Raw genomic sequence first — 85,514 nt, forward strand, 5'->3', positions numbered from 1 at the left:
GGTCCCCTTCATCTCCAGGGCGATACCGCCGATCTCTCCCCGCATCCTCAGCAGGGGCGCGAAGTGCGTCTCGTGGTAGAGCTTGCCGCCCACGGTGAGCAGGTCGGTGAACCTCATCCGGCCCACCACCGCCCCGCGCTCCAGCCCGAGCCAGTCCAGGAGGGTGGCGTTGATCCGCGCGACGGTGCCGTCCAGCAGGGTCGAGAGGTATCCGCACGGCGCGTTCTCGTAGAGTTCCTCGGCGCTGTCCTCCAGCAGCGAGGCGAAGACCTCGTCCGAGGTCTCTTCGCCGTTCGGGTCGGGTTGCTGCCCGGTGCGGCACATCACCGCAGCCCTGCCAGGAAGCCGGTGATCGCTTCGATGGTGGCCTCGGGCGCGGACAGCTGGGGGCAGTGTCCGGTGGCGTCGAGGGTGACCAGCGTCGAGCCGGGGATCGCCCGGTGGACGAAGGCGCCGACCTCCCGGGGGGCGATGACGTCTTCGGTGCATTCCAGGATCAGTGTGGGCACCGTCACCTTCTTGAGATCCTCCCGTGAGTCCGAGAGGAACGTGGTCCGGGCGAAGACGCGCGCCATGTCCGGATCCGTGGCGCAGAAGCTGCCCGTCAGCTCCTCGCCGAGTTCGGGCCGCTCGGGATTGCCCATGATGACGGGGGCCATCGCCGACGACCAGCCGAGGTAGTTCGACTCCAGCGACGCGAGCAGTTCGTCGATGTCCTCGTGGCTGAACCCGCCCCGGTATCCCTCGTCGTCGATGTAGCGCGGAGAGGGCGCGACCATCACCAGGGCGCCGATGCGCTCCGGCGCCGCGTCCGCCGCGAGCACACCGGTCATCGCGCTGACCGAGTGGCCCACGAACACCGCGTCCCGCAGGTCGAGCGCCTCACACACCTCGACCACGTCCTGGGCGTAGCCCTCCAGGGAGGCGTAGCGGCTCTCCGAGAACGCGGACGGGTCCGAACGTCCCGAACCCACGTAGTCGAACAGGACGAGCCGGTGATCCCGCGCCAGGGCGGGCACGGCCAGCCGCCACATGTTCTGGTCGCAACCGAACCCGTGAGCAAGCACCACCGCCCGGCCATGCGGGTTGCCCGTGACGGTGACGTTGTTCCTGCGTTCGATATCCATACCCTCACCCTCCCAGACGGCACCCCTTTCCCCCGCATCGTCGTGAGGCCCCCCACACCCCCACCCACGACGTCCACGAATCGCGCGGGCCACGGGGCGCCGGCCCGGCCGGGCCGGCCGAGGGTCCGGTCCGCCCTGAACGGCGCCGCCCGCCGGCGGAGGGGACGGGCACGGGGACGGGATCTCTCAGGAGCCGCAGGCGCAGCCGGCGGCCGCCTTCGCCTGCTGCGGAGTCCGCTCCCCGTCGACGGCCGCCTCCTCCGGGGTGCAGCAGGCCGTGGTGCCGCAGCAGGCGTCGGACGTGGCCCCGGCGGCCTTGGTGAGGGTGTCGGCGTCCGCCTTGACCACGTAGACCTCCCAGGGCTCCCCGCCCGGGCCGGTGACCCAGACCTTGTCCTGGAGGGCGTAGCAGCACGCGGTGTCGTTCTCCTCGAAGGTGGCCAGTCCGGCGTCCTTGAGGCGCGTGGTGGCCGCGGTGACCTGGTCGGTGCTCCCGACCTCCACGCCCAGGTGGTCGAGCCGGGTGTCCTCGCCGGGCTCGCCCTGGATGAGGACGAGCTTGAGCGGCGGCTCGGCCACGGCGAAGTTGGCGTACCCGGGACGACGCTTCGCGGGCTCGACGCCGAAGAGCTTCGCGTAGAACGCGACGGATCCTTCGAGGTCGGCGACGCGGAGAGCGAGCTGGACACGGGACATGGCGGTCTCCCTGATCTGCACGTCCGGCGCTGTTTCGACATCTGTCGATACAGCCTGTCGGGGTCGACGTTGCCACCGGATTAGATGCCTGTCAACATAGACGCATGTCGAAATCAGAGGTGACGGTGATCGGGCAGGACGATCAGGTGGCGTGCTGCTCGCCCATGGTCCGCGAGCCGCTGGGCGAGGCGGCAGCCGCCGACCTGGCCAGGATGTTCAAGGCCCTCTCGGACCCGGTCCGGCTGCGGCTGCTCTCGCTGATCGCCTCGCACGAGGGCGGCGAGGCCTGCGTGTGCGACCTCACCGGCCCGTTCGACGTGTCCCAGCCGACGATCTCCCACCACCTGAAGGTGCTGAGGGAAGCGGGCCTGGTGGACTCCGAACGGCGCGGCACCTGGGTCTACTACTGGGTGCTGCCCGCGGCCCTCGCCCGGCTCTCCTCCCTCCTCCAGGCGCCGGCCGGGGCCCTGCCGGCCGGAGCGCCCGGAGCGGCCGGATGAGGCCCTCTCTTCGTCGTCGCGCGCTGGCCGAGCTGATCGGCACCGCGGCCCTCGTCACGATCGTGGTCGGCTCCGGCATCCAGGCCACCGAGCTGACCCACGACGTGGCCCTCCAGCTGCTCGCCGACTCCCTCGCCACGGTCTTCGGCCTCGGTGTGCTCATCGCACTCCTCGGCCCGGTCTCCGGGGCACACTTCAATCCGGCCGTGACCCTGGCCGTGTGGTGGACCGGACGCCGTGCCGGGGACGGCCCGGCGCCGCGCGCGGTGGCGGCCTATGTGTCCGCGCAGATCGTCGGGGGCATCGGCGGCGCGGTGCTGGCGAACGCGATGTTCGCGGAACCGCTCGTCCGGCTCTCCACTCACGAGCGATCCGCCGGTCACCTGTGGCTGGGCGAGATCGTCGCCACCGCCGGCCTGGTGCTCCTGGTCCTGGGGCTGGGCCGGACGGCCCGGCAGCGGCTCGGCCCCGTCCTCGTGGCGTCCTACATCGGCGCGGCCTACTGGTTCACCTCGTCCACCAGCTTCGCCAACCCGGCCGTCACCGTCGCGCGGGCCTTCTCGGACACCTTCGCGGGCATCGCCCCGGGCTCGGTGCCGCCCTTCGTCGCCGCACAGCTCGTCGGCGCAGGCGTGGGCCTCGCCCTGGCGGTCGCCCTCTTCGGCCGCTCCGCGCCCGCAGCCGTACCCGCACCGTCCGGCGAGCCCGGACTCGCCTCCGCCCGTCGCTGAACCACCCCGACCCAGGAAGTCCGCCCCATGACCACTCCCCGGATCCCGTCCGTGCTGTTCGTCTGCGTCCACAACGCGGGCCGGTCCCAGATGGCCGCCGCCTTCCTCGCCCACCTCGGCGGCGACCGGGTCGAGGTCCGGTCTGCCGGTTCCGCCCCCGCGGACACGGTGAACCCGGCCGTCGTCGCGGCCATGGCGGAGGTCGGCATCGACATCGCCGCCGAGAAGCCGAAGGTGCTCACCACCGCGGCCGTGCAGACGTCCGACGTGGTCGTCACCATGGGCTGCGGCGACGCGTGCCCGTACTTCCCCGGCAAGCGCTACCTCGACTGGAAGCTGGCCGACCCCGCGGGCCGGGGCGTGGCCGCCGTACGCCCGATCCGCGACGCCATCGAGCAGCGCATCCGCGGCCTGCTGGGCGAGCTCGGCATCGAGCCGCGCGGTTGAGGGCGGCCGGACACGGCGGGGAGCGCCTTCGCTAGGTCAGGATGTCCGCCACGAACCCGAGGGCCTGCATGACCCGGTACTTCACCCGGTGCCAGGGACTGCAGAATCGTTTCGGTGCCCACCAGCGGCGTTGTTCCAGCAACCGCTTGCACCACGTGCACGGCAGCGGCTCGACCTCGATCTCGATGACCCCCATGCCGCGACCCTAACGGCCGCCCCGGAAAGACCTCCAGGCGGCCGCCGGGAACGGGGTGGGACGGAGCGTCCGGTCACGGGCCGGTCGCCGGGCCCGGTGTGCTGTCGTCCGCCGCGGGCTCCGTGCGTGTGCCGTCGCTCCGGTCGCCCGGGTGGCGCACGGCGCACAGGAAGCCCAGGCCGAGGGCGATGGCCATGCCGTAGAACACCCACTGGTTGGCCTGGGCGAAGTCCATCTGGATGGAGGACATCGCGTCCCGCGTCGCCTCCGCCGCGGGGCTCGTCCCGGTCGGGGGGCGGGAGTCACCGTGCCCGGACACGGACTCGGCGATGTTCCGGGCGACCTGCTCCGCGACCCCGGAGGAGAAGCCGCGCGCCTCCAGGGTGCCCACCACGTTGTCGGTCATGACCCGGGTGAGGATGGTGCCGAAGACGGCCATGCCCACGCTCGCCGCGTAGTTGCGCACCGTCTGGGTGACGCCGGTGACCTCTCCGTACGACGGGCCGATGGCGCGGTTCACGGCGTCCGTCGAGGCGGGGGCGAGGATGAAGCCGATGCCCGCCCCGGCGAGGGCCGCGTAGGGCCACTGGTCGTGCATGGACAGGGTGGTCAGCTTGTTCGCCCACAGGGCGAAGCCCACGGCGCCGACGATCGTGCCGGTCTTCAACGCGGGGCGGGCGCCCCGCTTGTCGAGGATCCGGCCGCCCCACTGGGAGGCGAGGGCGAAGCCCGCGAAGAAGTAGAGGAGGAACAGCGCCGCCTGGTTGGGCGAGGCGCTGAGGGACACCTGGGCGTAGACGGAGGAGAAGAAGAACACCGGGACGAAGGCGAGCATCGCGAAGAACAGCACGGCCACGTCCACGGTGAACGCCCGGTCCTCGAACACCCGCAGGTCGACGAGTGGGTGGCGGACGCCCCGCTCGTAGCGGACGAACACGTAGAGCACCGCCAGTCCGCCCACGACGCAGAGCCACGTCGCCCAGCTGTCCCAACCCCAGGCCCACGCCTGCTGGAACCCGAGGACGCTCAGCCCCATGCCGGCGGCGATGAGGACGGCTCCGGGCACGTCCAGCGAACCGGTGCGCGGCCGGTCCGCGATGTGTGCCAGGGCCGTCAGGACCAGGGCGACGACCGCGACCGGCACGTTGACCCAGAACACGGCGCGCCAGGTCCAGGAAGCGGTGAGCCAGCCGCCGAGCAGCGGCCCGACGGCGGTGAGGGCCCCGGAGAGCCCGAAGAACAGGGCCAGGGCGCGGCCCCGTCGTTCGACCGGGAACACGGCCACCACCACGGCCAGAGCGGCGGGGAAGAGCAGGGCCGCACCGAGGCCCTGGACGGCCCGGAAGGCGATGAGCCAGGCCTGCGCGTAGTCCCCCTCGGGGACGCAGCCGCACATCACCGACGCGACGACGAACACCAGGGTGCCGACCACGACGATCCGCCGGGGCCCGTACAGGTCCGCCAGCCGCCCGCCGAGCGCGAAGAAGGCCGCCAGGGCCAGCAGGTAGGCGTTGACGACCCATTGCATGCCGGAGCTCGACAGCCCCAGCTCGCGGACGATGTCCGGCGCGGCGATCGAGACGATCGTCTGGTCGATGAAGGTCATCGCCACGGCGAACATCATGGCCGCGAGGGCCACGGTCTGATTCGGCGTCCGTTCCGACGCCTGCCCCCTGGCCCGGGTCCCCGGACCGGATGCCGGTTGGTTGCTCACCCGCCCAGTGTGATCGTGAGGGGGCGGTTCCGCATCAGCGGTGACCCGGGCCGGGGCGCCTACCCCCCGGATCGCGTCCGTCCGGGTGAGGGCGACCCCGGCGACCCGGCCGCCGCCCCCGGGTAGGGTTCGCGGCTGGATGGCCGGATGAGGCCGGCCCGTTCGTTTCAGGGGGACTGCCATGGGGGGCAAGGGACGGTCGCATCTCGTCGCGACCGGGGACGACCACAAGGTCACACCGGCGGAGCTGTTCTTCGACCTGGTCTTCGTCTACGCGATCACGCAGGTGACGGCGCTGATGGCGGCCGACCCGTCGCCGCTGCGGCTGGTCGGGGCGATGGCGGTGCTCGCGCTGATGTGGTGGTGCTGGTGCGCCTTCTCGTGGCTGGGCAACGTCGTACGGGCCGACTCGGTCGCCCTGTTCGGCGTGCTCGTCACGGTGATGGCCGTGGTGTTCGTGGTGTCGCTGGCGGTGCCGGAGGTCCTGGCCGACGCGCCGGGCGGGCTGCCCGCTCCCCTGCTGTTCGTGCTCAGTTACGGCGTGGTGCGGGTGCTGCACCTGACCTCGTACCGCCTGGCCAGCCCCGGCGACACGGTGCTGCACCGCGTCCTGCTGCGGACGGCGCTGCTTTCGGTGCTGCCGCCGTTCGTGCTGCTGCTGGTGGGCTGCGCGTACGACGGGAGGGTCCGGCTGCTGTTTTGGCTGGGCGCGGTGGCCGTGGACTACGGCGCGATCTTCGTGACCGGCGCCTCGGGCTGGCGGGTCAACGCGCCCGGCCACTTCTCCGAACGATACGGACTGATCGTCATCATCGCGCTCGGCGAGTCCATCGTGGCCATGGGCGTGGGCATGGAGGGCCTCCCGCTGACCGTCGCCGTGATCGGGGCGTGCGGTGCGGGCCTGCTGCTGGCGGCCGGGCTGTGGGCGCTGTACTTCCGCCGCTTCGGTGCCCGCGTCGAGCACCGGCTCGCCGGGCTGGAGGGCGACGAGCGGACCCGCTTCGCCCGGGACGCGTACACGTTTCTGCACCTGCCGCTGGTGGCGGGCGTGGTGCTGTGCGCGCTCGGCATGAAGAAGGTCCTCACACAGGTCGCGGACACCGGTCACCACGGACTGGCCGAGCCGCTGCACGGCACCGTGGCCTGGTCGTTGACCGGCGGGGTCGGCGTCTTCCTGCTGGGCTCGGCGGCGATCGTGCTGCGCGCCGGCGGACCGCGCCCGGCCGCCCTGCTCGTGGGCGGCGTGTGCTGCCTGTTCGCCGGCCCGCTGGTCGCCCACGTCCCGGCGCTGCTCGCGCTGACCGTGCTCGCGGTCGGGGTGGTGGTCCTGGTCCTGGCGCAGGGCCGTCCGGCCGCCGTGGCGCCCGCCGCCGCAGGGAACGTGCCGCACGCGGTGTGACGTTCCCCCGGCGGCGGGGCCGGTGGCACGGGCCCGGACCACGGCACGGGGACGGGCCTGGCCGGGCCGCGGCTCGGGGACGGGCCTGCGCCCGGGCCGTGGCGCGGGGACGGGCCTGCGCCCGGGCCGCGGCACGGGGACGGGCCTGCGCCCGTGCCGTGGCGCGGGGACGGGCCTGCGCCCGGGCCGCGGCTCGGGGACGGGCCTGCGCCCGTGCCGTGGCGCGGGGACGGACTCGGCCGGGCGGGCCGTTACGGGATCGGGGCGGGCCGGAGCGGGACGGTACGGGATCGGGCCGGGGCCCGGGCCCGCACCGGTGCGCGGGAGTCCCGGCGGTCAGTCCGCCCGGCGCTCCGGCTCGGCGGACCGCTCCGGCGCGGTGCGGACGGCGGACGGTTCCGGGTCGCGTTCCCGCTCGGCGCGTCCTTCGGTGGCGCGCTCGCGGGCGGCCTCGGCGCGCAACAGGGCGTGGAGGACGGCGTAGGGGTCGACGGGCATGGCGGAGCTCCTTGCGACGGGGGTGAGGGGTGCGGGAGAGGCCTTGCCTCTCAGCACCGCATCACCGCCGACCGGGGAGCGTCGCCCGGCGCGGGCGGTACGGGGTCGGGGCCGGGGTCGCCGGCGGGCTCCGCGCGGCGCGCGGGACGCGGCGGCGCGGGACGCCGTACCCCGCGGACGGGGGCGGTCGCCTCGCTCTCTGCGGCGTCGTGGCTCTCCGCGCCGGGATCGGCTGCGGCGGAGGCGGGTCGCGGCTCGGTCTCGGCGCCCGGCGTACCCGCACCGGCGCCCGCGCCGAGCAGCGCGGCGAGCACGAGCAGCACCGCGAGCGCGAACCGGGCGAGGGGCCTCATGGAGATCCGTACTGCCCCGTGGGGAAGCCGGTAGGCCGCCCGGCCGGCGGATTCCGCCCGGGCGGCCTACGCCTGGGGAGCACTTTTCACCGCACCGGGTGTCCCGGCGTCGGCGGCCCTCCCGGTGTCAGGCGGCGCGCCCCTTGCGGGCCGCCATCAACGCGTAGACGAGGACGCCGACGAAGAGGAACAGCACGCCCTGGTAGACGGCGGCGTAGCCGGATCCGGCGACCAGCCAGAGCGAGAAGCCGAAGGCGGCGAGGGCGAGGAGGCCGTCGCGGACGAGGCGGGCCCGCGAGACCTTGTCGCGCTGCCCGGAGAGCAGGAAGAAGATCTGGGCGGCCGTGGAGAGCAGGTACGGCACGGTGGCGGTGAACGTGGTGACGAGGACCAGCGTCTCGAAGACGCCCTGGGCGCCGGCGGTGTAGTTGTAGACCGTCAGGAGCGAGGCGAGCACGACGGTGACGACGACGCCGGCCGTGGGGACGCCGCGCCGCTTGACGGTGAAGACCTGCGGGAAGAGGCCGTCGCGGGCGGCGGCGTAAGGGGCCTGGGCGCTCAGCAGGGTCCAGCCGTTGAGCGCGCCGAGGATGCTGACCATGGCCATGCAGGCGACGGCCACGCCGCCCCAGGTGCCGCCGAACATGATGTCCGTGGCGTCGGAGAACGGGGCCGTGGAGGTCACGAGCCGCTCGTGGGCGACGGTGCCGAAGACGGACAGGGTGCCGAGCAGGTAGAGCGCCGCGGCGCCCAGGGTGCCGAGGACGGTGGCGCGGCCGACGTTGCGGCGCGGGTCGCGGACCTCCCCGGCGCTGACGGCGGCGGACTCGACGCCGAGATAGCTGAAGAGCAGGATCGCCGCGGACGCCGAGACCGCGCCGAGCGGGCTGCCGCCGCTCGCCTGGAACGGGCCCAGGTTGGCGCTGTCGAAGAAGAAGAACCCGCCGACGGCGACCAGGAGCAGCGGGACGAACTTGAGCACGGTCGCGACGACCTGGACCGCGCCGACGTAGCGGGTGCCGGCCAGGTTGGCGAGACCGGGCAGCCACTGGAAGGCCAGGGCGGCGGCGATGGTGGCGGGCGTGGACTCGTGGACGGGGACGACGACGTCGAGATAGCCCACGGCGGCGACGGCGAGGGCCGCGTTGGAGACCCAGGCCGTGATCCAGTACGACCAGGCGGCCAGGAAGCCGGCGAAGTCGCCGAAGGCGGCGCGGGCGTAGACGTAGGGGCCGCCCGTCTGCGGCAGGCGGTGGGCGAGCCGGCCGAAGACGAGGGCCAGGGCGATCGCGCCGAGGGTGAGCACGCCGAAGGCGACCAGGCTGATGGTGCCGAAGGGGGCGACGGAGGCGGGGAGGAGGAAGATGCCGCCGCCGATGATGTTGCCCATGACGAGGGCGGTGGCGACCGGCAGTCCGAACCTCCGGGCATGCCTGCTGGGCTGCGGGTCCGGCGCCGCGTTCGGCACGGGGGCGGCGGCCGGTGCGGGGGCGGCGGCCGGGGATCCGGGGGCCGGGGATCCGGAGGTGGGGGGTGCAGGCGTGCGGGGGGCGGGGGTGGCCGTGCTCATGGGGGGTGGTGCGCCTCTCGTCGAACAAACGCCCCCATGGTCCAGAAGCTGAGACGACGCTCCAAATCACCCGTTTTTGTCCGGCACCGCCGGCCCGTCGACCGGAAGAATCGCTTCCGCATCGCCCTTCGGCGGAGAAATCTCCAGCGGCACCTGCGGCCCCTGGCTCTCCCGCAGCCAGCCGCGCAGCACCCCGTGCACCTGCTCGGCGCCCACCAGGTCCGCGGGCGGGGCGGCGAACTCGCGGGGCCGGAGCAGGAAGGGGCGTCCCTGCTCGCCGCCCAGGCCGCCGTGCGAGCCGATCTGCTCCTCGAAGGCGTGGACCGTGCCGGCCACCGGGTCGTACATCGAGTTGACCATGATGTCGGCGACGTGCGGGAAGCCGTCGGTGCGCCGCACGGCCGCGGCCGCGCCCGGGCCGAAGACGGCGAGCGGCCCGTCGTCGTCGAGTTCGGCGACCGGCACCTCGACCCCGTCGCGGGCGAGCACGACCGAGCCGTGCTCCTCGCTCGCGACGAGCAGGAAACCGATGCCCGGATGCTGCGCCAGGGTGCGCAGCAGTGCGGGATGAAGCCGGTCGATCTCCTCACGCGTCATCCGGTGCGGCACCCCGGGAAAGGAGACGAGCCCGAGGTTCCCGGACGCGAGCACCACCGGCTCGGGCGCCCGGGCCGCCGCGACCGCCGCCGCCTCCGCGGCCTCCTCCTCCGGCGGGTCGAAGGGACGGTGCAGCGCACTGCGCAGCGCGTCGCGGGCGGCGTCCCTGGCCTCCGAACCGCCCCCGGACTCCGTCCGCGGGTGCCCCCAGCGAGTCCGGCGCACCCGGCGCGACACCGGCAGTCCGCAGCCGACCCGCACCAGGTCGCGCAGCGTCAGCCCGTAGGCGGACTCGAAGGTCTCCCCCGGGCTCTGCCCGTGGTCGGAGAGGAGCACGATCCGGTACGGGCGGGGCGCGTGCTCGGCGACCTCGGCGATCAGGGCGATCGCCCGGTCGAGCCGCGCCAGGACCTGGTCGGTGTCGGGGCCCTGCGGCCCCGAGTGGTGCGCGACCTCGTCGTACGCGACCAGGTCGGCGTAGACGGCGGTCCGGCCGGCCAGCATGTCGCCCATCACGGCCGCGACCACCACGTCCCGCTCGACGACCGTGGCGAAGGCCCGCACGAAGGGGTAGAGACCGCCGCGGGACACCCTCGGGGAGACGCGGCGCCACCGGGCCCGGGTCGACTGAAAGAGCTCGCGGAAGGCCTCGGCGACGAAGGAGCCGGCCGTGCGGACGGCGTTGGCGGGATCGGAGAAGTACGCGAAGTAGCCGGCGCGCGAGCGGTTGCGGCGGCCGCGGCGGGCGGCCGTCGACAGGACGAGCGCGATCTGGTCGGCGCCGCCGCTGAACAGGTTGCCCCGCGAGGCCCCGTCGAGGGTGAGGAGCCCTCCGTCGCCGGTGCGTTCGACGGCGCGGCGCTGGAGTTCGACGGCGCTCGCGGGCCGGTTGGACACCATGAGCCGGCCGGTGTCCTTCTCGTACCAGCGGAAGGCGGGCACGTCCTCGTTCGAACCGTGCAGGATGCCGAGCTGGCTGGCACCCGTCTGGCTGGACCAGTCGGTGCGCCACGGAACGAGCGTGTGGCTGCTCGCGAGCCAGCCGGCCACGGTGGGCATCAGGCCGTCGGCGACGGCGTCGCGCAGCACGCGGTGGCCGACGCCGTCGAGCTGGAGGAAGACGGTGCCGGGGACGGGTTCGGCGCCGCCCTCGCGAGCGATCCGCGGGCGCTTGCGGTCGGTGAGCCGGTAGAGGCGGCGCCGGTAGGCGTCGTCGTCGCGGACGGCGAGCGCGGTGGACGTGGCCGAGGCGACGGCGGACATCACGGCGGCGACCACGACGGCGGTCTCGGGCGCGGCGGCGCCCCGGCCGTCGGGGATCAGCCAGAGCGCGACGAGCAGCAGCGAGCCGTTGAGTACGAACACCAACAGGCCGAGCACGAGCGCCGGCACGAGCAGCAGGGCGCGCACGATCAGCGGCCAGACCAGCGCCCCGAGCAGGCCGAAGGCGCCCGCGCACCAGGCCGCGGTGAGCGCGGTCCTGGTGATGCTGTCGCCGTCGGGGGACTGGAGCTGGAAGTCGGGGAGGAGTGCGGCCAGGACGAGCAGGGTGAGCGTGGAGACCACCCACACCGTGACGACCCGGAACAGCGCCCGCCCCGCGTTCCGCCAGCGTCCGGGGGCCCGCCCTCGCCGTTCACCCACGCCTGGTTCACCTTTCACCTGTTTCCTGCCTCAAGCGTGGCACAACGGCGGCGGGTCGGGGTGGGCGGGCGGGGCGGGACCTGACCGGACGGGAGGGGCGAGGGTGTGCGGGGGCGGGGGCCCGGAGCCGAGACCCACCGAGCGGGCCGAACCGCAGCGCGCCCAGGTAGGGCGCGCGTCGAGCCGGAGGGGCGCGTCGCGCCCCTGGGGCGCATGGGGTGGAGCGCCGGGCCGGTGGGGCGCGTCAGGCCGGTGGGGCGGGCGGGCCGGTGGGGCGCGTCACGTCCCGCGGGCTTCAGGAGCCGTCGTACCCGGCGGTGGGCATGGACAGCCGGCGGTGCACCCCGGCCTTCATCGGCGCGTCGTACGCGGGTTCGTCGAGACCGGCGGTCTCGAGCCGCACGCCGCGCCGCTCGCACTCGGCCAGGAACTCCGGCACGTCCGTCAACGCGCGGGCGAGAACACGCTCGTTCGGGGCGACGAAGAGGTCCACGGCACCCTCCTCGACGTCCGCCCAGAGCGCCTGGTGGTCGGGCCGCATGCCGTAGCAGAGCAGTTGCCTCGTCACCACGTAACCCTTGTCCCGGGCCCAGCGGACGCACATGGCGTACTGGCTGCGGGTGTCGACCAGAAACGGGTCGTCGTCGAGCTCTTCGAGCGGGGTGAGGCTGGCGATCGCCGCCACCCGAACGTCGTCCATGGACCGACCCTACTGTGTCGCGGGACAGCAGCCGCCCCCTTCCGTGCACCGAGGGCGGGTGGTGCGTGGAAGACCGGCCACATCGTCGGCTGCGGACATTTACCCTCGTTACGGAAGGGTCGTGGGTTCGGCTACGGGAAAGGGTGGCGTGGCGGTGGAGGTCACCTGGTGGGGTCATGCCACGTGCACGGTCGAGGACTCCGGGGTCCGTTTCCTGACCGACCCGCTCTTCGCGCGCAGACTGGCGCATCTGCGCCGCCGTCGCGGCGCGCTGCCGCCGCCCGAGGCGGCGCGGGCCGAGGCGGTGCTCGTCTCGCACCTGCACGCCGACCACCTCCACCTCCCCTCGCTGGCGAGGCTGGCCCCGGGCACCCGCGTGATCGTGCCGAGCGGCGCGCCCCGGGCCGTACCGGCGCTGCGCCGACTCGACGCCGACGGGCTGCGGCTCACGGAGCTCGGACCGGGCGACGAGGTGTCCGTCGAGGGCGTGACGGTACGGGCCGTGCCGGCGCTGCACGACGGGCGACGGCTCCCGCTCGGCCCGCACCGCTCCCCCGCGCTGGGCTACGTGGTGGAGGGCGAGGCCCGCACCTACTTCGCCGGTGACACCGGCCTGTTCGACGAGATGGCGGAGGCGGTCGGCCCGGTGGACGTCGCGCTGTTGCCGGTCGGCGGCTGGGGCCCGTACCTCGGCCACGGGCATCTGGACGCGGGCCGCGCCGCCCAGGCACTGGCCGCGCTGTCCCCCGCGGCCGCGGTCCCCGTGCACTACGGCACGTACTGGCCGATCGGCCTGGACGCGATCCGTCCGCACGAATTCCACGCCCCGGGAACCGAGTTCGTGCGCCACGCGGCCCGCCTGGCCCCGAAGGTGTCGGTGCACCTGCTGGGCCACGGCGAGCGGGTCCGCCCGGAGGTCGCGCGGTGAACCGGGCCGAGGGGCGGCCGGGGGCGAGGCCGGACACGGGTGCGGAGACGGGCACCGGCGCCGACGGGGATCCGGCCACCGGCACGGGTACGGGAACGGGAGCAGGGACACGGGCGAGAACGGGATCGGCGGGGGCCGCGCAGTGATCGAACGACTCGTGGCGGCGGTGCGGGAGTTGCCGCCGGAGTCGACGCAGCAGGCCGTCGGCTATCCGTCCCTCTTCCTGCTGGTCGCGCTCGGCGCGCTGGTGCCGGTGGTGCCGACGGGAGCGATCGTGAGCTCGGCCGCGGTGGTGGCGTTCCACCATTCCGCCCCGCTCGCGCTGCTCTTCGTCTTCCTGACGGCGTCGACGGCGGCGTTCCTGGGCGACCTGGCCCTGTACTGGCTCGGGCAGCGGGGCGTCAGGTCCCGCAACGGTTCGCGCTGGCTCGCGGCCCTGCGCGGCCGGGCCACCCCGGAGCGGCTGGCGCAGGCGCAGGAGCGCCTGGACACCCACCAGGTGTCGGTGCTGGTGCTGTCCCGGCTGGTGCCCGCGGGCCGTATCCCGGTGATGCTGGCCTGCCTGCTGTCCGGCATGCCGCTGCGGCGCTTCGCGCGGGGCGATCTGCCGGCGTGCCTGGCCTGGGCGGCGACGTACCAGCTCATCGGCATCCTCGGCGGTTCGCTGTTCCCCGAGCCCTGGCAGGGGGTGGTGGCCGCGGTGGGCCTCACGGTCCTGATCAGCGCGGCCCCGGCCCTCTGGCGCCGCCTGCGCGGCACCGGCCACGCGCCCTCGTAGGACAGCCGCCCGGCCCGCCGGGCCACGGGCGATCAGCCGGGCCACCGGGGCTCGGGCAATCAGCCGGACCGCCGGGCCACAGGCAATCAGTCCAGCCGCCGGGCCACAGGTCCCGGGCCTCGGGCCCCGGTGCGTGGTCAGCCCGGTGCGCGGTCAGGCCGGTCCGCGGCCCACGCGTGACGCGGGCAGCCCGGACCCCCTCCGCGGGCCGCCCTAGGCTGTTTCGTTTGGATCTTGCGGGGCTTGTCATACTTCCCGAGTGGAGATGCAAGCCGAGGAGGCAGCGCGGCAGTGGCTGGCTGATCAGGGCGTCAGCCAGGTGTGCGACGGATGGGTGAGCGACGAGAAGCCAGACGCGTTGCTCACCGCCAACCAGGTAGCGCACTCTTGGGCCGGTGATGTGTTTGCCGAAGACCTGGACGCGGCCGACCAGCTGCGGCTGGCTTTCGGGCTGCTGGACCTCCTCGACGAGTACTGGGTCACGTGCGAGATCCGGTTCGCGAACGAGGATGAGGAAGGTCCCCTGCCGACCGACGTGTTGTGGGACGGCTACCGTCAGCGGCTGGAGGCGGACCGGGACGTCGAGGCCGTCACCTACTCGCTGTGGGTGGACTGGTTCGAGGACCACACCACGTCCGCGACGGCCTTCGCCGAGACCCTCGGCAATGACATCGACCGCGTGGTCGCCGAGGCATCGGAAGCCCCGCTCCGCCGAGCCCGCCGGGTCCTGGAGTGCTCGGGCCCGGTGCGCTGGACGGTGAAGGAACCGACATACCGCACCGCCATGCGGCTGCCCGCCCTGCACACGGCCGTTTTCCGCGGCCTCCTGGCAAGCTTCCACGACGTCTACGGCGATCTGGAACCGGCTGCCGCACTGGACCTGCTCGACCTGCTGGACCTCCCCGCGGACACCCGGCACCTTGCCGAACTGCACCACGTACTCGCCGCGGGGCACAAAAACCACTACCGCAGTCCCGGCGCCTGGGACGATGCGCTTCGCTCCGGCCCCTGACTCTATGGCCTGGCGGACCAAAGATCTTGGTCAGCCCGCCGCCGGATCTGCCGATGGCGTGGTCCGCAGGTTCGCCGGTCGGAACCCCTTTTTGCGGGCTCCGGCCGCGTGCTGGTGGGCACGCACGACGGTCGAGTCGACCGAGACGACCCAGTTGAGTTCCTTCTCAGCGTCGGCCTGCGCGATGAGCGCGGTGAACACCCGCTCCCAGGTGCCGTCGACGGCCCACATCCGCAACCGGTTGTAGACGCCTCGCCAGTTTCCGTACTTCTCGGGAAGGTGGACCCACTGCGATCCGGTCTGAAACTTCCAGGCGATCGCATCGATCACCTCACGGTGATCCCGCCACCGGCCACCCCGTCGCGGCGTCCGATCCGGGAGCAACGGCTCGATCCGCGCCCACTGCGCGTCAGTCAACGGCACGACCAGACCAACGAGTCGACGACCGGGATGAAACGGCCGTACCACCTCGTCTCATACGAGCTACTGCCCTGTCGCCCCGGGCCGGTAGTTCGGGTTTGCCTGGTAGCCGCCCGAGAGCCGGCCGCGAGCGTCTACCTGCCAAGCCGCGATGATGGCCTCAGGGGGCACAGCCCCGTTCGGATCATCGACCATGTTCCCGTCGATCTCGTATACCCAGCCCCCCGGGTTTGCCTTGGCCTCGGCAACCAGCTCGGGCGGAGGCATCCGCTGCCCACTGCGCTTCCTTCGGAAGATTCCCATGTCTCACGCCTCCCCAGTCCTGAGGGGCGATGTTACGCAGCTCTGGATGATCCGAAAGAAGTGCCCTAGTCGCGGACCTCCGCCACGGCCTCCCGGACGTCGGGGTGCGGGTCGGGGGCGAGTGCGTCGAGGAGGTCGGCGACGCCCGGGGTGGTCCAACGCCCCACCGCCCAGACCAGGTTCTCCCGTACGCGGGGGTCGGGGTGGGCGGCGAGCGGAGCGAGGCGGTCGATCGGGCCCCGGCGGCGCATGCCGAACCAGTGGAGCGCCTCGGACAGCACCTCCGGGTCGCCGGGGTCGCCCGCCGCGGCGATCCTGGCGAGCAGCACGGCGACGGGCGGCGGCGGGCCGTCGAGCGGATGCGCCAGCCGTTCGCGCAGACGCCGTCCGCCGTACTCGCCGCGCACCCGGCACCCGAAGCAGGTGCAGGGCCGCACGCCGTGCGCGTCGGGTCGGTACCTCCAGCCGACCATCTGTGGCGCGGTCCGGATCCGGTGCACCTCACGCGGGCGGATCGCCCGGGGCACGAACACCTCCCAGCCGCGCGGGTCGTCGAGCGCCGCGACACGCCGCACGGCCTCGGCCGCGGACACGGTCGCCTGCGCCTCCCGGGCCCGGTCCCCGTAGTGCCCGACCATCACCCGCTGCTCGTCGTCGAGCCGCACATGGACGGCCACGAGGCCGCCGCGGCTGCCGAAGCGGGCGAGTTCGCGCAGCCATTGGTGGGTGAGCGTGTACGACGGCAGCACCGGGAAGCAGTACACCCCGCGCACACCGCCCTGGCCACGGGCGTCGGCCCGGACGCCGGACCGCCGGATCCGCTGAGCGTTCGCCGCGGATGTCAGGTGCACGAAGATCGCCATGTCCGCATGCTAGGCGGGGCCGCACGCCGCGCCCGCGGGCCGGGCGGGCGCGACGGGGAGCGGGCGGCCGCGGCGGGGAACTCTCATGCGGCCCGGCACAGGTCCCGCACCTCGGGACGGGGACGAAAGCCCGCCGCACGGTACGCGGCGACGGCGGCGACGAAGGAACTCGGCGTGCAGACGAGCGCGCTCGACGAACCGAGCTCCCGGAGTGCGGCCGCAGCGGCGACGCAGATCGCCGTGCCGTGGCCACGACGGCGATGGTCCCGGTGCACCCCCATCGGTTCGAGCAGTCCGGGCCTGCCCGGGCCGGCCGACCACACGATCACGGAGGCCACCGCGCCGCCCCGGGCGTCGTACGCGAGCAGGCACCGGGCGTCGGCGAACGGCGAGCCGGCCGCCATCGCGTGCCATCCCTCGTCGGTGAAGCGTGATCCGTCGAACGCCGACCGGTGGACGGTGGCGAAGGCACGGGCCTGCCCCGGCCCGACGACCTCGATCCGCAGACCGGGGTCCCGCACCGCCTCGGTGAGGTCGCGACGCAGCGGCGTCCACGGCTCGTCGGCGTCCCAGCCCTCCGCGGCCAGCAGGTCCTGCACGAGCGCACCCGCGGGCGCCTCGATGTTCGCCCTTCCCGCGGGCAGTACGCCCCGTGCCGGGTCGGTCACGTCGGCGACCAACTGCCGTGCCAGCCGGTCGTCCTGACGGGCGTCCGGCGCGATCGTCAGCCGTAGCAGCCCGGGGCCGTCGAGCAGCCCCACGGCGAGCACCCGCCCGTCCCGGCTCCACGTCCGGACGGCCGCGGCCGTCGCCCCCGCGCCGAAGCGCCAGTACCAGCCCAGGTCCCCCGGATGCAGCTGCATCGGCGTCCCCTCGCGCTGCCACTCCCGCAGCACACCCACCACGTCACGCAGCTCGTCCGCCGCCGGCTCCCGCAGCACTGTCGTCATGCCCCGATCACACACCACGGGGTCCCCGGCCCGCACCCGGGTTTCGGGCGGGGAGCCGCCGGCCGACGGGCGGCCGACCGCTCCCGCGTCCCGACCGGCTCGGCCGGGCCCTGGGCTCAGGGCGCCACTTCCGGGGGCGGCCTACGCGCCGAGGACGCGGGACGCGCCCACCGCCAGGTCCCAGAGGTTCTCGCGGGGCAGACCGGCCTCGTCCCATGCGGTGAGGACGCGGCTGAGGGGTTCGAGGACGGGCTCGGAGGAGAGGACGAAGGTGGCCCAGTGCATGGGGGCCATGCGGCGGGCGCCGAGGTCCTGGAAGGCGCGGACGGCCTCCTCGGGGTCGGTGTGGACGTCCCGGAGCCACCAGCGCGGGTCGTAGGCGCCGATCGGCAGCAGGGCGAGGTCGATGGCGGGATGGCGGCGGCCGATCTCGGTGAACCAGTGTCCGTAGCCGGTGTCGCCGGCGAAGTAGATCCGCCGTCCGGTGCGGTCGGTGAGGACCCAGCCGCCCCAGAGGGAGCGGCAGGTGTCGAGCAGGGTCCGCTTCGACCAGTGATGCGCGGGTACGAAGTCGAAGCGGACGCCGCCGAGTTCGGCCGCCTCCCACCAGTCGAGCTCGGTGACGTGGCTGAACCGGCGGCGGGTGAACCAGCGGCCGAGTCCGGCCGGGACGAACACCGGGGTGCGGCGCGGGAGCCGCTTGAGGGTGGGGGCGTCGAGGTGGTCGAAGTGGTTGTGACTGATGACGACCGCGTCGACCGGGGGCAGGTCCTCCCAGCGGACGCCGACGGGGGTGAGCCGGGCCGGGGTGCCGAAGATGCGGCGGGACCAGACGGGGTCGGTGAGGACGGTGAGCCCGCCGACCCGCAGCACCCAGCTGGCGTGTCCGGCCCAGGTGACGGCGACGGTGTCGGGTCCGGCCTCGGGCAGCGGCCCGGGCGCGAACGGCAGCTGCGGGATGTCACGCAGTCCCTCGGGCCCGGGGCGGACCGCGCCCTCCCGGGCCAGCCGGGCCATGGCCCGGACACCGGGCAGCGGGGCGGTGAGCCGGTCGGCGAAGCTGCGCGGCCAGTCGTGGCGCAGCCGGCCGAGGGGCTGGAGCGCGGGCGCGGGCCGCGGGGCGTGGGGGGTGCGTGCGGAGTCCGGGGTCCGGGGTGGCCGGGCCGTCTGTTCCGTCATCTCTGCGGCCTCCGTCTGTTCCGTCAACCGTTGTCGGGGATTCGCCGGTCCGTCGTCGTCGCGGGCATCGCCGACTGCCCGTCCCGGTCGTCCAGTTCTTCGAGTGCGGTTCCGAAGGCACTCAACGCGGCGGCCACGTGCGGCAATTCCTCAGGTCCCGGGGAGGCGAGGGATTCCGACCTTTCCTCCTCGGTCCCTCCCAGGAACGCCGCGGTGTCGAACCGCACGCGCAGCGCGCCGAGTTCGTCGCCGAAGCGGTGACCGCCGGGCACCGGGGTGCCGAGCCGTTCGGTGAGGTGGTTCTCCAGTTCGAGGGAGTCGGTGACGCCACGGAGCGCGAGCCCGGTGCGCAGCGGGCCGAGGTCGGCGTACACGTGCCGTCCGGCCTGCGGCGGCCGGGCGAGGCCGCCGGCCGCGAGCACGGCGTGGTGGACGGCCGCGGCCACCCTGCCGTGCACGTGGGCGGTGAGCCGGGCCCGTACGGTGACGTCCTCGGGCTCGTCGAGTGCGTGGGCGGCGGCCGGGGCGAACGGTCCGGGGACGAGCGCCCCGAGTGCCGTGAGGATGTCGAGCGTGCGGGCCCGCCGGTCGCCGTAGCCGTCGGCGCTCGCGGCCGTCGCGGGCGGGAAGCGGGCGACGGCCAGCGGCCAGGCGGCGGGGACGAGGGCGCCGGCCAGGTCGGTGAGGACCGTGACGTCGTCGGGGCACATCTCGGCGGGGCTGAGCAGCACGGTCTCGTGCGGCCGGTGCAGGGTGTCGCGCCAGGTCTCGTCGCTGATGATGTGCAGCCCCTCGGCGACGGCCGCCTCGCAGGCCTCGCGGACGAGCTCGGGCGGGGCGACGGTGGCGGTGGGGTCGTCGGCGACGGAGATCAGCAGGAGTCGGGGGTCGCCGCCCTCGGCGCGGATCCGGCGGACGGTCTCCAGGAGCGCGTACGGGTCGGGAACGCCGCCGCACTCGGCGGGCGTGGGCACGTGGTAGGCGGGACGGCCGAGGAGCCGGGCCTGCGGGGTCCACCAGGCGGGGCACGGACGGGGCAGCAGAAGATCGCCGCCGTGGGCGGCGATCAGGGCGAGCAGCAGGGGCGGGGCGCCGGGAGCGGCGACGACGTCCTCGGCGTGCGTGCGCAGTCCGCGCCGCCACCAGTATCCGGCGGCTGCCTCGCGCAGTACCGGCCCGCCGCCGGGGGGTTCGGGGGCCGTACGGCCGGCCGCGGCGGCGAGGAGCGCGGCGAGGCCGGGCAGCACGGGGAGTCCGGGCTCCGGCGCGGGCGGTCCGTAGCGCACCGGTCCGCGGCCTTCCGGGGCTGTCCGCCGCACGTCGCGCTGCATGTCCCGATCCTCCCGAAACCTCCTGCGCCGGCGTACCTGCCTGGCCGGCCCGACGGGGCGGCGCAGGCGGAGCATGCCCCGAGACCCTTCAGAGCCCTTTATACGGACTTTCGGGCGGTTTCGCCGCTCGTGGCGAGGTCGCGGCGCTGCCCGTGGCCGTTCACGGCCGTGCGCGGGAGGTGGCGGTGGGGGGCGGTCGCGTCGGGTGCGCTGGAGGCGGCGCGGAGGCGGTGGTGGAGGCGGTCGCGCCGGGTGAGGTGAAGGCGGTCGCGCCGGGTGATGTGGGGGCGGTGGTGCTGGGGGCGGGCGAGGGGGCGGGGCCGGGCCGGCCCGGGGGCGGTCGGTCCGGGACGAGGGCCGCTCCGAACCTAGGGGCGGATCCGGGCGAGGGGGCGGATCCGGGGCGAGGGGCGGATCCGGGCGAGGGGCCGGGAGACTGTACGGATGAGCACCTACGAGCCGAACCGCGTCTCCGCCGCCCCCCTCAGGGGCGCCCGACTGGACCTGGAGCCGCTGCGGCTCGATCACGCGGCCGAGATGGCCGGGGCCCTCGCCGATCCCGCCCTCCACTCCTTCATCGGCGGCGCCCCGCTCCCGGAGCCGGAGCTCAGGTCCCGCTACGAGCGCCTCCTCGCGGGCGCGCCCGATCCCTCGACGACGTCGTGGTGCAACTGGGTGCTCCGGCTGCGGGAATCCGGCGCGGCGGTCGGCACCGTGCAGGCCACGGTGATGCCGGACCGTGCCGAGATCGCCTGGGTGGTCGGCACACCGTGGCAGGGCCACGGCCTGGCCCGCGAGGCGGCGGCGGTCCTGGCCGCCTGGCTCCGGGAGCGCGGTGCACCCCTGCTCCTGGCGCACGTGCACCCGGAGCACCACGCCTCGGCGGCGGTGGCCGCGGCGGCGGGCCTGGCACCGACGGAGGAGTTCGAGGACGGGGAGCGACGCTGGGAGTGGCGCGCGGAGAAGCCGGTGAGGGCGGTCCCGCGAGGCTCGCGCGGGTGACGCGCGCCGGCACCGGAGCGGCGGCTTCGCGGGGGAACGCCGTCCGCTCTCCTTCGGCGGCACGCCCGATACGGCGTGGCCCCGGCGGCCGGACGCGGCCCAGAATGCCCCCCATGCCGCTTCGCAGAGCGCTCCCTGCCGACGCCGCCGCCCTCGCGGCCGTTCACGTCCGTTCCTGGCAGGCGGCGTACCGGGGTCTCGTCCCCGACACCTGTCTGGACGGCCTCGACGTCGCCGAGCGCGCCCGGGTGTGGCGCGAACGCCTGACGGCGCCCGGCGCTCCCGTCGTGACGGTCGTCGAGGACGAGGCCGGGGCGGTGACGGCGTTCTCCAGCTTCCGGGCCTGGCCGGCGGACGACGAGCCGGCCGGGGGCGCGGGAGAGGCGGAGGGCGAGGGGGAAGGCGGCCACCTCGTCGCTTCGGTCACGGCGGAGCTCTCCACGCTGTACGCCGTCCCCGAGGCGTGGGGTCGAGGGGTGGGGCGGGCGCTGCTGGCGGCGACCGTCGACGCGATGCGCGAGGCGGGCTTCCGGGAGGCCGGGCTGTGGGTGTTCGAGGAGAACGCGCGGGCCCGCGCGTTCTACGAGCGGGCCGGCTGGCATCCGGACGGTGCCACCGCCACGGACGACACGGGCGGCCGACTCCTCACCGAACTCCGTTACAGAGTCTCTCTGTTCGCAGAATCATCGCCCACATCCTGAGACGGGAGTCTCATATTTCGAGTGCCCGGCGTACGGTGACCACACCCACCCAGACCAAGGGAGACCGGTCATGTCGCATGCCGAAAGCGCCGTCTACACCCACGGGCACCACGAGTCGGTCCTGCGGTCGCACTCGTGGCGCACGGTGGAGAACTCCGCCGCCTATCTGATCCCCGCACTGCAGGCGGGACTCGACGTGCTGGACGTGGGCTGCGGACCGGGCACGATCACGGCCGACCTGGCGGCGCGGGTCGCCCCCGGTCGGGTGACGGCGGTGGACGCGGCCGAGGACGTGCTGGTGAAGGCCCGGGCGGTGGCCGCCGAACGAGGCCTGGACAACGTGGAGTTCAGCGTCTCCGACGTCCACGCCCTGGACTTCCCCGACAACTCCTTCGACATCGTGCACGCCCACCAGGTGCTCCAGCACGTCGGAGACCCGGTGCGGGCACTGCGCGAGATGCGGCGGGTGTGCCGGCCGGGCGGCGTGGTCGCGGCGCGTGACAGCGACTACGGCGCGTTCACGTGGTTCCCGGCCCACCCCGGTCTGGACCGCTGGCAGGACCTGTACCGGCGGGTGGCCCGCTCCAACGGCGGCGAACCGGACGCGGGCCGCCGCCTGCTGTCCTGGGCGCACGAGGCGGGCTTCACCGACGTCACCGCCTCGGCCGGCGCGTGGTGCTTCGCCGGACCGGACCAGCGGGCCTGGTGGAGCGGCCTGTGGGCCGACCGTACGACCGACTCGGACTACGCCCGCGTGGCCGTGGACGGCGGCCACACGACGCGCGAGGAGCTGACCGGGATCGCCGAGGCATGGCGCGCCTGGGGCGAGGCGCCGGACGCGTGGTTCATGGTCCCCCACGGCGAGATCCTGTGCCGGGCCTGAGGTGGGACCCGCGGCCGGTGCCTCGCGTGGGAGGCGTCGGGCGCACCCGTCGCCCGCGCCTCGCCCAGGGGGCGAGAGGCGGGACCCGTAGCCCCGGCCTCGCCCGGGACGTGGGGGGGCGGGGGCCGAGATGGGGCCGGGGCGGCGGACCGCTGCTCCCGGCCGCCGGTCAGCTCGGGCGCATCCTGAAGTCGTAGGCGTCCGGCAGGGGTTCGTCCGTGATGCGGGACCAGAGTTCGCCCAGCTCCTCCGCACCCTCTCGCAGGTCCGCGACCTCGAAGCCCGCGTCGAAGACGGCGCGGGCCTCGCCCTTCCGCCCCTCCGCGAGCAGCAGCCGCGCCTCCAGATACCGGAAGGCCCCACGGGCCCGCACGTCCTCGGGCAGCCGGGACAGCACGGCGCGCGCCTCCCCGGCGCGCCCCGTCTCCAGGAGCACGGACACCGTCTCGCGCCCGAGAGCGGCGGTGACCACCGGGTCGCCGCCGTACTGCTCGTCGAAGGCCTCCGCGTACCGCTCGGCCGCGCGTTGCGGATGGCCGCACTCCCGGTCGGCGACGGCGAGGCAGTAGAGCAGGGGCCACCGGGCCGCCGCGTTCTTCAGGCCGCGCTCCCAACTGCGCACCGCCTGGGCCAGATCGCCCGCGGCCCACTGGGCGACGCCCAGGTGGTACTCGGTGACCGCATCCGCCGGCGCGGTCTCCAGCATGTCCCGCCACGCGTCGGAGACGAGCGTCGCCCCCGGCCGGGCGAGAGCGGGGTTCTTCGCGACGGCCTCCCTGCCCCCGCCCCCACGCTCGGCCGCGTCCGCGTCCGCGTCGGGAAGTGCTCCCGTGCGCAGGAGGGCCAGCCAGGGGCGCTGCTCCTCTCCGAGCAGCTCCCCGGAGAAGGGCGTGCCGGGCAACTCATAGCCCCCGCGCAGCACTTCGAGGGCTCCCCAGCCGGATCCCGTGGCGAGCGACGGTCCCGGTTCGGCGTCGGCGGCGACGGTCCGCCACTGCTCGTAGGCGGCGTCGACCTCGGCTCGGGGCAGCACCGCCTCCAGGGCGTCCTCGACGCTCGCCCGGGCGACCGCCCAGTCCGGGCCGTGCGCCGCGGCCGGGTCGGCGGTCAGCGGGCCGTACACCTCGAGCCAGGAGACCTCCTCCCCCGCTTCCAGGGGCGGATGCTCCAGCTGCGTGCGGGCGAGTCCGGCCTGGATCTCCGCGTAGCCGGGGGTGCCGGGCTCGGTGAGCCACTCCTGCCAGCGCCGGCCGCCGCGACCGGTGCCCCACACGAACAGCTTCCGGCCGAGCAGCCCGTCCGTGGAGGTCTGCACGAGGCCGTCGCCGTGCTCGTCGAGGGCGGCGATCCACCGCCGCCGTCCCTCCGGCAGGGCGTAGAAGTAGTCGGCGGCGTGGGTGCTCCGCAGCGGGTACGTGCGGTCGGTGCCGTCCGCACCGCACGGCACGGAGACGCGGCGCAGGGCGTGTTCGTACCCGAAGTGCCAGGCCTCGTCCGCGGGCGCGAGGACGCGCCGGTCCTCGGGCACGGCGGTGTTGGACCACCAGTAGCAGGGCACGGCGCGCTCGTGCGGGTTGCGGATGCGGATGCCGACGCGGAGGTGCTCGGCGCCGTCCGGGAGCCACAGGTCGACCTGGAACGGCAGGTCGCGAAGCCGCTCCCACTCCCACAGGCGCAGCATCCGGCCTCCGTCGGGCGCGCGGACGACCGCCGCGTGCAGGGGGGCGCAGGAGAGCGTGGTGTGGCCGCGGGCGCCGATGTTCCACTCGATGCCGCCGGAGAACCAGGCGCCGTTGAGGGCGAAGGCGGCGGGCTGCAGCACCGGGTTGCGATAGAGGAGTTCGCGGCCGGTCGGCTTGTGCAGGAGGGAGTGGACGCGCCCGCCGAGCCCGGGGAGGACCGTCACGCGCAGCAGCTCGTTCTCGATCTCGATCGTGTCGAGGGTGGTGGGGACACGCTCGCGCCCGTAGCCGTCGCGGACCGGGGCGGGCAGCAGTGTGCGCAGCGGTGCGCGGCCGAGCTGCCGGGCCATGTCGCGCGGGATCCGGTCGCGGTCGCGCTCGTCGACCATGGGGGTGGTCTGGCTCGTGGGGAGCGCGGGGCTGATGGAGACCGTGGGGGCTCCGCTCGCGGCGCCGGTCGCGCCGCCGGCGAGCAGACGCAGGGCGGGCAGGGGGTTGTCCGGGCCCAACTGCGCCGCGGGCAGGGTGAGTACGGCACGTCGTACGGTCGTCATGTCGACCATGGAACACGGCGGGACCACCGCTGGCCAGGGGCTGGACGACGGCCCCCGGGAGGCTTGACCCAGAAATTCCGTTGCGGTGTGAAGCGGCCGCCCTAGGGTGGATCCGTTACGGATGTACGGTGCGGAGAGGCGCGGGAATGAGTGAGCAGCACACCTATAGGGTGATCGTCCGGGGGACGTTCGACGGCCTGTCGGAGGAGAGCCGGACCCGGCTGCTCGCCGAGGCCGACGAACACGGGCTCTCGGCCATGCAGTTCACGGAGGAGGGCTCCCTCGCCTACGACCGGAACCTGAAGCACTTCTCGTACCGCCTGGTCGTCGTCTCCGACGCGGCGGACGGCGAGGAGATGGCGGGCGCGATCGCGGAGGACCGGGTGGAGCGGGCCCTGAAGGAGCTGGGGTACGGCTTCGCGGGCCTGAAGTCCACGGTCACGGACATGGACACGATGAAGATCAACTACAAGCGCTGACCTGGCGGGCGACGCTTCGGGCGCCCGGGCCGGGGCGCGCCCCGCGGCCGATTCGCGCCACGGCCCTACGCGACCGTCCCGCTGCCGGGCCCGGGTCCGGGTCCGGGTCCGGCCTCGCGCCCCGTCCCGGGCCCGGGTCCGGGTCCGGCCTCGCGCCCCGTCCCGGGCCCAGCCCGGTGGCTTGTCCTGGGCCTGGTCTCGTACCCCGTCCCGGGCCCGGCCCCGGGCCTGGTCTCGTGCCCGGGGCCGGGCCCGTCGGCGGTGATCGCCCAGCGCTCGTGGTCCCGCCAGGCGCCGTCGATGAACAGCATCGCGGGCGAGAAGCCCTCCAACCGGAAACCGGCGCGGCGGACCAGGGCGCGGGAGGCCGCGTTGCCCGGCTGGATGTTCGCTTCCAGCCGGTGCAGGCCGAGGGGCCCGAGGGCGTACGCCAGAACGAGGCCGAGACCCTCGGAGAGCAGTCCGCGTCCGGCGGCGTGCGCGAAGGCGCCATAGCCCAGGGCGCCGGAGAGGAAGGCGCCGCGGACGATGTTGTTGATGTTGACGAAACCGGCGATCCGCCCGTCCGCCCGCTCGCAGACGAGGAATCCGGTCCGCGTCGGTTCCGCGATCAGCAGCCGCGCGTAGGCCTCGTACGCGTCCGCCGTCTGCGGGGGAAACAACCACGGCGCGTGCAGCTCGCGGCTCTCGCGGGCGCGGGCGGTGAACTCCTCCGCGTCGTCGAGCGAGTACGGCCGCAGGCCGACGCGGGGCCCGACACAGAGATACGCCCCGGGATCATCACTCATTCGCCCAGGTTAACGACCCGTCGACCGCCGCCCGCCCCGACGCGACACGCCCCCGGCTCAGCCCGGCACCCACCCGACCCGCCGCCCCACCTCCGCGCCGGGGCCCGGCCTCTCGCCCGGCGCGCGTGCAGTCCCCTCCCGGCCCGTGCCCCTCCACCCGCCGCCCCCTTCCGCGCGAGGCGGCCGCAGTAGGGTCGGTCAGCGAAGTGGATCCCTCCTGACGGCGATCCTGGTGAGGTGCGAGGGGACGGGGCGGGCCGGCGATGGGGCAAGAGCAGAGGGCGTGGTACGGCGTCAGGTCCTTCTACCGCTGGCTGACCTGGGAGAACCGCCCTTACGAGGAACGCGTCGTGCTGTTCCGGGCACGGTCCCTCGACGAAGCCCTCGAACTGGCGGAGCGGGAGTCGGCCGAGTACGCGCGGGAAGGCGGCTTCGACGTCCTCGACATGCTGCAGGCGTACCGGATCTCCGACGGCGACGGGGAGGAGGTGGGCGCGGGCACCGAGGTCTTCTCGCTGCTCCATGCGCTCGACCTTCCGGCGAACGGGTTTCTCGACCGCTACGACGCCGGACCGACGCACACCCAGACCACCGAGTGAGCCGCACGCGGCGCTCGCCCGCCTTCGTCCGTGTCCCGTCTCGCCGGGTCGGGGGCGTACGGGACACCGCCGAGGCAGCCGGCGCAGTGTCGCACCGGGTCTGGGAGGGGTGGGCGTACAGGGGCCGCAGGGGGCGGCGGTCGGCGCGGTGACGTGGCCGGGCGGCTGCGGGCGCGGTGCGGTGCCGGGGCGACGGCGGACCGATGCCGACCGTGTCAGCGGCGGGCCGCCGTCACCCGGGCCGGACACGCCTCGCCCTTCTTCGCGACCCCCACGACCACCCACCCGTGAGCTCCCCGCGCCGCCCCCGGCGCGGGGTGCTGGGTGCAGACGCGCCAGTTCGGGGGCCACAGGACCCGCCGGTCGCCGCCGCCGACGTCGTGGACGTCGAGCCGGGTCCTCGGGTCGAGCGAGGTGAAGACCCGCCACAGGCCCTTGCCGAGGAGATCCGGCATGGTCTGCGCGCCGCCCTCCTCCCCCGCCCCGGCCACCGGTTCCGCCGAGCTGACCGCCACCGCCGCGAGCGCGAGGGCGACGCCCGCGCCGAGCACGGTCGCGCGCTTCACCGGGTCCTCCGGTGCGCCGCGTAGAAGCCGCAGACCGCGCCGAGCAGCGTGGTCGCGAGCAGCGCGAGGTGGAGCGGCATCGAGACCTCGGGGACCAGCAGCCTGATCCGTACCTCTCGGGTGTTCTCGAAGACGAAGACCGGCGTCAGAACGGCGACCGCAGCCATCGCGACCCGGCCAGGGGTGAAGACTCCGCCCGCCCGGGCCTCGCCCGTGGTCGCGCCCGATGCCTCCCTAGGACTCATGGTCCGGCCCTCTCCTCCGTCGTCCGATACCCCAGGATGGGCCGATTCCGGCAACTCGGCGGCGGTGGAAGCGGCCGTACGAGTGACTTGTCAGACAGGAAGGGACGACTACGGTAGCTACGGTAGAGGTGAGCAGGGGCGATGCAGGCGCGAGCACGAGCACGAGGAGGATCCGTGGCAGCCGGCGGACAGCAGCGGCGACCCGTCGTCGCGCTCTACGAACGGATCGCGGACGCCGTCCACGACGGCACCTACCCGCCGGGATCCACGCTCCCCTCCGAACCGAAGCTCGCGGGCGAGCTCGGCGTGAGCCGGCCGGCCCTGCGCGAGGCGCTGCTGCTGCTCCAGGAGGACGGGCTCCTCACGGTGCGACGGGGGGTGGGCCGTACCGTCAACGCCCATCCGCCGAGGCGCGGCTTCGAACACGTCCAGGCCCTGGAGGAACTGCTCGGGGCGGGCGCGCCGTTGCGGGTGAGGGGCCTGCTCCGCTCCGTGGAGGAGCCCACCGACTTCACCACCCAGCATCTCCTGGCCCCGGCCGGTGCCGAACTCCGTTTCTGGGAGTCCGTGCTGGCCGGAGAGGCCGGGCCGGCGGCGCTCAGCCATGAGTGGGCGGCCGCCGACGGCGTGCTGCACGAGGCGCATCCGGCGTTCGCCGAAGCGCTCAGAGCGACCGTGGCGCCGGAACGCACGTCGATGCTCGCGGTCCTCGCCGGCGCCTCACGCGGCGTGCCCCTGGCCGCGCACAGCGCGGTCACCGCCACCCTGCTCGGCCGCCGCCGGGGCGAGCAGCTGGGCCGGTCCGCGGACACGCCCGCGGTCCTGGTCACCCAGGTCGTGCGGGTGGACGGCACCCCGGTCCTGGCGGCCAAGCACATGCTCCCGACCGGCGCCCCGGCCCTCCCGGTGCTCCAGTCGAACTGACCGCGCCGCGCACACCGGCACGCCCCCGGGGCGGGCGGACAGCGAGCCGGGCGACCGCACCGCCGGGGCCGCCCGGCCTCCCCCACGCCCTCCCCACGCACTCCCCGCGCACGAGCGCCCCGCCCCGCCCTCCGTGCCCCTGGCCCTCCCTGTCGCCACCGTCACACCACCGTCACACCACCGCCCTCCCCACGTGGCGTACACTTCCCGGCCATGCACTTGTCTGACAACCCTGCCGCCGCCCCTGCCCCCGCCTCCTCCACCACCGTCGCCGACTGGATCCGGCGGGCCCCCAAGGCCGTCCTGCACGACCACCTCGACGGTGGACTGCGGCCCGCCACGATCGTCGAGCTGGCGCGCGCCTGCGGGTACACCGGGCTTCCCACCGAGGACCCGGCGGAGCTGGCGGTCTGGTTCCGGGACGCCGCCGACTCCGGTTCGCTGGAGCGGTACCTGGAGACGTTCGCCCACACCTGCGCGGTGATGCAGACCCGCGAGGCCCTGGAGCGGATCGCGGCCGAGTGCGCCGAGGACCTGGCCGCCGACGGTGTCGTCTACGCCGAGGTCCGTTACGCCCCCGAGCAGCACCTCGAGGGCGGGCTCACCCTCGACGAGGTCGTCGAAGCCGTGAACAGCGGCTTCCGAGAGGGTGAGCGCCGGACCGGCGGGCGGATCACCGTCCGCGCCCTCCTCACCGGCATGCGGCACACCGACCGCTCTCTGGAGATCGCGCAGCTCACGGTCGCCCACCGGGACAACGGCGTGGCGGGCTTCGACATCGCCGGCGGCGAGATCGGCAACCCGCCGGCCCGGCACCTGCCGGCCTTCCAGCACCTCAAGCGGGAGAACTGCCACTTCACGATCCACGCCGGCGAGGCCGTCGGCGCCGAGTCCATCCACGAGGCCGTCCAGGTGTGCGGCAGCGAACGGATCGGTCATGGCGTGCGGATCGTCGACGACATCGCCGAGGACGGCACGCTGGGCCGCCTGGCCTCGTACGTCCGCGACAACCGCATCGCCCTGGAGGTCTGCCCGACCTCCAACCTCCAGACGGGCGCGGCCAAGGACTACGCCTCGCACCCGATCGACGAGCTGCGCCGCCTCGGCTTCCGGATCACGCTCAACACGGACAACCGGCTGGTCTCCGGCACCACCATGAGCGAGGAGTTCCAGCACATGGCGGACGCGTTCGGCTACGGTCCCGAGGTCTTCGAGGAGTTCACCGTCGCCGCCGTCGAGGCCGCCTTCCTCCCGCTTCCGGAGCGTCGCCGCCTCGTCGACGAACTGATCCGCCCGGGCTACGCGGCCCTCACCGCCCGGTAGCCCCTCCCGGACCGGGGCTCAGGCCGGGACCCGTACGCGGACATCTCCCGCCACGCCCTGGTCGCCCCCGGGCCGACCGCCCGGCACCGGCACCACCCCCGTCGCGGCACCACGCCTCGTCGCGGCACCGCCGGAACCACCCGGCACCGGGGACGCGTCCGGTGTGCGGAGAGACCACCGGGAGGACGGCGCGGGGTGCGCCGACGAGGTCGTCGGGCGGGCTCAGGCCAGGGCCGGTACGTCCAGCGTGAGCGTGGCCGACTCGGTGTCCAGGACGGCCGGCAGGCCCAGGGGAATCGTCGGTGCGCTCTCGTGGTGGCCGAAGCCCAGCTGCTCCAGGACCGGTACGCCCAGGGGGCCGAGGCGGTCGAGCAGCACGGCGCGCACGTCCTCGTACGGGCCGCACTCCTCCCAGGAGCCGAGGCCGATGCCGGCGACGCCGTCCAGCCATCCGGAGCGCAGGAGCTGGGTCAGCATGCGGTCGAGGCGGTACGGCTCCTCTCCCGTGTCCTCCAGGAGGAGCAGGCCGCCGCGGGCCGAGCGGCGGGCGTGCGGGGTGCCGAGATCGGCGGCGAGGAGGGCGAGGCAGCCGCCGAGGGTGACACCGCGGGCACGGCCCGGGACCAGGGCGCGGGCGCTCTCCAGGCCCAGGGTGCGCACCGACTCGGGGGCGAAGAGGGTGGCGCGCAGGGACTCCTGGGTGCGGGTGTCCTTGAGGAAGGCCGCGGCGGCGACCATCGGGCCGTGCAGGGTGGCCAGGCCGACCCGGCGGGCGAAGGCCTCGTGGAGGGCGGTGACGTCGCTGTAGCCGACGAACACCTTGGGGCCTGCGGCCCGTATCGCCGTCCAGTCGACGAGGTCCACCATCCGCTGGGCGCCGTAGCCGCCGCGGGCGCACACGACGGCGGAGACGGACGGGTCGCACCAGGCCTCGGTGAGGTCGCGGGCGCGGTCGGCGTCGCTGCCGGCGAGGTGGCCGAGGGTGGGATGGGTGTCGAGGACGTGGGGGGCGACGACGGGGTCGAGGTCCCAGCCGCGCAGGATGTCGAGGCCTGCCCGGAGGCGGTCCTCCGGGACGGGACCGCTGGGGGCGACGACGGCCACGCGGGCGCCGGGGCTCAGCCGGCGGGGTCGGAGCAGCTCCGGGGTCATGTCCTCAGCTCCAGCCGGGGGATGTCGGACCGTTCGATGCCGAAGGTCTGGGCGTACAGGGAGAGTTCGGCCTCCAGGCAGCGGACCGTCGTGTCGGCCCTGCGGAAGCCGTGTGCCTCGCCCTCGAAGGCGAGGTAGGCATGGGGCACGCCCTGGCCGGCCATCCGGGCGAGGAAGCGCTCGGCCTGGGCGGGCGGGCAGATGACGTCGTCGAGGCCCTGCAGCAGGACGAAGGGGGCGGTGATCCGGTCGACGTGTTCCAGCGGGGAGCGGTCCCGGTAGCGGGCGGGGACCTCGTCGAGGGGACCGATGAGCGACTGCGGGTACTCCGACTCGAAGTCGTGGGTCTCGCCGTCGGCCCAGGCGGCCGGATCGAGGATGGGGTAGACGATCGTGCCGCAGGCGTAGACGTCGCTGTGGACGAGTGAGGCGGCGGCGGTCCAGCCGCCGGCGCTGCCGCCGCGGATGGCGAGGCGGGCGGGGTCGGCCGTGCCCTCGTCGGCGAGTGCACGGGCGACGGCGGCGCAGTCCTCGACGTCGACCACGCCCCACTGCTCGCGCAGCCGCTCGCGGTACTCCCGCCCGTAGCCGGTGGAGCCGCCGTAGTTGACCTCGGCGACGCCGATGCCGCGGGAGGTGAAGTAGGCGATCTCCAGGTCGAGGACGAGCGGCGCGTGGCCGGTGGGGCCGCCGTGCGCCCAGATCACATAGGGCGGGAGGCCGTCCCCGGGTGCGGTGCGGTCCGGGTTGTGGGGCGGGTAGACGTGGGCGTGGATCTCACGGGCGTCGGGGCCGGTGAAGGTGCGGATCTGCGGTTCGGGGTAGTAGGACGGGTCCACCGGGTCCTCGTGCGGGCAGCCGACGACCCGGGCGCGCCCGGTGCGGGTGTCGACCTCCACCACCTCGTAGGCGCTGCGGGGGCCGGCGGCGACACCGACGACGCGGGGGCCGTGCACGGCCAGGGTGGCGGCCCACTCGGTCCAGGGGCCGGCGGCGTCGACCAGTTCGCCGCTTTCCGGGTCGAGTATCCCGAGGGCGGTGGCACCCTTGCCGTGCACGACGGCGACGAGTCCGCCGTCCAGCGGCTGGAACCAGCTGAGGCCGATCTTCCACAGTGCCCCGCCGAACTCCTCGGGGCGCGGACAGAGCGCGACCGGTTCGCCGTCCTCGGCGGTGCGGTAGAGGTTCCACCATCCGCTGCGGTCGCTGAGGTGGAGGAGCTGCCCGTCGTGGGTCCAGCCCACCTGGGGCACGGACTCCTCGGGTCCGCCGGCGACCGTGCGCGGCCGGTCGAGGGTGCCGTCCCCGGTGACGTCGGCGAGCAGGACCTCGGTGCCGTCCCAGGGCATGCGGGGGTGGTCCCAGGCGATCCAGGCGGCCTGCCGGCCGTCGGGCGAGAGCCGGGGCCCGGTGACGAAGCGGTGTCGCCCGTCCGTGAGTTCGCGGACGCGGGAGCGGTCCTCGGCCGCGGAGCCGTCCAGGGGGACGGCGGCGATGACGCGGCGCACGTCGGTGGGTCCGGGGCCGGTGAACTCCTCCAGGACGCACCAGACCTCGCCCTGCGCGGGACGGAGGACGGGGTCGACCCAGCGCAGTCCGCCGCCGATGCCGGAGACGGGGGTGAGGGGGCGCGGGGCCGCGCCGGCGGCCGCGTCGGGCTCGTACGCGTACAGCCGCTGGTCGGGGAGGTGGCAGAAGACGACGAGCGCCGAGCCGTCCGCGCGCACGGTGCCGGCCCACGGCTGGCCGCCGTACTCGATGACGCGGCTGCGGACGTTCCAGGGCGGTGGCAGGACCGACTCCTCGGTGCCGTCGTCACGGCGGCGCACCAGGGCTCGCCGGCCGCCCTCGGCGGGCCGCGGGGCGGTCCACCACACCTCGTCGCCGACGAACCCGACGTGGTCGGGCCGTCCGCCGTGGGCGGCGGCGAGCTCGGCGCCGATGGGTGACGGCCAGCTGCCGTAGGTGGCCGTGGGTGCCATCAGGTTCCCCCCTGTACGGGTCGTGCGGGTGTGACGTGCGGTGGTGCCGCGGGCGAGCGGCCCCGGCCGGGCCCGGCCCGCCGGGGTCGGGTCCGGTCCGCCGGGGTCGGGTCCGGTCCGCCGGGGTCGGGTCCGGTCCCGGTCCGTCCGGCGGTTCCTAGGCGGATCTCAGGTAGTGGTCGAGGACGCGGACGCCGAAGTGGAGGGCGTCGACGGGGACGCGCTCGTCGACGCCGTGGAACAGCGCTCCGTAGTCGAGCTCGGGGGGCAGTCTCAGCGGCGAGAAGCCGTAGCCGGTGATGCCGAGGCGGGAGAACTGCTTGGCGTCGGTGCCCCCGGACATGGCGAACGGGACGACGTGCCCCGCCGGGTCGAAGCGCTCGACGGCGGCGCGCAGTTTGGCGAAGGTCGGGGAGGCGACCGGTGCCTCCAGGGGCACTTCGCGGTGGTGGAACTCCCACTCCACGTCGGGGCCGGTGAGCCTGTCCATGGTCTCGGTGAACTCGTCCTCGCCACCGGGCAGCATCCGCCCGTCGACGTAGGCGACGGCGTGGCCAGGGATCACGTTGACCTTGTAACCGGCGTCCAGCATCGTCGGGTTGGCGCTGTTGCGCACGGTGGGCCGGACCAGGGCCGCGGCCGGGCCGAGCTTCTCCAGGAGACGGTCGGTGTCGAAGTCGGGGGCGTCGACGTCCGTCTCGATGCCGTACAGCGCGGCCAGTTCGGTGAGGGCGGCCCGCACGGTGGCGGTGAGCCGGACGGGCCACTCGTGGGCGCCGATCCGGGCGACGGCCGCGGCGAGGCGGGTGACGGCGTTGGCGTGGTTGACCTTGGAGCCGTGGCCGGCGGTGCCGTGGGCGGTGAGCTTGAGCCAGGCGGTGCCGCGCTCGCCCGCCGCGATCGGGTAGAGCGTCATGCCGGGGGCGGGGTGGAAGCTGAAGGCACCGGACTCGCTGATGCCCTCGGTGCAGCCCTCGAAGAGACCGGGGTGGGTGTCGGCGAGGAAGCCGGAGCCGTCCTCGGCGCTCGCCTCCTCGTCGGCGGTGTAGGCGACCACGATGTCCCGGCGCGGCCGGATGCCCTGCCGCGCCCAGGAGCGGACGACGGCGAGCACCATCGCGTCCATGTTCTTCATGTCGACGGCGCCCCGCCCCCAGACGACCCCGTCGCGGACCTCGCCCGAGAAGGGGTGCACGGTCCAGTCGGCGGCCTCGGCCGGGACGACGTCGAGGTGGCCGTGGACCAGGAGCGCGTCGGCCGTCGGGTCGGTGCCCGGGATGCGGGCGACGACATTGGTGCGCCCCGGGGTGCGTTCGAGGAGCGTGGGCTCCAGGCCCGCGCCGGCGAGCCGCTCCGCCACGTACTCGGCGGCGGGGCGCTCGCGGCAGTCGCCGCCGCCCCGGTTGGTGGTGTCGATCCTGATGAGCTCGGACGTGAAGGTGACGACCTCGTCGAGTGCCGTCGCGTCCGGGCCCTGGTCCTCCTCAGCCATACTGCTCCTCCACGGCGGCCGACACGATCGTGGTGACCGCCTTGAACGTGCGGATTCCCTCGTACATGGTCTCGCTGGTGTAGGCGACCCGGCGCTCGCCGCTCCGCTCCACGCCCGGGACCACCGTCGCGGCGCCGGTGAGGTGCTCCGCGTCGAACTCCAGCTCCACGGTGAAGGGGCCGCCTCTGACCGGCTCGTGCCGGACGGCGAGGGAGACCGCGTCCTTCGCCGCGGCGCGGATGTCGGAAGCCGTGCGGGCCGGAGTGCGGCACACCGCCGCGTACCGCGACACGTGGTCCTTGACGGCGACCTTCCGTGCCTCCGGGGCGTAGCCCAGTGCGTCCTCGCAGGCCAGGTCGTCGCCGGTGACGAGGACGACGGGGACCCCGTACTCGGCCACCACGTGCGCGTTGAGCAGGCCCTCGCCGGCGCGGACGCCGTTCAGCCAGACACCCGTGATCGAGTTGGCCAGGTAGGTGTGGGCGAGGACGCCTTCGGCGCCCGCGCCGGTGTGGTAGCCGACGAAGGCGATGCCGTCGACGTCGCCGTGCTGGACGCCCTCGACCATGGAGAGCGTCTTGTGCCGGCCGGTGATCATCTCGGCGCGTTCGTCGAGGTGCTCCAGGAGGAGATTGCGCATGCTCCAGTGCGCCTCGTTGATCAGGACCTCGTCGGCGCCGCCGTCGAAGAAGCCGAGCACCGCCGCGTTGACGTCCGAGGTGAACAGGGAACGGCAGCGCTCCCATTGCGGCGTGCCGGGCAGCACGTCGGCGGGCCAGGTCACGCCGGTCGCGCCCTCCATGTCGGCACTGATCAGGATCTTCATGCCTGGCACCGTACGCGCCCCCCGCGGGCCGGACCACCCCTGTGGAAAAGTGTCGGAGGCGTGGACCGGTGGCAGTGATTCGGGCGAACCCGTCCATCGGGTGCGTATAGGCTGACGGGCGCAGTTTTCGTCGTCCCGCGAAACTCAGGAGACCCCTCGGTGACCACCTCGCTCGCCCCGTCCGAAGCCCCTCTGCCCGTCGACACCGGCGAGTGGGTCGAGCCCGCCGCACAGGCCGTCGCCGAGGCCGTGGTCCGCGACGCCCGCGATTTCGGGGTGTACGCGCGGACCGGCGGCTGGGCGTTCGCGCTGAAGGTGGCGCGCAGCGTGCGCCCGGGCGGCCAGGCGGCCGAGGGCTCGGAGAAGGTGTCGGCGAAGGCCTTCGCGGAACTCGCCGGCTGCTCCGCCGAGCGGGTCATGCGCTACTACAAGGCGTGGGACATGGCCGCCGACGACGCCCTGGTGCCGCAGTTCGAGGCGCTGGTCCCGGGCCTGGACGTCGAGCTGCCCGAGGCCGACGTCTGGCTGTCGTACTACTCCTCCCGCAACAGCGCGACCTCGGTGCGCGGCCACGCGATCACGGCCGCGGCCGAGGCGGAGGGGATCAAGGCGACGAAGGCGCTGGAGGTGGCGGAGAACCCGACGGCGCTCCGTGCCGCGATCCTCGCCGACCCGGGCACCGCCGAGGCCGCGCGGGGTGCGCTGCTGGACCGGATGAAGGAGGACCCGGCGCTGCAGACCGAGATGGCCCGGGCCATCGCCCGCGCCGGCGACCTGAAGAAGGCGGTGGCGCAGGAGGCCAAGGCCGCGGACCGGATCGAGTACGTCCGGCAGATCGCGGAAGGCGGCCGGATCAGGACGCCGGCCGGCCAGACCGTCGCGGCCCCGGCCGAGTTGCGCGCGGAGGCCGAGCGGCACCTCACCCTGATCGACGAGCTCGACGACTCCGAGGAGGCCGGCGAGTGGGCCGGTGAGGCCTACGACACGGTGAGGTCGATGGTCGTCCAGGCCGTCGAGGCGGATCCGGCACTGCGCGTCCAGGAGCGCCGGGCGAAGTTCTACAGCAGCCTGCAGAAGGCGACGAAGGTCTTCGAGGAGCTGACCCTCGACGAGGTCCTGGAGGAGGACGTCGTCGAGGACGACATGCTGCAGCGCCTGGAGGCCCTGCAGGAGGCGATCGGCACCTGCATCAGCGCGCTGCGCAAGGCCACCGCCGCCTCCTGACACCCCCGGAGCCCCGCGGCCCGGCCGCGGGGCTCCGGGCGGCTCAGTCCTCGTGGCCGAGCTGCAGGTCGCGCTCCGTCCGGCCGCCGCCCGCGACCTGGAGGACCGTCGCCACCGGCGGGTAGCCGGCGGCGATCACCGTGTACTCGCCCGAGGACAGGTCCACGAAGCGGAACGTGCCGTCCGAACCCGTCGTCAGGGTGTCGACCACGTTCCCGGCGGCGTCGAGCAGCGTCACGCGGGCGTCCTCCACCGGCCGGCCGCCGCCCGCCCGTACCGTGCCGCGCAGCACCGCGCCGCCCGCCAGCTCGATGTCCTGGCGGGTCTCGCGGGAGGCCTGCACGCTGACCGGCAGGGCGGCCGGGCGGAACGCGGGGGCGCTCGCGGCCAGGGTGTACTCGCCGGCGACCAGCTCGCCGATCACGTAGCCGCCGTCGCGTCCGCTGCGGGTGGAGGCGACGACCTCGCCGCGTACGTCGGTGAGGGTGACCGCCGCGTCGCGTACGGGGGTGCCGTCGGCGGTGACGACGGCGCCGGCCAGCCGTCCCGCCCCGCCGAGGACGACGTCCAGCTCGACCGGGCGCTCCCCCACGGTGACGGATACGGCCTGCGGCTGGTGCCCGCCGGCAGCAGCGATGAGCACGTACGAACCGGGGCCGGGCACGCTCAGCGCGTAGCGGCCGTCGTCGCCGCTGCCGCCCCGGCCGATCTGGCGGCCCTGGACGTCGATGAGGGTGAGGGCGGCCCGGGGCACACAGCTGCCGTCGTGGTGCTGGACGGTGCCGCAGACGGGGACCCCGTCGAGCAGCGGGGCGGCGGTCCGGGTGTCGGTGGCGGCGGCCCGGGCGTGCGGGAGCGGGGTGGCGGGGGCCTCGGTGGCGGGGGTGTGAGGGGACACCAGCGGTTTCTCCTTGAGGAAGAAGGCGAGGACGAGGCCGAGCGCGAGGACCGGCACGAGGTAGAGGAAGATCCGGGGCATGGCGTCGGCGTAGGCCTCGACGAAGGCGTCGCGCAGCGCGGGCGGCAGCGCGTGGACCGCCTGCGGGGTGATCGAGTCCGCGGGCGGCAGGGCGGCGGCGCCGTCCTTGGGCAGCCGGTCGGCCAGTGCGTCGTCGAGGCGGGCGGCGAAGAGGGTGCCGAAGATCGCGGCCCCGACGCTGCCGCCGATCTGGCGGAAGTAGTTGTGGGCGCTGGTGGCGGTCCCGAGGTCGGCGGGGCGTACGGAGTTCTGGACGGCGAGCACGAGGAAGGGCATGACGAGGCCGATGCCGACGCCGAGCACGGCCTGCCAGAGGCTGTGGGTCAGCCGCGGGGTGTCGGTGTCCATGTGGGAGAGCAGCCACATGCCGAGGGTCGACACGGCGCCGCCGAGCAGCGGGAAGACCTTGTAGTGGCCGGTGCGGCTGATGAGTTGGCCGGACACGACCGAGGCCGCCACGATGCCGCCCATCAGCGGGAGCATCAGGAGGCCGGACTCGGTGGCGCTGGCGCCCTCGACCATCTGCAGGAAGGTCGGCAGATAGCTGGCGGCGCCGAAGAGGGCGATGCCGACGACCGCGCCGACGAGGCTGGTGACGGTGAAGACGGAGTCGCGGAACAGGCGCAGCGGGATGAGCGGTTCGCGGGCGAAGCGCTCGACGAGGAGGAAGAGGGCGGTGGCCGCGACGGCGCCGCAGCCGAGGCCGAGGATCGCGCGGGAGTCCCAGGCGTACGTGGTGCCGCCCCAGCTGGTGAGCAGCACCAGGCAGGTGGAGGCGGCGGCGAGCAGGAGGGCGCCGAGGACGTCGAACCGGGCCCGGGCGGTGGGCTTGGGGAGCTTCAGGACGAGCGAGACCACGAGCAGGGTGACGAGGCCGAAGGGCACGTTGAAGTAGAAGCACCAGCGCCAGGAGACGTGGTCGGTGAAGAAGCCGCCGAGCAGCGGTCCGGCGACGGAGGCGAGGCCGAAGGCGGCGCCGATGAGGCCCATGTAGCGGCCGCGTTCCCGGGAGGGGACGATGTCGGCGATGATCGCCTGGACGCCGATCATCAGTCCGCCGGCGCCGGCGCCCTGGAGGGCGCGGAAGGCGATGAGCTGGTCCATGGAACGGGACCAGCCGGCGAGGCCGGAGCCGATGACGAAGACGACGATCGCGAAGAGGAAGACGCCTTTGCGGCCGAGGAGGTCGCCGAGCTTTCCGTAGACGGGGAGGCCGATGGTGGCGGTGAGCAGGTAGGCGGTGATCGCCCAGGACATCCGGTCCAGGCCCTGGAGTTCGCCGACGATCTTCGGCAGGGCGGTGGCGACGATCATCTGCTCGAGCGCGGCGAGGAGCAGCGCGAGCATGAGTCCGCAGAAGACGAGCCGGACGCGGCGTGGGTCGAGAGCCGCTTCCGCTGCGGGCGGCGGCGCCGGAGCGGCGGGCGAGCGGCTCGCGTCGGGCCGGTCCGCCGGGCCGGCGGTGTCCTCGGTGAGGTGCGGCTCCGCGCCCTCGGCGTCCCTGGCGTCCTCGGCCAGCGTGATCGCACCCACGTGCTGCTCCCCTCGTCACGGCGTCTGCGCGCGCCATTCTTCGCATTGGGCACGAAGCGGGAGCAAGTCGGGCGGTACGGGAGGAGGGTGGGGAGGTGGAGGCGTAACGGCCCTGCGAGCGGGCGCACTTGGGGCGCTCATCAGGGGCTTTGCCGTCAAGCGCGCGACCCCCGAGTGCGCCGGGCGCTCTTGCGGGGGTCGCGGGGAAACCACTCGAATCGGTGAGTGAACCGGGCGTTACTTCCGGCTTCCGGTTTCCCGGGGCTACTTCTCGGTGCGGCCTCCCGGTCCCGCCCCGTCCTACTTCTCGACCTCGGCGGCGAGCTTGGCGAGCAGGGCGTCGTAGATGCGGCCGAGGCCCTTGGGGGCGAAGGTCTTCTCGAAGAAGCCGCCGATGCCGCCGGCGCCGTTCCAGACGGTGCTGACGAGGACCCTGGACCTGCCTTCACCGGCCGGGGTGACGGTCCAGGTGGTGACCATGGAGGAGTTGCGGTCCTTCTCCACGAGCTGCCCGTCGGTGGGCTCGGTGACGTCCAGAAGGCAGTCGCGCACGCGCTTGCTGGTGGCCTGGAGCTTCCAGTGGACGAGGGTGCCCTCGCCGTCGCCGCCCTCGCGCACCTCGTACTCGCTGAAGTGCTCGGGGAGCAGCTTCTCGCGCGTCCCGGTGTAGTCGGCGAGGGCGTCGAACACCGTCTCCGCGTCAGCGGCGATGATCCGCTCCGTCGTGGCCTCGACCTGCGCCATGGCGCTTCCTCCAGCTTGTTCTCGTGGTGCTTGCGGGGGATACGGGCCAAGCCAACCACCTGGGCGCCGGGGCCCAAAATCCGGGTTGCCGCGATCAAGGGAACGTATGTTCTAATCTGGGACCACCCCGTCCCCCGAGGAGGCGACCATGAGATGGGATCGTCTGGCCGACGGCTCCGCTGCCGCCGACAGCCCCGCCGCCCTGGCCGAAAGCGCCCTGTTCGGCGCGGACGCGGTCACCACCCGCACGTTCGACACACCCGAGTTCCGCGGCATCACCTTCCACGAGGTGCGGGCCCGCTCGATCGTCAACCGGGTGCCCGGCGCCTCCCGCATGCCGTTCGAGTGGACGGTCAACCCGTACCGCGGCTGCACCCACGCCTGCGTGTACTGCTTCGCCCGCAAGACCCACAGCTATCTGGACCTCGACACCGGGACCGGCTTCGACTCGCAGATCGTCGTCAAGGTGAACGCGCCGGAGCTGCTGCGCGGGCAGCTCGCCTCGCGGCGCTGGCAGGGCGCGCACATCGCCATGGGCACCAACGTCGACTGCTACCAGCGGGCGGAGGGCCGCTACCGGCTGATGCCGGGCATCCTGGAGGCCCTGCGGGATTACGCGAACCCCTTCTCGATCCTCACCAAGGGGACGCTGATCCTGCGCGACCTGGACCTGCTCCGGCAGGCCGCCGAGGTCACCGAGGTGGGCGTGTCCGTCTCCGTCGGCTTCACCGACACCGAGCTGTGGCGCACCGTCGAGCCCGGCACCCCCGCCCCCGAGCGTCGCCTGGACGTCGTACGGACCCTCGCCCGCCACGGCATCGGCTGCGGGGTCCTGATGGCACCCGTCGTGCCCTTCCTCGGCGACCGTCCGGAGCAGCTGCGCGACACCGTCCGCGCCGTCGCCGAGGCCGGCGCCACCTCCGTCACCCCGCTCGTCCTGCACCTGCGCCCGGGGGCGCGCGAGTGGTACTTCACCTGGCTGCGCCGCCACCACCCCGGCCTGGTCGGCCGCTACGAGCGCATGTACGCGGGCGGGGCCTACGCCCCCACCTGGTACCAGCGCCGGATCACCCGTCAGGTGCACGAGCTTGCGTCGGAGTTCGGGATCGGGCCGAACGACCGCCGGGGCCCCTCGCACCGGACCCCCCTGCCCGAGCACCACGCGCGCGTGCCGGAGGCCGAGCAGCTCACCCTGCTGTGACACCGGCCCGAGTCCCGCGCCCGGGACCTCTTTGACGGCGCGTCACCTCCGCCGATCGGGTCAACTCTGTGCCGGAACGGTCCCCACGAGCGCCGTCCGGGGCACGGACGCCGTATGAGAACACGCGCAGGAATGCTGATCGCCGCTGGGGCGCTGGCCGCCGGGACGGTCACCGTCCTGCCCGCGCCCCCGTCCGCCTCCGCGGCGAACGGGCCCGCCCCCACGCCCCGTCCCGTCGCCCCGCTCGCCTGGACCGACTGCGGCACCAAGGCGTACCCGAAGCTCCAGTGCGGCACCCTGAGGGTGCCGCTGGACCACGACGACCCGGCGGGCCGGACGATCGCCCTGGCCCTGACCCGGGTCCCGCACACGGCGAAGACCTACCAGGGCCCGCTCCTGGTGAACCCCGGCGGCCCCGGCGGCAGCGGACGCGGGATGGCCGGGTACGTGGCGGCCTCACTGCCCTCGAAGGTGGTGGCGCAGTACGACGTGATCGGTTTCGACCCGCGGGGCGTCGGCAAGAGCGAGCCCGCCCTGAACTGCCGCCCCGGCCACTTCGACCCGGTACGCCCGGACTCCGTGCCGGTCGACGCCGAGGACGAACGGGCCGGCATCGAGCGCGCGCGGGCCTTCGCCCAGGCCTGCGGCGACAAGTACGCGGACGTCCTTCCGTACATCGACACCGTCTCCACCGCCCGTGACCTGGACGCCGTCCGGACGGCGCTGGGCGCGCCGAAGCTCAGCTACCTCGGCTACTCGTACGGCACCTACCTCGGCGCGGTGTACGCGCGGCTCTTCCCCGAGCGGGTGCGGCGCATGGCGCTCGACTCCGTCGTGAACCCGCACGGCGTCTGGTACGAGGACAACATCGGGCAGGACTACGCCTTCGACGCCCGCCACAAGGACTTCACGGCGTGGGTGGCCCGGAACGACGCGACCTACCGCCTCGGCACCGACCCGGCGGCCGTGGAGGCGGCCTGGTACCGGATGCGCGAGGAGCTGCGCACCGCGCCCGCCGGCGGCAAGGTGGGCCCGGGCGAGCTGGAGGACACGTTCCTGCCGGGCGGCTACTACGACGGCTACTGGCCGCGTCTCGCGGCCGCGTTCGCCGCGTTCGCGAACGACCGGGACACGGCCCCGCTGGTGGCCGCGTACGAGGACTACGCCGCCGCGGACGCCGCGGCGGACAACGGCTACTCGGTCTACACGAGCGTCCAGTGCCGGGACGCGGCCTGGCCGCGGGACTGGAACGTCTGGCGCAGGGACAACTGGAAGGTGCACGCCAAGGCGCCGTTCTCCACCTGGAACAACGCCTGGTACAACGCGCCGTGCGCGTTCTGGCCGGTCGCCCCGGCCACCCCGCCGGACGTCGGCAACGACGAGCTGCCCCCGATGCTGATCCTGCAGGCCACCGAGGACGCCGCCACCCCGTTCGAGGGCGCGGTCACCCTGCACCGGAAGATGACCGGCTCCAGCCTGGTCGTCGAGGACGGCGGCGGCAACCACGGCGTGACGCTGGCGGGCAACGACTGCATGGACGAGCACCTCGCCGCCTACCTCTCCACCGGCACCGTGCCGCGCGGGGCGGAGGGCGCGGAGGCGGACGCGGTCTGCGAGAGGCTCCCCGAGCCGAAGCCCGCGAAGGCCGCGGCGACCCGCGGCGCGGCCCCGGGCGCCGGCGCCACCCTGCACGGGATGCTCGGCCACGTGCGCTGAGACCGCGCGGCCGCGGGAAGCGGGCGCCCTCCGGCAGGCCGGAGGGCCGCGGTGCCCCCGGCGGCCGGTCGCCGGGGGCGCCCGCACGCGGGCTCAGGAGGGGAGCCGCTCCAGCGCCTCGCGTGCCGCTCCCCCGAAGCGCGGGTGCGGCAGGGCCGCCTCCAGGACCTCGCGGGCGCCCGGGTCACCGAGCGCGCCGAGCCCTTCGACACAGGCGAGGCCGACGCGCCAGTGCGGGTCGGCGGGTGCGAGCCTGCGTCCGAGGACGGTGACGAGGGCGGGAACGCTCTCCGGGGCGCGCAGGGTGGCCAGCAGACGGACCGGCAGCAGGGCGTAGGCGACGCGGAGTTCGTTGGTGGCGAGCGCGGCGGCGGCGCGGGCGGTCCGGGGGTCGCCGAGCCGGGTGAGGGCGTGGGCGGCGGAGACGCAGCGCTCGGGGTCGCGGTGGTTGAGGAGCAGGACCAGGGCCTCGAAGGCGCGCGCGTCGCCGGCGAGGCCGAGCCGGAAGGCGGCGATCTCGCGGGCCCAGAGGGGTTGTCCGGGTGCGGTGAGCGTCCGGTGGAGTTCCTCCGCGCCGAGCGGTCCCGCGAGTTCTTCGAATGCCGCCGGCACCTCTCCGCGGTCATTCTCGATCTCTTCCCGTAAACGATCGATCATCGAGCAGAATTCGGGGTCCGCGGCGAAATTCATATTCCGCAGCCTATCCGCGACCCAGATCACATTGTTCCCAACTTCCCGGGACTGGCGCGCTCGTTACCGGGCAGTTAATCTCAGGTGAGCGGGCCACCCCCCGCACTTCCCCCGACGGCCTGGTGACGCAGCCGTCAGGGGTCCACCCCGTACCGAAGGTATGGGGAAGTTCGTTCGGTTCGGCAGTTTTCGACGTGACTCCGGGACAGGGTCCGTCGCTCTTTCACCCCTCTCTCTGGGCCACCGCGCTCTTCTTTTCGCGCACTGCCTTCAGTCGTCACTCTTCTCCCAGGAGTCCCCTGATGGACACCCCTCTCTCCACCATCGCCGTCGTCGGTCTCGGCACCATGGGCACCGGCATCGCCGACGTGCTCGTCCGGGCCGGCCGCGAGGTCATCGGCATCGACATCAGCGAGAGCGCGGCCGCTCAGGCCGTCGCCGCCCTGGAGGCCTCCACCGCCCGCGCGGTGGCCCGTGAGCGCATCACCGAGGAGGAGCGGCAGGACGTCCTCGCCCGCTTCCGCACCTACTCCGACCTGCAGGCGGCCGCCGACGCGGACCTCGTGATCGAGGTCGTGCCCGAGTCGTACGAGACCAAGCAGGAGGTCTTCCGGGCCCTGGACGGCATCGTCCGGCCCGACACCGTCCTCGCCACCGGCACCAACGCCCTGTCGGTCACCCGGCTCGCCGCCGACTCCGCCCACCCGGAGCGCGTCCTCGGCCTGCACTTCTTCACCCCGGTCCAGGCCATGAAGCTGGTCGAGGTCGTCTCCTCGGTGCTGACGGCCCCGCAGGCCGTGGACGCGGTCACCCGGCTCGCGCAGGAACTCGGCAAGGAGCCCGTCGCGGTCGGCGACCGTCCCGGTTTCGTCGCCGACGGACTGCTCTTCGGCTACCTCAACCAGGCCGCCGCCATGTACGAGGCCAAGTACGCCTCGCGCGAGGACATCGACGCCGCGATGCGGCTCGGCTGCGGCCTGCCGATGGGCCCGCTGGCGCTGCTCGACCTGATCGGCATCGACACCGCCCGCACCGTCCTCGAGGCGATGTACAGCTCGTCGCAGGACCGGCTGCACGCCCCGGCCCCGATCCTCAAGCAGCTCAGCGAGGCGGGCCTGACCGGCCGCAAGTCCGGCCGCGGCTTCTACACGTACGAGACCCCGGGCTCCGGCACGGTCGTCCGCGACGCGCTCACGCCGCTGGAGACGACCGCGGGCGGCACGGGCCGCGAGGTCCGCTCGGTCGGCGTCGCCGGCTCGGGCACCATGGCCTCCGGCATCGCCGAGGTCTTCGCCATGGCCGGCTACGAGGTCGTCCTCGCCGCCCGCTCGCAGGAGAAGGCGGACACGGCCAAGGCCCGCATCGCCAAGTCCCTCGGCCGTTCCGTGGACAAGGGCCGGATGACCGCGGAGGCCCGCGACGAGACGCTGGCCCGGATCGTCCCGGCCGGCGCGCTGGACGCCTTCGCCGAGGTCGACCTGGCGGTCGAGGCGGTCGCCGAGGACCTGGAGATCAAGCAGGACCTGTTCGCCCGCCTCGACAAGATCTGCAAGCCGGGCGCGGTGCTCGCCACCACGACCTCCTCGCTGCCCGTCGTCGCCTGCGCCAAGGCCACCTCGCGCCCGCAGGACGTCATCGGGATGCACTTCTTCAACCCGGCGCCCGCGATGAAGCTGGTGGAGATCGTCCGGACGGTCCTGACCGCCGACGACGTGCACGCGACCGTCCGCGAGGTCACGGCGAAGATCAGGAAGCACGCCGTGGACTGCGGCGACCGGGCCGGCTTCATCGTGAACGCGCTGCTCTTCCCGTACCTGAACAACGCGATCAAGATGGTCCAGGAGCACTACGCCACCCTGGACGACATCGACGCCGCGATGAAGCTGGGCGGCGGCTACCCGATGGGGCCCTTCGAGCTCCTGGACGTCGTCGGCCTGGACGTCTCGCTGGCCATCGAGAAGGTGCTGCACCGCGAGTTCCGCGACCCCGGCCTCGCCCCGGCGCCGCTGCTGGAGCACCTCGTGGCCGCGGGCTGCCTGGGCCGCAAGACGGGTCGCGGCTTCCGCGAATATGCCCGTCGCTGACGGCCACGGCGAGCCGCACGGGGGATGGGGAGGGCTGCTCCGCCCGTCGGGCACCTTCGGTGCCGGGCCGGGCTCCCCTCCCCCACCTGGGCACACTCCCGCTCCGATGCAGTACGTTCGGGACATGTCCAAGGCCGCGAAGACACCCCGTGCCACGTCCACGCCCGACGCCCCGGAGAGCGCGGCGGGGACCCGTGCCGCCGCCCAGCGGCTGAAAATGCGCCGGGAGCTGGCCACCGCCGCCATGGAGCTCTTCGCCACCAAGGGGTACGAGGCCACGACGGTCGACGAGATCGCGGCGGCGGCCGGGGTGGCGCGGCGGACGTTCTTCCGGCACTTCCGCTCCAAGGAAGAGGCCATCTTCCCCGACCACGACGACACCCTGGTGCGCGCGGAGGCGGTGCTGAACGCCGCCCCGCCGCACGAGCACCCGCTGGACACGGTGTGCCGGGGCATCAAGGAGGTCATGAAGATGTACGCGGGCTCGCCCGCGGTCTCCGTCGAGCGGTACCGGCTGACCCGCGAGGTGCCGACGCTGCGGGAGCGCGAGATCGCCTCGGTGGCCCGCTACGAGCGCCTCTTCACCCGCTATCTGCTCGGCCACTTCGACGAGCGCGACCACCACGACGGCAACGACGACCCGCTGCTGGCCGAGGTGGCCGCCTCCGCGGTCGTCACGGCCCACAACCACGTGCTGCGACGCTGGCTGCGCGCGGGCGGCCAGGGCGACGTGGAGAACCAGCTGGACCACGCCTTCGCGATCGTGCGGGAGACCTTCGGCTCGGGCATAGGTGCCAGGCCGTCGGCGCCCGGGGCGCCCGCGGCCGCCGCGGAGCCGGAGGCCTCGACCGCCGCCCCGGCCGCCGCCACCGCCTCCACGACGGGCGACGTGGTGGTCGCCGTCGCCCGGACGGACGCCCCGCTGGACGAGGTCATGCGGACGATCCAGCAGGCGCTGCAGAAGGGCTGAGAGGGCCGCGACCGGCACTCCACGACGAGGGCCGCCCCCGGAAGCCGGGGGCGGCCCTCGTCGTCGTTCCCGGGCCGGTCCTCGGCGCTCCCCGGGGGCGGTGCCGCCGCGTCGCGTCCGCGTCCCGTCCGGGTCCGTTTCCGGTCCGGTCCCGGGACGCCTCCGGCACTCCCGGGGCCCGCTCCCCGGGCTTCCCGGGGCCGTCCCTCGGCCCTCCGGGGGCGATCCCGCCGGCGTCACGCCCGGGCCGCGTCCACCGGCCCTCCCGCGGAGGTTCCCGGCGCCCCCCGGGCGGTCCCCGGCGCCCCCGAAGCCGGTGCCCGGCGTCTCCCGAGGCGGTCCCCGGCGGCTTCGAGGGCGTTTCACGGTCGCCTCCCCGGCTCCGCCGGCGTCGCATCCGCGCAGTTCAGGGGCATTTTCGATCGATCATCGCTCATCCGTGAGCAGCAGATTGCATCTGAGTGAAATTGTTGGCACGCAGTGCCTTGTCAGGTGACACGGCGTGCCATACGTTGATGTTGTCCGGGCGGCCGGCGCGCAGAGATCACCTCGTGTGCCGGCTGTCCCCACCAGCGATCCCGCGGGTGCGCCCGGACGCCTGCGTCACAGGCAACTCCTGCGCCCTACCCGGCGCCGCCACAGCACCACCCGCGCCGAACCGACGGCACACCTCCACAGCAGCAAACCGACGTAACCCTCAGTGCGTCCCCCGTGGACGCCGCACCGCCGGAGGCATCCGTGAAGGACATCCTGGACGCGATCCAGTCGCCCGACTCCACGTCGGCCGATTTCGCCAACATCAAGCTCCCCGAGTCGTACCGCGCCGTGACCGTCCACAAGGACGAGACGGAGATGTTCGCCGGGCTCGCCAGCCGCGACAAGGACCCGCGCAAGTCGCTCCACCTGGACGACGTCGCGCTCCCCGAGCTCGGCCCGGGCGAGGCCCTGGTCGCCGTCATGGCCTCCTCGGTGAACTACAACTCGGTCTGGACCTCGATCTTCGAGCCCGTGTCGACCTTCGGCTTCCTGGAGCGCTACGGCCGCCTGTCCGAGCTGAGCAAGCGCCACGACCTGCCGTACCACATCATCGGTTCCGACCTCGCGGGCGTCGTCCTGCGCACCGGTCCGGGCGTCAACTCCTGGAAGCCCGGCGACGAGGTCGTCGCGCACTGCCTGAGCGTCGAGCTGGAGTCCTCTGACGGCCACAACGACACGATGCTCGACCCCGAGCAGCGCATCTGGGGCTTCGAGACCAACTTCGGCGGCCTCGCCGAGATCGCCCTGGTCAAGTCCAACCAGCTGATGCCGAAGCCGGACCACCTGAGCTGGGAGGAGGCCGCCTCCCCCGGCCTGGTCAACTCGACCGCCTACCGCCAGCTGGTCTCCCGCAACGGCGCCGGCATGAAGCAGGGCGACAACGTCCTGATCTGGGGCGCCAGCGGCGGCCTCGGCTCCTACGCCACCCAGTTCGCGCTGGCCGGCGGTGCCAACCCGATCTGCGTCGTCTCCTCCCCCGAGAAGGCCGACATCTGCCGGTCCATGGGCGCCGACGCGGTCATCGACCGCAACGCCGAGGGCTACAAGTTCTGGAAGGACGAGAACACCCAGGACCCGCGCGAGTGGAAGCGCTTCGGCTCCAAGATCCGCGAGCTGACCGGCGGCGAGGACATCGACATCGTCTTCGAGCACCCCGGCCGTGAGACCTTCGGCGCCTCCGTGTACGTCACCCGCAAGGGCGGCACCATCACCACCTGCGCCTCGACCTCGGGCTACATGCACCAGTACGACAACCGCTACCTGTGGATGTCCCTGAAGCGCATCATCGGCTCGCACTTCGCCAACTACCGCGAGGCGTGGGAGGCCAACCGCCTGATCGCCAAGGGCAAGATCCACCCGACGCTCTCCAAGGTCTACTCCCTGGAGGAGACCGGCCAGGCCGCCTACGACGTGCACCGCAACCTGCACCAGGGCAAGGTCGGCGTCCTCGCCCTCGCCCCGGAGGAGGGCCTCGGCGTCCGCAACCCGGAGATGCGCGCCAAGCACATCGACGCCATCAACCGCTTCCGTAACATCTGACCCCGGGACCACAGATGACAGAGCGTCAGAAGGATCGGCCGTGGCTCATGCGGACGTACGCCGGTCACTCGACCGCCGAGGCGTCGAACGAGCTCTACCGGCGGAACCTCGCCAAGGGCCAGACCGGCCTCTCGGTCGCGTTCGACCTGCCCACGCAGACCGGCTACGACCCCGACCACATCCTCGCCCGCGGCGAGGTCGGCCGGGTCGGGGTCCCCGTCTCGCACCTCGGTGACATGCGGCGGCTGTTCCAGGACATCCCCCTGGAGCAGATGAACACCTCCATGACCATCAACGCCACCGCCATGTGGCTCCTGGCGCTCTACCAGGTGGTCGCCGAGGAGCAGGGCGCGGACATCACCAAGCTCCAGGGCACCACCCAGAACGACATCGTGAAGGAGTACCTGTCGCGCGGGACGCACGTCTTCCCGCCCGGCCCCTCGCTCCGCCTCACGACGGACATGATCGCGTACACGGTCAACCACATCCCGAAGTGGAACCCGATCAACATCTGCAGCTACCACCTGCAGGAGGCGGGGGCCACGCCGGTCCAGGAGATCGCGTACGCGATGTCCACCGCGATCGCGGTCCTCGACGCCGTCCGCGACTCGGGGCAGGTCCCCGAGGAGCGGTTCGGCGAGGTCGTCGCCCGGATCTCGTTCTTCGTGAACGCCGGCGTGCGCTTCGTCGAGGAGATGTGCAAGATGCGCGCCTTCGGCCGCATCTGGGACACCATCACCCGCGAGCGCTACGGCATCGAGGACGCCAAGCAGCGCCGTTTCCGGTACGGCGTGCAGGTCAACTCGCTCGGGCTGACCGAGGCCCAGCCGGAGAACAACGTCCAGCGGATCGTCCTGGAGATGCTGGCCGTCACGCTGTCGAAGGACGCCCGCGCGCGTGCCGTCCAGCTCCCGGCCTGGAACGAGGCGCTCGGCCTGCCGCGCCCGTGGGACCAGCAGTGGTCGCTGCGCATCCAGCAGGTCCTCGCGCACGAGTCGGACCTCCTCGAGTACGAGGACATCTTCGCCGGCTCGCACGTCATCGAGGCCAAGGTGGAGGCGCTGGTCGCCGAGTGCCTGGCCGAGATCGAGCGGATCCAGGAGATGGGCGGCGCCATGGCCGCCGTCGAGTCCGGCTACCTGAAGGCCCAGCTGGTCTCCTCGCACGCCGAGCGGCGCGCCCGGATCGAGTCCGGCGAGGAGAAGATCGTCGGCGTCAACATCTTCGAGACGACCGAGCCGAACCCGCTCACCGCCGACCTGGACACCGCCATCCAGACGGTCGACCCGGCCGTCGAGGCCCGGGTGGTGTCCGCCCTGAGCACCTGGCGCGAGACCCGCTACCAGCCGCCCTTCAACCACCCCCGGCCCTGCAAGGCCCTGGAGCGGCTGAAGGAGGCCGCCAAGGGCACCGGAAACCTCATGGAGGCCACCCTGGAGTGCGCCCGTGCGGGCGTCACGACCGGCGAGTGGTCCGGGGCGCTGCGCGAGGTCTTCGGCGAGTTCCGCGCCCCGACCGGCGTCTCCTCCGCCCCCGTGGCCGTCCCGGCCGAGGCGGGCTCCCCGCTCGCCGAGGTGCGCCGCAAGGTGGACCGCACGGCCCAGGACATGGGTGTCGGCAAGCTGCGCTTCCTGGTGGGCAAGCCGGGCCTCGACGGGCACTCCAACGGAGCCGAGCAGATCGCCGTACGGGCCCGCGACGCCGGCTTCGAGGTGGTCTACCAGGGCATCCGGCTGACGCCGGAGCAGATCGTGGACGCGGCCCTGGAGGAGGACGTGCACGCCGTCGGCCTGTCGATCCTCTCCGGCTCGCACGCCCAGCTCGTGCCGGACGTCCTCGACCGCCTGAAGGTGGCCGGCGCGGCCGACATCCCGGTGGTCGTCGGCGGGATCATCCCGAACGCCGACGCCGAGGAGCTCAGGGCCGCCGGCGTGGCGGCCGTCTTCACCCCGAAGGACTTCGGCATCACCGGGATCATCGGCCGTATCGTCGACGAGATCCGGAAAGCGAACAAGCTCAGCCCCCTTGAAAGTACGGAGGTCCCCGCATGACCAGCACGCCCGTGAACCGGCTGCGCCCCCGCCGCTCCTGCCTCGCGGTGCCCGGCTCCAACCCGCGCTTCCTGGAGAAGGCCCAGGGCCTGGCCGCCGACCAGGTCTTCCTGGACCTGGAGGACGCCTGCGCGCCGCTGGCCAAGCCGGAGGCCCGGCACACCATCGTGAAGTTCCTGAACGAGGGCGACTGGACCGGCAAGACCCGCGTGGTCCGCGTCAACGACTGGACGACCCACTGGACCTACCGTGACGTCGTCACCGTGGTCGAGGGCGCCGGCCAGAACCTCGACTGCATCATGCTCCCGAAGGTCCAGGACGCGCAGCAGATCGTCGCGCTCGACCTGCTGCTCACCCAGATCGAGAAGACCATGGGCTTCGAGGTCGGGAAGATCGGCATCGAGGCGCAGATCGAGAACGCCCAGGGCCTCACCAACGTCAACGCGATCGCCCAGGCCTCTCAGCGCGTGGAGACCATCATCTTCGGCCCGGCCGACTTCATGGCCTCCATCAACATGAAGTCCCTGGTCGTCGGCGAGCAGCCGCCCGGCTACCCGGCGGACGCCTACCACCACATCCTGATGAGCATCCTGATGGCCGCCCGCGCCAACAACCTCCAGGCGATCGACGGCCCCTACCTGCAGATCCGCAACCAGGAGGGCTACAAGGCCGTCGCCCGGCGCGCCGCCGCCCTCGGCTTCGACGGCAAGTGGGTGCTGCACCCGGACCAGGTCGCCGCCGCGAACGAGATCTTCTCGCCCTCGCAGGAGGACTTCGACCACGCCGAGCTCATCCTCGACGCGTACGACTACTACACCTCCGAGGCCGGCGGGAAGAAGGGCTCGGCGATGCTCGGCGACGAGATGATCGACGAGGCCTCCCGCAAGATGGCCCTGGTCATCTCCGGCAAGGGCCGTGCCGCCGGCATGCAGCGCAGCACCAAGTTCGAGATCCCGGAGGCCTGATCCCATGCAGTTCGGCCGCACCTACGAAGAGTTCGAGATCGGTGCCGTCTACAAGCACTGGCCCGGGAAGACGGTCACCGAGTACGACGACCACCTCTTCTGTCTGCTGACGATGAACCACCATCCGCTGCACATGGACGTGAATTACGCCGAGAACACGACGGACTTCAAGCGGAACGTGGTCGTCGGCAACTACATCTACTCGCTCCTGCTCGGCATGTCCGTGCCGGACGTCTCCGGCAAGGCCATCGCCAACCTGGAGATCGAGTCGCTGCGGCACGTGGCGCCGACCTTCCACGGCGACACCATCTACGGCGAGACCACCGTCCTCGACAAGACGCCGTCGAAGTCGAAGAGCGACCGCGGCATCGTCCACGTCGAGACCAAGGGCTACAAGCAGGACGGCACCCTGGTGTGCGTCTTCCGCCGCAAGGTGATGGTCCCGACCGCCGAGTACATCGAAGCGCGCGGCGGCGAGCAGCCCGGCCGCCCGGAGCTGAAGGAACAGGGGAAGTAGTCATGGCGCGACTCGCCCAGACCCACGGTCTGACCGACGTCCAGCAGGAGATCCTCGCCACGGTCCGGGACTTCGTCGACAAGGAGATCATCCCGGTCGCCACGGAGCTGGAGCACCGGGACGAGTACCCGCAGCAGATCGTGGACGGGCTCAAGGAGCTCGGCGTCTTCGGTCTGATGATCCCCGAGGAGTACGGGGGTCTGGGTGAGTCGCTGCTCACCTACGCGCTGTGCGTGGAGGAGATCGCGCGCGGCTGGATGTCGGTCTCCGGCATCATCAACACCCACTTCATCGTGGCGTACATGCTGAAGCAGCACGGCACGCAGGAGCAGAAGGACTACTTCCTTCCGCGGATGGCGGCCGGCGAGACGCGTGGCGCGTTCTCGATGTCGGAACCGGCCCTCGGCTCGGACGTGTCGGCGATCACGTCGAAGGCGGTCAAGGACGGCGACGAGTACGTCCTCAACGGCCAGAAGATGTGGCTGACGAACGGCGGCACGTCAACGCTGGTCGCGGTGCTCGTCCGAAGTGACGAAGGACACCCGGAGGGGACCGCCCCCCACAAGTCGATGACGACCTTCCTGGTCGAGAAGGAGCCCGGCTTCGGCGAGGTCCGCCCCGGCCTCACCATTCCCGGCAAGATCGACAAGATGGGTTACAAGGGGGTCGACACCACCGAACTCATCATGGACGGACTGCGCATTCCGGCCAATCGGGTCCTGGGCGGCACCACCGGCCGAGGGTTTTACCAAATGATGGACGGCGTCGAGGTCGGCCGCGTGAACGTGGCGGCCCGTGGTTGCGGCGTCGCGCAGCGTGCTTTCGAACTGGGTGTCCAGTATGCCCAGCAGCGTCACACTTTCGGAAAGCCGATCGCCCAGCACCAGGCGATTCAGTTCAAGCTGGCCGAGATGGCTACCAAGGTCGAGGCCGCTCATGCCATGATGGTGAACGCAGCACGCAAAAAGGACTCCGGGGAACGAAACGACCTCGAAGCGGGGATGGCCAAGTACCTCGCGTCCGAATACTGCAAGGAGGTCGTCGAGGATGCCTTCCGCATTCACGGTGGATACGGCTTCTCCAAGGAGTACGAGATCGAGCGCCTCTACCGCGAGGCCCCGATGCTGCTCATCGGCGAAGGTACCGCCGAGATCCAGAAAATGATCATTGGTCGTCGGTTGCTCGAGGAGTACCGGTTCCAGGGTTGATTGTCGCGTTTGGGTCGGTTCGGCCGCGAAGAAGATCACACCCTGTGTTCGTCTTCCGGCCGTCGACTCGGCTTCTGCCTTGCCCAGTTGCGGCTCGCAACCGATAGCATCGGCCAGAAAGCCGCCGTCCCCCGTTGCCAGTGCGGCATCATCCGCTACGAAGGTCATCCATGCCCCACAGCCAAACCTCTGCACACCGCGACAGCCTCAAGGGCGCACGCATCGCACGCGGAGCATCGCCGTGGCTTCTGCCGACCGTCGCCACCGCGGCGCTCAGCCTCGCGCGCTCACGTAAGTCGAAGCGTGCCGCGGCCGTCGCCGTGCCGGTCACCGCTCTCGCGGCCGGCATGCTGTGGTTCTTCCGCGACCCCGAGCGCGAGATCGCGCAGGGGCGGGTCATCTCGCCCGCCGACGGCGTGGTGCAGAGCATCATGCCGTGGAAGGACGGACGCACCCGCGTCGCCATCTTCATGAGCCCCCTGAACGTCCACGTCAACCGCGCGCCGCTGGCCGGCACGGTGACGTCCGTGGAGCACGTCCCCGGTGGCTTCGTGCCGGCGTTCAACAAGGAGAGCGAGAACAACGAGCGCGTTGTCTGGCACTTCGACACCGACCTCGGCGACATCGAGATGGTCCAGATCGCGGGTGCCGTCGCCCGGCGGATCGTGCCGTACATCCCCCAGGGAACGAAGGTCGAGCAGGGTGACCGGATCGGCCTGATCCGCTTCGGTTCGCGGGTCGACATCTACCTCCCGGAGGGTGTCGAGGTCGCGGTCGAGGTGGGTCAGCCCACTACCGCGGGGGTGACTCGCATTGACCGTGATTGATCCCGACACACGGGCGGCCGACTGGGTCGCCGAGGCCGAGGCGGACGCCGACGAGGCCGAGGAGATGCCGCTGTCGCTGAGGCTGTCCATAGCGGACGCCCTCACGCTCGGTAACGCCACGTGCGGTTTCATGGCGGTGTACTTCACCACCACCGGCATCCTCATCCCGCACCTCACCGGGAGCAGCGAGACCGGCATGGCGCGCAACAGCGCCGCCACCGCCGTGATCCTGATGCTGGCCGCGGCGATCTTCGACCTCTTCGACGGCATCGTGGCGCGCAAGCTCCGCAGCTCGCCGATGGGTGCCGAGCTCGACAACCTGTCCGACCTGATCAGCTTCGGCCTCGCCCCGGCCTACTTCGTGCTCGTGTACGGGATGGTGGCGGACGACGCGCAGCAGAAGGTCTCGGCCCTGGCCGCGATCGTGGTGCTGCTGGCGGTGGTGCTGAGACTCGCGCGGTTCTCCTGCGTGACGATGAAGGACGGCATGTTCCAGGGCATGCCGAGCCCCTTCGGCGCGCTGACCGTCGTGTCGATCATCCTGCTGGAGCTGCCGTTCATCCCGACGCTGCTCGCGATCATCGGCGTCGCCTGGCTGATGGTGAGCCGGGTCGAGTACCCGAAGCCGCGGGGTGTCCTCGCGGTGGCGATGCTCAGCTGGATCGTCGGCGCCATGGCGATGCTGGCGGCGTGGGCGTTCGACGCACCGGGCGGGGCGTTCCTGCTCCAGACCGGCTGCGCGCTCCAGGTGGTGCTGGGCGCCGTGATCCCCCTCTTCGCGACGGCCCGGCGAGTGAACACCTTCCGCGACAACCGGCGCGAGAGCCGGGAGGCGCGGCAGGCGGAGGCGGCACAGCTGCCGTAAGCAGGAACGGATCGGAAGGGCCCCGGACGCGGATCGCGTCCGGGGCCCTTCCGCGTGCCGTCAGCGCCCCGGGCGCTTGTAGTACAGCGTGGTGGGGCGCAGGGTGCCCCGCGGATCGGCGGCGAAGTCCGGGATCACGCCCGCTGCGGTCCAGCCCGCCGCGCGGTAGAGGCGTTCGGCGGGGCTGTCGGTCTCCGTGTCCAGGACGAGCAGACGGAGGCCGACGGCGGCGGCGTGGGCCTCGGCCACCGCGAGCAGCCGGGCCCCGAGGCCGCGCCCGCGGGCCTCGCGGTGGACCACCAGCTTGGCGATCTCGCCGCGGTGGCGCCCGTTCGCCTTGCCGTCGCGGACGAGCGTGACCGCTCCGAGGACCTCGCCTCCGGAGCCGTACGCCGCCCAGACCTCGCGGTCCCCCGCTGCCCGGGTCCACCACTCGGCGGCCTCCACGGCCTCCAGCGGCGCCAGGAAGCCGATGGAGGCTCCGCCGGCGACCGCGTCCACGAGGAGCCCGGCAAGGCCGTCGGAGGCCTGCTCAAGGACCTCCTGAGGCGTCAGGCGCCGGATCTGCCCGGCCCGGATCCGCTCCCCACCGCTCCGCTCGGGGCCGGTCTCCCCGGTGCGGCTCTCCTCCGGACCGGTGGTCTCCCCGCTACGGGTCCCTTCCGCACCGATCCGCCCCGTGCGGATCTCCTCGCCGGGGACCCGGACCGGCGGGATCGCCTCGCTGCGGCGGCTCGCCGCCGTCGTCGTCAGCCGCTTCTCCAGGAACACGAGGCCGGGCCGGCCGTCCCGGGGTGCGCACGGCTCGAAGCCGAGCCGCCGGTAGAGCCCCACGGCCCGCTCACGCCACTCCCACACCGTGAGGTGCACGGCGGGCAGCCCGGACCGCTCCGCGCGCCGCAGTGCCTCGTGCACCAGGGCGGCGGCGGTCCCCCGTCCCCGGTCACCGGGCGTCACCCACAGCCGCTTGAGCTCGCCGCCCGCGGTGAGCACCGCGCAGCCCACCGGCGCCTCCGGTCCGAGGGCCAGCAGCACCGTGTCGGCGGCGAAGGCGGTGGCGGGGTCGCGCGTCTCGGCCCGGTAGCGGGCGGGCAGCGCGTCCGGGCCGGCGACGGGCCGGCCCTTCTCGGCCTCGGTGGCGAGGTGGTAGGCGGTGAGGAGTCCGGCGAGGCCCGGGTGCGTGGGGGACGCTTCGATGCGTACGTTCATGCGCCCGAGCCTCACACCGCCGCGTTACGGCGGTGTGTCCTCGTCCCCCTAGGCCAGGAAGTCCCGCGCGATGTTCTCCGCGACCTGCTCCAGGAGCGGGCCCGCGTTCGCCATGGACTTCGCGGGCTCGGGCTCCAGGTCGGTGAGGGGGTAGGCGCGGCGGATCCCGGCGGAGCCCAGGGCCGCGGGGGCGAGGGCGAGCCGGCCGCAGACCGCGACGACCTCCTTGCCGGCCGCGCGGGCGGCCGCGGCGACGCCCGCCGGAGCCTTGCCGTGCAGGGTCTGCTCGTCGAGGGAGCCCTCGCCGGTGATGACGAGGGTGGCCCGCTCCAGGGCCGGGGCGAAGCCCAGGACCTCCAGCATCAGCTCGATGCCGGGCCGGAAGCTCGCGCCGATCAGCAGGGCGCCGTAGCCGATGCCGCCCGCGCCGCCCGCGCCGGGCGAGGCGGCGAGCTCGGCGGCCCGGGAGCCGATCGCCTTCTCCAGGACGCGCGCGTAGTGCGCGAGGGCCGCGTCGAGGGTCTCGACGTCCTCGGGGCTCGCGCCCTTCTGCGGGCCGTAGACCGCCGCGCAGCCCTTCGGGCCGGTCAGCGGGTTGTCGACGTCGCTGGCGAGGACGAGGTCGACCTCGGCGAAGCGGGGGTCGACCCCCGAGAGATCGGCGGAGGCGAGCTCGGCGAGGGCCGCGCCGCCCGGGCCGACGGGCTTGCCGTCGGCGTCGAGGAACCGGGCACCGAGCGCGGCCAGCATGCCGGCGCCGCCGTCGGTGGTGGCGCTGCCGCCGACCCCGAAGACGATCGAGGTGGCGCCCGCGTCGAGGGCCGCGCGCAGCAGCTCGCCGGAGCCGTACGTCGTGGCCGTGAGTGCGGCGAAGACCCCGGCCGGCAGGAGCTGGAGGCCGGAGGCCTCCGCCATCTCCACGACCGCGGTGGTGCCGCGCAGCGCGAACGCCGCCGTGACGGGCTCGCCGAGCGGACCGGTCACCGTGACCTCGTGCCGCTCGAACCCGGCCGCGACGGCCGCGGCCACCGTGCCGTCGCCGCCGTCGGCGACGGGAAGGGTCTCCACTTCGAGCTCCGGGACGACCCGTCGCAGACCTGCCGTGACCCGCTCCGCGACCTGTACGGCCGTGAGCGAGCCCTTGAACTTGTCGGCCGCGACGAGCACGCGTGCGACCTCAGTTACTGCTCCGTTCGTCACCTTGCATCCCTTGCTTTCGAACAGGCAGTCGCGCCAGGGCCGACCCTATCCGCACGGCCAGACGGCGTGCCACCCCCTGATGAGGCGATATTCCGCACCATAGTGGGGCGGCATGAGCACGGAACCGATCGATCAAATCCCCGGACAAGGCCCTCGCCCCGACGCAAAGGTCATCGGGATCGGAATGGCGGCGGTCGTCGCGGTGGTGGGCTGGGCGGCCCTCGGGAAGGGCTCGTTCGACGACGCCACCTCGTCGGCGCTCGGCTGGGTGCTGTCCAATTTCGCCTGGCTCTTCGTGACCGCCGCGGATGTGTTCCTGGTGCTGTGCGCGGTGATCGCGGTGAGCCGGTTCGGCCGCATCCGTCTGGGTGCCGACGACTCGGAACCCGAGTTCACGAACCTGGCCTGGATCGCCATGATGTTCAGCGCGGGAATGGGCATCGGCCTGATGTTCTACGGGGTGGGGGAACCGCTCCAGCACTATCTGGCCCCGCCGCCGGCGACCGGGGTCCCGCCGCAGTCCGGCGCCGCGGCCCGGACGGCCATGGAGTACTCGTTCTTCCACTGGACGCTCACCCCGTGGGCGATCTACGGCATCGCCGGTCTCGCCCTCGCCTACGCGGGCTTCCGCAAGGGGCGCGGCAACACCCTCAGCGCCGCCTTCGTGCCGCTGATGGGCGAGCGCCGGGCCCGGTCCTGGCCGGGCAGGGCGATCGACCTGCTGGCGGTGTTCGCCACGGTCTTCGGCACGGCGACCAGTCTGGGCCTGGGCGCCCTGCAGGTGGCGGAGGGCCTGAACATCACCCTCGGGGTGAAGGACTCCACGGCCACCGAGCTGACCATCATCGTGTCGCTGTCGGCGGCGTTCGTGCTGTCGGCGTTCTCGGGCCTGAACAAGGGCGTGAAGTGGCTGTCGACGCTGAACATCGTGCTCGCCGCCGCCCTGATGCTGTTCGTGTTCCTGCTCGGCCCGACCGTGTACGTCCTCGACACGATCCCGGCCTCGGTCGGCGGCTATCTGCACCAGCTGCTGCCGATGGCGAGCCGTACGGGCGCCTTCACGGACCGGACGTGGCTGGGCACCTGGACGATCTTCTACTGGGCGTGGTGGCTGTCCTGGGCGCCGTTCGTCGGCACCTTCATCGCCCGGATCTCGCACGGCCGGACCGTCCGCGAGTTCCTGATCGGGGTGCTGCTCGTGCCCTCCGGCGCGACGGTGATCTGGTTCTGCGTCATGGGCGGCACCGCGATCCGGCTCGACTCGACGGGCGCGGCCGACCTGGCGGGGGCGGTCAAGGACGGGCCCGAGGCCTCACTGTTCGCGATGCTGGACGCGCTGCCGATCGGCACGGTGACCTCCTACCTGGCGATGCTGCTGGTGATGACGTACTTCGTGACCAGCGCGGACTCGGCCTCCCTGGTCATGGGCTCGCTGACGAGCCGCGGCGCACTGCACCCGCGGACCTGGCTGGTGGTGGCCTGGGGCGTGCTCATGGCCGCGGTCGCGGCCGTACTGCTGGTCGCCGGCGGCCTCACGGCGCTCCAGACGGGCACGATCCTGGTGGCGCTGCCCTTCGTCCTCGTGATGCTGGCGCTGTGCTGGTCGCTCCTCAAGGAGCTGCGGACCGACCCGGGGGCCGGGCCGGCGCGGCACCACGCGCCGCACGGGGTGGGCGACGCCGTCCGGGTGATGGTCGGGGGCGCGCCCGGCGCGGGGGATCCCTCGCGCCACCACCGGCTCCGGCGGGCGGCGAGGTCGCGGTCCGGCGGCGAGGAGGGGCGGTAGCGGTCGCCTCCGGACGTCGGCGGAAGCGGTCCGGCGGAGCCGGGCGGGTGCGTCGCCGCGCGACGGGGCTCCGCATTGGGTAGACCGGTGGCATGGGCCTGCTCAAGCACAGGGAACTCGCCGACCGGATCCTGGGCGGCTGGACGGGGCGGATCGCCGGCAACATGCTCGGCAAACCCGTCGAGTGCGGCGAGCACTGGACGCGCGAGCGGATCGACGCCTATCTGGAGCTGACCGGCGCCCTGCCGCTGACGGACTATCTGCCCCCGCCGCCGGCGGCCGGCGCGGACGGCTTCGAGCTGCGGCCGGAGTGGCCGCAGTGCGTGCGCGGCCGGATCCACGGGAGCTGCCGGGACGACGACATCGACTACTCCGTCCTCGGGCTGCACCTCCTGGAGACCCGCGGTTTCGCGTTCACCACCGAGCAGGTCGGCGACCTGTGGCTGATGCGGCTGCCCTACCTCCAGACCTTCACCGCGGAGCGGGTGGCCTACCGGAATCTGGCGAACGGGCTGAAGCCGCCGCTGACCGCGACCTACGACAATCCCTACCAGGAGTGGATCGGCGCCCTGATCAGGGCGGACGTCTACGGCTGGACCTCGCCGGGAGACCCGCGCCGGGCCGCCTCGCTGGCCCGCCGGGACGCGGCGCTGTCGCACACCGGGAACGGGGTGTACGGGGCGATGTGGGCGGCGGCGCTGGTGGCGGCGGCGTTCACGGCCCCCGACGTGCGATCGGCGCTGTCGACCGCCCTGGACCGGATCCCGGCGAGCAGCCGGCTCGCCCGGGCCGTACGGCACACGATGGCGCTGCACGAGGCGGGCGTGGAGTGGTCGGAGACGCTCGCCGAGCTGGCGAAGGAGACCGGTGCGCTCGGCTGGATCCACACGGTGCCGAACGCGGCGGTGCTGACCGCCGGACTCCTCTACGGGGAAGGGGACTTCACCCGCACCCTCGCGCTCACGGTGCGGGGCGGCCTGGACACGGACTCCAACGGGGCGACGGCCGGCTCGGTCGCCGGGGTGCTGTGCGGTGCGGCGGCGATCCCGGCCCAGTGGTCGGAGCCGCTGGAGGACCGGGTCCGCAGTGCGGTGGCGGGCTTCGACGGGGTGCGGATCAGCGAGCTGGCGGAACGGACCGTGCGAATGGCGGAACTGACGGCGTGACAGACTGACGGTCCGTCGGCGTACGGCGGCGTGGCGGGGCGCGTGGGCGGTGCCGGCGCTCAGCCCTGCTCGGGCTCCGGCGGCAGCAGGCCGCCGGTGCGCAGGGGTTCGTCGCGGGCGGCGGTGCGGGCCTCGGTGCGGTGTCCGCGGGCGATGTAGTCGCGGACGACGGCCTCGACGGCGTCCTGGGGGCTGCCGATGCCGGCGAGGACCATGACCTCGACGACGAGTTCGGCGTCGAGGGAGACGTTGACCTTGGCCATGAGGGGAACGTAGCACCCGGTAATCGGCTCGCGGGAGGGCTTCCGGCCCGCCTACGCTCGCTGCATGACCATGGTGGCGATTCTCAGCGGTGCCGGCATCTCCACGGACTCGGGCATTCCCGACTACCGGGGGCCCGACGGCGTGTGGACGCGTGACCCGGAGGCCGAGCGGCTCGTCACCTACGGGCCGTACATGGCCGACCCGGAGATCCGCCGCCGCTCGTGGCGGATGCGGCTCGACGGGCCGGTCCTGCGCGCCAGGCCGAACGCGGCGCACCACGCCGTGGCCGCCTTCGAGAAGAGCGGCCACGCGCTGCGGGTGATCACGCAGAACGTGGACGGGCTGCACCAGGCGGCCGGAGTACCGGAGCGCAAGGTGCTCGAACTGCACGGCTCCGCACGGGCGGTGGTGTGCACGGTCTGCCACGACCGGTCCCCGGCGGCCGAGGTCCTGGAGCGCGTGACGGCCGGCGAGGCCGATCCGGCCTGTCGGAAGTGCGGCGGAATCCTGAAGACGGCCACCGTGATGTTCGGGCAGAACCTCGACCCGCAGGTGCTGGGGCAGGCCATGTCGATCGCGAAGGCCACCGAGGTGTTCATCGCGGTGGGGACCAGCCTGCAGGTGCAGCCCGCCGCCTCCCTGGCGGGGATCGCGGCGGAGCACGGGGCCCGGCTGATCATCGTGAACGCCGAGCCCACCCCGTACGACCCGGTCGCGGACGAGATCGTCCGCGAGCCGATCGGCACCGCGCTGCCCGCACTGCTCGAACGCCTGCGCTGAGACCCGCCCGGAGCCGGCCCGCGGCACGGGCCCTAGAAGAGGGCGTCGGGGGTCACGCCCGACTCGAAGGCGAGCAGGCGCTTCTTGCGGTCCAGGCCGCCGCCGTAGCCGGTGAGGCTGCCGCCCGAGCCGATCACCCGGTGGCAGGGGACGATGATCGTGACCGGGTTCCGGCCGTTGGCGAGACCGACCGCGCGCGAGGCCCCCGGACTGCCCAGGGCCTCCGCGAGTTCGCCGTAGGTGCGGGTCTCACCGTACGGGATGAGCCGGAGCTGCTCCCAGACGCGCAGCTGGAACTCCGTGCCGACGAGGTGCAACGGCAGGTCGAAGTCGGTGAGTTCGCCCGCGAAGTACGCGTCGAGCTGACGCACGGCCTCCGTGAAGGGGCGGGGGTCGGGCGTGCCGAAGGTCTCCTCCGGCGGGCGGTGCCGCTGGTCGGTCATGTACATCCGGCTGAGGACGCCGTCGACGGCGACCAGGGTCAGCAGGTCGTACGGGCTGTCCACGACCGTGTGCTGCACGGTGGGCATGAGCGGGTTCCTTACGCGGGGAGGTGGTTGACCGGGTGGGAGTCGGTGGCCCACAGGTACTGGACGGCGTAGGCGCGCCAGGGGCGCCAGTGCGCGGCGCGGGCGGTGAGCGCGGCGGGGGTCGCGGGCAGGCCGAGGCCCTGGGCGGCGCGGCGGACGCCGAGGTCGCCGGGGAGGAAGGCGTCGGGGTCGCCGAGTGCCCGCATGGCGATCACCTCGGTGGTCCAGGGGCCGAAACCGGGCAGGGCGAGCAGCCGGGCGCGGGCCTCGGTCCAGTCGCTCTCGGGACCGAGGGCGAGACTGCCGTCGGCGAGCGCGGTCACGAGGGTCAGCAGGGTGGCACGGCGGCTGCGGGGCAGCGCGAGGATCTCCGGATCGAGTCCGGCGAGCGCGTCGGGGGTCGGGAAGAGGTGGGTGAGGCCGCCCTCCGGATCCTCGACGGGAACGCCGTGGGCGGTGACCAGCCGGGCCGCGTGGGTGCGGGCGGCGGCCGTGGACACCTGCTGGCCGAGCACCGCGCGTACGGCGAACTCGGCGGCGTCCACGGTGCGCGGCACCCGCCGTCCGGGCGCGGCGTCGACGAGCGGCGCGAGCAGCGGGTCGGTGCGCAGCTGCTCGTCGACGGCGACGGGATCGGCGTCGAGGTCGAGCAGCCGGCGGCAGCGGCTGACGGCGTGGGTGAGGTCGCGCGGGTCGGTCAGCGAGAGCCGGCACAGCACGTGGTCGGGACGCGGGGTGAGGGCGACGACGCCGTGTCCGTACGGGAGGCCGAGCGTGCGCCGGTAGGCGCCGTCGCGCCATTCCTCCACGCCCGGGACGGCGGTGGCGGCGAGGTGGCCGAAGAGGTTGGAGGGGTTGAGGGGGGCGCGGAACGGCAGCCGGACGGTGATCGTCCCGGGAGCCGCGGGGACGGTCGCTCGTGCACCGTCCACCCGGGCCCGCAGTTCGCCCGGAGCGAGGGCGAAGACCTCGCGGACGGTGTCGTTGAAGGTGCGGATCGAGGCGAAGCCGGCCGCGAAGGCGATCTCGGCCATCGGCAGGGGTGTGGTCTCGATGAGCACCCGTGCCGTCTGGGCCCGCTGGGCCCGGGCGAGTGCCAGCGGCCCGGCGCCCAGCTCGGCGAGGAGCTGGCGCTCGATCTGCCGCGTCGAATAGCCGAGCCGGCCGGCGAGCCCCGGGACGCCCTCCCGGTCGACGACCCCGTCCTGGATGAGCCGGACGGCCCGGGCGACGGCGTCGGCCCGCGCGTTCCACTGGGGGGCGCCGGGGCTCGTGTCGGGCCGGCAGCGCTTGCAGGCCCGGAACCCGGCCCGCTGGCAGGACGCGGCCGTGGGGTGGAACTCCATGTTCGCGGGCTTGGGCGGCCGGGCCGGGCAGCTCGGCCGGCAGTAGATCCGGGTGGTGCGTACCGCGGTGAAGAACACGCCGTCGAAACGGGCGTCCTTCGACTGTACGGCCCGCACGCAGCGCTCGGTGTCGGTGTGCATGTCTCCAGGATCGTCGCTCGGGCGCGACCCGGCTGGCGAGAAAACGACATCGACGTTCACCGGCCCCCGGCCCGCCCGGCGGCTGCGCCGGTTACGGCCCGGGCCCGCAGGCCGGGGGCGGCTTCAGGCGCCGGCGGCGGCCTCCTGCCGGGTCAGGGCGGGCAGGTAGTGGGGGAAGAAGATCTGCCCCACTAGCTCGCGGCGCGAGCGCACCCCGGTCTTGGCGAAGACCGACTTGAGGTGGTCCTGCACGGTGAACGGGGACAGGCAGAGCCGGCCGGCGATCTCGGACGTGGGCGCACCGCTGACCACCTCGGTCAGCACCTGGCACTCGCGGGGCGTGAGCGCGTAGGCCTCCATCAGGGCGGCGATGCGGTCCGGCGGTGCGGCGGGGCCCATCGACAGCGCCACCTGGGGCCGCTCCCCCGTCTCCAGGCGCCATCCCTCGATGGCCGCCCAGCCGCCCGAGCGGGTCGGCACGCACACCCGGCTGCCGCCCGACTCGCTGTTCAGTGCCGCGGCGGCGACCCCGTACGCGGCGGCCGGCAGTCCCGTGCCGCAGTCGGGGGTCTCGGCGAGCTCGGCGCACCAGGCGGCAGCCGTCCCGGACCGGGTGACGATCTCGTACTCCGCGGTGAGCACGACGAGCGCCCGGGTCTCGATGCCGGGCGTCGCGGGCCGTTCGGTCAGGGCGTCCCGCAGCACGCGCCCCAGCGGGGCGGACAGCCGGGCGGCGAACGCGGCCTCGGCGGCGGAGAACGGCGGGCGGTCGGCGGACCGGGTGAGCACGAGCGCGCCCCACACCCGGCCCGCGTCGCGCAGCAGCAGCCGCATCTCGTCGGCCATGCCGAGCGGGCGGTAGATGTCCTGGTAGCGGAGGCTGCGCTCCAGCTCGCCGCCGAGGGCGGCGGAGAGCGTGCCGACGGGCTGCGCCTGGCGTGCGAGACCGGGCATCGAGAGGGCGTCGCCCTCCCGGTACTCGATGTCCAGCATGCGGGGCAGCCACGCGGCGCTGACGCCGTGGCGATAGCAGCCGCCGACGTTGAGGAGGGTCACCGGGTCGAGGAGCACCCCCGCCCACAGTTCGAAGGGGACGGCCCGGGCGATCGTCGTGGCCGCCGCCTCCAGGACCGCGACGGAACCCCGCGCCTGCCGGGCGGCCCGGACGGTACGGCCGTGAATGCTCTGCCAGTCGGTGGTGCGGACCATGTGAACATGCTCCCCCCACCCGCTGAATGTCTGATAAACGCGCAGCTCGCCGCCGTGCGCCGGCGGCACCCCGCCGGGACGCCGCAGCCCCCAGATTCCTGGGATACCGCGGTGACCGGCGGCTTCGCAGACTCGTTCCATGGCGCACAGAACAACGGACACCACGGGGGAAGGGCCGGCTGCCGGCAGGGGTGTGGTCGAGGGCGCGTTCGCGCTCCTCGACGCCCTGCGGCGGCGCGGCGGGGAGGCGGGCCTGAGCGAGCTCGCCGCGGCGTGCGGCGTTCCGAAGGGCACCGCACACCGGCTGCTCGACCAGCTCGGCCCGGTGGGCGCGGTCGAACGGCGGGGCCGCAGGTACGTGTTGGGGCCGCAGCTGTTCCGGCTCGGGCAGTCGTGGCAGCCGTATCCGGGTCTGACCGCGGCGGCCCGGCCGGCCCTGCACCGGCTGCGCGCGGCCACCGGGGCCAGCGTGGTGCTCACGGTGCTGCGCGACGATCACGCGCTGACGGTCGCGTCGGTCCCGGGGCGCGCGGAGCCGCTCCTGCCGGTACGCGACGGCATGGCGTTCCCTGCGGCCTCGGCGCCCGGGCGGCCGCTCGTGGGCCGGGAGCCCGGGCCCTTCGTGGACCGGGACGCGCCGGCGGCCGGCCTTCTCTGCGTGGCGCTGCCGGTAAGGGGGCCGGACCGCCGGGTGGTGGCCGCACTCGCCGCGATGGCACCCGCCGAGGGGAGCGCCGCCGCGCTGGTCGCCGCGGCCTCCTCGGCGGCGGCGTCCGTGGCGGCCGGTCTCGCCCGGTCGACCGCGGGCGAACGGACCTTGCCGGCCGCCGCGTCGGCGAACCGGAGGGGCAACCGCCTGGGGGCGGAAGCGGTCCGGGGGCGGAAGGTCGAACCGGCGCTGAGCGGCGGAAGCGGTCCGGGGTGGCCGTGAGCCGGTCCGGGGGGCGGAAGTTCGAACCGGCTCTGGGGCCGGAAGCGGTCCGGGGCGGGAGGTTGCCCCGGACCTGGGCGGCGGAAGCGGTCCGGGGTGGCCGTGAGCCGGTCCGGGGGTGGCCGGAGACAGTCCGGGGGTGGCCGGAGACAGTCCAGGGGCCGGGAGCGGTTCAGGGGCCCGGGCGGTCCAGGGGAATCGAGCGGTCCCGGGGAATCGGGCCGGGGGCGGATGAGGTCCGGGTGACCGGACCGGTCCGGATGGCGGGCGTCGTGGGCCGGGCCTCGGGGGCGGCCGGGTCATACGGGCCGGAGGCGCTCGGCGAAGCTGTCGTACGCCCGCTCGTCGAAGAGGACGAAGCGGACCTCCGTCACCGAGGCGGGGCGGGCCGCGCGGACGGTCTCGACGGCGATGCGGGCGCCGTCGTCCATCGGCCAGCCGTAGATCCCCGTGGAGACGGCCGGGAACGCGACGGTACGGGCGCCGAGTTCGTCGGCCACCCGCAGGGACTCCCGGTAGCAGGAGGCGAGGAGTTCCGAGCGGTCCTCCTCACGGCTGTGGACCGGGCCGACGGTGTGGACGACCCAGCGCGCGGCGAGGTTCCCGGCGGTGGTGGCGACGGCCCGTCCGGTCTGCAGACCGCCGCCGTAGTGTCCGGCGCGCAGCTCCCGGCAGGCGGCGAGGATCGCGGGCCCGCCCTTGCGGTGGATGGCGCCGTCGACTCCGCCGCCGCCGAGGAGCGAGGAGTTGGCGGCGTTGACGATGACGTCGGCGTCCTGCTCGGTGATGTCGCCGCGGACGAGGACGATCTCGGGTCGGGTGCTCATGCCTCCATCCTGCCGCCGTCCGCCTCGGACGTCCGGATTCCGCCGGCTCAGGCCACGCCGGGAGTGCGCAGCCGGCGCCACACGGCCTTCGCGGCGTTGTGTCCGGACATGCCGTGCACGCCGGGGCCCGGCGGGGTGGCGGAGGAGCACAGGAAGACCGCGGGGTGCGCCGTCGAGTACGGGAAGAGGGAGAGTTTGGGGCGGAGGATCAGCTGGAGACCGCGCGCGGCGCCACAGGCGATGTCGCCGCCGACGTAGTTGGCGTTGCGGGCGGCGAGCTCGGGCGGGCCCGCGGTGGCCCGGGCGAGGATCAGGTCGCGGAATCCGGGTGCGAAGCGCTCGATCTGGCGCTCCATGGCATCGGTGAGGTCGCCGCGCCAGCCGTTCGGGACATGGCCGTAGGCCCAGAAGACGTGCTTGCCCTCGGGGGCGCGGCCGGGATCGACGATGCTGGGCTGGGCGGTGATGAGGAACGGCTGGTCGGGGGCGCTGCCGGAGGAGGCCTGGCGCAGCGCGCTGTCGATGTCGCCCGCGGTGGGGCCGATCTGGACGGTGCCGGCACGGCGGGCGGCCTCGGAGGTCCACGGCACGGGGCCGGACAGGGCGTAGTCGATCTTGAAGACGCTGGCGCCGTAGCGGTAGGCGTCATAGGCGGAGCCGAGGCCGGCGATCCGGGCGAGGGCCGTGGGCGAGGTGTCGAAGACGTAGGCGCGGGCCGGCGGCAGGTCGTCCAGGCGCTTGACCTCGAAGTCGGTGTGGACGGCGCCGCCGAGCTCCTTCAGATACCCGGCGAGGGCGTCGGAGATCGACTGGGAGCCGCCCCGGGGCATCGGCCAGCCGGCCGCGTGCGCGGCGAGCGCGAAGACCAGGCCGACGGCGCTGGTGGCGAAGCCGTCGAGCGGGGCGATGACGTGGCCGACCAGCCCGGCGAACAGGGCGCGTGCCTTCTCGTCGCGGAAGCGGCGCATCAGCCACGTGGACGGCTGGAGCCCGGCGAGGCCGAAGCGGGCCAGGGTGACCGGGTCGCGGGGCAGCGCGGTGAGCGGCATCTGCATGAAGTCCCGGACCAGGGTCTCCCAGCGGGGCAGGAACGGCGTCACCAGGCGCCGGTAGGCGCCCGCGTCCCGGGGCCCGAAGGACGCCGCGGTCTCCGCGACCGACCGGGACAGCACGGCCGCGGTGCCGTCGGCCCAGGGGTGGGCCATGGGCAGCCGCGGGTGCAGCCACTCCAGGCCGTGGCGCTCCAGCGGCATGGTGCGGAACACGGGCGAGTTGACGCCCAGCGGGTGCACGGCGGAGCAGGGGTCGTGCCGGAAGCCCGGCAGGGTGAGTTCCTCGGTGCGGGCGCCGCCGCCGATCGTGGGCTTCGCCTCGAACACGGCCACGGAGAATCCCCGCCGGGCCAGCTCCACGGCGGCGGTCAGTCCGTTGGGTCCCGCCCCCACGACGACGGCATCAAGCATCGACGGCACCTTGGACTCCTTCGTCAGCCGACGGCCGGGGATCCCAGCATATTCCCGGCCCCGTAAGGCACTTGTCCGCCCCCCAGCAGGGACCGGACCCGCGCAGCGGTGGCCGCGTCGCGGGCCGCGGTGAACGGCAGGGCGTTGCCCCCGGTGATGCGGAAGGGCTCGCCGCCGAGGGTCAGATCCGCGCCGCCGGCCTCCGTGACGAGGAGCAGACCGGCCGCGTGGTCCCAGGCGTACTCCCAGGAGAAGGCGACGGCGTCGAGCGCGCCACGGGCGATCGCGAGGTATTCGAGGCCGGCCGAGCCGCAGGGGCGGGGCGCGACGCCTTCGGTGCGCAGTCCGAGCAGGGCGCGCTTCTGGTCCGGGGTGGTGTAGTCGGGGTGGGAGGTGGCCACCGTCAGGACCGCTCCGGGGGCGGGCGCGCCCGACCGTATCGGCGTGCCGTTCAGCGTGGCGCCGCGGCCGCGCACCGCGACCGCGAGCTCGTCGAGGGCGGGGGCGTAGGTCCAGGAGGCGAGCAGCTCGCCGCGGCGGGCGAGGGCCACGAGGGTGCAGAAGCCGGACTCGCCCTGCACGAACTGGCGGGTGCCGTCGACCGGGTCGACGATCCACACCGGGGCGTCGCCCTTCAGGGCCTCGTACACGGTGGGATCGGCGTGCACGGCCTCCTCGCCGACGACCACGGAGCCGGGCAGCAGGGCGGTGAGGGAGGCGGTGAGGTGGGCCTCGGCGGCCCGGTCGGCGACGGTGACGAGATCGTGGGGCCCGTTCTTCTCGACGATGTCGTCGGCGCCGAGCTGCCGGAAGCGGGGCATGATCTCGGCGGCGGCGGCCTTGCGCACCGCCTCCTCCACCTCCGTGGTTCCGCCGGCGAGGACGTGGGCGAGGAAGTCTGTGTCTCCGGTCGTTCGTCGTTCCGTCATGCATCCATCCCACCACACGCGTCTGACATCCAGAGGTCCCCGCGGAGACCTGTGGACAACCGGTGGGCGACCCGCGGGCCGCGAGTGCGCCGTGCGGGTCTCGGTGCGGCCGCCGTCGAGGACCGACAGCGCGTACGGCGTCCCGGCCACCTGGTCGCCGCGCCCGCCCGGCTCACCGCGCGCGTCGCGTGGTACGCCGCCGGTCCGGTCGGGGAGTACGAGTGGCGGACGGCCGCTCACGGCGGTCCGGCTGCGGCGGTGGCGGCGGGCCGCAGGCTCGCGGAGACCCTGCGGGAGCTCGGGGCCGTCCCGCGGATCACCCGGGCCCGGGCGGTCGCCGGGGGTGTGACCGCCTGGGAGCGCTCCGCGGCGGCGCAGGTGCCCGGCTGGGCTCCGGACCCCCTGCCCTGACCGGTGCGGGTCAGGCGGCGGGGGTGCGGGCGACGAGGACGAACTCGTTGTACGGGAAGGCCTTCCCGAGGGAGCGGGCGAACGGGAAGGAGTAGGTGCGCTCGACCGTGAGGCCGGTCTTCTCGGCGTGCGCGCGCAGTCCGTCGAAGTCGACGAAGCGCACGTGGGTGGCGTCCGTCTTGTAGCCGGCCTCCTGCGGGCAGATCAGGACGACCGATCCGCCGGGCTTCACCAGCGGCAGGTACTGCTCCAGGATCGTGTTGCCCAGGGACTCGTCCATGTGCTCCAGGACGTGCGCGCACAGCAGGCTGTCGAAGGAGCCCGGGCCGCAGTCCGGCGCCCCGGCCAGCTCGTCGGGTGTGTAGGCGTTGAGGCCGCGCTCACGACAGGTGGCGACGGAGGTCGCGTTGTGGTCGACGCCCACGCTGTCGGGCCCGCAGTTGAGCAGATTGCGGCCGATGCCGCAGCCGACGTCCAGCACGCGACCCAGGCCCAGGCGCTTCAGATTCCACCGGTACGGCGCCTGGGTGGGCAGCAGTCGCTTGATCCCCGAGTTCTCCAGCCTCGCGAGCCGCTGGGTGTAGTCGGAGGATTCCGTGCCGGACATCGACGACCGCCTTCTGTTGCTCTGTGTGAACGGAGAACGACACCGTGGGGGGCGGATTGCGAGCGGGACATGCGGCGACACATGACCGTGGGGTGGATCACACGCTACCCAGGTGGTGTGTCCGCCGAGGCTATGTCATGGAGACGGACGGGTAAAGATCGGAGTGTCGTGTGTGTCACTCCGCGACGCCCTCCTGGCCGCGGGCGCGGCGCCGGGTCATCAGCCCGGTGTAGAGGAGCAGCGAGGCGGCGAGACCGACCGCCCAGCCGTAGTCGGCGAGGGGCTTGAGGAAGGGGATCAGGCCGTCCTCGGGGAACGGTCCGGTGCCGGGTGCCGAGTGGGAACCGCCGATCGCCAGGACGCCGCCGACGCCGAAGGCGAGGACGGCGGCGGGGTTCCAGCCGCCCCGGTACCAGTAGGGGCCGTCGGGGCGGTAGAGGCCGCCGAGGTCGAGCACGGTGCGGCGGACCAGCCAGTAGTCGGCGATGAGAATGCCGGCGACCGTGCCGAGCAGGCCGCCGACGAGTCCGAGCCAGGTGAAGATGTACAGCTCGGGGGTGGAGGTGAGCTTCCACGGCATGATGAGGACGCCGACGACGCCGGTGATCAGCGCGCCCCTGCGGAAGTCGACGCGCTTCGGGGCGAGGTTGGCGAGGTCGTACGCGGGTGAGACGACGTTCGCGGCGATGTTGACCGACAGGGTGGCCACGAGGACGGTCACCAGGGCGAAGAGCAGCCCGAAGACGTTGTCGGTCTTGGCGGCGAGCGCGACCGGGTCCCAGACGGGCGCCCCGTAGACGGCCTGCGATCCGGACGTGACCAGCACGGAGAGCAGCGCGAAGAGGGTCATGGTGGTCGGCAGCCCGAGTGTCTGGCCCCAGACCTGGGCGCGCTGGCCCGCTCCGAAGCGGGTGAAGTCGGGGATGTTGAGGCTGAGGGTCGCCCAGAAGGCGATCATGCCCATGAGGGAGGGGAAGAAGACCCTCCAGAAGTCCGCTCCCCAGCCGAGTTCGGACGGCTGGTCGAGGAGGGGGCCGAGGCCCCCCGCCTTGACCGCGATCCAGACCAGCAGGGCGAGGGCGCCGACGATGACGAAGGGGGCGGCCCAGTTCTCGAAGCGGCGGAGGGCCTCCATGCCGCGGTGGATGATCGCGAGCTCCAGCGCCCAGAAGAGGACGAAGCAGAGCCAGAGCGTCCAGGGCTGACCCCCGATCTTCGCCGCCGACGCCCAGTCCCCGCCGACGGCCCTGTCGAGCAGGACGAAGACGCCCTGACCGCCGATCCAGGTCTGGATGCCGAACCAGGCGCAGGCGACCGCGGCCCGGACGAGGGCCGGCAGGTTGGCGCCGCGCAGACCGAAGGAGGCGCGGGCGAGGACGGGGAAGGGGATCCCGTACTTGGGTCCCGCGTGCCCGGTGAGCAGCATCGGCAGCAGCACGACGACGTTGGCGAGGGCGATGGTGAGGACGGCCTGCAGCCAGTCCATGCCGAGGGCGACGAGACCGGAGGCGAGCAGCCAGGAGGGGATGTTGTGGGCCATGCCGACCCAGAGGGCGGCGAAGTTGTAGGTGGTCCAGCGGCGTTCGGCCAGGGGGACGGGCAGGAGGTCGTCGTTGACGAAGCGCGGATCGGCCCCGGCCGTGCCGGGCGGGAGCTCGACGCGGCCGGGGAGCTCCGTGCCGGGTCTGCCGGTGGGGGTGGTGGTCATGGGCGGCGTGCCCCCTTCGGTGACGGAGGAGTTCGGGGGACGGTGCGGAAGGGCCGTGCGGGGTGCGGGCTGTCCGTGACGCGCTTGGTGTTCGTGCGTCGGTATACCCGTCGACTCGCGTACACATTCCGGCCACCTGACGGAGAACGGGCCATCGATCCCGGTGCGGCGTAAACGGAGTGACGGTCTCTCACATAAGCCGTCCGGCCGGTCGGCCCCTTGCGGCCGGGCCGTGGAGGCCTGCACCGCGGGGCCGGGGTTCGCATCGCGAACGCCACGGCAAGGCCGCCCCGGGAGTATTTGAGGATTTCACTTACGAGTCGTCTCGCCGGTCGTGTGCGGCGGGAGCGCGAAGAACTACCATCGCCGCAGGCCACCGGCACTTCCCCAGCCCGCCCACGCTGTCACGGGCGACGGTATCCCGATCGATCAAGGCTCAAGTTTGGGCAAATGTTCGATAAAGTTGTTGACCGCGCGACAGAGCTGCGTACAGGATACGCGGTAGTCACGCGGCAGATCTGACCAGCAAATCCCGCGGTATCTGGGAAAACGTGAGCGGCAGGCTGATTGCGCGCCGGGTCCCCCCCTTCACGAAGGGCCGTCCGCGCAACGTGAAAGCGAGGTTTGGTGATAACTCTGTTGGGTCGCGGTAATGCGAGAACAGAAATCGATCTCCTGCTGGAACGGGTCGGCACAGGGGTGGGCACACTGGCCGTGGTGAACGGACCCACCGGCGTCGGCAAGAGCACCATGCTGCAGGCCCTGGCAGGCCGGTGCCGGACGGCGGGCGCCGCGGTCTACAGCACCTGCGCCCTGCCGGAGGAGCGCGACGAGCCCTTCTCCGTCATCCAGCAACTCTTAGTCCAGACAAACCCCGAATCGCCCCTGAACGGGCACGGCCCCCAAAGTCACACATCGCCCTGGCCGTACGTCGCACAGCTCGCGCAGTCCGCGGTCGCCGCCCTGACCAAGCGCGGCCCCGTCATCCTCGTCGTGGACGACATCCACCACGCCGACCCGCTCTCCATCCGATGCCTGCGCCACCTCACGGCACGCATCGGACCGCTCGCACTCCCCCTCTCGGTATTCGTCTCCTGGGATCCCACCGTCGAGGCCACCTCGCCCATTCTCCAGGAAATGCTCTACGAGCCCCGCGTGACCAGCATTTCGCTCGCTCCACTGAATTCCGACGCGGTCGCCCAGATGATCGCCGAGACGAATCCGGATCCGATCGACACGGCACTCGCGAGCCACTACCACGAAATCACCGGCGGAAATCCCCTGCTGATTTCCGCGCTCATGGAGGACAGCCAGGCAAAGTCCGGCACGCCCGAAAGTGAAATTCCGGGTTCCGATTGCGGTCCGTTCGCAGGAGACGCCTTCCAGCGGGCCGTTCAGATTTGCCTGCACCGCATGGGAACTCTGGCCCGGCTGGTCGCCCAGGGAGTCGCGCTGCTCGGCGAGAATTCCGACGAATACCAGCTGAGCGAGTTGTGCGAGGCGCCCCTCGGGCTCATCCGCACCGCGCTCCGCCGGCTCCAGGCCAGCGGGCTGCTGCTCGGCGGCGCGTTCCGGCACCCACGGGTGCGGGAGATCGTCCTGGGCACCATCCCCAGCGCCACCGTGATCGAGATGCACCACCGCGCCGCCCGGCTGCTGCACGCCCACGGCGCGCCGCCCGAGGCGATCGCCTTCCACCTCCTCGCCGCCGGTCCCGTCAAGGACGAGTGGGGGCTGCCGGTGCTGCGCGACGCGGCCCGCCACGCGCTCGCCGCCGGGCAGATGGACCTCGGGATCCGCTGCCTCAAACTGGCGGACGCCTCCTGCGCCGAGGACACGACACGGTACGAGATCAAGGCCCAACTGGCGGAGATCTGCGCCATGGTGGAACTCGGCGGGGCGGTCGCCCGCTACCAGTCGCTGAAGACCTCGATCCTGACCGGCCTGATGGCGCCGGACACCGCTCTGCCGGTCGCCCAGGCCATGCTCTGGAACGCCCAGGTGCACGACGCGGTGGAGGTCATCGACAGCGTCGTCCGGCACGCCGACGTCGACCGGCCCGACGTCGCCGTCGAGATGCAGGTGACCGAACTGCAGATCGCGTCGAGCTTCCCCGGAGTGCAGCGCGCGGCCGGGAGACCGGCGCCGGTGGCCCCGGCCCCGACTGGCTCCGCCTCTCCCGCGGTCCGCGCCCGGCTCCAGGCGTACCAGTCCCTGCTCTCCGTCCTGACCGGCAACGGCGACGCCTACATCGCGGCCCAGGCCGAGCAGTCGCTGCAGACCGGCAGCCTCTTCGACGCGTCCGTCCGCGCCTGCGTCGTACCCGCCGTGCTGACCCTCGTCTACTCGTCCTCCCTGGACTCCGCCCAGCGAACAGCGAATCGTTTTCTCATGGGCGCCACCGACAGCGACCTGCCCGGCTGGACGGCCGTACTCCGCGGCCTGCTCGGTCTGATCGCGCTGCGCCGCGGTGAACTCGACGTCGCCGTCGAGCACAGCTCGGCGGCACTGGCCCAGACCGCGAACCGGTCCCCCGACACCCACGGATGGCTCGCGCTGGCCACCCTCGCCGAGGCCCACACCTCCATCGGCAACCACGAGAAGGCCGCGCAGTGCTTCGCGACGGCGGCCGCTCCCGCGCTCTTCCAGACCCGTTCCGGGCTGCACTACCTCTACGCCCGTGGCCGGCACCACCTGGCCGGCGGCCGCCCGTACGCGGCGCTGGCGGACTTCCTGACCTGCGGCGAGCAGACGCAGCAGTGGAACATGGACACGCCCGTGCTCGTACCGTGGCGGGTCGGCGCGGCCGAGGCCTGGCTGTCGCTCAACCAGAACGACAAGGCGGCCGGACTCCTCGAGGCGCAGCTGGCCATGCGGGGGTACGGCAGCACCCGCAGCCGGGGCATGGCGCTGCGCGCGCTGGCCGCGACCCGGGACTTCAAGGAGCGCCTGACGATCCTGAACAAGTCCATGCAGCTCCTCCAGGCCAGCGGCGACCGCTACGAGCTGGTGCGCTGCCTCGCCGACCTCAGCTCGGCGCACCGGGCCATCGGCGACAAGGACAAGGCACGCACCGCGGGCCTGCGGGCACGCCGCATGGCCAAGGTGTGCAACGCCGACACGGTGCCCGAGGCGCTGATGGTGGCCGCCCCTCCGCTGGAGCCGACCACCGAGTGGCCCGCGAAGAGCGAGCACGACTTCGACAAGCTCAGCAAGTCGGAGCAGCGGGTGGCCACGCTGGCCGCGCGCGGACTCACCAACCGGGAGATCGCCCAGGAGCTGTTCGTGACCGTGAGCACCGTCGAGCAGCATCTCACCCGGGTCTACAAGAAGATGAAGGTCCGAAGCCGCGAGGACCTGCCTGTCAGGCTGCGGGTCACGGCAGCCTGAACCGTCGCTACGCGCGTCGCCCCGCGGGCACGGCTCCCGGCCCGTTCACCGAGTCCTCCCGACCCGGTGAACGGGCCGGGGCCGTGCTCGCGGCGCGTTCCCGGAGCGCAGGGCGGCCGGCGGCGGGGGGTGCGGGCCGGGCCTGCTGGAACTACCGGAGGCGCGTCGCGGTCCGGACCAGGTCGGCGACGGCTCTGGACCGGCTGTGCGGCGGCCAGGCGATCACGGTGGTGACCTGCGGCGCGTCCAGCACGGGCACGGCGGCGAGGTCACCGCGCAGGTGGGTCCGGCACGACTCCGGCGAGACCGCGCAGGCCCGGCCGAGTGCGACGAGCTGAAGCAACTGCGCGTGGTCGCGGACCTGCGGGCCGGGGCCGGGCGGGTAGGTGCCGTCGGGGCCGGGCCAGCGAGGGAGGGGCAGACCGGGCAGCCCGGCGAGGTCGGCCAGGTGCACATGGTTTCGGGCGGTGAGCGGATGTCCGGCGGGCAGGACCGCCACCTGGCCCTCCGTGCCGAGCTCTTCGGTGTGAAGGCCGGCCGTCGAGTCGAACGGCCGGTGCAGCAGCGCCACGTCGGCCCGGCCCTCGCGCAGGAGTCGTTCCTGCTCGGCCGGGCCGCACAGGAGGACGTCGACGGGAACGGCGAGGGGTTCGGCGGCGTACGCCTCAAGGAGTTCCGCCAGCAGTTCGCCGGACGCGCCGGCTTTGGTGACCAGGACCAGGCCGGGACGGCCGGTCGTGGAAAGGGCGGCGCGGCGGGTGCGGCGTTCGGCGGCGTCGACCGCGTCGAGGGCCGCCCGGCCCTCCGCCAGCAGCACCGAGCCGGCCTCGGTCAGCGTGACGTTGCGACTGGTGCGGTCCAGCAGTGCCGCCCCGAGGCGGCGTTCGAGCTGCTGGATCGCCCGTGACAGCGGCGGCTGCGCGATCCCGAGCCGCTGTGCGGCCCGCCCGAAGTGCAGCTCTTCCGCGACAGCGACGAAGTAGCGCAGCTCCCGGGTCTCCATCCGGACACGCTACTCCGCATTCATACCCTGACGGTATCGCTGCCCACTCGATCGGTCTTGGACGCCTCCAGGCGACCGGGGGCAGCATCGTCCCCATGCGAGAGCGAACGACTGCGCTGGTCACCGGCGCGAACAAGGGAATCGGCTACGAGATCGCCGCGGGCCTGGGCGCCCTCGGCTGGAGCGTCGGCGTCGGCGCGCGCGACGATCGGCGCTGTGAGGACGCGGTGGGGAGACTGCGCGCGGCAGGCGTCGACGCCTTCGGCGTACCGCTGGACGTGACCGACGACGCGAGCGTGACCGCGGCCGCCCGGCTGGTCGAGGACCGGGCCGGGGGCCTCGACGTGCTCGTCAACAACGCCGCCATCGCGGGCGGCATGCCGCAGGAGCCCACCCGCGTCGACCTCGACACCGTCCGAGCGGTCATGGAGACCAACGTGCTCGGCGTCATCCGCGTCACCAACGTGATGCTGCCGCTGCTGCGGCGCTCCGCCTCGCCGCGGATCGTCAACGTCTCCAGCAGCGTCGGCTCACTCACCCGGCAGTCGGGACCCGGCGCGGAGCAGACGACGGGTCCCGTGTCCGTGGCGTACGCGCCGTCGAAGACGCTCCTGAACGCCGTCACCCTCCAGTACGCGCGGGAGCTGAGCGGCACCAACATCCTGATCAACGTCGGCTGCCCCGGCTACGTCGCGACCGACCTCAACGGCTTCCAGGGCGTGCGTACCCCCGCGCAGGGCGCGGCGATCGCCGTCAAGCTGGCGACCCTGCCCGACGACGGCCCGACCGGCCGGTTCTTCGACGACGCCGGCGCCGTGCCCTGGTGACGCACGGCGCGCGGGCCCGCTCGCGGGTTGAGGCCGACGCCCGCGCACCGCGGACAGGTTGATGGATCGGGCGCATCGCTCGGGGCGCGGGGACCGGGCCCTTCGCTCGGGGCGCGGGGACCGGGCGCGTGTGACCGCGTCCACGGAGTGGGGGCCGCGTGTCCCGGGCGCCGGGCGGCCCGGCGCCGAAGCACCCCTGGCGCGCGGCCGACTCTCCACCGCCCGCCGGGTCTGGGCGCGCCACCGCGCGTGGGCCGGGACCCGGACCGAGGCCTGTTGCCGCCCCGCCGCCAGGGCGCCTCCACACCTCGGGGGCCTGCGTCTAGGGGTGCCTACGGGTGGTGACCGCGGCAGGCCTTCTACCAGGATCGGGCCTGAACTCGGCACGACACTCGTCCATCGGGCAGGGCAGTCCGAGAGCGCCGTGACCCGCAGGCGCCAGGTCCAGCCGGCCGGATTCCGCGCAGGAAGGCCGCCAGGCGCCATGGAGCCACAGCACACCCACGCCACGCAGTCCGCACCGGCCGACATCGCCATCATCGGTATGGCGTGCCGCTTCCCGGGCGCTCCCGACCTGGCCTCCTTCTGGAGGCTCCTCAGCACCGGCGGAAACGCCGTCGCCACCCTGCCGGCCGGCCGTGCCCGACTCGCCGGAGTCACGGAGCCGCCCGAGGACGGCCCCGCGCGTCACGGCGGCTTCCTGGACTCCGTCGACACCTTCGACCCGGCGTTCTTCGGCATCTCCCCCCGGGAAGCCGTCACGATGGACCCCCAGCAGCGGCTGGTCCTCGAACTGAGCTGGCAGGTCCTCGAGGACGCCGCCGTCCGCCCTGGCGATCTGCGCGACACCTCCACCGGCGTCTTCATCGGATCGTTCGCCGACGACTTCGCCGCCCTCGTCCACCGTGTCGCCCCCGGGTCCGTCACCCGCCACACCCTGGCCGGCACCCGGCGGGGCCTCATCGCCAACCGCGTCTCGTACGCGCTGGGCCTGCAGGGCCCGAGCATGGTCGTCGACGCGGCCCAGGCCTCGTCGCTCGTGGCCGTCCAGCTGGCCTGTGACAGTCTGCGCGCCGGCGCGGCCGAGCTGGCCGTGGCGGGTGGTGTTAACCTGCTGCTCGACCCCGCCACCGATACGGCCGTCGAGTCCTTCGGCGGCCTCTCGCCGGACGGCCGGTGCTACACCTTCGACGCGCGCGCCAACGGTTTCGTCCGCGGTGAGGGCGGTGGTGTCGTCCTGCTCAAGCGGCTGTCCGACGCCCTCGCCGACGGGGACCGCGTCCATGCCGTGATCCGCGGCGGCGCGGTCAACAACGACGGCGCGACGGAAGGGCTGACGGTCCCCAGCCCGGACGCACAGGCCGCCGTGCTGCGCCGCGCCTACGCGTCCGCCACCGTGTCCGCGGACGAGGTGCAGTACGTCGAACTGCACGGTACGGGCACCCGGGTCGGCGACCCCGTCGAGGCGAGCGCGCTGGGTACGGCGTTCGGCACGGGCGCACGCGGGAGACCGCTGCTCGTCGGCTCGGTCAAGACGAACATCGGCCACCTGGAGGGTGCCGCCGGCATCGCCGGGCTCATCAAGACGGTGCTGAGCATCCGCAACCGGCAGCTCCCGCCCAGCCTGAACTACGCGACACCGAACCCGGCGATCGACCTCGACGCCCTCGGCCTGCGGGTTCAGCAGTCCCTCACCGCCTGGCCGTCGCCGGACGGCCCGCTGGTCGCCGGGGTGAGCTCCTTCGGCATGGGCGGCACCAACTGTCACCTGGTGCTGAGCGAGGCCCCGGCCCCCGCCGCCCGCGCGGAGGCAGCGACCGCCGGGGCGCCGGCGTCGACGGCTTCCGCGGCGCCTCCGCCGGTGTCTCCGATCACGCTTCCGTCCGTGCTTCCGTTCCCCCTCTCGGGACGTACGGAGGCCGCCCTGCGCGCCCAGGCCGAACGTCTGCACTCCGCCCTGGAGTCCGACGACCTCGACCTGCCGGCCGTCGCCTTCTCCCTGGCGACGACCCGGGAGGACTTCGCGCAGCGCGCCGTGGTGCTCGCGGCGGACCGCGAGGGGCTGCGCGCCGGTCTGGTCGCGCTGGCCCGGGGGGTGCCCGCAGCGGCAGACCCCGCGGTGTCCGCCGAGGTACGTGAACTGGTCGACCGGTTCGAGGCGGGCGAAGTCGTCGACTGGGCACCCGTGTTCGCCGGTGCGCGGCCGGCCCGGGTGGCGCTCCCCGGCTACGTGTTCGACCGAGCCCGGTACTGGCCGGGGACGCCCGGGATGACTCCAGGGGCCGAGCCCGTCGGTGCGGGGGCCACCGCCGCGGCAGGTTCGGGGGGTACCGCAGGGCCGCCGGCCGCCCGGCGGGCCGCGACGCCGGCGGGCGGCGCCGTACGGGATCTCCTGGAGGTCGTACGCCGGGCGGCGGCGGGCGTCCTCGGCCACGGCGACCCCGCCGACGTCGCGGCGGACCTCACCTTCCGCGACCTCGGGCTGGACTCGATCGGGGCGGTGGAACTGCGCGACGCGGTGCAGGCCGAGACCGGCATCGCACTGCCCAGCACCGTACTCTTCGACCGTCCCACGCCGAACGCCCTCGCCCGGCACCTGTCCGAAGCGCACGCCGGAGCCACGCGGTCGGTGCGGGCGGCTGACGGCGCGGCCCCGGCCGCCCTGCGCGATCCCGAGGACGACCCGGTCGTGGTGGTGTCGATGGCCTGCCGCTATCCCGGCGGGGTCACCTCACCCGAGGAGCTCTGGCGCCTGGTCGCCGACGGCACGGACGCCATCGGCGACTTCCCGGCCGACCGCGGCTGGGACCTGGAACGGCTGTACCACCCCGATCCCGAGCACACCGGCACCTCCACCGCCCGCCACGGCGGATTCCTGCACGCCGCTGCCGAGTTCGACCCGGCCCACTTCGGCATCAGCCCCCGCGAAGCCCTGTCGATGGACCCCCAGCAACGCCTGATGCTGGAGCTGACCGTGGAGGCGTTCGAGCGCGCGGGCATCGACCCGGCTGGTCTCCAGGGCAGCGACACCGGCGTCTTCGTGGGCGCGACCGGGCTCGACTACGGGCCGCGGCTCGCGGACGCCACGGGCGACACGGCAGGGCACCTTCTCACGGGTGTCACCCCGAGCGTCATCTCCGGGCGCGTGGCCTACACGTTCGGCCTGTCCGGGCCGGCGGTGACGGTGGACACGGCCTGCTCCTCCTCGCTGGTCGCGCTCCACCAGGCGGTGCAGGCGCTGCGTTCGGGCGAGTGCGGCCTGGTGCTGGCCGGCGGCGTCACGGTCATGTCCTCGCCCGGCATGTTCGTGGAGTTCAGCCGTCAGCGGGGGCTCTCCGCCGACGGGCGCTGCAAGGCCTTCTCGGCCCAGGCGGACGGCACCGGCTGGGCCGAGGGCGCCGGCCTGCTGCTCCTGGAACGCCTCTCCGACGCGCGCCGCAACAACCACCCGGTGCTGGCCGTGGTCCGCGGTTCCGCCGTCAACCAGGACGGCGCCTCGAACGGTCTGACCGCTCCCAACGGTCCCGCACAGCAGCGGGTCATCCGGCAGGCGCTCGCCGCCGCCGGCCTCCGCCCGGACGACGTCGACGCCGTCGAGGCCCACGGCACCGGAACCACTCTCGGCGACCCCATCGAGGCGCAGGCTCTGCACCAGGCGTACGGCTCCGAGCGCCCCGCCGACCGACCGCTATGGCTCGGCAGCCTCAAGAGCAACATCGGCCACACCCAGGCGGCGGCGGGCGTCGGCGGCGTCATCAAGATGATCCAGGCGCTCCACCACCGGCAACTGCCTGGCACCCTGCACGCCGACGATCCCACACCCCATGTCGACTGGGAGGACACCCCGCTCGCCCTCCTCACCGAGGCACAGCCCTGGCCCGGCACCGGCACCCCCCGCCGGGCCGCCGTCTCCTCCTTCGGCATCAGCGGCACCAACGCGCACGTGATCATCGAGGAACCGCCGGTAACAGGCGGCAAGTTGGCCGTCCTCTTCACCGGACAGGGCGCCCAGTACCCGGGCATGGGACGCGACCTCGCGGACGCGCACCCTCGCTTCGACGAGCTGTTGCGCGATATCGCCGGACGCTTCGACCGTCACCTCGACCACCCGCTGATCGACGTCATGTGGGCAGCACCGGCCACCGAACTGGCCGCTCTCCTCGACCACACCCGCTACACCCAGCCGGCTCTCTTCGCCTTCGAGACCGCCCTCTTCACCTACCTCACCGAACGCGGACTGGCACCCGACTACCTCATGGGCCACTCCATCGGCGAGATCACCGCAGCGCACGTCGCCGGAACCCTCTCCCTCGACGACGCCATCACCCTCGTCGCCGCACGCTCCCGCCTCATGGAGGGGCTGCCCACCGACACCGGCATGCTCAGCATCACGGCCGACCAGGGGCAGTTGGCCGACATCCTCGACCGGCACCCCGAGATCGATATCGCCGGACACAACTCACCCCGCCACACCACCCTCGCCGGCACCCACCACGCCCTCACCACCCTCGCCCAAGACCTCGACACCGCCGGAATCACCCACCGACCCCTCACCGTCTCCGGCGCCTTCCACTCACGCCACCTCGACCCCCTCCTCCCCCAACTCACGACTGTCGCCGAGGACTTGGCCCACCACGCTCCCGCCATCCCCATCGTCACCAACACCACGGGGCAGATCGCCACCACCGAACAGCTCACCGACCCCGCCCACTGGGCCACCCAAGCCCGCACCGCCGTCCTTTACCACCACGGCATCACCACCCTCACCACACTCGGGGTCACCACCTACCTCGAAATCGGACCCGACACCACCCTCACCCACCTCACCCAGGCAGCACTCGCCGGCGACACCCTCACCTGCGTCGCGACGCAGAACCCGCGCGCCGAACAGACGGAGGTCTTCGCCAAGGCTTGCCAGATCACGGGGAGTTCGTCTTCGCGGTCCTCGATCAACTGGGTGCTGTCGGCGCGGACGGAGGACGAACTCGCGCGTGCGGCAGGGCGCCTGGCCGACCACGCCACCGCTCATCCCGAGGTGACCGCGGGTGCCATCGGCGACTCACTCGCCCGGCGACACCAGCACGCGTACCGAGCCGTCCTGCACGGAGCCGACCGAGACGAACTCCTCACCCAGGCCGAGGCTCTGGCCGCCGGGCAAGCCCACCCGGGCCTCACCACCGGACACGCCCACGACGGCAAACTCGCCGTCCTCTTCACCGGACAGGGCGCCCAGTACCCGGGCATGGGACGCGACCTCGCGGATGCGCACCCTCGGTTCGACGAGCTGTTGCGCGATATCGCCGGACGCTTCGACCGTCACCTCGACCACCGGCTGATCGACGTCATGTGGGCAGCGCCCCACACCGAACTGGCCGCCCTCCTCCACCACACCCGCTACACCCAGCCGGCTCTCTTCGCCTTCGAGACCGCCCTCTTCACCTACCTCACCGAACGCGGACTGGCACCCGACTACCTCATGGGCCACTCCATCGGCGAGATCACCGCAGCCCACGTCGCCGGCACCCTCTCCCTCGACGACGCCATCACCCTCGTCACCACCCGCGCCCACCTCATGGAGGGGCTGCCCACCGACACCGGCATGCTCAGCATCACGGTCGACCAGGGGCAGTTGGCCGACATCCTCGACCGGCACCCCGAGATCGATATCGCCGGACACAACTCACCCCGACACACCACCCTCGCCGGCACCCACCACGCCCTCACCACCCTCACCCAAGACCTCGACACCGCCGGAATCACCCACCGACCCCTCACCGTCTCCGGCGCCTTCCACTCACGCCACCTCGACCCCCTCCTCCCCCAACTCACCACCACCGCCCAGAACCTGACCCACCACGCCCCCACCATCCCGATCGTCACCAACACCACCGGGCAGATCGCCACCACCGAACAGCTCACCGACCCCGCCCACTGGGCCACCCAAGCCCGCACCGCCGTGCATTACCACCACGGCATCACCACCCTCACCACACTCGGCGTCACCACCTACCTCGAAATCGGACCCGACACCACCCTCACCCACCTCACCCAGGCAGCACTCGCCGAGGACGCCGCCGTCGCCCTGATCCCCACCCAGAACCCGCGGGGCGAGCAGGCCGGCGTGTTCACCGAGGCCCTCGCCGTACTCCACACCACCACCCCCGGCGGCCTCTGCTGGCCGACGGCCGGAAGGCCGCCGGTGCCGCTGCCCACCTACCCGTTCACCCGCTCCCGCTACTGGCTCGCCCCGGAGCCGCACACGGACGCGTCACAGATCGGCCTGGGCCCCGCCGACCACCCGCTACTCGCCGCGGCCAGCGAACTCCCCGACGGCACACACCTCTTCACCACCACCCTCACCACGACCGCCCACCCCTGGCTCGCCGACCACACCATCGCCGGCACCACGCTGCTCCCCGGCACAGCACTACTCGAACTCGCCCTCCACGCAGGCGACCTCCTCGCCCACCCCCACCTCGCGGAACTCACCCTCCAGTCCCCGATCACCCTCCCCGCCCAGCTACAACTCACCGTCGAAACCCCGACCGACGACCAGCGCCACTTCACGATCCACACCCGCGCGGCCGACGGATCCGACGACACCCGCGCATGGACCCTCCGCGCCACCGGCACCCTGACCACCGTGGCCCCCGCACCGGCGCCGGACCCGTCCCCGTGGTCCGCCGAGGACGTGGGTGAGCCGGCCGACCTGAGCGGCTTCTACGACGTCCTCTCAGACCACGGTTACACCTACGGCCCCGCCTTCCGGGGCCTCGGCACCCACTGGCCCACGACCGGCTGGGCCAGGGTCAAGCTCCCCACCACCCACGGCCGACCCACCGGCTACGGCATCCACCCGGCCCTCCTCGACGCCGCGCTGCACCCACTCGTCGCGCCCACCGGACCCGACACCCCCCTGCGCCTGCCCTTCACCTTCAACGGCGTCACGGCCCACCCGACGGGCGAGCCGGTCGACGCCCTTCTCGTCCACGCCGCCCCGGACCCCGCCGGCGCCAACGCCGTCTCCCTCCGCGCGTACACCGAGAGCGGCACGCCCGTCCTCACCATCACCGGCCTCACCCTCGCCACAGCGGACCCCCGGGCACTGAAGGCTCCGGTCGCGGTGTCGTCCGTGGTCTGGTCGCCGATCGATACGGGCACGCCCGTCGTTCAGGCAGGGGTCGCCGGGAGTGCGGCCGCCGGGGTGCCGTCGGACTGGGTCCAGATCGGCGGCACCGACCCGCTGCCGGGCATCACCACCCACCACCCCGACCTCGACGCCCTCCTCGCCGCGCTCGCCGACGGAGCCACCGCTCCCACCACCGTCCTCTACCAGGCACCGACCGGAGACGAGAACGGCCACGGGGACGGGTTCGCGGACGGCCACGTCATCGGTGCCACGCACGAGGTCACGGCCGCCGTCCTGGCCACACTCCAGTCCTGGCTCGCCACTCCCGCCCTCGCCGACAGCCGCCTCGTCGTGCTCACCACGGCGGCCACCAGCCCCCACCACCGTGACCTCCATCTCCCCCACAGCGCCCTCACCGGCCTCCTGCGCACCGCGCACACCGAGAACCCCGGCGCCATCGTCCACGCCGACCTTCCGCCCACCCCCCTCACTCCCGCGGACATCCATAACCTCAGCCATGCCGTCACGGCCCGCATCCCCCAGTTCAGCCTCCACAACGACACCGTCCTCACCCCCCACCTGACGCTCACCACGCCCCGAATCAGCGCCCCCACAACCGACTTCACCGAGGGCACGGTCCTGGTGACGGGCGGGACGGGCGGTCTGGGAGCGATGCTCGCCCGCCACCTCGTCACCCGGCACGGCGTACGCCACCTGCTCCTCGCCAGCCGCCGCGGCCCCGCCGCCCCCGGCGCCGACCGCCTCGCCACCGACCTCCAAGCCCTCGGCGCCACCGTCCACATCACCGCCACCGACCTCACGGACCGCGACACCACCGCCCGCCTCCTCGACACCATCCCCCCACACCACCCCCTCACCGCCGTCTTCCACCTCGCCGGCACCCTCGACGACGCCCTCCTCACCGACCTCACCCCCGACCGCACCCACCCCGTCCTGCGCACCAAAGCCGACACCGCCTGGCACCTCCACGACCTCACCCGCCACCACCCCCTCACCCACTTCGTCCTCTACTCGTCGGTCGCGGGACTGCTGGGCTGGGCCGGTCAGGCGAACTACGCGGCGGCGAACACCTTCCTGGACGCGCTCGCCGAGCACCGGCACGCACAGGGGCTCCCGGCCACCTCACTCGCCTGGGGCCTGTGGGCCGAGGGCATGGGAGCCACCCTCGACAGCGGCGAGACCGCCCGCTGGGCCGCCGCCGGCATGATCCCGCTCCACGACGCGGACGGTGCCGCGCTGCTGGACGCCGCCCTGGGCCTCGATGCCCCGGTCCTCGCGCCCGTCCGCTGGGACCGCGCCACCCTCACCGCACTCGCCCAGAGGGACGAACTCCCGCCCGTGCTCGATCGCTTGGTACCCACGCGTCGGCGGGGTGCGGCTGCCGGGTCCCGCGGCGGCGCCGGTGGCAGGACGTCGGGCTGGCAGCAGGACATGGCTCGCCTGTCGGAGCTGGACCGGGCGACCGCCGTCCGTGAGCTCGTCGCCCGGGTGTGCGCCGCGGTGCTGCACATCGAGGGCGGCGACCTGGTGACCGAGCAGGCTTTCAAGCAGCTCGGCTTCGACTCCCTCACCGCCGTCGAGCTCCGCAACCGCCTCAACCGCGAGACCGGACTCCGCCTCCCCTCCACCCTGATCTTCGACCACCCCACACCCGACGCCCTCGCCACGCACATCACCCGCGGCATCAGCGCGGGCGCCACCGAGGTGAGGGCGGTGCCGGTGCCCGAGCGCAGCCGTGATCGCGCTCGTGGGTTCGACGACGATCCGATCGTGGTGGTGTCGATGGCCTGCCGCTACCCCGGCGGGGTCACCTCACCCGAGGAACTCTGGCAACTGGTCACCGACGGCACCGA

Annotated in this window: 71 protein-coding genes and 2 pseudogenes (1 of these 73 only partly in view); 34 read left to right on the forward strand and 39 right to left on the reverse strand. The window is 73.3% G+C overall.

All coding sequences use genetic code 11. From position 1 onward, the window contains the following. The 3 genes from ACGF1Z_RS05450 to ACGF1Z_RS05460 form a co-directional block, all read right to left on the reverse strand. Positions 1–324 carry the 5' portion of a PP2C family protein-serine/threonine phosphatase gene (locus ACGF1Z_RS05450; RefSeq protein ID WP_393000106.1) on the reverse strand. The gene continues 960 nt to the left of window position 1, outside the view, so the window shows 324 of its 1,284 coding nt (coding positions 1–324); the start codon lies at positions 322–324; its stop codon lies off the left edge, out of view. After that, positions 324–1,127 (reverse strand): alpha/beta fold hydrolase, encoded by an 804-nt coding sequence (locus ACGF1Z_RS05455; RefSeq protein ID WP_393000108.1) that lies wholly within the window; start codon positions 1,125–1,127, stop codon positions 324–326. The genes ACGF1Z_RS05450 and ACGF1Z_RS05455 overlap by 1 nt, the downstream gene beginning before the upstream one ends. A gap of 186 nt (positions 1,128–1,313) precedes the next feature. Further along, positions 1,314–1,823 carry an ArsI/CadI family heavy metal resistance metalloenzyme gene (locus ACGF1Z_RS05460; RefSeq protein WP_393000110.1) on the reverse strand — a complete coding sequence of 170 codons (510 nt, stop codon included), beginning with the start codon at positions 1,821–1,823 and terminating at the stop codon, positions 1,314–1,316. 104 nt (positions 1,824–1,927) lie between these two features. On the opposite strand from ACGF1Z_RS05460, the gene ACGF1Z_RS05465 reads away from it, so the two are divergent. From ACGF1Z_RS05465 to ACGF1Z_RS05475, 3 genes are read left to right on the forward strand one after another with little or no spacing between them, the layout of a single operon-like run. Further along, on the forward strand, positions 1,928–2,323 hold the full coding sequence (locus tag ACGF1Z_RS05465) for an ArsR/SmtB family transcription factor (protein ID WP_393000112.1): 396 nt from the start codon (positions 1,928–1,930) through the stop codon (positions 2,321–2,323). Further along, positions 2,320–3,054 (forward strand): aquaporin, encoded by a 735-nt coding sequence (locus ACGF1Z_RS05470; RefSeq protein ID WP_393000114.1) that lies wholly within the window; start codon positions 2,320–2,322, stop codon positions 3,052–3,054. The genes ACGF1Z_RS05465 and ACGF1Z_RS05470 overlap by 4 nt, the downstream gene beginning before the upstream one ends. Before the next feature lie 27 nt (positions 3,055–3,081). Further along, positions 3,082–3,501 carry an arsenate reductase ArsC gene (locus ACGF1Z_RS05475; protein ID WP_393000116.1) on the forward strand — a complete coding sequence of 140 codons (420 nt, stop codon included), beginning with the start codon at positions 3,082–3,084 and terminating at the stop codon, positions 3,499–3,501. A 31-nt stretch (positions 3,502–3,532) separates the two neighbouring features. Here ACGF1Z_RS05475 and ACGF1Z_RS05480 read toward each other — a convergent pair whose 3' ends face one another. Beyond that, positions 3,533–3,697, reverse strand: a complete 165-nt coding sequence (locus ACGF1Z_RS05480) for a hypothetical protein (protein WP_393000118.1) — start codon at positions 3,695–3,697, stop codon at positions 3,533–3,535. Positions 3,698–3,770: 73 nt separating this feature from the next. Beyond that, a complete protein-coding gene (locus ACGF1Z_RS05485) occupies positions 3,771–5,321 on the reverse strand; it encodes an MFS transporter (protein ID WP_393000345.1) in 1,551 nt (516 codons plus the stop codon). 271 nt (positions 5,322–5,592) lie between these two features. On the opposite strand from ACGF1Z_RS05485, the gene ACGF1Z_RS05490 reads away from it, so the two are divergent. Next, positions 5,593–6,810 (forward strand): low temperature requirement protein A, encoded by a 1,218-nt coding sequence (locus tag ACGF1Z_RS05490; RefSeq protein ID WP_393000120.1) that lies wholly within the window; start codon positions 5,593–5,595, stop codon positions 6,808–6,810. A gap of 336 nt (positions 6,811–7,146) precedes the next feature. On the opposite strand, the gene ACGF1Z_RS05495 is transcribed toward ACGF1Z_RS05490, so the two are convergent. From ACGF1Z_RS05495 to ACGF1Z_RS05515, 5 genes are all read right to left on the reverse strand, one after another. Further along, on the reverse strand, positions 7,147–7,308 hold the full coding sequence (locus ACGF1Z_RS05495; protein WP_393000122.1) for a hypothetical protein: 162 nt from the start codon (positions 7,306–7,308) through the stop codon (positions 7,147–7,149). Positions 7,309–7,358: 50 nt separating this feature from the next. Further along, the gene (locus tag ACGF1Z_RS05500; protein WP_393000124.1) at positions 7,359–7,661 is read right to left on the reverse strand and encodes a hypothetical protein; all 303 of its coding nucleotides are present in this window, start codon (positions 7,659–7,661) and stop codon (positions 7,359–7,361) included. A 127-nt stretch (positions 7,662–7,788) separates the two neighbouring features. Then, entirely contained in the window at positions 7,789–9,231 is a 1,443-nt protein-coding gene (locus ACGF1Z_RS05505; protein ID WP_393000126.1) for an amino acid permease, read from the reverse strand. Between the two features lie 66 nt (positions 9,232–9,297). Then, entirely contained in the window at positions 9,298–11,472 is a 2,175-nt protein-coding gene (locus tag ACGF1Z_RS05510; protein WP_393000128.1) for a phage holin family protein, read from the reverse strand. 295 nt (positions 11,473–11,767) lie between these two features. After that, entirely contained in the window at positions 11,768–12,172 is a 405-nt protein-coding gene (locus tag ACGF1Z_RS05515; RefSeq protein WP_393000130.1) for a hypothetical protein, read from the reverse strand. Between the two features lie 148 nt (positions 12,173–12,320). On the opposite strand from ACGF1Z_RS05515, the gene ACGF1Z_RS05520 reads away from it, so the two are divergent. The 3 genes from ACGF1Z_RS05520 (at position 12,321) to ACGF1Z_RS05530 (ending at position 14,890) form a co-directional block, all read left to right on the forward strand. Further along, positions 12,321–13,100, forward strand: a complete 780-nt coding sequence (locus ACGF1Z_RS05520; protein WP_393000132.1) for an MBL fold metallo-hydrolase — start codon at positions 12,321–12,323, stop codon at positions 13,098–13,100. Between the two features lie 142 nt (positions 13,101–13,242). After that, complete coding sequence (locus ACGF1Z_RS05525; protein ID WP_393000134.1) at positions 13,243–13,878, forward strand: DedA family protein; 636 nt, start codon at positions 13,243–13,245, stop codon at positions 13,876–13,878. 265 nt (positions 13,879–14,143) lie between these two features. Continuing rightward, complete coding sequence (locus ACGF1Z_RS05530; protein WP_393000347.1) at positions 14,144–14,890, forward strand: hypothetical protein; 747 nt, start codon at positions 14,144–14,146, stop codon at positions 14,888–14,890. A 30-nt stretch (positions 14,891–14,920) separates the two neighbouring features. On the opposite strand, the gene ACGF1Z_RS05535 is transcribed toward ACGF1Z_RS05530, so the two are convergent. The 5 genes from ACGF1Z_RS05535 to ACGF1Z_RS05555 all read right to left on the reverse strand — a co-directional run bounded on the left by ACGF1Z_RS05535 (position 14,921) and on the right by ACGF1Z_RS05555 (position 19,936). After that, on the reverse strand, positions 14,921–15,307 hold the full coding sequence (locus ACGF1Z_RS05535; RefSeq protein ID WP_393000138.1) for an IS5 family transposase: 387 nt from the start codon (positions 15,305–15,307) through the stop codon (positions 14,921–14,923). 371 nt (positions 15,308–15,678) lie between these two features. After that, positions 15,679–16,476, reverse strand: a complete 798-nt coding sequence (locus ACGF1Z_RS05540; protein WP_393000140.1) for a HEAT repeat domain-containing protein — start codon at positions 16,474–16,476, stop codon at positions 15,679–15,681. Positions 16,477–16,559: 83 nt separating this feature from the next. After that, positions 16,560–17,426, reverse strand: a complete 867-nt coding sequence (locus ACGF1Z_RS05545) for a GNAT family N-acetyltransferase (RefSeq protein WP_393000142.1) — start codon at positions 17,424–17,426, stop codon at positions 16,560–16,562. 141 nt (positions 17,427–17,567) lie between these two features. Next, positions 17,568–18,605, reverse strand: a complete 1,038-nt coding sequence (locus tag ACGF1Z_RS05550; RefSeq protein WP_393000144.1) for an MBL fold metallo-hydrolase — start codon at positions 18,603–18,605, stop codon at positions 17,568–17,570. A gap of 23 nt (positions 18,606–18,628) precedes the next feature. Then, the gene (locus ACGF1Z_RS05555) at positions 18,629–19,936 is read right to left on the reverse strand and encodes an aminotransferase class I/II-fold pyridoxal phosphate-dependent enzyme (RefSeq protein WP_393000146.1); all 1,308 of its coding nucleotides are present in this window, start codon (positions 19,934–19,936) and stop codon (positions 18,629–18,631) included. A 444-nt stretch (positions 19,937–20,380) separates the two neighbouring features. Here ACGF1Z_RS05555 and ACGF1Z_RS05560 point away from each other — a divergent pair, with 444 nt between their 5' ends. From ACGF1Z_RS05560 to ACGF1Z_RS05570, 3 genes are all read left to right on the forward strand, one after another. Beyond that, positions 20,381–20,938 (forward strand): GNAT family N-acetyltransferase, encoded by a 558-nt coding sequence (locus ACGF1Z_RS05560; protein ID WP_393000148.1) that lies wholly within the window; start codon positions 20,381–20,383, stop codon positions 20,936–20,938. Between the two features lie 113 nt (positions 20,939–21,051). Beyond that, positions 21,052–21,639 (forward strand): GNAT family N-acetyltransferase, encoded by a 588-nt coding sequence (locus ACGF1Z_RS05565; RefSeq protein ID WP_393000150.1) that lies wholly within the window; start codon positions 21,052–21,054, stop codon positions 21,637–21,639. 70 nt (positions 21,640–21,709) lie between these two features. Continuing rightward, positions 21,710–22,522, forward strand: a complete 813-nt coding sequence (locus ACGF1Z_RS05570; protein WP_393000152.1) for a methyltransferase domain-containing protein — start codon at positions 21,710–21,712, stop codon at positions 22,520–22,522. Between the two features lie 169 nt (positions 22,523–22,691). Here the strand turns inward: ACGF1Z_RS05570 and ACGF1Z_RS05575 are convergent, their stop codons facing one another. Next, positions 22,692–24,758, reverse strand: a complete 2,067-nt coding sequence (locus ACGF1Z_RS05575; protein WP_393000154.1) for a DUF5107 domain-containing protein — start codon at positions 24,756–24,758, stop codon at positions 22,692–22,694. A gap of 146 nt (positions 24,759–24,904) precedes the next feature. On the opposite strand from ACGF1Z_RS05575, the gene ACGF1Z_RS05580 reads away from it, so the two are divergent. After that, entirely contained in the window at positions 24,905–25,237 is a 333-nt protein-coding gene (locus ACGF1Z_RS05580; RefSeq protein ID WP_393000156.1) for a DUF6204 family protein, read from the forward strand. Between the two features lie 254 nt (positions 25,238–25,491). Here ACGF1Z_RS05580 and ACGF1Z_RS05585 read toward each other — a convergent pair. Next, positions 25,492–26,025, reverse strand: a pseudogene (locus ACGF1Z_RS05585) (GNAT family N-acetyltransferase); the annotation flags it as partial. A gap of 263 nt (positions 26,026–26,288) precedes the next feature. Between ACGF1Z_RS05585 and ACGF1Z_RS05590 the strand changes: the two are divergent. Continuing rightward, positions 26,289–26,624: a hypothetical protein gene (locus tag ACGF1Z_RS05590; RefSeq protein ID WP_393000158.1), complete on the forward strand. Its 336-nt coding sequence runs from the start codon at positions 26,289–26,291 to the stop codon at positions 26,622–26,624. Positions 26,625–26,839: 215 nt separating this feature from the next. Here ACGF1Z_RS05590 and ACGF1Z_RS05595 read toward each other — a convergent pair whose 3' ends face one another. After that, on the reverse strand, positions 26,840–27,190 hold the full coding sequence (locus tag ACGF1Z_RS05595) for a hypothetical protein (protein WP_393000160.1): 351 nt from the start codon (positions 27,188–27,190) through the stop codon (positions 26,840–26,842). Next, entirely contained in the window at positions 27,187–27,435 is a 249-nt protein-coding gene (locus ACGF1Z_RS05600) for a DUF1049 domain-containing protein (protein ID WP_393000162.1), read from the reverse strand. The genes ACGF1Z_RS05595 and ACGF1Z_RS05600 overlap by 4 nt, the downstream gene beginning before the upstream one ends. Positions 27,436–27,609: 174 nt before the next feature. On the opposite strand from ACGF1Z_RS05600, the gene ACGF1Z_RS05605 reads away from it, so the two are divergent. Together ACGF1Z_RS05605 and ACGF1Z_RS05610 are read left to right on the forward strand one after the other, a co-directional pair. Beyond that, positions 27,610–28,359, forward strand: a complete 750-nt coding sequence (locus tag ACGF1Z_RS05605) for a GntR family transcriptional regulator (protein WP_393000164.1) — start codon at positions 27,610–27,612, stop codon at positions 28,357–28,359. 213 nt (positions 28,360–28,572) lie between these two features. Continuing rightward, a complete protein-coding gene (locus tag ACGF1Z_RS05610; protein WP_393000166.1) occupies positions 28,573–29,682 on the forward strand; it encodes an adenosine deaminase in 1,110 nt (369 codons plus the stop codon). A gap of 222 nt (positions 29,683–29,904) precedes the next feature. Here the strand turns inward: ACGF1Z_RS05610 and ACGF1Z_RS05615 are convergent, their stop codons facing one another. From ACGF1Z_RS05615 to ACGF1Z_RS05630, 4 genes are all read right to left on the reverse strand, one after another. Further along, on the reverse strand, positions 29,905–30,834 hold the full coding sequence (locus ACGF1Z_RS05615) for an LD-carboxypeptidase (protein ID WP_393000168.1): 930 nt from the start codon (positions 30,832–30,834) through the stop codon (positions 29,905–29,907). Next, positions 30,831–32,816 (reverse strand): prolyl oligopeptidase family serine peptidase, encoded by a 1,986-nt coding sequence (locus ACGF1Z_RS05620; RefSeq protein WP_393000170.1) that lies wholly within the window; start codon positions 32,814–32,816, stop codon positions 30,831–30,833. Before ACGF1Z_RS05620 ends, ACGF1Z_RS05615 begins: the two co-directional genes overlap by 4 nt. 157 nt (positions 32,817–32,973) lie before the next feature. After that, a complete protein-coding gene (locus ACGF1Z_RS05625; RefSeq protein ID WP_393000172.1) occupies positions 32,974–34,308 on the reverse strand; it encodes a M20/M25/M40 family metallo-hydrolase in 1,335 nt (444 codons plus the stop codon). Further along, positions 34,301–35,134: a M55 family metallopeptidase gene (locus ACGF1Z_RS05630; RefSeq protein ID WP_393000174.1), complete on the reverse strand. Its 834-nt coding sequence runs from the start codon at positions 35,132–35,134 to the stop codon at positions 34,301–34,303. Before ACGF1Z_RS05630 ends, ACGF1Z_RS05625 begins: the two co-directional genes overlap by 8 nt. A 159-nt stretch (positions 35,135–35,293) precedes the next feature. Here ACGF1Z_RS05630 and ACGF1Z_RS05635 point away from each other — a divergent pair, with 159 nt between their 5' ends. After that, positions 35,294–36,358: a hypothetical protein gene (locus ACGF1Z_RS05635; RefSeq protein WP_393000176.1), complete on the forward strand. Its 1,065-nt coding sequence runs from the start codon at positions 35,294–35,296 to the stop codon at positions 36,356–36,358. A gap of 43 nt (positions 36,359–36,401) precedes the next feature. Here ACGF1Z_RS05635 and ACGF1Z_RS05640 read toward each other — a convergent pair whose 3' ends face one another. Continuing rightward, positions 36,402–38,870 carry an MFS transporter gene (locus ACGF1Z_RS05640; RefSeq protein WP_393000178.1) on the reverse strand — a complete coding sequence of 823 codons (2,469 nt, stop codon included), beginning with the start codon at positions 38,868–38,870 and terminating at the stop codon, positions 36,402–36,404. 300 nt (positions 38,871–39,170) lie between these two features. Next, positions 39,171–39,614: an SRPBCC family protein gene (locus ACGF1Z_RS05645; protein ID WP_393000180.1), complete on the reverse strand. Its 444-nt coding sequence runs from the start codon at positions 39,612–39,614 to the stop codon at positions 39,171–39,173. A gap of 148 nt (positions 39,615–39,762) precedes the next feature. Between ACGF1Z_RS05645 and ACGF1Z_RS05650 the strand changes: the two genes are divergently transcribed. Then, the gene (locus ACGF1Z_RS05650) at positions 39,763–40,815 is read left to right on the forward strand and encodes an Rv2578c family radical SAM protein (RefSeq protein WP_393000182.1); all 1,053 of its coding nucleotides are present in this window, start codon (positions 39,763–39,765) and stop codon (positions 40,813–40,815) included. Positions 40,816–40,929: 114 nt separating this feature from the next. Beyond that, entirely contained in the window at positions 40,930–42,531 is a 1,602-nt protein-coding gene (locus tag ACGF1Z_RS05655; RefSeq protein ID WP_393000184.1) for an alpha/beta hydrolase, read from the forward strand. A 93-nt stretch (positions 42,532–42,624) separates the two neighbouring features. On the opposite strand, the gene ACGF1Z_RS05660 is transcribed toward ACGF1Z_RS05655, so the two are convergent. Further along, complete coding sequence (locus ACGF1Z_RS05660; protein ID WP_393000186.1) at positions 42,625–43,221, reverse strand: HEAT repeat domain-containing protein; 597 nt, start codon at positions 43,219–43,221, stop codon at positions 42,625–42,627. A gap of 302 nt (positions 43,222–43,523) precedes the next feature. On the opposite strand from ACGF1Z_RS05660, the gene ACGF1Z_RS05665 reads away from it, so the two are divergent. The 9 genes from ACGF1Z_RS05665 to pssA all read left to right on the forward strand — a co-directional run bounded on the left by ACGF1Z_RS05665 (position 43,524) and on the right by pssA (position 54,784). Continuing rightward, positions 43,524–45,305: a 3-hydroxyacyl-CoA dehydrogenase family protein gene (locus tag ACGF1Z_RS05665; protein ID WP_393000188.1), complete on the forward strand. Its 1,782-nt coding sequence runs from the start codon at positions 43,524–43,526 to the stop codon at positions 45,303–45,305. Between the two features lie 124 nt (positions 45,306–45,429). After that, the gene (locus tag ACGF1Z_RS05670; protein ID WP_393000190.1) at positions 45,430–46,275 is read left to right on the forward strand and encodes a TetR family transcriptional regulator; all 846 of its coding nucleotides are present in this window, start codon (positions 45,430–45,432) and stop codon (positions 46,273–46,275) included. 738 nt (positions 46,276–47,013) lie between these two features. Further along, entirely contained in the window at positions 47,014–48,351 is a 1,338-nt protein-coding gene (ccrA, locus tag ACGF1Z_RS05675) for a crotonyl-CoA carboxylase/reductase (protein WP_393000192.1), read from the forward strand. A 14-nt stretch (positions 48,352–48,365) separates the two neighbouring features. Next, complete coding sequence (locus tag ACGF1Z_RS05680) at positions 48,366–50,402, forward strand: protein meaA (protein ID WP_393000194.1); 2,037 nt, start codon at positions 48,366–48,368, stop codon at positions 50,400–50,402. Continuing rightward, positions 50,399–51,367: an HpcH/HpaI aldolase/citrate lyase family protein gene (locus ACGF1Z_RS05685; protein WP_393000196.1), complete on the forward strand. Its 969-nt coding sequence runs from the start codon at positions 50,399–50,401 to the stop codon at positions 51,365–51,367. The genes ACGF1Z_RS05680 and ACGF1Z_RS05685 overlap by 4 nt, the downstream gene beginning before the upstream one ends. Before the next feature lie 4 nt (positions 51,368–51,371). Beyond that, a complete protein-coding gene (locus tag ACGF1Z_RS05690) occupies positions 51,372–51,884 on the forward strand; it encodes a MaoC family dehydratase (protein ID WP_393000198.1) in 513 nt (170 codons plus the stop codon). Between the two features lie 2 nt (positions 51,885–51,886). Then, positions 51,887–53,092 carry an acyl-CoA dehydrogenase family protein gene (locus tag ACGF1Z_RS05695; protein ID WP_393000200.1) on the forward strand — a complete coding sequence of 402 codons (1,206 nt, stop codon included), beginning with the start codon at positions 51,887–51,889 and terminating at the stop codon, positions 53,090–53,092. A 170-nt stretch (positions 53,093–53,262) separates the two neighbouring features. Further along, entirely contained in the window at positions 53,263–53,919 is a 657-nt protein-coding gene (locus ACGF1Z_RS05700; protein ID WP_393000201.1) for a phosphatidylserine decarboxylase, read from the forward strand. After that, positions 53,912–54,784 carry a CDP-diacylglycerol--serine O-phosphatidyltransferase gene (gene pssA, locus ACGF1Z_RS05705; RefSeq protein WP_393000349.1) on the forward strand — a complete coding sequence of 291 codons (873 nt, stop codon included), beginning with the start codon at positions 53,912–53,914 and terminating at the stop codon, positions 54,782–54,784. The genes ACGF1Z_RS05700 and pssA overlap by 8 nt, the downstream gene beginning before the upstream one ends. Before the next feature lie 60 nt (positions 54,785–54,844). Here the strand turns inward: pssA and ACGF1Z_RS05710 are convergent, their stop codons facing one another. From ACGF1Z_RS05710 to ACGF1Z_RS05720, 3 genes and pseudogenes are all read right to left on the reverse strand, one after another. Further along, positions 54,845–55,363 carry a GNAT family N-acetyltransferase gene (locus tag ACGF1Z_RS05710; protein WP_393000351.1) on the reverse strand — a complete coding sequence of 173 codons (519 nt, stop codon included), beginning with the start codon at positions 55,361–55,363 and terminating at the stop codon, positions 54,845–54,847. Positions 55,364–55,558: 195 nt separating this feature from the next. Beyond that, positions 55,559–55,993 (reverse strand): annotated as a pseudogene (locus tag ACGF1Z_RS05715) (GNAT family N-acetyltransferase); the annotation flags it as partial. Between the two features lie 48 nt (positions 55,994–56,041). Next, positions 56,042–57,193, reverse strand: a complete 1,152-nt coding sequence (locus ACGF1Z_RS05720) for a glycerate kinase (protein WP_393000203.1) — start codon at positions 57,191–57,193, stop codon at positions 56,042–56,044. Between the two features lie 112 nt (positions 57,194–57,305). On the opposite strand from ACGF1Z_RS05720, the gene ACGF1Z_RS05725 reads away from it, so the two are divergent. Together ACGF1Z_RS05725 and ACGF1Z_RS05730 are read left to right on the forward strand one after the other, a co-directional pair. Continuing rightward, complete coding sequence (locus tag ACGF1Z_RS05725; protein ID WP_393000205.1) at positions 57,306–58,979, forward strand: BCCT family transporter; 1,674 nt, start codon at positions 57,306–57,308, stop codon at positions 58,977–58,979. A 92-nt stretch (positions 58,980–59,071) separates the two neighbouring features. Beyond that, positions 59,072–60,145, forward strand: a complete 1,074-nt coding sequence (locus tag ACGF1Z_RS05730) for an ADP-ribosylglycohydrolase family protein (protein WP_393000207.1) — start codon at positions 59,072–59,074, stop codon at positions 60,143–60,145. Between the two features lie 59 nt (positions 60,146–60,204). Here the strand turns inward: ACGF1Z_RS05730 and ACGF1Z_RS05735 are convergent, their stop codons facing one another. Further along, the gene (locus tag ACGF1Z_RS05735; protein WP_393000209.1) at positions 60,205–60,408 is read right to left on the reverse strand and encodes a DUF2191 domain-containing protein; all 204 of its coding nucleotides are present in this window, start codon (positions 60,406–60,408) and stop codon (positions 60,205–60,207) included. A 64-nt stretch (positions 60,409–60,472) separates the two neighbouring features. Between ACGF1Z_RS05735 and ACGF1Z_RS05740 the strand changes: the two genes are divergently transcribed. Then, on the forward strand, positions 60,473–61,189 hold the full coding sequence (locus tag ACGF1Z_RS05740; RefSeq protein ID WP_393000211.1) for an NAD-dependent deacetylase: 717 nt from the start codon (positions 60,473–60,475) through the stop codon (positions 61,187–61,189). 32 nt (positions 61,190–61,221) lie between these two features. Here ACGF1Z_RS05740 and ACGF1Z_RS05745 read toward each other — a convergent pair whose 3' ends face one another. From ACGF1Z_RS05745 to ACGF1Z_RS05755, 3 genes are all read right to left on the reverse strand, one after another. Continuing rightward, positions 61,222–61,719: a methylated-DNA--[protein]-cysteine S-methyltransferase gene (locus ACGF1Z_RS05745; RefSeq protein WP_393000213.1), complete on the reverse strand. Its 498-nt coding sequence runs from the start codon at positions 61,717–61,719 to the stop codon at positions 61,222–61,224. A gap of 11 nt (positions 61,720–61,730) precedes the next feature. Continuing rightward, positions 61,731–63,206: an AlkA N-terminal domain-containing protein gene (locus ACGF1Z_RS05750; protein ID WP_393000215.1), complete on the reverse strand. Its 1,476-nt coding sequence runs from the start codon at positions 63,204–63,206 to the stop codon at positions 61,731–61,733. A 123-nt stretch (positions 63,207–63,329) separates the two neighbouring features. After that, complete coding sequence (locus tag ACGF1Z_RS05755; protein ID WP_393000217.1) at positions 63,330–64,415, reverse strand: helix-turn-helix transcriptional regulator; 1,086 nt, start codon at positions 64,413–64,415, stop codon at positions 63,330–63,332. A gap of 139 nt (positions 64,416–64,554) precedes the next feature. Between ACGF1Z_RS05755 and ACGF1Z_RS05760 the strand changes: the two genes are divergently transcribed. Beyond that, positions 64,555–65,346: a helix-turn-helix domain-containing protein gene (locus tag ACGF1Z_RS05760; protein ID WP_393000219.1), complete on the forward strand. Its 792-nt coding sequence runs from the start codon at positions 64,555–64,557 to the stop codon at positions 65,344–65,346. A gap of 299 nt (positions 65,347–65,645) precedes the next feature. Here the strand turns inward: ACGF1Z_RS05760 and ACGF1Z_RS05765 are convergent, their stop codons facing one another. From ACGF1Z_RS05765 to ACGF1Z_RS05775, 3 genes are read right to left on the reverse strand one after another with little or no spacing between them, the layout of a single operon-like run. Next, a complete protein-coding gene (locus ACGF1Z_RS05765; protein WP_393000221.1) occupies positions 65,646–66,173 on the reverse strand; it encodes an O-acetyl-ADP-ribose deacetylase in 528 nt (175 codons plus the stop codon). A 47-nt stretch (positions 66,174–66,220) separates the two neighbouring features. Continuing rightward, positions 66,221–67,645, reverse strand: a complete 1,425-nt coding sequence (locus ACGF1Z_RS05770; protein ID WP_393000223.1) for a phytoene desaturase family protein — start codon at positions 67,643–67,645, stop codon at positions 66,221–66,223. 14 nt (positions 67,646–67,659) lie between these two features. Then, a complete protein-coding gene (locus tag ACGF1Z_RS05775) occupies positions 67,660–68,565 on the reverse strand; it encodes an inositol monophosphatase family protein (RefSeq protein ID WP_393000225.1) in 906 nt (301 codons plus the stop codon). Between the two features lie 51 nt (positions 68,566–68,616). Here ACGF1Z_RS05775 and ACGF1Z_RS05780 point away from each other — a divergent pair, with 51 nt between their 5' ends. Continuing rightward, positions 68,617–68,976: a hypothetical protein gene (locus tag ACGF1Z_RS05780; protein ID WP_393000227.1), complete on the forward strand. Its 360-nt coding sequence runs from the start codon at positions 68,617–68,619 to the stop codon at positions 68,974–68,976. A 10-nt stretch (positions 68,977–68,986) separates the two neighbouring features. Here ACGF1Z_RS05780 and ACGF1Z_RS05785 read toward each other — a convergent pair whose 3' ends face one another. Together ACGF1Z_RS05785 and ACGF1Z_RS05790 are read right to left on the reverse strand one after the other, a co-directional pair. Continuing rightward, a complete protein-coding gene (locus ACGF1Z_RS05785) occupies positions 68,987–69,583 on the reverse strand; it encodes a class I SAM-dependent methyltransferase (RefSeq protein WP_393000229.1) in 597 nt (198 codons plus the stop codon). A 175-nt stretch (positions 69,584–69,758) separates the two neighbouring features. Beyond that, positions 69,759–71,291, reverse strand: a complete 1,533-nt coding sequence (locus tag ACGF1Z_RS05790; RefSeq protein ID WP_393000231.1) for an NCS1 family nucleobase:cation symporter-1 — start codon at positions 71,289–71,291, stop codon at positions 69,759–69,761. Positions 71,292–71,918: 627 nt separating this feature from the next. Between ACGF1Z_RS05790 and ACGF1Z_RS05795 the strand changes: the two genes are divergently transcribed. After that, positions 71,919–74,681, forward strand: a complete 2,763-nt coding sequence (locus ACGF1Z_RS05795; RefSeq protein WP_393000233.1) for an AAA family ATPase — start codon at positions 71,919–71,921, stop codon at positions 74,679–74,681. A gap of 151 nt (positions 74,682–74,832) precedes the next feature. Here ACGF1Z_RS05795 and ACGF1Z_RS05800 read toward each other — a convergent pair whose 3' ends face one another. After that, a complete protein-coding gene (locus ACGF1Z_RS05800; RefSeq protein ID WP_393000235.1) occupies positions 74,833–75,684 on the reverse strand; it encodes a LysR family transcriptional regulator in 852 nt (283 codons plus the stop codon). A 95-nt stretch (positions 75,685–75,779) separates the two neighbouring features. Between ACGF1Z_RS05800 and ACGF1Z_RS05805 the strand changes: the two genes are divergently transcribed. Then, a complete protein-coding gene (locus ACGF1Z_RS05805; protein ID WP_393000237.1) occupies positions 75,780–76,511 on the forward strand; it encodes an SDR family oxidoreductase in 732 nt (243 codons plus the stop codon). A 484-nt stretch (positions 76,512–76,995) separates the two neighbouring features. Then, a partial coding sequence (locus ACGF1Z_RS05810) for an SDR family NAD(P)-dependent oxidoreductase (protein ID WP_393000239.1) occupies positions 76,996–85,514 on the forward strand: 8,519 nt, incomplete at its 3' end.

The sequence above is a fragment of the Streptomyces sp. NPDC048018 genome (assembly GCF_043202995.1).
GTDB lineage: Bacteria > Actinomycetota > Actinomycetes > Streptomycetales > Streptomycetaceae > Streptomyces.

Excerpts from the sequence above, each read along its gene's own strand:
- ACGF1Z_RS05455 (WP_393000108.1), bottom strand. The coding sequence starts at position 1,127 with ATGGATATCGAACGCAGGAACAACGTCACCGTCACGGGCAACCCGCAT.
- ACGF1Z_RS05460 (WP_393000110.1), bottom strand. The coding sequence starts at position 1,823 with ATGTCCCGTGTCCAGCTCGCTCTCCGCGTCGCCGACCTCGAAGGATCC.
- ACGF1Z_RS05465 (WP_393000112.1), top strand. The coding sequence starts at position 1,928 with ATGTCGAAATCAGAGGTGACGGTGATCGGGCAGGACGATCAGGTGGCG.
- ACGF1Z_RS05470 (WP_393000114.1), top strand. The coding sequence starts at position 2,320 with ATGAGGCCCTCTCTTCGTCGTCGCGCGCTGGCCGAGCTGATCGGCACC.
- ACGF1Z_RS05475 (WP_393000116.1), top strand. The coding sequence starts at position 3,082 with ATGACCACTCCCCGGATCCCGTCCGTGCTGTTCGTCTGCGTCCACAAC.
- ACGF1Z_RS05480 (WP_393000118.1), bottom strand. The coding sequence starts at position 3,697 with ATGGGGGTCATCGAGATCGAGGTCGAGCCGCTGCCGTGCACGTGGTGC.
- ACGF1Z_RS05485 (WP_393000345.1), bottom strand. The coding sequence starts at position 5,321 with ATGATGTTCGCCGTGGCGATGACCTTCATCGACCAGACGATCGTCTCG.
- ACGF1Z_RS05490 (WP_393000120.1), top strand. The coding sequence starts at position 5,593 with ATGGGGGGCAAGGGACGGTCGCATCTCGTCGCGACCGGGGACGACCAC.
- ACGF1Z_RS05495 (WP_393000122.1), bottom strand. The coding sequence starts at position 7,308 with ATGCCCGTCGACCCCTACGCCGTCCTCCACGCCCTGTTGCGCGCCGAG.
- ACGF1Z_RS05500 (WP_393000124.1), bottom strand. The coding sequence starts at position 7,661 with ATGAGGCCCCTCGCCCGGTTCGCGCTCGCGGTGCTGCTCGTGCTCGCC.
- ACGF1Z_RS05505 (WP_393000126.1), bottom strand. The coding sequence starts at position 9,231 with ATGAGCACGGCCACCCCCGCCCCCCGCACGCCTGCACCCCCCACCTCC.
- ACGF1Z_RS05515 (WP_393000130.1), bottom strand. The coding sequence starts at position 12,172 with ATGGACGACGTTCGGGTGGCGGCGATCGCCAGCCTCACCCCGCTCGAA.
- ACGF1Z_RS05530 (WP_393000347.1), top strand. The coding sequence starts at position 14,144 with ATGCAAGCCGAGGAGGCAGCGCGGCAGTGGCTGGCTGATCAGGGCGTC.
- ACGF1Z_RS05540 (WP_393000140.1), bottom strand. The coding sequence starts at position 16,476 with ATGGCGATCTTCGTGCACCTGACATCCGCGGCGAACGCTCAGCGGATC.
- ACGF1Z_RS05545 (WP_393000142.1), bottom strand. The coding sequence starts at position 17,426 with ATGACGACAGTGCTGCGGGAGCCGGCGGCGGACGAGCTGCGTGACGTG.
- ACGF1Z_RS05550 (WP_393000144.1), bottom strand. The coding sequence starts at position 18,605 with ATGACGGAACAGACGGCCCGGCCACCCCGGACCCCGGACTCCGCACGC.
- ACGF1Z_RS05555 (WP_393000146.1), bottom strand. The coding sequence starts at position 19,936 with ATGCAGCGCGACGTGCGGCGGACAGCCCCGGAAGGCCGCGGACCGGTG.
- ACGF1Z_RS05560 (WP_393000148.1), top strand. The coding sequence starts at position 20,381 with ATGAGCACCTACGAGCCGAACCGCGTCTCCGCCGCCCCCCTCAGGGGC.
- ACGF1Z_RS05565 (WP_393000150.1), top strand. The coding sequence starts at position 21,052 with ATGCCGCTTCGCAGAGCGCTCCCTGCCGACGCCGCCGCCCTCGCGGCC.
- ACGF1Z_RS05570 (WP_393000152.1), top strand. The coding sequence starts at position 21,710 with ATGTCGCATGCCGAAAGCGCCGTCTACACCCACGGGCACCACGAGTCG.
- ACGF1Z_RS05575 (WP_393000154.1), bottom strand. The coding sequence starts at position 24,758 with ATGACGACCGTACGACGTGCCGTACTCACCCTGCCCGCGGCGCAGTTG.
- ACGF1Z_RS05580 (WP_393000156.1), top strand. The coding sequence starts at position 24,905 with ATGAGTGAGCAGCACACCTATAGGGTGATCGTCCGGGGGACGTTCGAC.
- ACGF1Z_RS05590 (WP_393000158.1), top strand. The coding sequence starts at position 26,289 with ATGGGGCAAGAGCAGAGGGCGTGGTACGGCGTCAGGTCCTTCTACCGC.
- ACGF1Z_RS05600 (WP_393000162.1), bottom strand. The coding sequence starts at position 27,435 with ATGAGTCCTAGGGAGGCATCGGGCGCGACCACGGGCGAGGCCCGGGCG.
- ACGF1Z_RS05610 (WP_393000166.1), top strand. The coding sequence starts at position 28,573 with ATGCACTTGTCTGACAACCCTGCCGCCGCCCCTGCCCCCGCCTCCTCC.
- ACGF1Z_RS05615 (WP_393000168.1), bottom strand. The coding sequence starts at position 30,834 with ATGACCCCGGAGCTGCTCCGACCCCGCCGGCTGAGCCCCGGCGCCCGC.
- ACGF1Z_RS05620 (WP_393000170.1), bottom strand. The coding sequence starts at position 32,816 with ATGGCACCCACGGCCACCTACGGCAGCTGGCCGTCACCCATCGGCGCC.
- ACGF1Z_RS05625 (WP_393000172.1), bottom strand. The coding sequence starts at position 34,308 with ATGGCTGAGGAGGACCAGGGCCCGGACGCGACGGCACTCGACGAGGTC.
- ACGF1Z_RS05630 (WP_393000174.1), bottom strand. The coding sequence starts at position 35,134 with ATGAAGATCCTGATCAGTGCCGACATGGAGGGCGCGACCGGCGTGACC.
- ACGF1Z_RS05645 (WP_393000180.1), bottom strand. The coding sequence starts at position 39,614 with ATGGCGCAGGTCGAGGCCACGACGGAGCGGATCATCGCCGCTGACGCG.
- ACGF1Z_RS05650 (WP_393000182.1), top strand. The coding sequence starts at position 39,763 with ATGAGATGGGATCGTCTGGCCGACGGCTCCGCTGCCGCCGACAGCCCC.
- ACGF1Z_RS05655 (WP_393000184.1), top strand. The coding sequence starts at position 40,930 with ATGAGAACACGCGCAGGAATGCTGATCGCCGCTGGGGCGCTGGCCGCC.
- ACGF1Z_RS05660 (WP_393000186.1), bottom strand. The coding sequence starts at position 43,221 with ATGAATTTCGCCGCGGACCCCGAATTCTGCTCGATGATCGATCGTTTA.
- ACGF1Z_RS05665 (WP_393000188.1), top strand. The coding sequence starts at position 43,524 with ATGGACACCCCTCTCTCCACCATCGCCGTCGTCGGTCTCGGCACCATG.
- ACGF1Z_RS05670 (WP_393000190.1), top strand. The coding sequence starts at position 45,430 with ATGTCCAAGGCCGCGAAGACACCCCGTGCCACGTCCACGCCCGACGCC.
- ACGF1Z_RS05680 (WP_393000194.1), top strand. The coding sequence starts at position 48,366 with ATGACAGAGCGTCAGAAGGATCGGCCGTGGCTCATGCGGACGTACGCC.
- ACGF1Z_RS05685 (WP_393000196.1), top strand. The coding sequence starts at position 50,399 with ATGACCAGCACGCCCGTGAACCGGCTGCGCCCCCGCCGCTCCTGCCTC.
- ACGF1Z_RS05690 (WP_393000198.1), top strand. The coding sequence starts at position 51,372 with ATGCAGTTCGGCCGCACCTACGAAGAGTTCGAGATCGGTGCCGTCTAC.
- ACGF1Z_RS05695 (WP_393000200.1), top strand. The coding sequence starts at position 51,887 with ATGGCGCGACTCGCCCAGACCCACGGTCTGACCGACGTCCAGCAGGAG.
- ACGF1Z_RS05700 (WP_393000201.1), top strand. The coding sequence starts at position 53,263 with ATGCCCCACAGCCAAACCTCTGCACACCGCGACAGCCTCAAGGGCGCA.
- ACGF1Z_RS05725 (WP_393000205.1), top strand. The coding sequence starts at position 57,306 with ATGAGCACGGAACCGATCGATCAAATCCCCGGACAAGGCCCTCGCCCC.
- ACGF1Z_RS05730 (WP_393000207.1), top strand. The coding sequence starts at position 59,072 with ATGGGCCTGCTCAAGCACAGGGAACTCGCCGACCGGATCCTGGGCGGC.
- ACGF1Z_RS05735 (WP_393000209.1), bottom strand. The coding sequence starts at position 60,408 with ATGGCCAAGGTCAACGTCTCCCTCGACGCCGAACTCGTCGTCGAGGTC.
- ACGF1Z_RS05740 (WP_393000211.1), top strand. The coding sequence starts at position 60,473 with ATGACCATGGTGGCGATTCTCAGCGGTGCCGGCATCTCCACGGACTCG.
- ACGF1Z_RS05745 (WP_393000213.1), bottom strand. The coding sequence starts at position 61,719 with ATGCCCACCGTGCAGCACACGGTCGTGGACAGCCCGTACGACCTGCTG.
- ACGF1Z_RS05750 (WP_393000215.1), bottom strand. The coding sequence starts at position 63,206 with ATGCACACCGACACCGAGCGCTGCGTGCGGGCCGTACAGTCGAAGGAC.
- ACGF1Z_RS05755 (WP_393000217.1), bottom strand. The coding sequence starts at position 64,415 with ATGGTCCGCACCACCGACTGGCAGAGCATTCACGGCCGTACCGTCCGG.
- ACGF1Z_RS05760 (WP_393000219.1), top strand. The coding sequence starts at position 64,555 with ATGGCGCACAGAACAACGGACACCACGGGGGAAGGGCCGGCTGCCGGC.
- ACGF1Z_RS05765 (WP_393000221.1), bottom strand. The coding sequence starts at position 66,173 with ATGAGCACCCGACCCGAGATCGTCCTCGTCCGCGGCGACATCACCGAG.
- ACGF1Z_RS05775 (WP_393000225.1), bottom strand. The coding sequence starts at position 68,565 with ATGACGGAACGACGAACGACCGGAGACACAGACTTCCTCGCCCACGTC.
- ACGF1Z_RS05785 (WP_393000229.1), bottom strand. The coding sequence starts at position 69,583 with ATGTCCGGCACGGAATCCTCCGACTACACCCAGCGGCTCGCGAGGCTG.
- ACGF1Z_RS05790 (WP_393000231.1), bottom strand. The coding sequence starts at position 71,291 with ATGACCACCACCCCCACCGGCAGACCCGGCACGGAGCTCCCCGGCCGC.
- ACGF1Z_RS05800 (WP_393000235.1), bottom strand. The coding sequence starts at position 75,684 with ATGGAGACCCGGGAGCTGCGCTACTTCGTCGCTGTCGCGGAAGAGCTG.
- ACGF1Z_RS05805 (WP_393000237.1), top strand. The coding sequence starts at position 75,780 with ATGCGAGAGCGAACGACTGCGCTGGTCACCGGCGCGAACAAGGGAATC.